Raw genomic sequence first — 114,764 nt, forward strand, 5'->3', positions numbered from 1 at the left:
TTAGCAGTGGTTTTTGTAAGCCGCCTAAGCGGTTTTTTTTACGTCTGCTGCTTTTGCAGCGCTTCACGGGAGACAGCCATGCCGACCGTATTACACAAGGGGAAGGACTTGGAACCGACAAGCACGGGAACATCGGCCGCTGGCTTGGCCGTTTGGAAGGCGATGGGAGGAATAGCAGGAATGGGGGCCATCGGGGCGGGCTTGGCCACGCTGGTGGTGATGTGTATTCTGCGGCCGCGCACGCAGTCCGAATGGATTGTGGGGGTGATCAGCACGGTGGTGGCCTCGATCTCAGGCGGTGCCGCGGTGATCCAGCACTACGAGCTGCACCACTGGGCGAACAACCCGGTAGGTCTGGTGGCCATGCTTGGATTAGCGTTCGCATGTGGGCTGCCGGGCTGGGCTGTTGTGCGCTGGGCATTCAACTTTTTCGACAAGCGGCGTAAGGCCGATCTGCTCGAAGTTATGACAGAACTGCGCGAAGGCGCGATTGGAGGGAAAACAGAATGAAGTCGTTGTTGAATTTGATCACGGGCCTATTGGCCCTTTTTTTTCGGCCACAGAAAGCAGAGCAGGCCACACCAGAGCCACAGAAGGCTTCACCGACGGACATGTCCGCCGACGGCCTGGCCATCCTGCGGTATTTCGAGAGCTGCCGGCTGGAAGCTTACTGGGATGCCGACGGCAAGGTCTGGACCATCGGCTGGGGCGACACCGGGCCGGACGTCGTTCAGGGCCTGTGCATCACTCAGGCTGAGGCCGACCAACGTCTGCAACGCCGGCTGGCCCATGAGTTCGTGCCTGGTGTTCTGAACGCGCTGACTCGTCCGGCGACCCAGGCCCAGCTCGATGCCATGGTGGACCTTGCATACAACATCGGCGTGGAAGCATTTCAAGGTTCCACGCTGGTCCGCTTGTTCAATGCCGGCGACCAGGCCGGTGCTGCTGAGCAATTCCCGCGCTGGAACAAATCAGGCGGCAAGGTGCTGCTGGGCCTGCGTCGCCGTCGTGCTGCAGACCGCGCTCGTTTCTTGGGCGCGTCAGGGGCTGAGGCAATCAAGATAGGAGCGGCCATTGTTTAAGACGCTATGGGGAAAGGTGGCAGGCTGGCTTGGTCTGCTGGGCGGCGTGGTCCTTGCTGGACTGGCGCTGTTGCAGGTCGGGCGGCGCCAGGGCAGGGCACAGGCAGAACAGAAACAGGAAAAGGCGGACATGGCCGCCGTGGGGGTAGGACGTGATGCAGCTGAAACGATTGAGCGCCTGGACGATGATGCTGTGCGTGATCGCGCTCGTAAGCGGATGCGGGACACCCGGGGGCGGTAGCTACTGCGCTGCCGCTCAGCGCCCGTTTCAATGGCGTTCAGACGCTGAGATAGATGCGACGCCAATCAGAGTGTTGCGTTACGTGGAAACGGAGGCTGAGACCTGGGGGCGATTGTGCCAGAAGTAGAGGCGTCATCCGGTATATATGCTTGGATCGCGGTTGCGTACTCCGTCACGGCCGGCTCTCTTTTGCGCATTGGATAGAGACTTTGAGCCGCTTCAGTGCAGTGGCTCATCTTCTTTGGGCCCTTTAATGATTGCACCCCACATCCTAGGAGGTAGTTGGTTGTTATCGTGGGGCCGGTCGAAAATATAATCAGCCAAACTGCCTGGCCAAAGTTTGAAGCCTAGATGTGTTTGCCACTTGTCTTCTTGGTATAGCCAGAGCGTATCACATGCCTTGCATCGAAAAAGCATTTCATAGCCATGCCTGCCCACGTCGTCGAGTTGAGTAATGGGCTGCATAAGTTTGTGTGGTGCACAAGGCTGAAGAGAAATGATTAGGGTTTGACACTGGGCACAGAGAGTATCTTTATAGGGCGCTCCCATGGCTTTCTCCAATAAATGAATTTGGAACAGCACGCATGTAATTTTTAAAATATCAATGCTCGTGTTGGGTTGCCTCGTGCCTTAAATGACACTCCAAAAACGGTCCTCCCAAGCTGGGCTGATTGACGGTTAAAAGTGATGCTCTTTACTTTTTCGTAGGCTTATCCTTGGCAGGATGAGACGGTTTCGGATGGCACTCGCCTTTGCTGGTGCCTGTCTCAGATGTATCGTTCTGCGGCGATGTAGGGGATGGGGTTTGAGAGGGCTGACTGGGCTTGTTTGTCGATTGCTTTGCAGGGGTACTTCTCGGAATTCAGGAGGATGAGTGCGTTGAAGCCTCAGGTTACTGAAAGCCAGGCTTGTTAGAGGCAAACACTGAGTAAGTAAGCCCATCTATTCAGAGTGCGGCAGGTCACTTTTTTTCAATAGCCGTGGCTTGCCTGAGGAGGATGGGCGTTTAGGGCCTTCCTGTTGTTTATTTTCAAATGCCGTTGCTTCATCCTGGGTAATATCGCGAGGTTTTATTTCTGGCGTTTCCCCTGTTTTTTTTCTGGAAGCGAGCCTGAGTTTCGAGGGAAGTCGAAACCATTCTGCGAGCATTTCTAAAGATGAGAATTTATAGGGCATACGTCATTCCTTGCTTGACCGGCAGAGACGTTGCTCAGAGGGGCCGAGGCGCAATGCCAGTAGTCACTTAGGGGCAAACCGCGAAGGACTGTATTCATCCTAGTCCCGTTCAGTGGAAGACATGTAAAATCATTTGTAATTCATTGTATTTTAAGGGTATTTTCAGCTTGCACGCTCTTGTTTATTGCAGTGTGACAAGCGTTGTTGGACTAAAATCCAGTCAGTGTTGGCTTACCTTAATAGTTAAGCAGCGATTATTTATATTTTTTGAAATAAATACACAGTCTTAGAGTGGATGAGCTCTCACAAGCCCCACAGCTCTATGCGTAAAAAAGCCCGATCGAAGGCATACCTAGTATTTTTTTGGGGGAAAGGTTCGTGGCTTTTGCGTGATACTGTCACACGCCATAAGCTAACGTAGAGCAGTGGTAGCAGTTGGGTCGAAGCTGGTTTTTGATTTGCGTATGGTTGACTGTATCCGTCTTGCAGGGGGGGGCGAGGGTTCAAAAGCCCCAATCCTTTCGTTTCGGCCAAGTTTTCAAAGGCTTGCAGCTTTTTTCTTTAGGCCTTTTTTCATTCTTGAAGGGCTTTATTCCGGTTTTATGGGTTTTTTTTGTGTATTGGCTACCGGATGAAGATAAGCAAGCTATTTATCGGTTTATGGCCTATCCTGTACTTATGTCCCAACATTCGTTGGGGCTGCCATTGACCAATGGAGGTCGTAATGGACAAGAGAGGCAAACCGCCCAAGAAGCCAAGTACACGCAAGTCTGAGCTCACGCCGTTGCAAGAAGCTTGGCCAGCTCAGGCTCCTAATGTGGGGATCAAGCGCGCCAGTGCTGCCCATGACCACAAACCCTCAGGAAGAGGGGCTGTACGGGGCAGATAAACCTCGAGACTTGGATTCCCATCCTATCCAGCCATAGAAAGAGCCTGCAATCACACTATTGCAGGCTTTTTTTGCGTAAGTTGTTGTGCGCAGGACTATCGTTGAAAATCGTGCGACCTACCCGGCCATAGCTTGAATCCCAGGCAAGCGCCCCAACGGTCACGCTCATATAACCACAATGTTTTGCAGTTGGAGCATTGGTATAAAGACTTTTTAGCTTCACCAGGGCCTTGCAAGCAAGGGCCAGCAACAGCCATAAATTCGTGTTTGATATTGAGTGACGAGGACAAGGGTAACAGCTGGCACAGAGTGCATAGATTGTTTGAGCTTTGATAGTGCACTGTGTTCTCCTGAAGGGGGAGCTCCAGGCGTTAGCCAGAGTAGTGAGATGTTTTCTTGTTGTTGGAGTCGTCAGGGGAAGATCTGTTGAGGTAAAAGGCCGGTCGCTTGAACACCGGGGGACTGCGTTACAGACTCGTTGGGGCGAGTCTGCAAGAGCTACTTATTTGCCTTTCGGCTGGTTCTGCGGTGACTTGTCATCTTTCTTGTCGTCTGGATGCATGGCGGCTTTTCGATCAGGAGAAGGTGACGGTTTTTGGGCTGGGTTTTGGGGCTTGTTAGGTGAGCTTGGTGTTTGTGTCATGAGAGACTCCAATAGGTGAATCATCGCAGCAAACCAGGCGTGTTGAGTGCACTGCTTTGCGCTGTGATACACAGATAGTTAGTTAAAAATGGATTGATCGTTTTGCGCTGGAGGAGGGTGGCGAGGCTTCTCGTCGCCGATGGGCTCATCGTTTACAGGTAGCGTCTGATCGTCTTCGTGGATCCGTTCGATTTCGACGGGGCGTTTGTCGCGGGGGTCCGGGATAGTGGGTTCGGCGGGGTCGGTGGCCGAGAGAAGGGGGAAGCGAAGTAAGTTAACTTTTCTTCCAATGGACCGGAGATAGTGTGTCATAGGCACTCCTGCCATGACTGGCGGGATATTTCTCAGAGGGTCTGAGCAACAGGGCCAGTAGCGCCTTCAAGGTGTCAGCGAGAAGGTCTAAGTTCATACTAGGCCGATCCTGGAAATACCCACCATGCTAATTTGTAATTCATTGTATTTTAAGGGAAATTGAGTCTGTACGCTTTGCTTTAAATCCACTTGAAAGGCTGGGGAGGGCTATACTGAACTCTCATTTAACTGTCGGTTAGAGAGGGCGTTATGAACACAGAGGTCTCATTAGTTGGTGGGCAATGGGATGATGATGGCGGATCTCAATTGAAAGCCCTGGCAGTGTCACGAGCCGTGGATCAGCTAGATGAAGATGATCAGTTGATACTTGGTTTTTTGGGGGCGTCGTTATTGAGCTTATGGGATGATTTACCTGCCAGCGAGCAACAGAGGCTGTTGAATAGCCAGGCTATCAAAAGTGCATTTGATAAAGCAGAAATCAAAACTCGAATTCAGCGGCTGGAAGAACATTTCAAGCGGTTAAAGTAGTCGTTCGCCTGCTTAGGGTCACTGTAATCTGCCTAGCCTTGCCTACTGCCATGTGTTGTCGAAAAAAAAGCCCGCTCTATGGCGGGCCTCCTTTTAGCTGTGGGAGTTTTGTGGGAAACGAACGGTAGTTAGTAGTCGCTTATGGGCACTTAACTTCATTTTTGCGTTCTTTGATCTGTTTAAAATCAATGGCTTAGGTTTTGTCTGCTTGCATGGGGTGCAAGGGGTCGAAGGTTCAAATCCTTCCGTTCCGACCAAATTTGAAAAGGCCTACAGCATTTTTGCTGTAGGCCTTTTTCTATTGCAGTAATCAGTTATAGCCAGGGGGCTGCGTTTCTACAATGTTCTTTGCGCCCATATAAATGGGTTCGTTGGGATGCTCAGTGCAGTAGTTACGCATCCGTTGTGCAATCTGCGCTGGAGTCAGGCGGATTTGTCCGTTTTGCGGTCTGTGAAGATTGGTTGCGGATATAAAGCCTTGCACCCAGGACATATAAGCCAGACTCATCGTGGCAAAAAGCTCGCCATCCGAAGGATCTTTCCACATTGCGTCGTGTGCCCTCATGTCCAGTGCCTCGGCCATGCTCTTGCATGGGTGGTGGGCCCCCAAACCGTGTCCGATCCCCTGGGCGTTTGCGGTTGTCGTGCCAACTAACAGACAAGCAGCCCATACTATTTTTCTCATTGTGCCCTCTCCCGCGCAAAGCGCTCTTGTATTGAATTTGAACGTCTTGGTTTCACGCTGCTGCCTTGTGTGCGTTGACAGTCTGGATGCCGGCATGTTTTAAGTTTGGCATGCTAGGGCGTTCAAGACTCCTGGTAGTGCTACGCCAGGGGCAGCACATTTTATTTGGCTTCGCCCGGGAATTGGGGTTTATCGGGGGCGAAATCGATCGACGCCACCCATTCTCGCGAGCAGCGTCATGGCTCATGAGCGGGATGGCGTCCTTATTAACGTAAAGGGCGCTCATGCCTCAAGACAAGAAGCGTGGGGCCAACAAAAAATCCCGAATGCAGGCTTTTTGTTGGCTTGATTCCCACGATCCCGCTTTACCAACCCCAGCAAGTCCCCGATGCTGGCTTGCCGCAATGGCGGTAGTTCACCGCAAACCAGAGTTTGCCGGCGCCACGCGGGCTGCCGTCGGATTTGACGTCGTTGCGTGGCAGCTCTTCCAAGGTATCGCGAGCGGTCTTGGTGACCGATCCACTGGCCGCATCAGCTTCCAGGGTGATACGACCCAGAGCGGCAGCGTCACGATCTTCAAAGACCAGATCCGTATCTTGCAAGGCCGACATTTTCAGAGAGGCATCGCGCACAGCTGCCGCATAGCTCGTATCTGAGCCGCCGGTTTGCAGGGCCTTGTTCAGGGTGCTGGCTGCCAGAATCTGCTCTGGTGTAGCGGGCGGGGCCATCAGGTAGGCGTCCAGTCCGGGGAGTTGGCCTGCTGCTGCCTGACGGCGCAGCCAGTCGCCCCACAGAAACTCCGCGTACTCGGGCAAATTCCCGTTTTTGTAGGCAATATCGCGCGTGAAGTACACCAGAGAACGATAGCGGTCTTCCTGCATGCCTCCTGCCTCTTGGTCGTTGGCCAAACCAAGACGCGTAGGCAGTTGTTCCACGGTGATGGGCTGATTCTGGCCATCTCGCAGCCAAACTTGTTTCTCCTCGCTCATGCGATCCCAGAAAGCAGGTGCATCATGCAAATCGCTGTAGTTGGCGCTGACTTTGACCCAGACGGGCAATTTCGGACCGCCATCAGGAATCTCACGCAGAGAGGAAAATGTGTGGTGACCATCGGTCAGGTAGAGATTGCCGTCCCAGCCGACCACCACAGTTTTAAGATTTTCGGTCTGCGAGCCCAACGGGTCTTTACAGAGATATGTCGTTGGTTGATCCAGACGCGCCGCTTGTACTTCGGCCAGGGACAGGAATTTCTGGGCACGTTCCGTGCCGCCCATGTCCTCGCAGTAGTCATCAAATTTCTTGCCGATGGTGCGATTCAGATAGTCCAGCTGTTGTTGGGGATCGTGTGCCCACGTGGGGCGATCCAGGTCGCCCTGCCAGCGTCCCAGCTTGTAATAAACCTGATCGTAGCCAATGGCGGCCTGAGTGGGATGCAGTTCTTCGATACGAACTTTGATCACATCACCTGCTTTGCGGTCTAGATAGGCAGTATTACGTGGTGGCGGCGCTGGCTCTTCGCTGGCAGGGGGAGTGACGACGGGAGGATCGACGAGGGCGTTGCCGCCGGTGCTCGATCCACTGTCGCAGGCTGCCAGAGCCAGAGGCAACAGGGCAATACCCAGAGTGCGCCACAAGGGGCGCCGCACGAGTTCGAGAGGGGGCAGGAAGGCAGGATTCATAGTCCATTAAGAAATGTTGTTGGAGGACCTTTCATCATGAGGGCTGGGTATTGCCGGAAGATTGCATTCAGAAACATTAATGAGCTGTCTTTCCGGTTGTTGGACTCATGGCTATAGGGTGGGGCGTGCTGTTGAGTTTGAGCCCACTTATTTCCTGCCTGCAGGAGGAATGCGGATCGCCTAAATGGGCCTGTATATAGCCTGGCCTGGGCTGTATCGAGTGTGGCATGACCATACGCAGACTAACTCATGATCTGGCCTTCTGGGTGGCCCGTATTTTTGGGACGTAGGTAGTGTTGTCTTTAGCTCTCTGGCGAGGTTGTCAGCGTAAGGTCAGCCCTTAAAGTGTCCGCCTAGTAAAAACCCTCTTGGCCGTTTTCCCAGGAAAGGCCTACTATTAGCCCTCGATTATCGGATATGAGAATTTTATGGTGTACGACTACCTGATCGTGGGCGCCGGCATGGCTGGCGTGTCTTTGGCTTACCGTTTGCCCCGTGATGCCCAAGTCCTGATTCTGGAAAGAGAGTCTCATGCCGCCTATCACTCCACCGGGCGTTCGGCTGCCATGTTTGTGGAAACCTACGGCACCGAGACGATTCGTGCCTTGACAGTGGCTGGCAATGACTTTTTCAGTCATCCCCCTGAGGGTTTTACGGATCAGCCCATCCTGTTGCCTCGAGGCGTGCTGTACGTGGGAACGGCCGAGCAGCAGGATTTGCTGGACAGCCAATATCAGGACTGGCTGGAGCAGGGCCTGGATGTCAGCCGCCTGAGTGCTGAGCAGGCTTTGGCCTTGGTGCCCTGTCTGGACCCGGAAACGCTGGCCGGCGCCTTGTATGACGGACAGGGCCAGGACATGGACGTCCATGCCTTGCATCAAGGTTTTTTGAAGGGCGCACAGGCGAAAGGAGTGAGCTTGCGTCTGGATGCCGAGGTGGTATCGGCGCAGTGGGATGGCGAATGCTGGGACGTCCAGCTCGAGGGTGAAGCGACCCGCCTGCGCACCCGTGTGCTGGTTAACGCGGCAGGTGCCTGGGCGGATACGCTGGCCCAACGCTGTGGCGTGCAGGCATTGGGCATTCAGCCCAAGCGTCGCTCGGCTTTTTTGTTCTCCCCGCCAGAGGGGGTCGATCATCGCCAATGGCCAGCCGTGATTGATATCGGCGAAGAGTTCTATTTCAAACCGGACGCAGGCATGTTGCTCGGGTCGCCCGCCAATGCGGATGATGTGCAGGCGCATGATGTGGTGGCTGAAGAACTGGATGTGGCCACCGGAATTTATCGCATTGAAGAGCGCACCCGATTGCGTATCCGTCGCCCTAGCCATACCTGGGCTGGGCTGCGCAGTTTCGCCCCAGATGGAGAGTTGGTGATTGGTCAGGATGCGCAATGTCCTGGTTTTTTCTGGCTGGCGGGGCAAGGTGGCTATGGAATTCAAACGGCGGCAGGGGCGTCCTTGCTGGCAGCCAGCCTGTTGCAACAGCAGGAACTGCCTGAATCGTTGAAAGCCTTGAACATTGATCCGGCTGTGGTGTCACCGGCTCGTTTCCGAACCTAAAAAAACAAGCAGCACTTTGATCTCCCGGAGGGGAAGGCATGTCAAATATAAAAAATATCCTGGGCATTGCGATGGCCTTTGTTGGCGTGGTGGTGGGCGCAGGCTTTGCTTCAGGACAGGAAATATTGCAGTTTTTCAGCAGCTTTGGCTACTGGGGGCTGTTGGGAGGGGTGGTCAGTGGCTTGTGTTTCACGATATTGGGCATGGCGGTGGGGGAACTGAGCCAGGTCTCCGTCTCGCATTCGTTCAAGGAAGGCTTGTATCTGATTTGCGGGCCACGACTGGGGATGGTGGTCGATGTCATGATTACCTTCTTTATGTATGCCATCGCTGTGGTGATGTTTGCCGGTGGCGGTTCGCTGATGGAGCAGCAGTGGGGGGTTCCGGCAGAGTATGGCAGCGTGGCGGTCATGCTGATTACGGTGCTGATTGTGTTTTTGCGCGTGGACCGCGTGATGGCGTTTATCGGCAGCATCACGCCCGTTCTGGTGTTGATGGTGATTTTTTTGGCGGTGTATAGCTGGAATACCCGTGACCTCCCGCTGGATGAGCTCAATGTCATCGCCCATACCAAACCCCAGGGCGCGGGGCATTGGCTGGTCGCCGCCTTGCTGTACGTGTCCTACAACATGGTGGTGGGGGCACCTTTTCTGATGATTGCAGGCTCGCAAGCCACGTCGCGCCGCAATGCGTTGCTGGGAGGGCTGCTTGGGGGGCTGTTATTGGGTGTGCTCATTGTATTGATCAGTGCCGGTGTGTTCGGTCGCATCGACTCGATTGGCTCGGCCGCCTTACCGATGCTGATGCTGGCGACCGAGCAGTCCAAGTTCTTGGGGACGGTTATGTCTGTGGTGATTTTCGCCATGATTCTGACAACCTCCGTGGGAGTGCTCTACGCTTTTTCGGCTCGCATTCTGCCTCCCAATACGCGTAGATTCAATATAGGCACCGCGATTGCCGGCGTGCTGGGATTGGTGGGCGCCAAGGTTGGTTTTATTAATCTGGTGGGCACGGTTTATCCATTTTTCGGCTATCTGGGCTTTGTTTTGATGGCCTGGATTCTGATTGCCTGGTTCCGTTTGCGCCGCTTACAATCCAGGAATGCTACGTAATGAACTGCTCAGCAAGGAACAGGTAGGAGCTCGCCTGCGCCAGGCCCGACATAATCAAAAACAGACACTCAAGCAGTTGGCTGAAAAAACCGGCTTGGCGCTTTCCACCATTTCCAAAGCGGAATTGGGGCAAGTCACCTTAAGTTATGAAAAATTCGTGGTGTTGGCCCGTGCCCTGAATATCGAAGTCGGCTCTTTGTTTGCCGTGCCCGATCAGGAAAGCGCACAGGCTTTGCCGGTGAGCGCAGTGGGTATTTCCAGCCACAAATCCACTGCGACCCCCGGTTATGCGACCCGTAATTACGAATACGGTTTGTTGTTTGGGGAACTAAGCGGCAAGCACATGAACCCCATTTTGGCCGTGATCGATTCACGCGATGCCAGTGAGTTTGACGATTATATTCGTCATGCGGGGCAGGAGTTTGTGGTCGTGTTGTCTGGCTCTATTGCCATTCAATTTGAAACCGGTGAAACCTTGTTTCTGGATAAACACGAATCTGCATATTTTGACAGCGGTATTGGGCATATTTATTTATCGACCAGTCAGGAAGATGCCAAGGTGGTGGCGGTCTGTACCAGCGGTTTGCCGCCAGGGATGGCTTGAGGTTTCTGGCCGAGGGATAAGGGATTAAAGTTTTTCCGGCCCTTTTTTTACCGCCGATTTTCTTTTCTCGTTTGCTTTTGGCTGCTATTAAGATTTCGCGCATACGTACCTGAATATGATTATTCTGCTTATTTAATAATTGTTAGTTACAATGTCGTTTCTTATAGTAAAAAAAGTAAAGGGTTAAGAATGGGGAGGACTGTCTTTCTGGCTGCGTTCATGTTGACGGGTTGCGCCTCCATTACCTCCGAGTCCAATCAGTTGGTGCGTGTGGATGCGGTGGATGAGTCAGGAGAGAAGGTAGAAGCGGCGCGCTGCACTTTAACGAATGACAAAGGTGAGTTTGTATCAGAGGCTGGCAAGCATGCGAGAGTGAGCAAATCCAGCAAGAACCTGAGTGTGAGCTGTACGGCTGCTGACAGAACTGACGAAGCCACGGGCACCTTGATCTCACGAGCAGGCGCTGGCATGTTTGGCAATATTATTTTTGGCGGCGGGATTGGCGCCATCATCGACCATAATCGCGGCACCGCCTATAACTACCCCGATTGGGTGGAGTTGGTGTTTGGCAAAGTGCTGACATTTGATCGCACAAACAACAAGGAAGGTCGGCCCATGAAGGAAGCCGACCTGCTGGTTGATCCGGCTCAGCCTGCTGAGGCGGTGGTCGCCGCCAATCCTTGATCAGCCCCTACGGGCTAAGTAGCCCCCAAGATGGGCTTGGTTTCACAAGCTTGGGGGGCAGGTACATGTCAGCGGGATGTGTGCGCATGAGCGTAAGCCCCTGCTGGCCGGTCTGCTTCCCAAGGGCTGTCAGACAGGGCTAGGGCTTGTCAGTTGCCTCATCAAACACAGCGGGGGCATTGCTGCTGGGAACGCGGGTGGGAGCAGGAGCTCCGTTGCTTTTCAAGGGGGCCACACAGCGAGCCGTAGCGTGTTGGAAGTAGGCGGTGCCGGCCGGGTAATGGCGTAAACGTGCCAGTTCCGGCTTGGCTTGGATGCTGCTTTCGGATAGGGGAAAGACGATGCCGCGTGTGGGGATGGTATGGCGTGAGGTGCTGGCATCGTCGCCGCCGCCCTTGACGATCCTGACATGAGGCGGGTCGCGCGTGGGGTCTGAGATGACCCATTCATGTAGACCGTTCGCCATATCCTGGATACCGAGTGGGTTAGCCGGGAAAGAGCCAATATCGTAGTGCTGTGTTCGTTGCTCCTGATCGGGCAGGTTGCGCCCTTCTTGCCATTGGCCATTGTCGGTGGCCCAGGGAAAAGCCTGACCGCGGCTGCGGGCAGCATACTCCCATTCAGCCTCGGTAGGCAGGCGCATATCCAGACCACTGTTTTGACCTAACCAGGCACAAAATGCCTCCGCTTCGTCATAAGGCATATTGGCGGCTTGTTGTTCGTCGCCTTTGACCGCTTGCCAGCGGGCAGGGCGCTGGGTCTGTTTTAAAAAGCGGTCATACAGAGCGTTGCTGGCCTCTTTCTTCATGATTGAAAATGCATTGACTTCGACGGGGTAGGGCTCCAGGGCGCCTTGGTCAGGCTGGGCTACCCATTGCACGCTTTGTGCGCCGTCAGGGGTTCGCATGGGGACCTGAAAATTGCCGGCCATGAAGGAGCCGCCTTCTACTTGTATCAGTTCGGGACCGGGTTCGGGGCTGGAGGGCAGTGATCTCAACACCAGTAAGAGCAATACGCTGGCAACGATGAGAGTTGCACTGATCCGGACGGGGGTATGACGCAATCTGGGTTCCTTGTCGCTGGCTTTGGTATAAGTCAGCGTTTCATCGATTTGTGGGTTGTGCTTTTCAGGCCCCGTATTATTTCACGCTTGCTTCCGTGATGGGTTTGCCTGTGCGCAGAGTTTACTCATTTAAGTCAGACGACGGGGTCGACCAGGCACTTATTCGGCAGGAGCCGCGGTTTTTTTGGGGATGACGCTCAGAGGAATACGAATCACCTGCCCTTCTTGAACCACAATGCTCCAGCGATCAACTTGAAACAGCGCAGGGCTGACTTCAAATACCGCCACATCGGAAACGCTGACGCCAGGATTGATCTTGTCGGGCCCCACGGTGTCCAGATCATGCGCGTAACGGTAGTCCTGGCTTGCCCGTCGGTTCGGGGCGAACTTCTGACCGGCGGCATCCGCCAGGAAGAGGCGGGGCCGGTGTACCTGCGGGTTCAGAGGACGGCCTGAGGTGTTGGTGTAGCGGTAATGCAAAATGATAAATAGATTATTCTGGCGGGCGGGTGTGCCCATCTCGCCTTCATTCGGCTCATTTTGGGTGTTCCACCCGATCAGCTCGATATGCAGGCGCACTCCCTGATACTGAGGGGAGAGCAGGGTGGCTCCGTAGTTCAGCACGGAAGCCGCAGGTGGGATGGGCGCGATGGGAGGGGGCGCAGCAGGCTGCGTACGGGTGGATAGAATCCGGTCGTTTTGACTGTAAGCGACGGCAGACCACAGGGCCAAAGTGACACACAGCCAAAAACGGGAACGGGGAGCAATCATGGGGCGAGGCGAACAAGAGGCTTCATCGGTTACAGGGCCGGTCACGGCGACCCATATGGCAGGCCGGAAAAAAATAAACGGCTCATGGGCCGTTTTTCTTCACTACTTTTTTCAGATCATCCAGCTCTTTGCGCAGAGCGACGACTTCGTCACTGAGTAAACCAATGACGGCCATTTGACTTTGGTACATCTCTACCAAGGGGTGGTAACTGATACCACGACTGGTCAGTTCCCGACAAAGCGCGCTAAGACCGGTTCCAGCGCGCTTGGTTAAGGTTGCCATCTTCCTGTGATCCATAAGCCTGCGTCCTGATCCGTAGTTGTTCGATGTTTACATCCGTTAACCATACCAAAATTCGATGACAATAGTCATTTTTCTTAAAACTTCTTGTATATCGGTGGCTTGGCAATTGCCTTAGCCCACCTGAAAGTTTCCCTCCGGATAACGAACCCGGCTGCGTTTGCGGGTGGCCAGCGTGTACACCAGGGTCAGAGGCCCGAGTCGACCCGCAAACATCAGGATCATGATCAGGATCTGGCTGGGCAGGGATAGTTTGTGGGTGATGCCGTGGCTCATGCCGGTAGTGCTGAGCGCGGAGGCCGCTTCAAAGAGCAGGCTGGTAATGGGCATGTCTTCAAACAGCGTCAGCAGCAAAACACTGATGAAATACAGGGCGCCGGTGATCAGGAACAGGGCCAGGGCTTTCTGGACGGTCTCAGGCGGTACGCTGCGTTCCATCAGAACGACTTCTTCGCGTTGACGGATATAGGAGCGCACGGCTGCCAGCAGCACAATCAAGGTGCCGATCTTGATGCCACTGGCCGTACTGAGTGAGCCGCCACCAATCAGCATTAGCACAATCAAGGTTAACTGGGTGCTGTCGCGCAGATTGGCAATATCCATGGTGGTGAAGCCGGCAGTGCGGGTCGCGGCGTTCTGCATCCAGGCGGCCAGTGCCTGGTCGCCGGTGCCCAACATGCCCAGGGTGTGCGGGTTGTTGAATTCCAGTGCCCACAGGCTGAAAAAACCGATCAGATTCAGTACCAGCGTTCCGATCAGGATGAGCTTGGTGTAGGGCAGGAGGGTTTGCCAGCGTTTTTTCTGGCCGACATCGGCAAGGACTGTAAAACCGATTCCGCCCAGAATAATCAGACCGGACAGCGTCATGACTGAAATAATATCGCCGGAGATGGGGATCAGCGAGTCATGAAACAGTGAGAAGCCGGCGTTGTTAAAAGCCGTCACCGAGTGGAACAGGGCGCGATACAGGGCCGTTGTCCAGGGAAAATCGATGGACCAGCGCAAGAACAGGATGGCGGCTGCGATCAGTTCAATCAGGGCAGCAATCTTGAAAACCTGGAAGGCCGTGCTGCGGATACGGGACACGCTGGTCTGATTAAAGGCTTCCAAAGCCAGCGCTTGTTGGCTGACACTGATGCGCTTGTGCATGGTGATCGCCGCAATCACGGCGAAGGTCACAAATCCCATGCCACCAATCTGCACCAGCAGCGCCAGGACAATTTGTCCGAAGTGGGTTAGGTCCGTGGCCGGGTCAATGACCGCCAGCCCGGTGACGGTGACCGCCGAGGTGGCCATGAACAGGGCCTGGAAAACCCCCAGACGGTGTTCAGCGGCTTGTGGCAGGCTGAGCAAAAGGGTGCCCAGGATAATCAAGGCCATAAAGCCCAAGGCCAGCACCAGCGGCGGGCTGGCGCTCAAGGTGCGAGCATGAGGATGGACCTCAAGACGGCGGGTAAAGCTATTGGGCAGCCAGTTGCGCATACATCAGACCAGTTTGGGGGCGGCAGTACGAAGTGCTTGCAATTGCCCAAACAAAATGAGCAGATCCTTGGCATGCAGGGAGAAATCAGGGCCGGGCTGAATGGTGGTCTGGCCGCGGCGCTTGACCAGCAAGACTTGGACATCGGTCAATTGCTCGCGCAGTATATCCCGTATGGTCTGGCCATTCATATTGTCGCTGGCGGTCACCTCCACAATGTAATCCCCATTTCCCAGGGTGATGTAGTCGTTGACCATGGGGTAGCTCAACATTTGGGCAACGCGTATACCCATTTCTTCTTCGGGGTGGATAATCCGGTTGACCCCAATCTTGGCCAGAATCAGATGCTGGGTATGGGAAATGGCTTTGGCCCAGATGGTGGGGACGCCAAAACTTTTCAAATGCACCACGCACACCAGGCTTGATTCAATATCCGCCCCAATGGCAACCAGAACGACGTCATAATTGTCCAGCCCCAGCTCCTCCAGAGCCTGACGGTCAGTGACATCGGCGATGACGGCACGGTTTAATTGGTCGGCGTATTTGTTGACCAGTTTCGGATTGGTGTCCACTCCCAGCACGGAGTGTCCCATTTTCATGAGTTCCAGAGCGCAGGCTGATCCAAAGCGGCCTAGCCCTATGACGGCGAACTGTGCCATAGCTTATTTGTTCCGTTTGATGCTTGAAACAATTTCAAGCCAAATTAAGCGTTGATGGTATAAAGAGATATCTGGTAAAAACCCTTATCGGGTATTCCCTTGGGCGCGTGTCGTTCAAGCCCTGGCGGAAACATCAATAGTGGACAGTGTAAAACAATGGTTAGTTTGTTTGATCCAATCAAACTGGGTGATATTGAGCTCATGAACCGCATCATCATGGCGCCCATGACACGCGCGCGCGCCTCGGAGGGCCGTATGCCCAACGATTTGATGCGTATGTACTATTGTCAGCGGGCCAGTGCGGGGCTGATTGTAGCCGAAGCGACCTCGGTATCGCCGCAAGGCGTGGGCTATGCCCACACACCGGGCATCTGGAGCAGCGCGCAGGTAGACGCCTGGCGCACGATTACCGAAGCCGTGCATGCCAAGGGGGGGCGGATCGTTCTGCAATTGTGGCATGTGGGGCGGGTGTCTGACCCGGAGTTTCTCAATGGGCAGATGCCGGTAGCGCCTAGTGCAATTGCCTGTGACGGCATGGTCAGCCATTTAAGCCCCGCGCGTCCTTTCGTGGTGCCTCGCGCCTTGCGCATAGAAGAAATTGCCGACATCGTGGACGATTTTGCTGTAGCGGCCCAAAACGCACTCAGTGCGGGCTTTGATGGGGTAGAGATACACGGTGCCAATGGTTATCTGATTGACCAGTTCTTGCACGATGGGTCCAACACGCGTACCGATGCGTACGGCGGAACGATTGAAAATCGGGCGCGTTTCCTGTTGGAAATTGTGGATGCGTGTGTGGCCATTTGGGGTGCCGGCCGGGTGGGTGTGCATTTGTCTCCACGGGGTGGTTTGCATGGCATGAAGGATTCCGATCCGGCCCGCTTGTTCTCTTACGTGGCCTGTGAGCTGGATCGCCGCGATATTGCCTTTTTGTTCTTGCGCGAAAGTCCGGCCTCGGACAGCTTGTTGCCCATGATCAAATGTCAGTTTGGTGGCGCCATTATTGCCAATGAGCATTTTGATTTGCCCACCGCACAGACCACTTTATCCAAAGGCATGGCCGATGCCGTGTCGTTCGGTAAGGCTTTTTTATCCAATCCGGATTTGCCATTGCGTTTGCAGTTACGCGCTCCCCTCAATAGCTGGGACCGGGATTCGTTTTACACCCAGGGCCCCAAAGGCTATACGGATTATCCATTTTTGAAAACCCAGGCAGACTGTGAGCAGTCGGTGGGTGAGGATTTGCAGACGCATTAATTCGGCGCTCTGGTTAAGTCGCTTGAAAATAAAAAAGCCCGTTTGATGCGGGCTTTTTTAATGGAATTTGTGGTGATTCGGTAGTGGATTGAAACAAGGTGCCGTTTTTGAATGATTGTGTGCGGATGGCTGATTTACTGGTGTCAACGCTGGTTTGACGGTGCCCGTTTAGGCAATCCCTTGGCGCGTGGCGTTCAGCTACCGCGCACAACCCGAAAAGTGGCTGCCGCTTTAACCAGCAAGCGCTCCTTCTCGTCGTATCCGCCTCCTTCGCAATAGGCGGTGTCGCCTTCCAGATAGAGACACCGGGCTTTGAACCAGACATCGCCACGGGCTGGGAGCAGGAACTGGGTGTTCATGTCGATGGTGGCCATCCCTGAACCAGGGCGCTGGGCTCGCGCGGCAGCGCTGAGCGTGAAGTCCAGAATAGCCATCAAGGTGCCTCCATGTACATCCGCACGGGAGTTGGCATTCCAGGCTTGCCAGGGCAGAAAAGTGATCACTTCCTGCTCGGTGCTGCTGACGGTTTGCAGGCCCAGGTGCTGCATCAAAGGGATATGAGTGCCGAAGAAATCCTGTTTGGGCTGCGCCAGTTCGGCCTGCAAATGCTTCATGGATTCAGCTTCTGCTTCACTTGAGCGGAAACTTGAGACATATCGGCACGACCGGCCAGTTTGGCTTTAACCAAACCCATGACCTTGCCCATCAGTGCGGGACCTTGAGCGCCTTCCGATTGGGCTTGGGTAATTGCATCGGCAATTGCAGCATCAATTTCTGCCTTATCGGCCTGTTGGGGCAGATATTCTTGCAGAATCTGCAATTCTGCTGCTTCTTTCTCGGCGCTTTCAGTGCGACCGGCCGATTCAAAAGCCTGAATGGATTCGCGGCGCTGCTTGACCTGTTTTTCAATGATGCTTGTGACTTCGGCATCGCCCAGCTCCGTACGCTCATCCACTTCACGTTGTTTGATCGCGGCTTGCAAAAAGCGCAAGGTCTCCAGGCGCGCGCTATCGCGAGCGCGCATCGCCGTTTTGATATCGTCAGCTAAACGGGTTTTGAGTGTTTGACTCATGGTGGTTCCTGATTGAACGGGCAAAGCCTTAGTTTAACGCAGGGCGGGATGGGGAAAAATCCGATTATTGAAAATCCCGACTGCGCGTCACCAGATCACCGATCAGGTGATTCAGGCAAACCAGGCGTCGGGCAATCAAATGGCAGACAGCACCGTCGCGCTGCCAGATGCCATAGACGCCAAGCAGACGTGACTGGAGCAGTGCCTGGGATTGCTCCTGAGCCAGCTCCTCGCGCACGATGACATTCACACTGCCTGTTTCGTCTTCCAGCGTCACAAAGACCGTTCCCTTGGCGGTGCCGGGACGTTGGCGGGTCGTGACCAGGCCACAGGCCCGTGCCAGCCGGCGGTCCGGGTAGTTCAGACTCAGTTGCGCTGCCGTTGAGAATCGCAAAGGAATTAACTGCTGTCGCAGCAAGGACAGGGGGTGACGGTGCAAACTTAATCCGACTGCCTGATAGTCGCTCAATACCTCTATCCCTACGCTGGCACGAGGTAGCTCTGGCGTCGTGTCCGGGTTTTCTGCATGGCTGAGCAAACCGGCCTGGCTGGGACGGCGAGCATCCCATACGCCATGTCGACGCTGGCTATAAGCGCTGCGCAAGGCATGGGCTTGCGCCAGGGCTTGTTGATCATGAGCGGACAGGGCCAGCTCCTGGCGCAAGCAGGCCAGGTTCAATGTCCGTTCGGGGTGGTTTTGCCGGTAGTGAACAATAGCGTGTGCGCCTTGCTCACTTAAACCTTTAACCATGTGCAGGCCCAGACGGACCTGGCGCGGGCTGCCCGGTGCTGAACATACATGGCTGTCAAACAGGCTGTATTGCACATCAACAGGCAGCACTTGTACGCCGTGGCGGCGTGCATCCTGGACCAATTGGCTGGGGCCATAAAAGCCCATGGGCTGAGAGTTCAGCAAAGCGGCCAGAAAATGATCGGGATAACGCGCTTTCAGATAGGCACTGAACCAGGCCAGTTTGGCGAAGCTGGCCGAATGGCTTTCGGGAAAACCGTATTCCCCAAAACCGCTGATCTGATCAAACAGGCGCTTGGCGAACTCAGGGGGATACTGTTTAGCGGCCATACCATCTAGCAACTCCTGTTCAAAAGGCCCCAAACCACCACGGCGACGCCAGGCAGCCATGGCTCGTCGCAGGGCATCTGCTTTGTCGGCCGAAAAACCTGCCGCCTCCATGGCCAGTTCCATCGCCTGCTCCTGAAAAATAGGCACGCCCAAGGTGCGTTCCAGCACAGGGCGGATTTCGGGAGCGGGGTAATCGACTTTGCTGGGGTCGCGACGGCGTTCCAGATACGGGTGCACCATGCCACCTTGAATGGGGCCGGGCCTCACGATCGCCACTTGCACCACCAGGTCATAAAAGCACTTGGGACGTAGCCGCGGCAACATGCTCATCTGGGCGCGGGATTCGATCTGGAATACGCCTATGGTGTCGGCGCGCCGGATCATGCGAAAGGTTTTGGCGCTGTGCAAAGGAATGTCTTGCAAGCGGAACGGCTTGCCTGTTTGCTGACTGATGCTGTCCAGGCATCGACGCAGGGCGCTCAACATGCCCAAAGCCAGGATGTCGACTTTCAGCAGCCCCAGCACATCCAGATCATCCTTGTCCCATTGCACGACGCTGCGTCCCGGCATGGCGGCGTTTTGAATCGGCACCAGCCTGTGCAAAGGCGTTTGTGAAATCACAAAACCACCGGGATGCTGAGACAGGTGACGCGGGAAACCCATGAGCTGACGGGTCAAAGACAGCCATTGATGGGCTTGTTCAGGCGGGCATTCGGGAAAGCGTGCCAGGACCTCATCCTGAATACGGGTATCTTTGAGCCAGGCGCGGTCACATTGGATCAAGGCCTCGATCAAGGCGTGAGGAATGCTAAGTGCCTTGCCGGTATCACGCAAGGCGCTGCGACGGCGGTAGCTCGTGATTACCGCCGTTAATGCAGCCCGTTCACGACCATATTTACGATAAATGTATTGAATGACTTCTTCGCGACGCTGGTGCTCGAAGTCCACATCGATATCGGGCGGTTCGGCCCGTGCCCGACTGATAAAGCGGGCAAACAGCGTATGAGTGCTGGCGGGGTCCACTTCCGTAATACCCAGGCAATAGCATACCGCTGAATTGGCGGCCGAGCCGCGTCCCTGGCACAGAATTCCCCGGCTGCGGGCGTAGCTGACGATGTCATACAAGGTCAGAAAGTAGGACTCGTAGCCCAGGTCTTCAATCAGGCTCAGTTCTTCGTCCAGGCGCGTGCGCAAACGGTCACTGATTCCTTTCGGATAGCGCCTGTGCGCGCCACGCTCGGTTTCCTGTCGCAGATACTCACTGCCACTGAGGCCGGGCGGAACAATCTCGACCGGGTACTCGTACTTGATTTCGCTTAAACAAAACTGGCACAGCTCTTGAATGTGATCGCTGGTCTTGCGCAAGTCGGCCGGGTAGAGGTTGGCCAGTTGGAAACGACTGCGCAAGTGGTGTTCCGCATTGCTGGCCAGAGACCAGCCACATTCCTGTATGGGTGTTTTCAGGCGTATGGCGGTCAAGGTGTCGTGCAAGGGCTGGCGAGAACGCACATGCATGTGGACGCCGCCCAAGGCGGCACAAGACAGGCCACACTGTTGGGCTGCCAGCCGAACCGTGCGTAAATGCTGCTGATCCTGATCCCGCCTATGTAAGCTGAGGCCTAAAAACAAACGGTCGGCAAACAGGCTTTTCAAGTCTTGCGCTTGCTGATAGATGTGTTCGCCAGACAGGCCATAAGCCGGTTTGTAAATGACCAGACAGTCGGCTAATACCGTGTGCTGCGCACCGTAGCGGGCTTGCTGCAAAAAGGACCAGTCAATGGGCGCCTCCTGCTTCAAGTCCAAAGACTGGTGCAGCTCAGAGATGAACTGACAAAGATTGCCATAGCCTTCTTTGTTGCGGGGCAGAATCAAGAGTTCGTGGGCCTGCGTGTCGTTGGGTGAAGCGGTCTCACAATGCGTGCCAGGGCAGGAGGAAGTGTCCCATTGGCCGCTAAAGCGGAATCGGCTGCCAACCAGCAAACGGATCTGTGGATGCAGTCGGGCCTGTGCGTAGGCGCGGACTACCCCGGCCATGGAGGCGTAGTCGCATAAGGCCAGTGCCTTGTAGCCCAGCTCGGCGGCTCGACTGATCAGCTCCTCGGGATGGGAGGCACCCGTCAAAAAACTGTAGTTGGACAGGCAGTCCAGTTCGGAGTAGAGCAGTTCTGAAGGGATACTCATCCAAAGACTCCGTGTAAATACCAAGCGTGTTCCTGGCTTAAATCCCGGTAAACCCAATACAAACGCCCTTGGGGGCACAAGGCTACAAAATAGTCTCGCTGCTGGTGGCCGCCACCGTTCCACCAGCCGGTTTGTATTCGCTCTGGGCCTTGAATCAGGCGCAAACGTTGATGGTCCAGGAGCGGGGATTGTTGGTCGTGTGGCAGGGGCCGGGCCGGCTCCAGCAGCCAGCATGGACGCTGCCGTACCGGGCCTGCGGCTGGGCGGGCGGCCACCGTTGATGCGGGCTGCCATTGATTGGCTTGCTCGGGCAAATGGCTGGCCTGGGGGGCGGGGGTGAGGATCTGCCCGGTCCCGAGTCTGGCCTGCAAGCGTTCCAGAAGTTGCTGGTCTTGTTCCTGCCAATGGTGTGCATCCGGAAACAGACTGCTGGCGTGGGTTTGGCGTGGGTGAAGTTGGCGGGCCCGCAGCATCAGGCTTTGGACGGCGGCAGGTAATTGCAGGGGCTGGAACTGTTCTTGCCAGACAGGCAGAAAGTCCTGGCTGCGCCAGCTAGAGCGGGCCATGTGCAGTTCCAGATGAGTGCTGCGTGGGTAATCTTTATAGCGCTCCGTATGCAGGGTCAGCTCCAGGCCCGTACAAGCGAGTTGGTGCTGGTTCAGCCCGCCTTCCAGCTGGTTTAGCAGACGGGTCAAGGCCCGTAATACCAAGGCTTTGTTATTGGAAGGGGTGTCCAGCTCCAGTCGGTATATAAATTGTGGGGCAGACTGGACCCATTCCAGGGTCCAGCTCTGCAAGCCGTAGGCCTGATCCAGTTGCAGGAGCAGGGTACGCAGCCCGCGCTGGGCCAGACCGTCGCGTGGCAATTGACGCAACTGGCCCAAGGTATGACAGCCCAGGCTGTGCAACCAGTGCAACTGATCGGCAGGTGCGCCCAGCAACTGGATGGGAAGCGGGTTCAGACAAGCGTGCAGCCGCCGGATGCAACGACGTTGCTTGCGTGTGGACAGGGCCAGCAAACAGGCCGCCCGCGCGCTGGGAGCCAGGGCCAGACAGGGATCGGGAATCAGGGCGTGCAAGTCTGCCCGAACGTGTTGGTATAGACGACGCAGGCCACCAAACAGCCGTAGGCTGGCGCTGATATTCAGTACCCATAGATTCGCCTGAATGTGAGCCAGTTGCGGGCTGTAGTGTAGCAAGACCGCCTGCAGCCTGTCTTGCTGCTCTGAACCGGCCTCAGGCGTGAGCAGGCTCTGGGGCAGTCGCAGGCACAGGTACATGGTTTGGCAGGGCCGCTGGCGGCATCCCGGTTGGGTGAAGGGCTAAGGCAATGGCTTGCGAGCAGGGCGGACCGCGGCGCTTAAGAATCTGCACATCCAGCCAGGCCTGGCCTTGTTGATCTTGTCGGGGGTAAAGCGCCAGGCGCAACAGGGCCGGGCTATTGGCTTGGCTGTGCAGGGGACGTAAGCAAAAAAACAGGCTGTCGCTATGGCTGGCCAACAGTTGCAACTGGCGTAAGGCGGCTAAAGGGACATGGGCGGGCAACCAGCTCAGTACGGCGGCACAGTGGCCGTGCCGCAGGGCTTGGGCGCTGGCCCATAAGGTGTCGTTCAGGTGCTGGCTGCGTATCCAGAGCAGGCGGGCGGGTAGCGTGCGTGGCGCAGGGTGGGTTGGCCGGGACATTGCACAGGTGCCATGCCACGATTGCTGCATGGGCTGATAGGGAGGGGCGACCAGCACACGCAAGCGTTCTGCCGGCATGGCATTTAAGGCGGGCAATAGCAAGGACATGGCACTGCTGTCCGGGTGGGCCAGCAGCTCGATCAGGTTGCCCACTGGCCAGCCGCCTCCAGGCAGTTGGGCATTCAGGCTGTCAAAGCCACTGGACAGGCACGTGCCGGCGGCATGCGCATAATGCTTGCCCGTCCACAGGGAGGGGTGAATATCTAAAAGGGAACGAAGTGCGCTTGCCATAGAATGCTCCTGAATGCTGTATAAATATACAGTAAAAATGCAACTCGGCAAACCGGCCATCGGCTTCAAAGCAGAACTTTTATATACTGTGGCCTTCTGTTGGGTCCCCTTGCATGAACGCTTCCTCTTTCTCTCGTCCAGGCCGTTGCGCACGGTGTCAGCGGCCTGTGGCCCGATGCTTGTGTTCGCTGATTCCTTCTCTGCAAGCAACGTGCCCTCTTTTGATTCTGCAGCATCATTCCGAGGCGCGGCATGCGCTCAATACCGGGCGCCTGGCGTATTTGGGTGTGCAAGGGGCGCAGCTGTGGGTGGGGGAGCAGTTTGAAGATCTGGAGGCGCGTTTAGCGCAGGCCCAGCGTCCTGTACTGCTGTTTCCGGGACCTCAGGCCCAGGTGGCCCGGGCCTTGGCGCCCCAGCAAAGGCCTGATCTGATAGTGGTGCCCGATGGCACCTGGCGCAAGGCCCGTTTGATTTTGCATCGCAATCCGATCTTGCAGCGTTTGCCGCATTGGGTGCTGCCGCAAGGGGATGTGTCGCGCTACCGGTTGCGCAAAGCGCCAGATCCTCAGGCCGTTTCCACGTTGGAGGCGATTGTACGGTTGATGCAGCTTATGGAGCCGGAGCGCGATTTCAGCGCCTTGCTACGGCCATTTGAGCATTTGATCGAGGAGCAGATCCAGGCCATGGGCCTGGATACCTATGAGCGCAACTATCCTACTTCCAGATGAAGTTCAGTTCCTGCGGCTTACCCTCGACCAGTGTGGTCTGGCGCTCCTGGGTTTGGCCTTCGTACGTGGCAAACACTTTGTAGTTGCCCGGACCGAGGCGGATCAGGCAATAAGGGCCATCAATCAGGCTGTTGAGCACGGTCTGATCGGCGCTGTTACGGATCACCAACTGAACATCAGAGATGTAGGCGATGCGCTCGCCCTGCTGGGCTGAAAAGTTGACGGACAAGGGAAAGGTGCTGCGCACCATGCGGAAAAGCTGGGCTTCATCACTGCCTATGCCGCCGCTGACGTATTCGGTGGAGCCGTAATACTGGCTGGGGGGCAGTTCCTGAGCGTGCGCAATCGGACTGCTCAACAAGGCCAGCGACATGGCAATGCCGATCAAAGAAAGACGAGGACTCATGAGATTTCCTTGCTTGAGGTGAGGTGGCTAAGCGGGCCATGCATGGCCCTGTTGCTGTTATGAGTGGAAGGGGGCAGGCCGTGCGGATGAAAGCTGGGCCATGACAAGGGCCAGTCATGTTGCCGCTCGGGCTGGGCCGCCGGGGTGAAGCTGCGTTCACGCAGCGTACCTTGCCCATGCTGATCCAGCGTAATGACGGTGGTGCAACGCGTGCCATAGTCGGGGCTGACAATAAACGGGCTGCTTAACAGGCGTTCGCGCTCCAGGCTCAAGCCGGTCTGAGGCAAGTCTGCATCGGCGGCCAGGTCCTGATTGCGCAAACCTTGAAACAAGCTCTCTACGGCCGGGGCCGAGCCGTCAAAATGTTGCGCTTGCAGGGTTTCCTTCAAGAACAGGCTTTTGGGCCACGGGGTGTTCAGCCAGGCATTGCTCAGAATATGGACGCCCGGATCGAGTCGTTGCGGCTGGCCGCTGGGGTGACGATTACTGTAATAAGCCAGTTGCAAGGCTTGCGTGTCGGTGGGCCATTGCAGCACAAAAAGATTAAAACCGGCGTACTCGGCCCCTTGACGGGCTAACTGGGCCAGATAATCCAGAGGGCTGCGCTCATCGCGCAGGAATTGGGGGATCAGTTCTCCCCGCGAACGTTGAGCGCCGCTTTTATTGCCGGGAATTTCGCGGTAGTTGGTAAGCAGGGCCAGTCGTCCCCGGCATTGTGTCAGGCCCAGCCACGTGCCTCCGGCCTGCAGGTCACGACCGGCAAGAATGTCGGGCTCGTCTTGCCAGGGCTGTGCCGGCTGGCTGGGACGAGCATGATATTCATCGCGATTGGCGGCAATAATCAGCGGCCAATCCGCATTGACTCCGATGGCGATATAAGCGATGCACATGTGCCGATTGTAGGATGGCTATGCAGGCTTTGGTAGCCGAAGAAGTGCCAAGTTCCGTATTTTTTCCCGGCATTGGAACGCAGGTGCGGGCCGTGTATTTGCCGCCGGGCCCTTAAGGCGCCATGTAGTCCCGGGCCAGGCGTACAACCGTGACGCCGGGACGCAGCTGACGTAAAGAAGGCATGATCAAGGTGCAGTGGTCGTAAGGCGTCAGCAAGGGCTGCCCATCGGCCTGGCCGATGCATGTGCCTGCCTGGCTCAGGGTTTCCAGGCCTTGCCAGGCCTGGCTGAAACTCACTTGCCGGGAGGGCGCCACCACCGCATGGGTGACCTGCACGATTCGTTGCTGTTTGGGAGAGGCCCGACGCCAGTCTGACGGGATATCTTGGATGTCCACAATCTCGGAGGCGATGAGAAAGCGGGCAATCAGGTCCAGCGCCACAGCCGGTGTCTGCGGGTCTCCGTGAAAGCCGCATTCCAGCAACAGGGAGCGGGTTTCTTCAGCCTCGGGCTCAGAGAATCGGCCGTAATCGCGCATGCGTACGCCGTCCTGATGGCCGGAATCCACAATGACGTGTTCGGGGGCGCCCAGTGTCTTGGCCAGCTCGATGTTGCGCTCCAAGGTTCCGGTCAATAGCAAGGGCGCACAGGGCTCGTGCATGGAGTGCAGATCCAGCAACCAGTCGGCCTGTTCCAGCCAGGGCAAGATGGCGCGTGCGCGACGTTGTTCCTGAGTCTGTGTTTGAGACAGTTTTTGCGCACTCCAGACCCGATTCATGTCTTCATCCACATAACGGCTGGCATCGTGATGCGCCGGGTCAAAGCGATCAAAAGCGTCCAGATTGCAAAAAGCCAGGATCAGCTTGCCGCGACGGGGTTGCACGCCACGAGCGAGCAAGGCTTTCAAGGCCCAGGCTCCGCAAAGCTCATTACCGTGTATTAACGCGCTGATCATCACGGTTCGGCCCGCTTTACCGGAGTCCAGGCACCACAGGCCGGGAACACCGGTATTGCCCTGGCGCTCTGTTTGAATGTCGGGGTACGAAAGAGAAAAGGACATGCTAGGGGCTCCAGCACCCCGACCTGTGGCCGGGGGCCTGTTTTTTTATTCGGCTTGCAGTTTGGCCAGCTCAACCAGGCGGGCGTATTTATCGACTTCTCTGGCCTGAAATTCGGCTGCGTTCATGCCGGGGGCGTAAAGCGTAGCGCCATTCGACCGCATTTTCTCTTGCAGGCTGGACGATTCCAGGCTGTTGTCCAAAGCCTGGCGCAAGGTCTGGGTGACGGATTCAGGCAAGTCCTTGGGGCCATACAAGCCGAACCAGACATTGATGTCGACTTTTTCAAAACCGGGCGTATCGGCCAGCGGCGGAATTTCCGGTGCAGCCGCAGACGCACGGGTTTCGGTAATGCCCAAGGGGACGATGGCACCTGCCCGTGCTTGTGACAGGCCCGAGGACAGGACCAGATAAGCGGTGTCCAATTGTCCACTCATCAGGTCCGAGACCAGAGGAGGCACGCCGCGATAGGGCACATGCATGGCAGTGGTGCCGGTGGAGGCATTGACCATTTCACCGGCCAGGTGCAGGGTGGTCCCCACGCCCGAGGAGCCAAAGCTGAAGGCTTCGGGTTGGGCAGCCCGCAGCTTTTGCGCATAGTCCGCCGCCGAGCGGATGCCCGATTTTTTGGAGGCGGCCAGCAGCAGGGGCTGAGAAGCAATCATGCCAATGGGCGTAAAGTCTTTCTGTCCGTCATAGCGCACGGCCTTGTTGATCATGCCTGCGATAATCATCTCGTTGGTGGAACCCAGCAGCAGGGTATAGCCGTCAGCAGCGGCACGCTGGACACGTTGAGCTCCAATCGTCCCGCCTGCGCCGCCCGCATTTTCGACCACCACCGTTTGGCCCAGACGGCTGCTGAGCTCTTCCGCCAGCAGGCGTGCAGTCAGGTCGACGCTGCCTCCGGCCGGATAGCCTACGACCAACGTCAGGCTGCGTGAGGGATAGGTGTCGGCATGGCTGATCGAAATGGGCAAGAGGCTACAGGCGCCTGCCAGGCTCAGTACCAGACTGCGTTTGGAGAAAGAAAAAGACATGATGTGCTCCCCGTTCGATGGATAGGGCTCCGGCCCGCAGCCCGGGTGGGCGCGTCGGGCTTGTTTATCCTTAGTTATGAAGGGGTATTGTGTCCGCTGCAGCTGATGCTGATGTGCTGTTACGGCACATGGCCGTGCTTTTTCAGCTGGCAGACCTGTTAACGAGCTTGCTGGGTAAAGGCCCAGACAGATTCGGCCAGATCCGAAAGGGGGGCACGCGAGCGATACAGACGGACCTCAAAGGCAATCTCATCGCCCTTGCCACCTAGCTGCACCAGCGTTCCGCGACGACATTCATTGGCAATCATGGACAAGGGCAGCCAGGCCACGCCCATGCCTTTTAATACTGAGCCCATGGCCGTGTCCAGCGAATCGCACCGTACCGTACTGACCAGAGGGTAGGGAAAGTGATGCAGCTTGTCGCCCAGAATCCGGGCCATGGCCAGACCGCCCGAATATGAAATCAAGGGTATGCTGCGCCCGCTATCGGCGTTGAGCTCATACAAAGGGTGGCCATTCTTGCGCCGTTGACAGGTCGGCACCAGTTTGTCGGTAGCGATGGTCATGTAGGTAACCTGTTCGGCCAGAAGCTCAATTGACAGGGCGGGGTGCTCATAGCAGCACAGAAAGTCTGTTTTGCCTTGGGCAAGCAGCTTGGCCATATCGGCCATCATGCCGGTGCTGATATCGATCGGTATGTGGGCGGACAAGGGGGCCTGGCTGCCTTTCTGAAGGCGGCTGACCCAATCGGTGACCAAGGTGCGCGCCAGACTGCGGCCAGTGGCGATGCGCAAATGGCCTTGCCCTGTCTGCTCCGAGGCCTGCAATTGCCGACGTACCCGGTTGAGTTGCTCCAGTACTTGATGGGCGGTGTTGTAGAACACCTGTCCCTGGGCCGTGAGCGTGATGGGCAGGCTACCACGTTCCACCAGAGGGGTTCCGACCCAGGCCTCCAAGGCCCGGATACGGCGTCCAAATGCGGGGTGTGTGACGTGGCGTTGTTCTGCTGCCCGGACAAAGCTGCCTTCGCGTGCCAGGGTGAGGAAATCTTCAAGCAGTTTGAGCTGAGGCACGACAAGCACGCTCCTTAAAAGAATGCAGGCCTATTGATACCGGCTGCTGACCCATCGAAAGAGGTAGCCGAGCAGCAGGTCGTAAAAATGCCCCAAAATCGGCTCAAAGGCCATGATGTTGGGGCATCGGGCAGACCGTGTGTCTGTCACGGTTCAGACACGCAGGGAGATCAGAGCATGGCCAGACCGTTGGATTTTTCGACCAGATCACGGATGCGCACGGCATCACCGATACGAGAATAACGGCCTGAGGAATTCAGCAGCACAATAGCCACCTCCCGATCCTCGATTTTGGTCAACATTACCAGACATTCACCCGCTTCGTTGATGAAGCCGGTTTTGGAGACCTGGATATCCCAGTTGGCGTTTTTGACCAGACGATTGGTGTTGTTAAAGACTAGTTGGCGACCTCGCATGGGCTGGACGGAATACTGGTCGTTGGTCGTGTATTGCTGAATGCGGGCATGCTGGCTGGTGGCGGTCAGCAGTTTGACCAGATCGCGCGGGCTGGCCACATTGTCGCTGGACAGGCCGGTGGGTTCGACAAAGCGCGTATTGCGCATGCCCAAGGCGCGCGCCTTGTCATTCATGGCGCGCACAAAGGCAGGCAGTCCGCCGGGATAGTTACGGCCCAAGGCATGGGCGGCCCGGTTTTCTGACGACATCAGGGCCAGATGCATCATGTCGGCACGGCTCAAACGCGAGCCGACGCTCAGACGTGAGCTGGAATGTTTGACGCGATCCACGTCTTCGTCGATGATCTCCAGCATTTCATCCATAGGCAAGCCCGACTCGGCAACGACCAGAGCGGTCATCAGCTTGGAGATGGATGCAATGGGACGCACGGCGTCGCTGTTTTTCTGGTACAGCACCGTTGACGACTCCAGATCCTGCACAAATGCAATTTCCGAACGCAAGGCCGCATTCTGAATCAGGGCGTCATGTTTGAGGGCATTCAGGGCACGGCGACTATCGTTTTCGTTATAGCTGATAGGCTGCAGGTTTTTTTCGAAAACCAGGTGAGGCACGTTGTAGCTGATGGCGGCGGTGGCTTCCTCCTGGACGGAGGGCTCGGCCAGCGCCAAAGTCTGGGCCAGCGACGAAAGCGAAAAAGGCGCTAGAAATAAAACACATAGCGCACGGCGTATTAATTTATTTGTTCTGGTCTGAGGCATTTTTCAGTTCCCGGAGGGCGAGAAACAGAAGGGCGGAGAGAATTTATGCGCTTATGCTACCAGAAAAAATCCTCTTTATATTAGTATCTTACGGCTCAAAGTTAAAAAAAAATTAAGATGTCTTTGCGGTATCATTAAGAAACTTATTTTTATCTGTATAAAAACACAGTCTATGTCTTTGGTGAAATTTAAAAACAATAAAAAACCTGTTTTTATAAACAGTTTTTTAAATCGTTTGTGGACATCAATATCGCTGGCTTTGGTACTGCCGCTCGCACACGCCGCCTCATTAAGTTGGGATGGCGAGCAGCTCAGCAGTGCCATCACGCCCGCTTCGCCCAGCAGCCAGCAGTTCTTCATGCCAGCGCAAGCGGTACAGGCGCAGGCCTCATCGATTGGCAAGGTGGAGGTCAGCTACCACCATAATGGGCGCGCCATTTTGAAAAGCCGTTTGTGCCTGCAAGGAGGAAAGTGCGTGGATATGAACGGGTCGGTACTCAGCACCAGAGCCTTTGCGGGCCAGGATGCGCGTCTTGGTTTTGTGTTGATGCACGAGGTGTGGAGTTGGGCGGGTAGCACCGAACCGGTGCGCGTCCAGGCTTCGATCCGAGTCAATTACCAGCCTTAGTGTGACTGGCCGCGATGTGCATAATTGTTGTCTGTCTTTGATGCAACGCAAGGTCCAGGCCTAAAGAAACTCGTTCTGCTGCCGATATGTAGTCCTGATGCCCCTCGGGCCCATAACCAGGATTTGTGCATGAACCCCTCAACTTTGATCGGCATCGTGGCCAGCGTGCTGCTGTTTGCCGTGATCTTGTTTTTTACGGCAGAAAATCCCGCCTTGTTTGTGGATTTGCCCAGTCTGGCCGTGGTGCTGGTGGGCACCTTGGCAGCGACCTTTATCAGCTACCCGTTAAGTGAAGTGGTTCGCATCTTTGGACTGATTGGGACAGTGCTGCGTAACGAGCGGCTGTACACCCAGCAGGATATGGATGAGCTGATCAATATCTCCCGCCTGTGGATGATGGGAGATATCCGGGCCGTGGAAGAAGCGCTGGAAAAAGTCGCGAACCCGTTTTTGAAAACCGGCGTTCAGTTAGTGATTGATCGTGCCCCACAAGAAGACATTGAAGATCTTTTGCAATGGCGTATCAGCCGTCTGCGCGCTCGCGAACATGCCGAAGCGCAACTGTTTCGCCTGATGGCCAGCTTCGCGCCCGCTTTTGGTATGGTCGGCACGTTGATTGGTCTGGTCAATTTGATGTTTCTGCTCGGTGATGGCGATATCACCTCGATTGGTCAACAGATGGCGCTGGCCCTGATGACCACCTTTTATGGGGTGCTGCTTTCCAATCTGGTATTTAAGCCGGTGGCCGTCAAGCTGGAGCGTCGCACGGAACAGCGGGTGGTCTTGATGAACATGATCATGCAGGGCGTGTCCATGATGAGCCAGCGCCGTGGCCCCGCGCTGATGCGTGAGACGCTGAACTCGTTCATGGCGCAGTATCAGGACGAGATCAATGACCGGGGCGGCCGCGATGACGATGCCGACCCGGCTGCGCAGCGAGGTTGATCCCATGGGAAACATGGAGCAAGACCTGACGTTAGGTGAGTTGGCGGATCGCCAGAAAGCCTTGCAAAAGGAGTTGGAGCAGGCCCGGGGAGCCAAGATTGAGCAGCAGCTGGCGAGCAATCTGGGCAGTCGGCGTCGCAGTCGCCCCTGGAACGATCCCGGCCTGGCAGTCCCCGAGGAGGAAGAGGCGTGGCTGACCACTTACCTGGATATGATGACTTTGCTGCTGGTCTTGATGATCGTGATGCTTTCTTTTGCCGGCAAGCGGGCTCAGACTGCGGCTCAGGGGCAAGGGCAGGGGGCAGCAACAGTGATGGCCCAGGCAGGTAAAGAAGGGGCGGGGCTGTTGCCGGCTTCAGCAGGGCTGTTTCCTGAATCGGCGCTCGGTGACGGACCGGATAAAAGCAATCATGGTTTGGACCTGGATGGTCTGGGAGATAACATTGATGTGGTCATGAATGATCAGTCGGTTAGTTTCCGTATCAACAGCGAGATTCTGTTCAACTCGGGTGGCGCTGATTTGGGGCTGGAAGGGTTGACCGTCCTGCGCCAACTGGCTACCGTCCTGCAAAAATCGGCGCATCCTATTGTGATCGAAGGGCATACCGACTCGGTGCCCATTCGCAGTTATCGCTACCCGTCCAATTGGGAGCTGTCCGGTGCGCGTGCCGGCAGTGTGGTGCGCTATATGGAGGCCAATGGCATAGGCAGTCAGCGTCTGAGCGCGGTCGGCTACGCGGATACGCGTCCCTTGGGTGACAATGCCACGCAGCAAGGGCGTGCAACGAATCGAAGGGTTGAAATCATTGTGCAGATCCCTCAAACACAGACTGAAAGCCCTGCCCAATAAATCGTTAAAACAAAACCCCGGTTTGCATGTCGCAAACCGGGGTTTTTTTTATCCTGAGCCTTGGTCTCAGGGCGTTCGGATTTAGTCCAGTACGCGCGTGGAGGAAGCCAGGGAGCTGAGATCGAAATTGGGCAGATGACGGCGCAAGGGCATGATCAGGACGCTGATCACCACCGGCACAATCGCAGCCAGCAAGAAGGATTCCAGCAAGTAATCCATAGGGCCATTGGGACGTGGAAACACAGCCAGGCCGGCAACTAGACCGCCCAGGGTACTGACCGTGGCGGTAAAACCATCGTAGCGGCGGCTGTACAGTCCAAAGAACACGGGAAATGCTGCCGCCGAGCACAGCAAGTCTGCCAGCAGGAACAGGTACAGCACGCTGAAACCTTGCGAGGAAGCGTACAGCACAGGGATGGAGCACACCCAGATCAGGGAACGAGCCAGACTCATCATTTGAGCGGTATTGCGGTGAGGCATGATACGGCCCAGGTCCACCGCAATCAGGCTGGACACTGCGCTGATGGCCGTATCGGCGCTGCTCATCACCAGGGACAGCCCCAGGGGAATCAGCAGCACCAGAAACCAGACAGGAACATGCGGCAAAATCACATTGAACAGTGCCACGGAGCTGTCGCCGTGTGAACCCAGGCCGACAAAGGCCAAGCCAAACAGACCCATCAGGAAGATGAAGGGGGCGACAAACAAGCCGCCCAGCAAAAAGCCACGCCGCATGGATTGCGTGTCTTTGGCAGCATAAATGCGCTGCCAGTTGCCCTGGTGAAACAGGCCGGTCAGCAAAATGGCGACAAAGAAGGTCAGGCCGGCCTTCATTCCCACGGGGTCGCTCAGTTCGATCAGTCGCGGGGCTTGCAGTTTGACGCTGTCAAACAAATTCACCGGTCCTCCCACGGCTTGCCAGCCGAACATCACAATCAGAAATAGCATGGGCAGGATGACCAGCATCTGTACTTTGTCGGTAAAGATGGAGGCTCGCAGCCCGCCGTAAGAGGTGTAGATCAGGGTGGCCAGCAGCACAATACTGGCGGTAACCCACAAAGGAATGGGGGCAATCAAGGTAATCATCTTGGACATGGCGGTAATTTCGGCCGTCATGGAGATGAACATGTAAAACAGCATGATCAGCAGGGTCAGGGCATACATGGGACGGCCATAGCGGGCAATCACAAACTCGCTCAGGCTGTGACCGCGTGGCAGCAGTTCGCGCATGCGTTTGCCAAGCGGAATCATGGCCAGTCGTGGCGACATGGAGCCAATGGCATACCCGATCACGGCGCTCAAGCCTCCCCAACTGGCCGCCTGCGCCGGTGAGAATAGAATCCAGGCGCCCAGCGAAGAGGCTAATAATGTCAGAATTGTGGCCAGCGAGCTTTGACTGTTGCGCGCTACCACAAAGTCTTCCAAAGAGCTGTTGTAGTGGCGGGCATACAGCACCCCGGCCAAAGCAAAGGCGGCAGAAAAAACAATCAGCCACAAAAGGGTGGCGGTTTGGTCCAGCATGAGATCTCCCCAAAAACCCGTATGAACGGGCACAAACCGGCCCAGCCGGCACGATGCCGGGGACGGGGCGCAGAAAAATGGAGGGATTGAAATGGGGCGTGTGCGCTTGCCAATGCGCCGCACAGACAAGAGCGGGCAGGCTGCCAGGCCGCGTTTCCTTTCCCTTCGCCGGCATGATCCGGATCAGGTTCTAAGGGTTACCGCTGCAATGCGGAATCTCAGCCCGTCAAGGACTCCCCCAGGAACAGGCTCAAAGAGTAGGAGAGCTTCTTTCAATTGTCAATCATACGGTTGGCGGTGTTTTGTGCTATGGTCTGCCCTGCGGCACGGGGTGTCCTTCTTGAAAAGGGCTGAGATAAAACCCGTCGAACCTGATCCAGCTCATACTGGCGAAGGGATGTCCGAAGCTCTAGCCCTGCGTCCGAACCGGGCCGACATCCTCGCCGAATTTTTGCAAGGAATGTCATGTCTGTGGAACACGTCTCGGAACTCTCCCAACAACTGGTTCTGGTCACTGGCGGCGCACGCGGCCTGGGGGCTTGTCTGGTGCGTGCGTTTGCACGTCAGGGCGCCAAAGTTGTCATCAATTACCTGAAAAGTGCAGCCGCTGCCCAGGCGCTGGCGGACGAGTTTCCGCAGCACTGTCTGGCGGTGCAAGCGGATGTGAGGGATGCGACTGCTGTACAAGCCTTGTTTGCCCAGGCGCAGGCGCACTTTGGTCAGCCCATCACCACCGTCGTCAATAACGCCTTGCCCGAGTTTTCCTTCAACGGCGATGCCCGCCCTCATGCGGATACCTTGACCTGGTCGCAATTGAACCAGCAACTGGAAGGGATTGTGGGTGGGGCCCTGAACACCACGCAGGCTGCCTTGCCCGGCATGAAGCAGGCCGGTTTTGGCCGCATTATCAATATCGGGACAAACCTGTTCCAGAATCCTGTGGTGCCTTACCACGACTACACAGCGGCCAAGGCCGCCTTGTTGTCCATGACGCGCACCTTGTCGCACGATCTGGGACCGGATCAGATTACCGTGAACATGATTTCCGGCGGTTTGTTGCGCACAACGGATGCGTCCGCGGCTACCCCCGAGGCGGTGTTTGATCTGATTGCGGCCAGTACACCGCTGCGTCGCGTGACCACGCCCGAAGAATTTGCCGATGCGGCCTTGTTCTTTGCCGGTCCGTGGGCTCGTGCCGTAACAGGACAAAATTTGGTGGTTGACGGCGGATTGGTGAAAAACGGATGAGACAACTGCATTTCAATCTGTTCATTATGGGCTGCGGACATCACAAGGCCGCCTGGCGCCATCCCGAATCCCAGGTTGAGCGCTTGGGCGATATCCGCTTTTATGAAGAGCTGGCGCAGATTGCCGAGCGCGGCAAACTGGATGCGGTTTTCTTTGCCGATGGTCAGTCCAGCGATAATGTGGCAGATGGACCGCGCTGGTTTCTGGAGCCCTTGACCATGATGGCCGCGCTGGCGCGAGCCACTGAGCGTATTGGTCTGATCAGCACCGTCTCGAGCACCTTTTACACCCCCTTTGTAGCGGCGCGCATGTTGTGTTCCCTGGACCATCTGTCCCAAGGACGGATGGGCTGGAACGTGGTGACCTCGATGTTTGATGCCGAAGCACGTAACTATGGCTATGAAGCCATGCCTGACCATGCCTGGCGCTACGCCCGAGCCGAAGAATTCGTAGATACCGCACTGAAGCTGTTCGACTCCTGGAGCGACAGTGCCTTGGTGATGGACAGGCAGGGTGATTACGCCAAGGTGGATCAGGTGCGTCAGATCCTGCATAAAGGCGATCATTTCCTGGTGGATGGTCCCCTGACCTTGCCGCGCTCGCCTCAAGGACAGCCGGTGCTGTTTCAGGCCGGTGCGTCTGAACAGGGACGGGATCTGGCAGCGCGCAAGGCCGAAGCCATTTACGCCGTGGCGTATGACTTGCCCTCGGCTCAAGCCTATTACCGTGACATCAAACGACGCGTGCGTGAAGCGGGTCGTGGTGTGGATGTGCCTGTCATGCCGGGGCTAGTGACCTATGTGGGCTCCACCATGCAAGAGGCGCGCCGCAAGCAAGAGGAGCTGGATGCATTGCTGCCTACCCAGACCTCCTTGCGGCAACTGGGCATGTTTGTCGGGCAGGACTGCATGAACTGGGAGCTTGATGCACCGGTTCCGCCATTGCCTGCGCTGGAAAGTTTCAAGGGCCCCAAGGGGCGTTATGCCACCATGCTGCGCATCATTGAAACGGAAAAACCGACAGTCCGGCAATTGTTGGGGCGGATTGCTGCCGGTGGTGGTCACTGCACCATGGTCGGTACGCCCGAGTCCATTGCCGATCAGATTGAACATTGGTGGCGTAATGAGGGCGCCGACGGCTTTAACTTGATGCCTCCGTCCTTGCCCAATGGCATTGGTGACTTTGTGGAGCAGGTCATCCCCGTTTTACAAAAGCGCGGTCTGTTCCGCCAGGAATACGAGCACACCAGCTTGCGGGGGCATCTGGGGCTGGAGCGTCCAGCGGCCTGATGCCCGGAGCAGAAAAAAGCGGGCATTGCCATGGACGGATTTGTCCGCTTTTTCCCTAGGGGGAAGGGGCTACGAAGTTCCTGAAGTTTGCTATCCTTAATGCTTTAATTGTCGCCTGCTTAACGAGCAGCGAGCTGTATAGGGATCGCACTATGAAAACCGCCGTTGTCACCGGGGCCTCCTCAGGGTTTGGGGCTGCTCTGGCCCGTAAACTGGTCGCTGAAGGGCATACCGTGCTGGGCCTGGCGCGTCGTCAGGACAAGCTGGACGCCCTTGCTGCCGAGCTGGGCGAGCGTTTTGTGCCGGTCAGCGTGGATCTGACGGATCGTGCGCGTGCAGATGCGGTGCTCGGCGACCTAATGGCCCGGTTCCCCGATATCGATGTGCTGATCAATAACGCGGGTCTGGCGCTGGGCGTGGACAAGGCTCAGGATGCCAAGCTGGAGCAATGGGACACCATGGTGGCCACCAATATCAGCGCGTTGCTGCACATTACGCACGCTTTGCTGCCAGGTATGGTCAAGCAGAACAAGGGCCACATCATCAATCTGGGCTCGACGGCGGGCGAATATGCCTACGCAGGTGGCAATGTGTACGGCGCCACCAAGGCTTTTGTGCATCAACTGGGCCTGAACCTGCGTGCCGACCTGTCGGGTACGGCCGTTCGAGTGTCTACCGTGGCTCCTGGCCTCTGTTCCGGTACGGATTTCTCTACCGTTCGTCTGGGCGATAAAGATAAAGCTGCTGCGCTGTACCAGAACGTGGATGCGCTGACGCCCGAGGACATCGCCAACACCATTGCCTGGATCATGAACGCGCCTGCCCATATGAATGTCAACTACATCGAGTTGATGCCGGTGGCGCAAAGCTTTGCAGGCTTGAGCGTGCATCGCAAGGCTTAAGCTTGGCGACCGGCCCTGGTCTGGCTTGATTAGACTTGGGCTCCGGTCTTACACTGCAAACGTCTTCAGGGCGGGGTGAAATTCCCCACCGGCGGTAAGGGAGCCATTCCCCAGCCCGCGAGCGCTTTCCGCCAGAGAAAGGTCAGCAGATCAGGTGAGAAACCTGGGCCGACGGTGAGAGTCCGGATGAAAGAAGATGAAGCATCGCTGCCTTGTGATCAAGGCAGCGACGTGTTTTATTGCTGCCCGGAGGACGCATTGTTTAATCAAGGATGCGTTCAAATGAAAAATCTGAAAATCTCCCCTGCATTAGCCGTTGGTCTTTTGCATGAATTTTGCGAAGGAGCGTGCTGATGTATACCGGAATTGTTAAAGCGGTTCGTCCTCTTACCGCGGTCAAGGCCGAGCTGGGCCGTACCGAGTTTGAAATTGATTTCACCGATGAATTGCTGGTGGATCTGCAACTGGGCGCCAGTGTCAGCGTGGAAGGCACATGCCTGAGCGTGACCAGTATTTCCGGCCACAAAGTTACTTTTGATGCGATTCCCGTCACGCTGGAGCGGACGAACCTGGGCACGCTCAAGACAGGTGATCTGGTCAATATCGAACGATCGGCCAAGCTGAACGAGGAAATTGGTGGTCATGTGATGGCTGGCCATATCGCAACGACTGCTGAAGTGCTGGAACTGAGCATTACCGAGGCTGGCAACCGTCTGCGTTTTCAGATGCCGGAAGATTGGGCGAAATACGTGTTCCCGCGTGGTTTTCTGGGTGTTAATGGCTGCAGCCTGACCGTGGCGGACGTGGAGGATGGCGTTGTGACCATCAATCTGATTCCCGAAACATTGCGCCAGACAACATTTTCTCGTTACAAGGCGGGCGATAGGCTCAATATCGAAGTGGATCAACAGACGGTTGTTCTGGTTGACGTGCTGGAGCGTACGGTGGCAGGCACGATGGCGCGCGTGATGCCTGGTTTTAAAGGCTGAGTCACGCATGAGTTAAGTGCAAAGGGCCGCTAGTTCTAAAACTGGCGGCCCTTTTTGTGTGTCTGTGCTTTTTAAGCACTCATAAAGCTCGGAATGAAATGCAGTACAGGTGCTTGAGAATATAGCCACTCTAGTGACGATCAGCCATTTTCCAATGGCCTGATGCGCTGCGCACCAAGGCTTGCTCCGCTATTGATTCAGTGTTTCCAAGACAAAATCAGCGCGGTTTTCTACGCTTGTTTTGGGCAGCATGCGCACTTGGTATCCCAGCAGGGGATAGACACGCTCCAGACGTTCATACTCATGCAAAGCCGCGTTCATGTCGTGACGGCGCTCTGGATCAACTTCGTATATTTCAGGCCAGGGGGGCGTAAAGAACACCTGTGAATGATAAGGGTGAGTCTTGTTGAGTTCGTCCAGCAGTGGAGTACCTGTTAACTCTTCTAAAGCAGCTGCGGCGTCAATCAATCCTCGATCAAAAAATACCCAAGGGCCATCTTTGGGCGCGGTTGAGTAGTCAGTCTGCGCGACCTGTATCGCTTCTTTCAGGAAGGCCTCCATATCCTGCCAGGGGAGGGCAGAGCCACCATTGACCCACTGCTCCTGCACGATACGCCGTCCAGGCTCCTGGATAACCGTATAGCCACGATTTTGTAGCTCGGATAACAGAGTGGATTTACCGCCGCCGGAGCAGCCGGAAATGAGGACAAATGTGGACATAAAGAAATCCAGATCAACAAAGGATAAAGGCTTGGCGACGATGCGCCGCGCCCCGAAACTAAGACCGGAGGGAAGGAGGGAAGGAGGGAAGGAGGGAAGGAGGGAAGGAGGGAAGTGGCCTTATTTTAAGGCTGGGACGGGAAATGGTGAAATGCCTGGCCTTGAGTACATAACTTCCTAACACGCTGGTAAGTAGGCATCTTTCATAAATAATAAAATGCAATTAACGGAAAAGAAATATAAACATTGAAAAAGAATGTCTACAACAAAAAGAGGGCGGTTTTGGTGAAGAAGCGGCAGGGTGACACGGCTGGCTACCTATCAACGCATGGGCACACGTGTATGGTCAGATGCTTTCTGTTCGGATTTCCGTCTTTTTAACGTTTGTTCTGTTCGGAAATCCGAACAGAAAGGAGGCGTATTGTTGGTGTTAATACAATCAGCACACAAAAAATGACTTGTTTTTCAATAGACTAATGTCAGCAAAGAGTCTTGGCACAGTTGTTGCTTTTAACTCCGTACAAGAACCCCAGTATTGGGGGCCCTTAATAAAAACGGAGAGATGACATGACTGATTGCGCCGCAACGGCTAACACTCGTCTGGAGAAAGACCTGCTGGGCACGCGCCCCGTACCTGACTCGGTGTATTTTGGCGTACACACCTTGCGAGCCGTCGAAAACTTCAGGATTACGGCGACAACTATCGCCAACTACCCCGATTTGATCCGAGCCCTGGCACAGATTAAAGCGTCCGCCGCACAGGCCAACCATGCACTGGGGGCATTGGATGCCGCCAAGAAAGAAGCGATTGTGCAGGCGTGCCGGGAAATTGAGGCTGGCCAGCATCACGACCATTTTGTGGTGGATGTGATTCAGGGAGGGGCAGGCACTTCTACCAATATGAATGCGAATGAAGTGATCGCTAACCGTGCTCTGGAAATTCTGGGTCACCAACGCGGGCAGTACGCGTTCCTTCACCCTAATGAGGATGTGAACCTGGGGCAATCTACCAATGATGTGTACCCCACCGCCTTGAAACTGGCTGCCTATCAGGGTGCGGCCCGTTTACTGACTGCCTTGGAGTATTTGCAGCAAGCCTTTGATCGCAAAGCTCACGCTTTCAAAGATTTGTTGAAAATGGGGCGCACGCAGTTGCAGGAAGCAGTCCCCATGACCCTCGGGCAAGAATTTGCGGTTTACGCCGGCATGATTGCCAAAGATCGCCTGTGCCTGACCGAGGCCATGCAAGAGCTGTGTGAAATCAATCTAGGCGCGACGGCGATCGGGACGGGGATCAATACGGAGCCACGCTATGCCGAACTGGTTACGCGCCTGCTGTCCTCGAACACGGGTATCAGTCTGCGTAGCGCATCGGATCTGATTCTGGCCACGCAGGACTGCAGCGCGTTCGTACAGCTGTCCGGTGCCTTGAAACGCATTGCCGTCACCTTGTCCAAGACTTGCAACGACTTGCGTTTGCTCTCAAGTGGTCCACGTGCAGGCATTGGTGAGATCAATTTGCCTCCTCGTCAGGCGGGCTCTTCCATCATGCCTGGCAAAGTCAATCCCGTTATCCCAGAAGCCGTCAGTCAGATTGCCTTTGAAGTCTTTGGTAATGATGTGACCGTCTCCTTTGCAGCCGAAGCCGGTCAGCTTCAACTTAACGCGTTTGAGCCCATTATCGCCCACAGTCTTTACAAGAGCCTGCGTCATCTGCAGCGTGGATGCATGATTTTGGCCGACTACTGCGTGGACGCGATTACCGCCAATCCCCAGCGTCTGGCAGACAGCGTCAGCAACTCCATCGGCTTGGTCACGGCGCTTAATCCGTTGATCGGCTATACCGCGGCCACCGCTATTGCCAAGCAGGCGCATGAAACCGGTAAAGGGGTGGCTGAGCTGATTCTGGAGCAAGGTTTGTTAAGCGCGGACGAACTGGCTCAGGCCTTACAGCCTGAGCAACTGATCGCGCCGCGCGCCTCCAAAACCACGGAACAAACTCTTTAATTAAAAACCGACAGGCCCGCGCACGGGCCGATACGGGAGATGAACGCATGAAGCTGAATAAGCAAACCACATGGATTCTGATTGCCATGGTACTGGGCGTGGTAGTGGGTTATATCTGCCACAAGATGGCCGACACCCCTGAACAGGCGCATGCCATTGCCAGCTACTTTGGCATGGTGACGGATATGTTCCTGCGCTTGATCAAGATGATCATTGCTCCGTTGATTTTCGCCACGCTGGTTGCCGGTATGGCCAGCATGGATGATGCGGCAACTGTTGGTCGTATCGGGGGCCGTGCTGTGGGCTGGTTTTTGCTGGCCTCGCTGGTATCGCTGACGGTAGGGTTGATTTTTGCCAATATCTTCCAGCCTGGTGCGAATGTTGGCATTCCCTTGCCGGCCGAATCGGCTCATTTGGGGGTGGATACCTCGGCGCTGAATCTGAAAACGTTTCTGACGCATGTTGTGCCGCGTAACTTTTTTGAATCCATGTCCAAGAACGAGATTTTGCAGATCCTGGTGTTCTCAGTATTTTTTGGACTGGCCTTGGGCAAAGTGCGTGGTAACCCTCAGGCCAACATCCTGGCGCAAACGATTGAGGGCGCAGTGCCAGTGATGCTGACCGTCACCAACTACGTCATGTACTTTGCACCACTGGGCGTGTTTGCCGCTGTTGCCAATATCATCACGACCGAAGGGCTGGGTATTTTGGCCGTCTATGGCAAGTTTCTGGGCAGCTTTTATGCCACCTTGGTGGTGCTGTGGGCGATTTTGCTTGCCGCGGGATTTCTGGTGCTCAAGGGCCGGGTATTCACCCTGTTCAAAGAAATCCGTCAACCGATGTTGCTGGGCTTTTCGACGGCCTCCAGCGAAGCCGCCTATCCTCGTTTGATGGAAAAGCTGGAAGTGTTCGGTGTACGCAAGCGTGTTATCGGTTTTGTCCTCCCGCTGGGTTATTCCTTTAACCTGGACGGCTCCATGATCTATACCGCTTTTGCGGCGCTGTTCATCTCTCAGGCATATGACGTGCCGCTCACCATGCAACAGCAAATTATCATGCTGTTGGTGTTGATGATTTCCAGTAAAGGTATTGCCGGCGTACCACGCTCTGCGCTGGTCGTCGTGGCAGCAGTTTTGCCTATGTTTGGGCTGCCTGAGGCTGGTGTATTATTGATCATGGGCATTGATCACTTTCTGGACATGGGCCGCACTGCGACAAATGTATTGGGTAACGGCATTGCCACAGCCGTTGTCGCCAAATGGGAAGGTGCCATCGATGCGCCTGACCAGGCGGACAGCAAGGCGACAGGCTCACCACAGCCCCAGCCCGAGCAGGCAGGCCCAGACTCAGCACCCGCTGTCGCCTGACGTCTTCCGTGTCGATATAGCGGCTGTTTACTAAATATTCTACGTAAGTGGCCGCTACGTTTTATGCATCTGCCCCGATTTATTCGTCTTCATAAAGTCCTGTTGTTGCTGGTATTGATTGCGTCACTGTCAGCCTTGGCGGGCGTGATGGCTTACCGAGCTGGTGAATCATTCGGACTGTCCAGCTTGCAGGAGTCGGGGCGGCAGCGTCTGGATTTGTATGCGCTGACACTACGCCACGAAGTCGAGAAGTATGAGTATCTGCCCAAGATGCTGGAGCTGGATCAAGAAGTGGTGGGGCTGTTGGAGCGGGGCACCCGGTCCTCGCGCGAGGTCAGCCGTCATCTGGAGCGCTTGAACGAGCGCGCCCAGACCCGCGTGATTTATATCCTCGGCCGTCAGGGTCAGGTTCTGGCGACCAGCAACTGGCAAGAGGCCGATAGCTATCTGGGGGAAGATCTTTCCTACCGCCATTATTTCACCGAAGCGCGTGAAGGACGGCCCGGATTCTTTTTTGGAGTTGGAACCACACGGGGCGAGGCCGGCTATTACATTTCCTCCCCCATCACCCAGGCAGGGCAGGTGATCGGCGTAGCCGTCATCAAGGTGGATCTGGATCGCCTGCAGGATTCCTGGACCCACGCTCAAGCGCCGGTGATAGTGTCCGATCACTATGGTGTGGCGATTCTGTCTTCGGTGCCCGCCTGGAAATTTACTGCCAGTCAGCCCCTGAGCGAAGATGTGCAGCTGCATCTGCGCCAGACCCGCCAGTACAACGGTTTGCCCATTGTTCCCCTGAATTTACTGACCCAGAGCGTGTTGAGCCAGGATGCGCAGCTGGTGTCCTTGCCTTCTGATGGCAGGGCGTCGGGAGCCGAGGATGACACCCGCGGACTCCTGCTGGCCCAGACGATTCCGTTTGGTGCGAACGGCTGGACCTTGACCCTGTTTTTACCCACCGATCTGGTCTATTCCATGGCACGTCTGTACGCCGTGTTGGCCGCTTTGGGGCTTGTATGCCTGTTTGTGATGCTGGTCAGCTGGTATTTGCGCCGGCAGCAACAGCGTGACCGTGCCTTGGCTCGCGTTCAGCTGGAGCGCGCACATGCTCAGCTTGAACGCAAAGTAGAAGAACGTACGCGTTCGCTGGAAGAAACCCAGGCGGGCCTGATTCACGCTGGCAAACTGGCGGTCATCGGGCAATTGTCTACTGGCCTGGCCCACGAACTGAACCAGCCCCTGACTGCCTTGCGTACCTTGTCAGGAAATACCATCCGCTTCATGGAGCGCGGTGATCTGGATACCGTGCGTGCCAACTTGAAGCGCATCAATGATCTGGTCGACAGCATGGGCGCGCTGACCTCTCAGCTCAAGCAATTTGCCCGCAAGTCGCCAGGCCATTCAGAACTGACAGATTTGAGCGCGATTATCGATCAGGCGCTGTTGATTCTCGAACCCGCGATTCGCCAGCATCGTGCAACAGTCCAGATTCAATTGGCAGACGATGCAGGGGTAGTGCAGTGCAATCCCAACCGTCTTGAACAGGTCATCGTTAATTTACTGAGTAATGCGATTGATGCCGGCGCCTCACGAAACACGCACCCTGTTGTTCAGCTCAGCAGCCAGCGGCAAGGTCAGCAGGTGGCGATACGGGTTCAGGACAATGGCCCAGGATTAAGCGAGGATGCTCGGCTGCATCTATTCGAGCCATTTTTCACCACTAAAGAAAGTGGTACAGGGCTGGGGCTGGGTTTGGCTATTTCGATGAGTATTATTCAACATTGCGAAGGCAGTCTGACAGCCGATAACTTGCCAGGTGGTGGCGCCGTGTTCACCATTGTGCTTCCCTTTCCTGGAGCAGAAAAATGTACGAAGGGCTAACCGTTCTCATCGTTGAAGACGATGTCAATGTGCGTCTGGGTTGTAGCCAAACCTTGCAGCTTGAAGGCATTCGGGTGGAGGAGGCCGAGAGCGCAGAACAGGCCTTGCGCCTCCTGCACAATGGCTGGCCAGGCATTGTCGTGTCCGATGTACGTTTGCCGGGTGCCGATGGCATGAGCTTGCTGCAGCAACTGCAACAGCTGGACAGCGACTTGCCTGTGGTGCTGATTACTGGCCATGGCGATGTGTCGATGGCTGTTCAGGCGATGAAAATGGGGGCTTACGATTTTATTGAGAAGCCGTTTTCGCCCGAACATTTTGTGCAGGTGGTATCGCGCGCCTTGGACAGACGTCAAATGAGCTTTGAGATCAAAGCACTGCAGGGTCGATTACAAGACAAGCAGTCCATTGAGGCTCGCGTGTTGGGCAACTCCTGTCCCATGTCCAAGGTGCGCGAACTGATCTGCAATCTGGGCAATAGTGCCGCCGATGTACTCATTTTTGGCGAAACCGGCACCGGCAAAGAGCTGGTGGCGCGCTGTCTGCACGATCTAGGGCCCAACAGGGACGGTAATTTTGTGGCAGTCAATTGCGGCGCCCTGTCCGACAGTCTGTTCGACAGTCAGATGTTTGGTCATGAGGCGGGGGCCTTTACGGGTGCAGGCAAGCGGGTGATCGGCAAAATCGAACATGCGCACCAGGGCACCTTGTTTCTGGACGAAATAGAAAGCATGCCGATGGCCATGCAGGTCAAGCTATTGCGCGTTTTACAGGAGCGCACGCTGGAGCGTCTGGGCTCTAATCAATCCATCGCCATCAATTGCCGCGTCATTGCGGCGACGAAAGTTGATTTACTGGCCCTGGCCGATCAAGGCCTGTTTCGTCACGACTTGTATTACCGCTTGAATATGGCGACCTTGCCCTTGCCGCCCTTACGCGAACGCCGTGAGGATATTGGCCTTTTGTTTGAGCATTTTGCCTTGTTGGCGGCGGCTCGGCATGATCGTCCGGCGCTGGAGCCAGACTCCGAGCGCTTGCAGGCTATGCTGGGCTGGCATTGGCCGGGCAATGTGCGCGAGCTACGCAATTTCGCCGATCGCTGCGTGCTGGGGGTCAACAGCGCCTTGCCCGGTCAGCAAGCCGCTCCAGGAACCGTGCCGACCTCATTGGTCCACACCGTTGAAGCGGTCGAGCGCGCCTTGATCGCTGAAGCCTTGAAACGACATCACCATAACTTGACTCGCGCCGGGCAGGAATTGGGCATAGCCAAAAGTACGCTGCACGACAAGATCCGCAAGTACGGCCTGTTGGCGTCCTAGAACTGGTCTGTCTGGGCATGGGCGGCCGACCCTGTCTGTTACGTCGCCTGAACAGGCCCGCACTACGCAATCGCTACGCGCTGGGGCGGGCAAGCGCCAGATCGTGCCGGTTTGACGAGGCAAAAAAGAACGCCAGACTCTTCAACGTAGAGTCGGCGTTCTTTGTCTTTCACGGCCTTAGGAGACCCGGGTCGTCTTTTCTAAGCCGACAACTTCTCCACGCGGGCTGGCAAACCTTGACGCACGGCAGCTCCTGAAACCCAATCAATCCACACGTTGTCCTGACCGTCGCCACGGGTTGGGTCCGCAAAACCCAGCTCGTTCAGGTTCACGCCAGCCGCAAGATCCGCCAGATGGGGGGTGGCCTCACCGTCGATGTGATGAGAGCGGGCGCCCAGCTCGGTATGACCAAACCCATGTTCGATCGCGATGGCCCCGCGCATGATACCGCCGCGTACCAACGCCACGCCTTCGACGGCTCCGCCTGGCGTACTGACCCGGATACGATCTCCGTTACGGATACCCATATTCTTCGCATCCTTCAGGTTCAATGAGATCGGGTTATGCGGATGCACCTGGCGCAACCGGGACATGCCAATCGACATGGAGCTCATCAAGTTGGATTTGTAGGAGCTCATCAGCAGCGGCCACTCCTGTTCAGAGAAATGTTCGCGCATCGGGCTGCCATCGGCCAGACGGGTAGGGTACCAGGTGGGGCACCCACTGAGTCGTTCGCCCGTCATGGTGTGACGCATCTTGGCCAGATCTTCGTTCCAGATCTGTAGAGCGTTGTCATAGCGATTTTTCAGCTGATTGCCTTTCCAGGCGTTTTCAATTCGATCGAAGCGTCCACCGCGGGTCAGCAACATGGCCACTTTACGCTGCTCTTCGGGATGCAAGCGCGATTGCAGCTCTGGAAAGAGGCGGTCGACACCCGTGATGCGCATATCGTCATCGGAGGCATCGCCCACCGGACGACCTGCACCAAACGCGATGTTGGCCATGCCCCGCAGGTAGAAATCCTCGGCGCACAACAAATCATGGGTATTGCCCGCCTTGTCTTTCAGGACACCCTTGCCAAAACCGGGCAGTTCCAGACGTAGCGCGACCGCAAACAGGAAACTTTCCAAGTTGATCGGCTGACCATCCGCCGTGCGCTCCACGCGGGGCTGAACAACCGGCCAGCGCAAGGTCGAGGACTTGGCGATTACGTCGGCCCAAGGCGCAGACACCCCCCAGCTTTCATAGGTGACCGTGTCCGGCACGATGTAGTCTGCATAAGCATTGGTCTCGTTGATGAATGGATTGACCGAAATCGACAGCGGGAGGGCGGCCGGATCTTTCAACTTGTGCAGCAGCGCATTTTTAAAGCCCGCGATCGCGTAGACCGGATTACTCATGTGATTGATCCAGACCTTGGCCGAGTAGGGATAGCCATTCAGCCCGGAGGCAATCATTTCGCTGCTCAAGGCGCCCACCGCGGGGTACCAGGGAGCAGGAGCCGGGTATAAGGCTTCACCTTTTGCCAGGCGGCGTTTGTACTCGCTGGATTTCTCATAGGCGAAACGATGGCGCGACAAGGACACGCCTTTGGCCGTCGCTTTTCCAGGAAACTGTGCAAAGTTGTAGCGTGGTCCCGGTCCAAAAGGCCCGAATGGGCCCGCATCCAGCACCAGGCCCCCTTTCAGGTTCAGGTTGCCCACCAGGGTATTCAACATGGCAATGGCATAAGCCGTGTAGAAACCCGACCCGTTCATGGTGCCACCATGCGCATCGGCCACTGCCTGCCGGCCATAGCTGGTGAACTCTCGCGCCAGCTCGATCAGGGCTTCTTCTTCCATGCCACAACCTTGGGCGTACTGGGCAATGGTTTTCTCCTGACTGCGCTCGCGCAGCATATGCAAGGCGGTACAGACGCGTACATCCTTGCCGTCCAGCTCAACAAGACGGTCGACAAACAGCGTCGCGCGATCCAGATCGGTATGGGCGCGCAGCTCACCTTGTTCGTCCTGAACGATAAAGGGTGATTCGGCTCCTTCGGTCACTTCCCAACCCAGGTCGGTACCGCGCAAGTAGCGGCCAAAACCAGGGTGCTCAGGATCAGCAATCAGTAAATGGCTGGCGTTAGTCCAGGAAGCCGTGTTTTCGTCCTGTTCGGCCGGGGCGTGGGGCAGGGACAAATGCTCCACATCAAAGCGCTCTTGTTCCAGAATCCAGCGCAACATGCCCATGACCAACGACAAGTCGGTGCCGGGCAGGACAGGCTGCCAGCGGTTGCCGCTGCCCGAGGCCAGGCTGGACGAGGTTGGCAGGATCGGGGAAACAACCACGTATTTAAAGGTGTTTTCAGGGCGCGAACGGGCTTCCGCCAGCTCGCGACCTTGGCGCTGGAAGGGGTTGCCGGATTGAGCGGGTGCCGCGCCAATAAACAGTCCAAAACGGGCGTTTTTCCAATCTGGCTTGCCATGCGGCATGCCTTTGATATCGCCCATGGCAGCGCCAGTGCCTACGCGGAAGCTCTGACCGCAATAAGAGCCGTGGTTGCTGACGTTAATCGTGCCAAACGCTTGTTCGGCAAAGCGTTTGACCAGCGGCGTACGACCTTCGTTGGCCGCATCGGTGAACAACAATTGATTGGCAAGTGGGCCAAACTCGGGGTTTTGCGGATCTATAAGGGTTTCATGGTCCCAAATGGCCCGCAATCCGTCGACGTGGCCTTCGTTGAACAAGTTGCCGCCTTCGCAAACCTCTTCGATCAGTTGCTCAAAGCTGATGCGTTGCCATTGCCCTGAGCCGCGCGGGCCAACACGCTTAAGGGGGGAGAGAACACGATAAGGACTGCTGTGCTGCTCTAGCATGGATGCACCGCGCGCGCAGGCGCTGGCACGGCCTTCCAGTCCATTTTCACCACCGAGCATGGCGTAAACCTCGCGTACCGGCTGCTCCATGGGGGCAGACTGGGTGGTGGCCAAGGGATGGTAGGGGTTGCCGGCAATACGCAGAATCTTATTGTTCTCCGTATCAATGCGCACACGCACCCCACATTGGGTCCAGCAGCCCAGGCAACTGGAAGGGCTGACAATCTGGCCAGGCTGCGTGTCGAGCAAGCCGGTAACCGGATCGATCCGGAATTCAGCTTGCAGAGAGTTGCCGCGGGTAGCATGGGCGGTTGGCGCTCCGGCTGTGCCTTGACCCAGACCTTGTACCGCCTTGATCACGGTGTCGCTGTAACCGGCCGCAAAAGCAGCCAGACCACCCACAGCAACGCCGCCGCGGGTCAGGACCTGTCGACGCGACAGATCGGGGGTTTCGTTTTTCTTGCTCATGACGATAAGTACCTGAAATCTAGTGGGTCTGTGCGGCCTGGGCCGTCAACGGCGCATGCCGGGCCGGGAACAGAGAGAGCAGGGTGGTGCTGGCGGCGATCAAGGCAATGCACAGGCCGAGCACACCCAGCATGCCCAGCAGTCCATCACTGCCCAAAGGCATGGTGTAGAGGTACAAACCAGCACCATATTTCGGTACACCTTGCACCGCCATGAAAATAATCCAGCGAAACACCCAGGCAGAGCCAAGCATGAAGGCGGCACACAGCAAGCTATACCACGTGCCTTGCAACGTCTCGGCCGGACGGCTGAGCATATAAAGCAGCAGCAGACCCAAAGCGCAAGAGCCCAGAAAGCCCAAACGCCATACCGGGTAGGTCTGGAACAGCTCCTGAGCGGCAGCAAAAGAGCGACTCTCACCCATCAAACCGGAGCCAAGCCACAGCAGGGCCACCAGGATCAGGGACAGCACCACACCCAACGACCAGCGGCGTATATAGTTCATCGGCAGACCGGCCACGCCACCGGGCAGAAAGCGGGCAACCAGTAACAGTGCGCCCAAACTGGCCAGGGCTGCTGTCAACGCAAAATTTACCGGCAAAAACGCGGTGTTCCACAAAGGACGTGAACGCAGCACCATCACTTCGAAGCCGCTGTAAACCAGAATCGACACGGCCGAGACCAGCAGGGCCAGGCTCAGGCCGCGCCACAAAGCGCGTTTGTCCAGCCACCAGGCCAGTACGTTCGCCACCGACAATCCGACGAACACAGGCAACAGAATGGCGCCCAATGACATCCAGGACCAAGGTGTGAAGTGGGCATAGAAATGCCAGAAACGGCCAGGTTGGTGCAAGTCGGCCAGCAAGGACACGGGCGCGGCGATGCTGCTGCACAGCAGCACAATCATCAGCGCGGGTTCCAAACGACGCAACGCGGGATCGCGGGACCAGGCGCAACGCCATACCCAGACCGTACTGGTGGCGGCCATGCCTACCAGAAAAAAGTATTGGACCGCCCAAGGTAGCCAGGCGACTTCATAGGCGGGGGTCAGAATTTCAATAATAGACATATCGGCCCTTTAGAACTGATTGGTCAGACGCACGCTGGCCTGACCATCCACACCATCGACAAACTCGTCTGGCAAGCCGATGTAAAACACATGGGGGCTGGTATTCATGCCGGGTTTGAGAACGCGGATTTCCTCTTTGTGCTCGTTGAGCAGTTGGGAAATCGTGCTGTTTTCATCGTTCATGTCTCCAATGACACGCGCTCCACCCACACAGCTTTCTACACAGGCCGGCAGCAACCCCACTTCCAGGCGATGTTCACAGAACGTGCATTTGTCGGCAGTTTGGGTTTCATGGTTAATGAAACGGGCGTCGTAAGGACAGGCCTGAACACAATATGCGCAGCCGACACAGCGCTCGTTATCCACCAACACCACCCCGTCTTCACGCTGAAATGTCGCCTGTACCGGACAGACAGGTACACAGGGTGGGTTATCGCAGTGATTGCAAAGGCGCGGCAGGCTCAGCATGGCCGCCTGCTGCTGCTCGTCGAGCACCTCGTATTGCAGAACCGTGGTTCGGAACTGCCCGATAGGCGGGGCGTTTTCGATCGAGCAACTGACCGTACAGGCCTGACAACCAATACATTTTCGTAGATCCACCACCATGCCGTAGCGGGCCCCCTCTTTCCCACTGCTGCGGCGGGGAGGCTGACTGTTCATGGCCGCTTGGACAGGCTGGATAGGAATAATGGTGGCACCGGCGCTCAGGCCCAGTAATTCCTTAAGAAAACGTCGCTTGCCCGGTTTGGGCTCGGCGGTTGGAATCATGTGTTTTCCTTTTTTTGCCTGGGTTTAACCCATTTAAATTATTTACAGTTATAAGCATATTAAGAATACGAAGTTACAGTCTTGATGAAAGTCAAAAAGAACATTTAAAGGTTGAAATGTTGATATGCAGTGATAATGGGCACAAAAAAAAAGCCCCTTCGTTCAGAAGGGGCTGTATAGGACTGATTTAAAAAGAAAAATACTTAAAAAGTCCCCCCCAGACTCAGGAAGAAAGTACGGCCAGGCTGGTTGAACGTATGAGCGCCAGCGCCATAGATGTAGTTGGGCGTCCCCAGGTTCACGCCGATTGCATTTCCGCGCCGGAACAGGCGTTTGTCAAACAGATTGTCGACACCCGCGGTGATATGCATCCGCTTGTTGATTTTGTACTGAGTGCTCAGACCAAATAAGGCGTACGGGGAGACCTTGTCGGTTGCAGAGCCTGTCAGAGTCTGCCCGTAGTAGTCGTATTTGGGTGGCTTTTGTTCGCCGTAGAACGTCGCTTTGGCCCGCAAGGACCAGTCGGCGTTTACCGTCCAGTCCAAGGTAGTGTTGATGGTGTATTTGGGAATCGTGGACAGCGCTTCGCCAGTGGTCTTGTTTTTGGACTCAATCATGTAGGTGAAGTTGGTTGACCATAGCCAGTTCGGGGCAACGGGCCAGGTCAGGTTGCCTTCCAGGCCTGAAACCACGGCTTTGGGAATGTTTTCCCACTGCAGAATCAATTGCTGCTTGTTCAGGGCGGTAAAGCTATCTACTGCAAAACGTCCTGCTTCCACTTTATTGCGGTAGTCGTTATGAAAGTAGGTCAGGCTTGCACCCAGGCCGCCGTCACCGACATACTCAATTCCCAGCTCCTTGTTGATGCTGGTTTCTGCCTTCAGGTCCGAGTTACCCTGCAGGAAGCAACCTGTCGTGCTCGATGATGTATTACCCCAGCAACCGTTACCGAGACTGTACAAGGTGTAGCCATCATTGCTTTGATACAGGTTGGGAGCCTTGTAGGCGCGGGCGATACCGGCTTTGAACAACCAGTTGTCAGTGACCGCATGCGTGAGATTGAGTGACGGGCTCCAGTTGCTGCCATGCTTGTCGTGGTAGTCAAAGCGCAGCCCGGGTGTAACGGTCGTCTGGTCGGTAGCGTAAATATTGTTTTCAGCAAACACCGAATAAATATTGGCTCGCGATTTGGGCTTGTAGGCCGTCGGTACGCCAGGGATGCGGGTAGGGTTGCGTTGCGCCAAGTCCGAGGACGTGTCGTTGAGTTCCTGGCCAACCCATTCCATACCGACCGTTGCGTATTGCTCAATACTGCCGGCCTTGAATTGATGACTGGCCTCGGCATGGGCGGTCAGGGTGCTCAGGTCAGCCGTACCAAATCCCCCATCGTTCACACGGGACGGGTCATTAAATGCCCCCTCGGTCCCGCCCGCCAGGCCCTCCAGCAGACGGTAGTTGCGTGTTTTCTCGTACTGCACATACGCCAGCGAGTTGGTTTTGTCATTCCAATCGCCCCGATGGGTCAGGGAATAGCTTTGACGATATATTTTGTTCGTTTCGTCGCCCAGTTGGCGTTTGACCTCATCATTGGTATTGGTGTTTTGGGTATCGCCGGTGTAAATATTGCCCTGGCGGCCGTAGAAAACCTCCAGGTCCACCGTGTGGCGGCTGTCGGGACGCCAGGACAGCAGACCATTGATGTCCTTGTTGCGCACCCCCTCACGCCCGGCAGGCAGACTGTTGGCGTTGGCCCCCCCGCGTTCGGTCTGGTGGCCTTTATTGATCTCCGGGTCGTCCGCATCGGTCTTGTTCAGGTTTCCGTATAGGCGAAAGGACAGGGATTCGCTGATGGGGCCGCTCAGGCCAAAATTCATGCGGCGTGTCGCCCCTTCATCGCTGTGTTCGGGCACATTCCCATAAAGAGAATAGGAGCCCTGGAACGTGTCGGTGGTGGGCTTGGTAATGATATTGACCACCCCTCCGGCTGCTCCGTTACCGTAACGAGCTGCGGCTGGGCCGCGCAGCACTTCTACTCGTTCGATCTGCTCGGCAGGAACCCAGTTGGTGTCGCCGCGGGAATCGCGTTCGCCCCGCCAGCCAAATCGCACGGCAGAGCGTGAACTGACCGGTTTGCCATCAATCAGAATCAGCGTGTTTTCCGGGCCCATGCCGCGGATATCAATTTGCCGATTATTGCCACGCTGCCCGCTGGCTGAATTACCCGTCAGGTTGACCCCCGGCATGGTGCGCAGCACTTCGGAGATGTCGTTGGCGGGTGGGGATTTCTGGATGTCGTCGGCGGTGATGACAGACGACCCCAAGGTTTGCTTGAGCTCTTGTTCGGCCTTGACCACGATGCGCTCCAGTTCCTCGACCTCTTGCGCTCGCGTCTGAACAGGGAAGGCCAAGCTCATCGCTACAGCCAGACTGCTTAGGGACATAAAGGGGACACCGCCAGGCCTACGGCGCGTAGCGGCGAAAGAGGAGGACACCGACATGATTAACACCTAGTAATAATGAGATTGATTCGTGATTATAAACAAGGTGGGCGGTGTTACAAAGTGATAATTTCGTATGGCCGATACAAAGGGATCGGCGCATTCAGCCCGACATCCAGCCGCTGCCGGTCAAGACAAAGCCCTTGTCAAGACGGGCAGCGTGCGTGGTAGACAGGGTGAATGCGCTTAAGCGCAGACACTGCAGCCAGGGCCCATGCAAGTATGGATAACCGAGTTGCGCGTACTGGAGCGCGTGCCGGGGCCAGTCACATTATTACCGGCCAGGGCTTGTTGAGGGGTCAGGCCCCGCGCGGGGCTGGATTTGCTGAACAGACGCCGAGGAGCACTCAGCTGCAGCAAAAGACTGCCTTTTTCACAAGCAGGGCAAACTTGAGGGTCGTTGCGGGCAGCCATGCTGCGCAAATGGCTGCTGCGTTGCAAGCAATGATTGCAAAGATAGTCGTACAAAGGCATGGCAAATCCAAGTGAAACGGGCCCTGGTCTCAATGAAAGACCAGGGCCATAGACCGATTAGCTCAGCTTACAGCGTGTGCCTGGACGGCCAAAACGAGCGGCATCATTCAAGGCACCCTTAGGCAGAATATCGGTATCAAAAATACCGGTAGGCAAGGCCAGGGAGGCGGAGCTGTTGGGCAGGTCCACCACGCCACCGTAACGACCCTCAACGGGAGCGGCCGTCAGGAGCATGTACGCTTGCGCGCGCGACAAGTCCGTGGTGCGGCTGATGTAATCAATCGCCGCCAGGCAAGCCTGACGGTACGCGACCGTGGAGTCCAGATAGTAGTTCACGCCTTCTTCCACACTGATCCCGGTAAAGTGCATCCACTGATCGTACTTGGGGTCGTGGCGGCCCGGCACGTAGATAGGCGCGGTCAGATTATATTTGGCCATGCCCCCTTTGATCAGGTCAAAGCCAAGGTGGGCAGCGCCGTCCATCTCAATGGCGCCACAAAAGGAGATTTCGCCATCGCCCTGGGAGAAGTGCAAGTCACCCATGGACAGGCCAGCCCCTTTGACGTACACGGGGAAGTAAATCCGCGAACCGATGGTCAGATTCTTGATGTCCAGGTTGCCGCCGTGCTCACGCGGGGGCACGGTACGGGCGGCTTCGGCAGCCATACGGTCAAATTCCGCGCCCTTGACACCGCGCAGCACCGCTGTCTTGGCGTCGGGTGGATTGGCGTGGCCCTTGGGTACGAGCAAGGCTTCCCGACGATTCCACTCACGCAGCAACTCATGCGAGGGCAGGGTGCCGATTAGGCCGGGATGCATCATGGCAGCGATGCGTACACCAGGGATATGCCGCGAGGTGGCATACACACCATGCAGGTCCCAGATGGCCTTGTCGGCTTCGGGGAAATGCTCGGCCAAAAAACCACCGCCGTTCTCTTTGGCAAAAATGCCCGAGAAACCCACCGGGGTAATACAACGAATATCCAGCAGGTCCACCACCAGAATGTCACCGGGCTCGGCGCCTTCCACGTGGATCGGGCCGGTCAGGGGGTGAGCACGGGTCAGGTCAACGTCGCGCACGTCGTTGGCGCTATCGGTGTTTTTAATCTGGGCATCCAGAAAATCCAGGCATTCCAGAATCATTTCTTCACCCGGCTTGACGCTGGTCAGATCGGGAATATCAGGATGCCATCGGTTGTGCCCTATTTCAGCTTGTTCGGCCAGGGGTGCGCCGGGTTTGATTTTTATATGCTGCATGTGTTCTCCGAAGTATGTGTGCGAGGTTCGCACCAAGGCGCTTTTTCAGGCGCTTGACCACACCATTAACACGACTGGACAAGCATGGTCAAAATCAGCCAAGCAACGGTTTTATATGCATTTTTTTGCCAGTAAATAATTTCTTAAGTGAGTCAATGATTTAGACATTAAGCGATTAAAAAACAATAAACCGCGCTTTTTGTCTAGAGGATAAATCCTGATCTGGCGCAGGTTTTTTATGTCGGCGCGTACCGTTAATAAAAAGGGGTATGGACATACGCTAATTCGTATAGAAGACATACGAGTTTCTTAATGGCCCAAGCAGATTCAAGGCCAGACACGGAAAAGGGGGCTTGGTTCGTAAGGCTCCGAATAACCCTTATCACCAACGCGCAATAAGACAGCAAGTTGAACTGACAACAATAAAAGCAAATAAAACGCAGGAGACACCCTTGTGACTAGCTGTTCCCCCATCCTGTGGATTCGACATCCACTGGCTTGTTCTGACGCGGATGCCGCCGGTGGCGTGCTGATTCAAGACAGCCGCATTATCGAAAAAGTAGCGTCTGGTCAGCAACCGCGACAGGCCTATGACCAAACCTGGGACGCCTCACGTCATGTATTGCTGCCCGGTCTGGTCAATACTCATCATCATTTTTATCAGACCTTGACCCGGGCCTATACCCCCGCCTTGAACAAACCGTTGTTTCCCTGGCTGACCACCCTGTATGACGTATGGGCAGGCTTGGATGATGAGCAGATGCAGGTGGCCAGTGAGCTGGCGATGGTGGAGCTGCTGCAATCGGGCTGCACTACGGTGGCTGACCACCATTATGTGTTTTCGGGCGCCTTGCAGCATGCAATTGACTGTCAGGCTGAAACGGCCCAGCGTCTGGGCGTTCGTGCGGCATTGACGCGAGGCTCCATGAGTGTAGGCCGCGAGCAGGGCGGCTTACCGCCGCAAATCGTAGTGCAGGACGAGCAAACCATTCTGGATGACAGTCTGCGCCTGATTCGCCAGTATCACCAGCGCGAGGACGGCGCCATGATTACCTTGGCGCTGGCTCCCTGTTCGCCTTTTTCTGTCAGCCGTGAGCTCATGCGTGAAAGTGCCCAACTGGCCGAGCGCGAAGACGTGCGTTTGCATACCCATCTGGCCGAAACCGACGATGAAACCGCCTACTGTGAACGCCTCTTTGGCATGCGTCCACTTGATTACCTGGATCAGCAGGGATGGTTGAGCAATCGTACCTGGCTGGCGCATGGCATTCATTTCAATGACGAAGAGATTCAACGCCTGGGTCGGGCAGGGACCGGCATCGCCCATTGCCCCTCCTCCAATATGGTGTTGGGAAGTGGCCTGTGCCGCACCATTGAGCTGGAAGCGGCAGGCGCACCGGTTGGTCTGGCGGTTGATGGTTCGGCTTCCAACGATCACTCCAATCTGGCTCAGGAAATGCGGCAGGCCCTGTTGTTAGGCCGGCTGCGTTACCAGCCAGGGCAGGTCACCCATCAAGCCGTCATTCGTTGGGCCACCCAGGGTTCGGCCCGTTGTTTGGGCCGGGACGATATTGGCGGTCTGAACGTTGGACAGCAAGCAGATCTGGCCCTGTTCACTCTTGATGAATTGCGTTTTTCGGGTGCGGAAAACCCCCTGGCTGCCTTATTGCTGTGCGGTGCGGACCGCGCTGACCGCGTGATGGTCGCAGGTCAGTGGCGTGTCATTGACGGCCAGGTCTGCGGGATTGATCAACACGATTTGATGCAGCGTCATCAAGGCGCCGCATGTCGTTTGCGTGACAAGGCACTGTCCGGCGCAGTGACGGCTTAAGTTCAGTAGCGACAGGGCCGACAGAGCCCTGCCTCATTATTCCTCGGAGACAGTTATGACAAGACCTGCACAGGCAAGGGCTGCGGCAACGGCGCCGCGTCCTGAAGACGAGAATCTGGGCCTGGGGGCCAATCTGGCCTATGGCTTTCAGCACGTATTAACCATGTATGGCGGCATTATTGCCGTCCCGCTGATTATTGGTGAGGCTGCGGGCCTGCCTGCCAACGAAACAGGGCTGTTGATTACCGCCTGCCTGTTCATGGGCGGGCTGGCCACCTTGCTGCAGACCCTGGGCGTTCCTTTCTTCGGCTGCCGGCTGCCCCTGGTACAAGGGGTGTCCTTTTCAGGCGTTGCCACCATGATCGCCATTTTGGGCACGGGCGGCGGTTTGCCCGCGGTGTTTGGCGCAGTGATTGCGGCCTCCTTCATAGGGTTGCTGATTACCCCCATCTTTTCTCGAGTCATCCGTTTTTTTCCGCCTCTGGTCACCGGTTGTGTAATCACCACGATTGGGCTGACCCTGATGCCGGTGGCGGCCTTCTGGGCGATGGGCGGCAATCCACAGGCGCCTGACTTTGGCAGTGTCGGCAATATTTCCCTGGCTGCCCTGACCTTGCTGATCGTGCTGCTGCTCAGCAAGCTGGGAAGTGCCACTATTTCTCGCCTGTCCATCTTGCTGGCTATTATTATTGGCACTGTCATTGCCGTTGCCATGGGACATGCGGATTTCTCAGCGGTCAGCGAAGGGGAGGTATTTGCCTTGCCCAGCCTGTTCCATTTCGGCATGCCCACCTTTCAGACGGCCGCGATCATCTCCATGTTCATTGTGATCATCGTGACCTTGGTCGAGACCTCGGCGGATATTCTGGCAGTGGGCGATATCATCGAGACCAAAGTGGACGCCCGCCGTCTCGGTGATGGTTTGCGCGCCGATATGCTCTCCAGCCTGCTTGCTCCCGTTTTTGGCTCCTTCACGCAAAGCGCCTTTGCCCAGAATGTAGGCCTGGTAGCGGTAACCGGCGTGAAAAGTCGCTATGTTGTCGCCTTTGGCGGCCTGATCCTGATTGCTCTGGGCTTGTTGCCGGTAATGGGACGCCTGGTCGCTGCTGTGCCGCCGGCCGTTCTGGGCGGTGCGGGCATGGTGCTGTTTGGCACGGTCGCAGCCAGCGGCATCCGTACCTTGGCCAAAGTGAACTATGACAACAATATGAACCTGATTATTGTGGCCACCTCAATTGGCGCAGGCATGATTCCCATTGTGGCACCCAAGTTCTACGAGCACTTCCCGGTCTGGTTTGCAACGATTTTCCATTCCGGTATCAGCTCGGCCGCTCTGGTCGCCATCGTACTGAATCTGCTGTTCAACCACTTCACCCTGGGCAATTCCGAGCATCCTTCCGTATTTGCAGCTGGGGGAGGCCGCTATCTGCGTGTCTCGGATCTGGCCAAATTGAATGAAGGTGATCACGTGATTAATGGCAAGGTGATGGACAAAGACGGCAAGGAGATTCCGGTCATTGATGACGATCATCCACTGGCCCATGAGCCCGTCCTGCCACACGCCAAGCCAAGCCTGAGCAGTACGTAAGGCTGGGCAGTCCCTCTTGGCAATATTTGCTCAACGTCTACACGGTCGTACCTTTGGCCGCCTTGTCTCTCTAACGAGCAGGGCGGTTTTTTTACGCAGATACTTGAAAAAGTGAACAAGCCCCCCATTTCTATTGATGTAGGCGCCCGAGCCCACGCCTTCCCTTGCACAGGGCTCAGCAAAGGAAAAATGGAGGTCAAGCATGGCAAGCAATTTGACACGTTTTAATCCGTTTGGGGATCTGGCTGGTCTGGATTCGTGGCGGGATATCGAAGATATGTTCCGGCGCGTCCCCGTCGTTGGTTCCCTGGCCGGGAATACGCCACCCGCCATCCGTCTGGATGTCAGTGAGAACGAGGAAGCCTATCAGGTTAGCGCTGAAGTGCCTGGCATCAATAAAGAAGATGTGCATGTCAGCGTTGATGGCAATATTGTCTCTATCAAGGTAGAGAGCCGGCGCACCCATGAAGAGAAAGAGGGTGATACGGTGTTGCGCAGTGAGCGTTACTATGGTGTGCAGACCCGTCGCTTCAGTCTGGCGCAGGATATTGACGAGGCGCGAGCCAGCGCTAAATGCGAAAACGGAGTATTGGAACTGGTTCTGCCCAAGAAAAAGAGCGGGACCGGGGCCAAAAAGCTGGAAGTTCGCTAAGCCTGTGCTGTCAACAAAAAACCGCGCCGTTCTGGCGCGGTTTTTTGTTTTATGCGCGGCATGCAGGGCGACTGCAGGCGTTCGTTATCACCTGTCCACGCCCCGGCCCAGACATCCCAGTATCAAGGAGTGTGGTTGTCGAGCATATAAGTCAATGAACTGGCCAGCAAAGCACGCGTTCCGATGCGCAGGGCCTTTTCATCAATCATGAACTCAGGTGAATGATTGGGCGCACCCATTTTATCCGGATAGGGTGAGGCATTAAGCCGCCAGAAAACCACGGGTACGTTCTTGCCAAACGCGCCAAAATCCTCCGAACCCATACCTGGCGGCACCTCTTTGGCCCCGATACGGTCGCTGGCCAGTTCCAGAGCAGGGATGATGGTTTGAGTCACGTTGGGATCGCTGACCAGGACCTCATAGCCCGTGTCGATGCGAACGGTCGCTTTCACATCATGGTTGGCTGCAATATTTTGGGCGTATCGCTCAATCAACTCGTGAGCCCTTGTCTGATTTTGTTTGGACAGTGAGCGCACCGTGCCGCTGATATCCGCAGTTTCAGGCAGCACATTTGGACGGTTACCACTTTGCAACAAGCCTACCGTCACCACTGTTGTGCCATCCTGTGGGTTCGTTCGCTGGGCGATGATGCTATTTAGCGCCACCACCGTCTCGGCAGCGGCAACAAGCGGGGAGGCGGCCGTCCAGGGCGAGGAACCATGGCCGCCTTTACCCGCCAGAGAAATGGAAAACACATCACCACTGGCCATCAGGCTGCCTTTTCGGTAGCCAATGCTCCCTGCGGGGTAGGAAGGTCCGATGTGCTGGCCCATGACCACATCCACTTTAGGCTTGTCCAGTACGCCTTCGGCCATCATGGCATTGGCGCCGCTCAAGGGCTTACCAGGACCTTGCTCTTCGGCGGGCTGAAACAAGAGCACAATCGTACCCGGCAGTTCCTCACGCATGTCGGAAAAAACTTGGGCAGCACCCAACAGCATGGCAACGTGCGTATCGTGGCCGCACGCGTGCGATACCGACACTTCCTTGCCTTGCCAGGTGCCTTGGGCAACGGACTTGAAGGGCAGGTCATTGCGTTCCTGTACAGGCAGGGCGTCCATATCGGCACGCAAGGCTACGACAGGGCCAGGCTTTCCGCCTTTCAAGACGGCCTTGATCCCGGTCTGTGCAATCCCGCTTTGAATCTGATAGCCGGGCATGCTCTCCAGTGCCGCTTTAATATAAGTCGCCGTATTATGCTCTTGATAAGAAAGCTCAGGATTCTGATGCAGGTGGCGTCGCCACTCGATCACCTTTTCCTCCAGGGCATCGGCCTTGCCCATCGCGGTTTCCACCATCGGATGGCTGGTTTGTGCCAACGCCGTCCCGGCCAGCAGGCAACTCGTCACCAATAGGCTCAGGCGAAATGCGTGTCTCATACTGTCTCCTCGCTTTTTTAGTGTCATAGCGATTGATCATAGCACCGGCCCAGCCTGTCACCGGCGCAGTTAATTGACACCTATACCACTGTGAATGCCCCAATGCCCTCGGGCCAGCCACGTTACGCGCTGCTCGCTCGCAAGCTGTTCGATCGCCTTGAATACACGCCATTGCTGTCGCCACTGCTGATAATTCAGGCCTGTGTCCCGTTTAAACAGACGACTGATTATTTTTTCGCTAAGGCCCAGCTCCACCGACAGGTCTTTCAGGGCCGGTGGCAGCTTGGCCCCAGCCAGCGGCCGCAAACGACTATCACGAGGCAAGGGCAGAAAAAGAGCCCGCTCGTGCGCGGCTTGCAGCTCATTGAGCAACAGCAATATCAGATGCTGTCGTGGCGGCTGCTCTCAATCCGCGGCCAGATAAACCGAGCGGTACTCGACCTGTTCGCTCAGTTGTACCTGATGGGCAAGCAGAGCCGGAATCCAGATCAAACGGCCTGGCGACAACAAGCACAGGTGTTGATGCAGAGTCACGGTCATGCAGCCGCTGTGAGTGTACAGAATCTGCCCTCAGGGGTAGCTGATGCATACCGGAATCATGCTGCGCCAGGCGCGCCGCGATGCCCAGCACATGACGTCCTGTCAGTTCGGGGAAAGGGTCATTGGCGTCCAACTGGGACATTGTCTTGTTGATGGCTTGCGCCCTCGGTCGTACACATGGCCGGGCTAGTATACTGACGGCTCTGCTTTCCTGAGGCGGTACCCGCAGGACAGACTTCACCAAGGCATTATGAGCAAATCCCCCGTTTCCATCCTGGACAGCAATGTAGAGACCAATATGGCTTTTCAAATGGCCACCATTATCTACAAGCTGGACCAGACCCTTAGATCCACCACCCTGCGTGAACACAATATGACCTACGTGCATTTCAGGGTCTTGCAATACCTGTGGGATAAGGATGGGTGCAGCATAGGAGAAATTGCCAAGGCTATTGTGGTCCATCAGCCAGTCCTCAGTCGGGTGCTTGACCAAATGCAGGATCGTGGGCTGGTGCAGCGTCGCACGGATGAGACGGACAGTCGCTACATGCGCGTCTTTCTGAGCGACACAGGTCGCGAGCGCTACGCGCAGGTCTGGCCGCCTGCCAAGGCAATGATTGACAACGCCCTGTCTGTTCTGACCGTGGACGAGCGCCAGGATTTGGGCCGTATGTTGCGCTCAATGGCTACGCATCTGGCAAATTGACTGGACGCCTGCAAGCAGCCTGACCCGGTAGATTGGCCCGAATCAAACGACCTGCAATGGAGTCCGTATGGGGCAGGTCGGGCAAGGCGTCCTCTGGCCCGAACCAGCGCGCATCATTGATTTCGTCTGCCTGGATACACAATTCCCCGCCCGCATACTCGGCGGTATAAGCCACCATCAACGAATGCGGGAACGGCCAGGACTGGCTGCCGAAATACTGGATATTGTCCACGCGCAGCCCCACTTCTTCCATGACCTCGCGGTGAATGGCTTCTTCCAGGTTTTCTCCCGCCTCCACAAAACCAGCCAGGGCGGTGTAGCGCGCCGTTGCATAGGTGGAGTGGCTGGCCAGCAAGATACGGTTCTTGTCGCGGATCAGCACCATCATGGCCGGGGAGATTCGGGGATAAGCCGAGAAGCCACAAGAAGTACAACGAAAGCACAATTCATGCTTCACACGCTCCATGGCCGAACCACACACACCACAGTAACGATGGCTTCGAGCCCACTCGGATACCTGGAACGCCCGGTTGGCGATGCTGGCCAGTTCGTCCAGTTGCGACAGAACGCCACGCAGGGGACGAAAGGCAAAGCCATCGGGAGCAGGAGTCTGTGCAGCTACATGGCAGGCAAAATCCTGGCAATCCTCCCCCGAAAAAAGCGCATGCCATTGTGCCGGTGGGATATCCAGCGCGGGTTTGGCGGGAATCAAGGCCTGTCCGTCTTGACTGCTGACCAATATTTCATTTCCACGAAAAATGAAATTCATGTGTTTCCTGTCCTTTAATACGCCGCCTAAGCGCAGCACCGAGCCCGCTATTGTACGGGAAGGTGCGGGACGCAAAACAGCGAAGAAAATCACCGCTGAAAAGGTGGAGAGGCGGGGTAGGGCGTAGCAAAAACCAGCGGTCCTAAAACGGGCAGCAACAGGAAAAAAGCTTGCATTGGTGTTCAAGCTCTCAAGAAAAATAAGCGGGAAAAAGTTGAAAAATACTAGTTAGTGGGCATATGGTTAAGTGAAAATAAATTAAAAAAAGAAAATTAATTTTCAATCCTAAATATTTTTTTATTATTAAAAAAACCATGGTCGATTTTTTGTTTTAATTTTTTATTTTTAAAAATCCTATTTTATTTTTATATATTAAGGAGGCTGATAAAGTGTTTATGTTGTTTCGTCAATTTATCAGGCCACTTTAAAAAAACGAGACTATCTTATTGGGATAGGCTGCAAAAAGACTCAAAAAAAAACCGTCTGCTTTGAGCAAGACGGCTTTTTGGAGAAAAAATGGCCTACCAGGAGACGGGGCGGTGCTGCGTGGCTGAAAAAAGCAAACCCCTCAGCAGCTAAAGGCAGCAGGCCCCTTGCTACTCAATATTCTGAGTCTGCTCTCGCAACTGCTCAATGCACAGCTTCAGATCAATCGAGGCCCGTGTCATGTCCATGCTACCGGCCTTGGAGCCCAAGGTATTGGCCTCTCGGTTCATCTCCTGAAACAGAAAGTCCAAGCGTTTGCCGGTACTGCCTTGCCGGGCGCTTTTCTTGCCGGGAGCGGCAAGCACGTCTCCGTTCAGGATCAATTCCAGTTCACTCAAGTGGGAACGCAAACGAGCCAGTTCCTCCGCCACATCAATACGCAGGGAAAAAACAGCCGCCTCTTGCGCCACCCGTGCTGACAACTCTTCCCCCGAGATCAGGGCAAAACCGTCGGGGCTGGCTTGCAGCAAGGCATCGTGTAAACGACTGGCGATCTTGTTCTTTTGCTCGGTCAAAATGGACGGCAAGTGCTGTTCAACTTCGTCGACAATCGCACTCATATCCTCACGGATTTCCAGCATGGCCTGAGCCAGACGTTGGCCTTCTCGCTCTCTTGTGGCCTGAAAATCCTGCAAAGCAGCCTGAAAAGCCTCACTGATCATCGGCAACCATAACTCCGGGTCCATGCCCGAATTATTACCACTCTGATTGCTCAACAAGGTTTGCAGCTCCGGTGCCGGCAGATCGGGAATGCTGACGCGGGCAATCTGCAGCATCTGTGCCGTGCGCTCGACCGCTTCCAGATCCAGGGTGCGTTGCTGATCGCTTCCGCTGCGGGCGAAGTTGACCCGAAGCTCCAGCTTGCCGCGTTGTACGCCTTGTGCGGCCAGCTCACGCAGCAGATTCTCCGCAAAACGCAGCTCCTCGGGCAAACGCAGATTCAGGTCCAGAAAGCGATTGTTGACGCTACGCATCTCGATAGTGATGGTGCCTGCTTCGGACTCGGCCTTGGCACTGCCAAACGCGGTCATGCTACGGATCATGGGGGTCACTTTAAGAATGGAATAAAGCCACCGATTGTACTCTTACGCCCCGGCTTTGGCGGCTCCCCAAGCGTCTGCAAAGCTCTATACTTTAGGCTTTTGGCCGATGGCGGCCAATTTTGTCCTTACACTCCCATCCGTACCGCAAAGGCAGGGCAGGGAAGCAGGGTGGTGACCGTTTTTTACCGCCAGGCGGCCCCACGGAGCCTTCCCTCCCTGAGGCGTGGCCGTCCCAGATAGGGGCCTGGGTTTTGGGCGTAACCGCCGAATTGCTCCTGCATGACTAGCGCTCCTACCAAGAGGGCGGCAGTTCACCGGTGCAACACGGAGGCTCTTTTTTAAGGCAAGCTGTCATGCTACGAATCTTGCATACCGCCGATTGGCAAATCGGGCGCCAATACGCGCGCTTTGAGCTGGAGGACGCGGCTGCCCTGGCTGAGGCGCGTTTCAAGGCTATCGAGAAGCTGGCCGCGCTGGCCACCGAGCATCGCGTGAACCTGCTGATGGTGGCGGGTGATGTGTTCGACTCCCAGACCTTGAGTGATCGCAATCTGCGCCGCAGCTTCAATGCCATGGCCGGATTCAAAGGGCCGTGGCTTTTGCTGCCTGGTAATCATGATGCGGCTCTGAGCGAAAGTGTCTGGACACGGGCCCGGCGCCTGAACTGCATTCCCGATCATGTGCATGTGCTCGATGCGCCCGAGCTGTTTCTGTTGGACTCCCTCAAGGTCGCCGTCCTGCCGGCCCCCCTGACTCAGCGCCAGACCTACCAGGATTTGAGCGACTGGTTCGATCAGGCGGAAAGCCCGGCCGGTTACTGGCGCCTGGGTCTGGCGCACGGCAGTGTCAGCGGCGTGTTGGAACATCTGGACAGCCATAACCTGATTGACCAAAACCGCGTGCAACGCGCCAAGCTGGATTATCTGGCACTGGGCGACTGGCACGGCACGGTCAAAGTCAACGAGCGCTGTTACTACAGCGGTACGCCCGAGCCGGATCGCTTTCGGGATAATGACTCAGGCCAGGCCTTGCTGGTGGACATCAGCGAACCGGGCGCCACGCCCGTCGTTCAAGCCTTGCCGGTTGCGCAGCACCTGTGGCGCAGCATTCAATACCATCTGAATGACGACACGGATCTGGACCTGCTGGAGCGGGAGCTCAATGCGTTGGTCGATCAAAGCGTGGTGGAGCTGGAACTATCGGGCCAGTTGAGCCTGAGTGGTTTTGAGCGGCTGGAGAGTCTTCTGGGACAGTCCCAGGCCCGGTGCCGCGCCTGGGACTGCCAGCGCGAGGCCTTGCGGCTGGCGCCTTCCGAAGAAGACCTGGATGCCTTGCAAGCGGATGGCTATCTGCAGGCCGCATTGAACCAATTGCAGGCGCTGCGTCACGGCAGCCAGCAGCAGGCTGCCGAGGATGCCTTGCTGATTCTGGCCAGTCTGCTGCGCGACAAGGAAGGTGGTCATGCACATTAAGTCTTTACGTGTTGAACAATTCAAACGTTTTCGCCAGCCTGTATCACTGGACAAGCTGGAACCGGGCCTGAATATCATCAGCGCGCCGAACGAAGCGGGTAAAAGCACCTTGGCCGAAGCCCTGCGTACGGTGTTTTTCGAGCGTTATGGCACCGGTAGCCTGACAAAAATCCTGCCCTGGGGCGATTCATCGGCCGCGCCAGAAATCGAATTGGATTTCAGTCTGAACGGCCAGGACATGCGCCTGAGCAAGCGTTTCCTGAAGCGCAAACGCTGCGATTTATACATAGGCAATCAGCATCTGGATAATGATGAGGCCGAGCAGTACTTGGCCCAGCAAATGGGGTTTGAGTATGCCGCCAAAGGCAGTAGTCAGCCCCGTAACTGGGGTGTGCCGGGCCTTTTGTGGATTGAGCAAGGGCAAGGCCAGGACCTGCGTAGCTCGGTCGAGCACGCCAGCGGCACCCTGCAGCAGGCGTTGGGTAGCGAAATTGCCGATCTGACTAGTGCAGACGGGGATTATCTGATCGAACAGGCCCAGCAACAGCTGGACCAATATGTGACCCAGGCTCAAGGACAGCCTCGTGGCGTCTGGTTGGCAGCGCAGAAGGAAGCCAAGGAGCTGGAAGACCAGTTGCAGAGCCAGCAATCCGCCTTGCAGCAATATCAGCAATGGGTGGACGAACTGGCGCAGGCCCGCAAGCACATTGCCCACGCCGAAGCGAAGCGCCCTTGGGAACAACTGCGTGAGCAGGCCAAACAGGTACAGGTTCAGTTGCTTCAAGCCCGCCAATTGCAGGAGCGAGCCAAAGAGTTGCAACAAACCCTGACCATGCTGGCGGAGCGTGAAAAGCTCTATCAACAAGCCGGGGAACGCGACCAGGAGTGGGCCAGCCAACGTAGTCAGCGTGCTGAGCAGGTGAAATCCCTGCGTGCCAAGCTGGAGCTGGAACAGAGCCTGCTCAGCGGCCTGAGCCAGCGCCTGCAGCAGGCGCGCAGCCATAAAGACGCCAGTCTGCAGGAGCAGGAACGCGCCCGTACCTGGCAACAATGGTTTCAAGATCAAGCCAGCTTTGACAGCACACAGCAGCAGCTGCAGCAGATGCAAGGGCAGTTGGAGGAACTGGGTAAGCTGGAAGCCCAACTGGCGCAATGCGGTGCCGCCTTGGTGCAGCTGAAAATCGCCGACGAGGCCCTGGAGCAATTGCGTCAGCAGCACCAACTCATTCAGCGCTTGCAACACCAGCTGGAGACGATTTCCACCGAAGTGCAGATCGAACTGCAAGACGGAGCCAGTCTGGTGCTGGATGGCGAATCCATTCAAGGCCGACACCGCGCTCACCTGAGCGTCAGCACCCTGATTGAACTGCCCGGAATGGGCCAGCTACGCATCATTCCCGGTGGTCGAGACCTGGGTAAAGTGCAACAGCAGTTGGCGAAAACTCAGCAAGAATACGCACAGGCACTTGGACAGTTGGGCGGAAGAAGCCTGGAAGAACTGGAACGCCGCCGCGAGCAATATCGGGAACAAGAACAACAGGACCGACTGTTACGCAGTTCCATGAAAGCGCTGGCTCCGCAAGGAAAAGCACATTTGCAAGGTCTGGTTCAGGCAGCCCAACAGCGCCTCGCCCCGCCGCGTCCACAAGGCGAAGCGATTGAGGCGTCGGAATTGAGCCGTATCGTCCAAGCTGCCACTTTGGCTGAGCAGCAGTACCGGGCGCTCGAAAGTGAGTGGCATGATGCCCGCGAGGCCGTCGCCCGCACTCAGGCCCGTCTGGAACAGGCCCAGGCCGAAGCCAATAGTCTGGAACAGCAATGGGCAGACCCGCAACGCCGGCGGGCGCAGCAGGAGCGCGAACAGCAGTGGGGACAGTTGCGCCTGCAACGCGATCAACTGCTGGCCGATCAGAAAGCCTTGGACGCTGAACTTGCCTCCCTGCCATTGGCCGTGTTGGAACAAGACTTGCAGCGGCTGGAGCGCAGCGCCCAGCAGCAGGAGCAGAGCTACAACGAGGCCTGCCTGGCTGCCCAGCTTGTGCAAACCAAGCTGGAAACGCACGGCGCCCAAGGTCTGGAAGAACAAATCGATCAGACCGTGCTGCGACTGAACGACTGTCGGCGCCGCTGTACAGCGTACGAACGCCGCGTGCAAGCGCTACGGCTGTTGCTATCTGTACTGCGTGAACAGCGCAGCGCCTTGACCCAGCAACTGCACGAACCCTTGCAAAAGCACATCAACCACTATCTACGCCTGCTGCTGGGCAAAGCACGCGTCGAGTTGGACGAGCACCTGGCTCCACGCTGGCTGCAACGCGACAGTGGGCAAGGCCTGGCCGACGATATTGATGGCCTGAGTTTTGGCGCACGCGAGCAAATCGGCCTGATTGCTCGTCTGGCCTATGCGGATTTGCTGCAGCAGGCAGGCCGTCCTACCTTGCTGATTCTGGATGACGTGCTGGTCCACAGTGACAACGATCGCCTCGAAGCCATGAAACGCATCATTCACGATGCGGCACAGCGCCATCAGATCCTGCTTTTCACCTGTCAGGCCGACAAGTGGATGGACATGGGAGTGGCGCTACGGCCCGTGCCGCAAGGCGTACAATAGATGTTTTCAATTTTGTACGGAGCCTAGCCTTGTCTGAAAACGCTACGATTGCACGCCCCTCGGGTCGATCTGCCACACAATGCCGTCCTGTCGAACTGGTGACCGGTTTCACTCGTCACGCCGAAGGTTCGGTGCTGATCCGCTTGGGCGAGACCCATGTTCTGTGCAATGCCAGCGTGCTCGACAAAGTGCCTCCCTTTCTGAAAGGCAAGGAGCAGGGCTGGGTAACCGCGGAATACGGCATGCTGCCACGCTCCACCCACACCCGTTCCGACCGGGAGGCGGCCCGTGGCAAGCAAAATGGCCGCACCCAGGAAATTCAGCGCCTGATTGGCCGCAGCCTGCGCGCCGTTTTTGATCTGAAGGCCTTGGGCGAGCGCACCATCCATATTGACTGCGACGTTCTACAAGCCGACGGCGGAACCCGCTGCGCGAGCATCACCGGTGCCTGGGTTGCCGCCAGTCTGGCGGTACGCAACCTGCAAGAGCAGGGCAAACTGCAAGCCTCGCCCATTCTGGATCAATTGGCGGCCGTTTCGGTCGGTGTATTCGAATCCCACCCCGTGCTGGATCTGGACTATCTGGAAGACTCCGCCTGCGGCGTGGATATGAATATCGTCATGACAGGCAGCGGCAATCTGGTGGAAGTGCAGGGCACCGCTGAAGGCCAAACTTTTGCGCGCCCCACCTTGAACCGCTTGCTGGATCTGGCCGAGCAGGGCATTGCCGAGCTGATGCAAGCCCAGAAACAGGCCTTGCAGGGCTGATCACGATGAAACGGGTCTGTCCTGCTCCCTGCGCGACACCGCCAGGCAGCGGGGCAAGCTCCTATTGGAACGCCGTGCCACGCAGCACACACTGCTTGGCACGGCGCTTTGTCCTTTTTACTGAACAGGGCGCTTTGCCGCCTGTTGCCACTTATGAACACTACATCCAAGCGTGTTGTCCTGGCCTCCAACAATGCCGGCAAGCTCAAGGAGTTTTCCGCCATCCTGGCCCAGGCCGGTATCAGCATGATTCCGCAAGGCCAATTGAACATTCCCGAGGCCGAGGAGCCCTTTGCCACTTTTATCGAGAATGCGCTGGCCAAGGCCCGTCATGCCAGCCAGTTAAGCGGTTTGCCCGCCTTGGCTGACGACTCCGGCCTGTGCGTGCGCGCCTTGGACGAAGCCCCCGGCGTGTACTCCGCCCGATTTGCCGCTCGCGAGCTGGGTGGTGAGAAGTCCGACTCTGCCAATAACGCCTTGCTGGTCCAGCGTCTGCAAGGACAAAGCGACCGCCGCGCCTGTTATGTGGCCGTTCTGGTGTATGTGCGCCATGCTCAGGACCCACGGCCCATCGTGATTGAAGGGGTCTGGGAAGGAGAGATTCAGGATCAGCCCGCCGGCGAACACGGCTTTGGCTATGACCCGCACTTTTATCTTCCCGAACTTGGGCAAACCGCTGCACAGCTCGCGCCCAAGGTGAAAAACCAATATAGCCATCGGGCGCAGGCCATGCGAGCGTTGCTGCATCGTCTGGCGGCCGAGTAAAGACATGAGCGTTTTTTCTCCCGAAGTACGAATCCGGCCCGGCTCGGGGCCGGCGACTCTCTTGCCCAGCCTGCCTCCCTTATCGGTCTATGTGCATGTGCCCTGGTGTGGCCGCAAGTGCCCGTACTGTGACTTCAACTCACACGAAGCACCGGCGCAGTTGCCCGAAAACGAGTACCTGGACGCCTTGCAAGCCGACCTGGAGCAAACCTTGCCCCTGGTCTGGGGCCGACAGGTCATTTCCGTCTTTATCGGCGGCGGCACACCCAGTCTTTTATCGGCCCAGGCGCTGGACCGCATGTTGGCCATGCTGCGCGCTCATCTGAACCTGCTGCCCGATGCTGAAATTACGCTGGAAGCCAATCCCGGCGCTTCGGAAGCCTCGCGTTTCATGGACTATGCGCACAGTGGCGTAAACCGTATCTCTCTGGGCATCCAAAGCTTTAACGATCAGGCCCTGAAAGCGCTCGGACGCATTCACGATAGTCAGCAAGCACGCCAGGCCATCGAGGCCGCCCTGAAAGCGGTAGACCGCGTGAACCTGGACGTGATGTACGCCTTGCCTGGGCAAACACCCGCCCAGTCCGAACACGACATCTTGCAAGCCATGTCTTACGAAACGGAGCATTTGTCGCTGTATCACTTGACGCTGGAACCCAATACCGTCTTTGCCAAATATCCGCCTGCCTTGCCTGATGACGATGACAGCGCGGCCATGCAGGACAGGCTGATCGAGTTGACGGCCAGTCGCGGCTGGGAGCAGTATGAAATATCCGCCTACAGCAAGCGGGGTGGTCACAGCCGCCATAATCTGAATTACTGGGAGTTTGGCGACTACATCGGTATCGGTCCCGGTGCGCATGGCAAATTGTCCTTTCACGATCGTATTATTCGTACCGCCACGACCCGCAGCCCAGCCCAGTGGATGCAGACCGCCGTCAAACGGGATGGCAGCCACTATGCGCACAATGCGCGTGTGTCCCCTCAGGACCTGCCCTTTGAGTTCATGCTGAACGCGTTGCGTCTGAAAGCCGGGGTGCCGTCCCAATACTTTCAGGAGCGCACGGGCGTGCCACTGGCACAGATCCTGCCCACCATCAGGGGCAATATTGAAAAAGGTTTGCTGGCTGCCGATCCGCTGCGTATTCGAACTACGGATTTAGGCTGGCGCTTTCTAAATGACTTACAGGAAGCATTCCTTCCTGATGCAGGTTCCTGACATTTAATTGTTTATTTAAGACATTTTTTATTGTGCATCTGCACAATTGCTCTACAATTAATTTCTGGTAAGTCCTATGCCATAACTACTTTATCGAAATCGGCCTGTTTGGATCAATTCAGATCTGATCCCGGTAAACGTAATTAAGACCTGCCGTAGTGGGTTACACAATGATCCGCGCCACTCCTCCTCACTTTTTGTTAACGTCATTGACGCTGGAGTAACCATGTCCACCCCCGAAGATGTTCTGAAGATCATCGCCGAACGCGAAATCACGTTTGTCGATTTCCGCTTTACCGATACCCTGGGCCGTGAGCACCACTTGACCACCCCCGCACACGCGGTGGACGAGGATCGCTTTGAGTCCGGCGTCGCGTTTGACGGCTCTTCCTTGCCTGGTTGGAAAGGAATTGAAGCCTCGGACATGTTGCTCATCCCGGACGCCAAAACCGCGCGTATGGACCCGTTCCGTGAAGAGCCCACCCTGATTCTGACCTGCGATGTGGTCGAACCGTCCGACCTGAAAGGGTATGACCGCGATCCCCGTTCGCTGGCCAAGCGTGCCGAAGCCTACCTGCGCTCCAGCGGCCTGGGCGATACCGCGTACTTTGGTCCCGAGCCAGAATTCTTCGTGTTCGATGGGATTACCTGGAACGACGACATGTCGGGCAGCTTCGTGAAGATTCGCTCCGAAGAAGCCCCTTGGTCGCGCGGCCTGGAACTCAATGGCAACAACCTGGGTCACCGCCCAGGGGTCAAAGGCGGTTACGTTCCTGTGTCACCCACAGACTCTTTTGCCGATCTGCGCGCAGAAATGTGTCTGTTGATGGAGCAGCAGGGCGTTCCTGTTGAAATCCATCACCACGAAGTGGCGGCTCCCGGTCAGCTGGAAATCGGCACGCGTTTCTCGACCCTGGTCGAGCGCGCAGACTGGAATCAGATCATGAAGTACACCATCCATAACGTGGCTCACGTATATGGAAAAACGGCAACCTTCATGCCCAAGCCTGTCGTGGGCGACAACGGTTCGGGCATGCACGTTCACCAGTCCATCTGGAAAGATGGCCAGAACTTGTTTGCAGGTAATGAATACGCCGGGCTGTCCGAGTTTGCCTTGTTCTACATTGGCGGCATCATCAAGCACGCTCGCGCTCTGAACGCCATCACCAACCCCACGACCAACTCCTACAAGCGTCTGGTTCCGCACTTTGAAGCACCGGTCAAACTGGCGTACTCCGCCCGTAACCGTTCGGCCTCGATCCGCATTCCTTACGTCAGCAACCCCAAGGCTCGTCGTGTGGAAGCACGTTTCCCCGACCCAATGGCCAACCCTTATCTGGCTTTCTCGGCCTTGATGATGGCCGGTCTGGACGGTGTGCAAAACAAGATCCATCCTGGCGATCCTGCCGACAAGAACTTGTACGATCTGCCTCCTGAAGAAGATGCAAAGATCCCAACCGTGTGCGCTTCTCTGGAACAGGCCATCGAGTCTCTGGACAAGGATCGCGAGTTCCTGACCCGGGGCGGTGTGTTCAGCAACGAAATGCTGGATGCCTTCATCGAGCTGAAACAAGCCGAAATCACCCGTTTGCGCATGGTGCCGCATCCGGTCGAATTCGACATGTACTACAGCCTGTAAGATCGCGGGCGCTGGCTTGTGCCAGTGCGGTCAAAAAGAGCGGCCTTCAGGCCGCTCTTTTTATGGACACGGCAAACACAGAAACGGTGACACTGAACAATCCACAGCCTCAGTAGCCGCGCTGTTCAAGCCGCCCGGAGCCTCTGGGCTCTGGCAGTTTATGCTTGCGACTCGTGCTCAGACCTTTACCCTACGCAGTCACGCAAACCCTATTGATATGGAAGTAAAGATGACCCTGGATTTTCAATGGAAACGACTGGATGATCTCTCCTCTCGGGAGATGTACGCCCTCATCCAGGTTCGCGAAGCCGTGTTTGTGGTGGAGCAGCAGTGCGCCTATCAGGAAGCAGACGGTCTGGATCTGACTGCCTGGCACTTGTCGGTGTTCAAGGATGGAGAGCTGGCGGCCTATGCCCGCGTTGTCGAGCCGGGACTGAAGTATGCCGAACCGTCCATTGGCCGCGTCCTGACTGTGGCCAAGTTTCGCAGTTTGAAGATCGGTTATGCCCTAGTGGCTGAGGCTATACGATTTACGCATGCTCAGTATCCTGGCGAGGATATTCGCATTGGCGCACAGGCTCATTTGCAGAAGTTCTACGGGTCTTTAGGGTTTGAACCCGTCGGTGAAATCTACGACGAAGATGGCATTGCTCATATTGACATGGTCAAGCCAGCGACTCCCGCCGATGGCAGTATGGATGCTCATCAAGACCACCCGGCTAGGCGTTTAGGTTTGTAGCAATCCAGCGTGCAACGCCCACAGACAGAAAAGGGCACCCTGTGCGGTCAGGGCCGCGGCGCGGGAGAACGCGACCCCAGTCACAGTGCCACGGGCTCCCCACGTAAAAAGGCCTGGGCACGCTGCGCCATAATGGCCTCCCGCCGGATGAAGTCCGCGACAAAGTCATTCACGGGATGATGATGCAGGCTGTAGGGCGTATCCCATTGGATAATCTTGCCCGCCTGCATCACGCCGATGCGGTCAGCAATCGCGAAGGCCTCTGCCTGATTATGCGTCACCAATATTGCCGTGATGCCGGCCTTTTTTAAAATCTCGCGCACCTCAAAGGCCAGCCGCTCACGGGTATCCACATCCAGATTGGAAAACGGCTCGTCAAGCAATAATAAGGACGGCTTGGGAGCCAGCGCTCGCGCCAGAGCAACACGCTGTTGCTGACCACCGGACAATTCATGCGGATAGCGCTGTGCCAAGCGGGACAGATCCACCAACTCCAACATGTCGTGTACCCGCTCTTGTCGTTCGTTCTGGCCCCATTTGCGCAGGCCAAACGCCACATTCTTCTCTACGGTCAGATGAGGGAAAAGCGCGTAATCCTGAAACATCATGCCGACATGCCGGTCTTCCGGTGGAACCTGTTGAGAAACAGCGGATAGCACACGGCCATTGAGCAAAATATGCCCGGCGCGCAAAGGCTCAAAGCCGGCGATCGCACGCAGAACCGTGGTCTTGCCACAGCCGGACGCGCCAAGCAAACAGCCAATTTCCCCTTGTGGCAGGTGCAAACTGAGTTGGTCGACGACCGGCCGAAATCCCTCGGACGTATCGTAGGACAGGGTAATAGCCTGTAAATCCAGAAAATCATTCATGATGCGCGTGGGCCAGAGGCCATCAATTGAGTACGAGCCAATAAAATAACGGGGATCAAACCGGCCAGCACAATGGCCAGAGCCGCCACCGCGCCTTCCTCATAGGTTCCCCGCGCCGCTTCCGCATACAACCAGGTTGCCAGGGTCTCGAAATTCATCGGACGCAGCAGCAAGGTAGCCGGAAGCTCCTTCATGGCATCCACAAAAATCAGCAGGGCAGCCGCACCCATGGCCGGGCGCAGCAAAGGCAAATGCACGCGCTTGAGCGTGCCGGCCGGCGTTTCACCCAATAGGCGGGAGGCCTGCTCCAAGGAAGCGGGAATACGAGCCAGGCCAGCCTCGATGCCGCCAATCGAGATCGCCAGAAAGCGCAAGGTATACGCGAGCACCAAGGCCAGAGTAGAGCCCATCAAGAGCAGTCCGCTTGACGAAATGCCCAACCAGGACAGGAGCTGGTTGTAAAAAGAATCGAACATCACCAGGGGAGTCAACAGACCAATCGCCAACACCGTCCCGGGAATGGCGTAGCCCAGACTGCTGACACCGGCCAGAAAACGGGCTAGACGAGGCTTGCGTCCCGAACGGACGGCGCGGGCAGCCCAGGCAACCACGAGACCACAGAACAGAGTCGCAAGCGTAGCCAGGGCAGCGATATACAGGGTGTTCCAGGCACTGTTGAGCAGTTGCGCCGAGATGCCGCCGGTTTGCGTCACATGTTTGATTGTCTCGTTAAGCAGATACAGGGAAGGAGCCACAAACCCTACCAGCACGGGGGCCGCACCCAAGGCAATCGCGATGCAGGCCGCCGAGCCTTTCAACCGAGTGGGTCGGATAGGCTCGGAGCGTTGATTACTGGAATACGCCTGGCGACGACGGCCATAACGCTCAATGCTGATCAAGGCCGCCACCAGACAGAGCATGGAAACAGCGATTTGAGCGGCACCTGCCAGATCAGAACGGGTCACCCAGGTGGTGTAGATCGATACCGTCAAGGTCTGCACACCCAGAAACTCGGAAGCGCCGATATCATTCAAGGTTTCCAGCAAGGCCAGACTGACGCCCACAGCAATCGCGGGGCGGGCCATCGGCAGCACAACCCGGAAAAAGACACTGCGTCCGGACTCCCCCATAATGCGTGCCGCTTCGAGCAGACTGGCCGACTGAGTGGCAAACATGGCTCGTGTACTCAGGTAAACATAAGGATAGAGCACCGAGCCCAGCAGAAAAATGGCCCCGCCCAGGGAGCGCAGGTCCGGCAGACGAAATTCACGCGGGCTGCTGTAACCCAGCACATAGCGTATGGCCGATTGAATCGGCCCGATCGGATGCAGCAAATCCAGATAAGCAAAGGCCACGATATAGGTCGGGACCGCCAAAGGCAGCAGCAACGCCCATTGCAGAACCCGCCTGCCTGGAAACTCGTAGGCGGTAATCAGCCAGGCAGCGCCCACCCCTAAACAGCTGACCACCATTCCCACCCCCAGAAGCAGCAATAAGGTATTGCTCATGGCGTGGGGCAACACGAACTGGAACAGGTGCGACCAGTGCTCGGTCGAGCCGCCTAAGGCGTGGGTCAGCAGGGTAATCACAGGCGCAGCCACAATCAGGGCAATCACAGCAGCGGCCAGGGACCAAAGGGGCAGACGACGAAAAAAGGGCATTATGAAAGGCTAGGTGTTACAGGCGCTTCAATGCGCGACGACCGCCGCTCTGATTTCTCAAAGCTGGCGGTCGTAGAAAAAGAGTAGGGCGATTTTAGTTGTCGAAGCCAACTTTATCCACCAACTCGCTGGCTTGCTTGCGATGCTTGGCGATTTCAGTCAGCGGCAAGGGATCGACCTTCAAGGGCCCAAAGCTGGCCACGACCGGGTCCAGTTCAACACCGGCGCGCACGGGGTATTCGTAATTGGCCTTGGCATACAGGCTCTGCGCTTTCTCGGAAACCAGGTATTCCAGCAATTTGACGGCATTGTCCTTGTTGGGAGCATGCTTGGCCACCGCCGCACCGGAAATGTTCACGTGCGTGCCGCCACTTTTGGTGTCCGCGAAGGTGGGACGCACCACATTAATGGCTTCACCCCATTTGTAGGCGTCGCTACCTGGCTCGGCATTTTTCATGCGGCCCACGTAGTAGGCATTGGCGATACCGATATCACAAATCCCGCCCAGAATGTCGCGGGCAACGTCACGGTCCCCTCCGGCGGCTTTGCGACCCAGATTGTCCTTGACGCCACGCAACCATTTTTCCGTTGCTTCGGCCCCATCATGCGCAATCATGGCGGCGACCAAGGCCGTGTTGTAAGGGTGTTGGCCCGAACGGATGCACACTTTGCCTTTCCACTTGGGGTCGGCGAAATCTTCGTAGTGAATGCTTTTCACATCCACGTCCTTGGCAACATAAGCGACGCGATCACGCAAGGACAGGGAATACCATTGTTTGTCCGCGCCGCGCAGATTGGCGGGAATGGCACTGTCCAGGGCTGCGGATTCCACCGGCTGGGTAATACCCGCTTCGACCAGATCCAGCAGATTGCCAATGTCTACCGTCATCAGAATGTCGGCAGGGGATTTGTCACCTTCTGTCTTGACACGCTCGATCAGGCCATCTTTCACAAACACGGTATTGACCTTCACACCCGTGTCTTTGCTAAAGGTTTCCAACAGAGGAGTAATCAGTCCGGGTTCGCGGGTGGTGTAGAGATTGACTTCGCCAGAAGCAAAAGCCGCCATCGACACAGTACCCATCGCGGACAGAAGCAGGGCTTGGGTCAGGGCACGACTACGAAGAGTAAAGCGCATCATCAACACTCCAGAAACAGGCGCAGTTAGCTTAAAGCCGGAAAATGTGAATGATTATCAAACGTATGCAGGAAGTAGGCAAGAATTATTTGGGCAGTCAGTACGCAAAACAGTCAAATCTGCGGTTCCGCAGCCCGCCCGGAGAGCGACAATTCCCCGTCTGAAAACTTAATGGTTTGTCCTGATTGCGATCAAATCGCATTGATGTTCGAGCATGGATTTACCTGCTGAACTCGGTACAATGGGCAGATATTTGCTTACTGATCCGGGCTTTGTGGCCCCTTTACACGATAACTACCATGGCAGCTTTCAATACCGAACAAGTGCTTAGCGTCCACCACTGGAACGACACCTTGTTCTCCTTTACCACTACCCGCGACGCCGCCCTGCGATTTCATAACGGGCACTTTGTCATGATCGGTCTGGAAGTCGATGGCAAGCCGCTGATGCGTGCTTACAGTATCGCCAGCGCCAATTACGAAGAGAACCTGGAGTTTCTCAGTATCAAGGTGCAGGACGGCCCATTAACCTCGCGCCTGCAGCACCTGAAAGAAGGCGACACCATTCTGGTCAGCCGCAAGCCTGTGGGCACGCTGGTCATCGACGACCTGCGGGCCGGGCGCAATCTGTTCCTGTTTGGCACGGGCACCGGTCTGGCTCCTTTCATGAGCATCATTAAAGATCCGGACACGTATGAGCGCTTTGAGAAAGTGATCCTGGTACACGGTGTTCGCTATGTGAGCGAATTGGCCTACTCGGATTTCATCCAGAACGAGCTGCCCCAAAACGAGTACTTTGGCGAGATGGTGCGCGAAAAGCTGCTGTATTACCCCACGGTTACGCGCGAGGCGTTCCGCAATACGGGCCGCATCACGGAACTGATCGAAACCGGCAAGCTGTGCCAGGATTTGGGCATTGCCCCGTTGGACCCTGCTCAGGATCGCGCCATGCTGTGCGGCAGCCCCGCCATGTTGGCCGACATCAGCGCCATGCTCGATGAGCGCGGCTTTGAAGTATCGCCTGGTGTTGGACAACCCGGCGACTACGTGATTGAACGCGCCTTCGTGGAAAAATAATCACGCCAAGATCTGTTAATTTTAGCTATAGGCGCTTAAACTCTGATAGTACAACACTCATCAGAGGTTTCTTATGACTAAGCAAGTTGTCTTCACCGACGCCGCTCCGGCTGCCGTAGGCCCTTATTCTCAGGCCATCATTGCATCGGGCGGCAAGACCGTGTTTCTGTCTGGTCAAATCGGTTTGGAGCCGGCCACCGGCGAACTGGTATCTGAAAATTTTGAAGGTCAGGTACGTCAGGCATTCGCCAATCTGGAAGCCGTGGTCAAAGAAGCTGGCGCCAGCCTGACCGACATCGTCAAACTGACGCTGTTTCTGACAGACCTGTCCCGCTTTGCCAGCGCCAATGCCATCATGGCCGAACTGATTCCGCAGCCTTTCCCCGCACGCTCGACCATCGGTGTGGCCAGCCTGCCCAAAGGCGCTCAGTTCGAGGTCGAGGCAATCCTCAATTTCTAAAGACGTATTGCCATGACCGCAGGTCGGCCTGCGCCTCAGGCCAAACGGACTGCGCCCCGTAAAGCGCTCAGTCTGGACCAGAAATTTGAGAAGCTCGGTCTGCGAGAGCCTGCCGACTTCGTGGTCCATCTGCCTTTGCGCTACGAGGACGAAACCCAGGTCGAGCCTATTGCCCATCTTTACCCCGGCAAGATGGCGCAGATCGAAGGACGTATTCTCAGCACAGATGTCCAGGCTCGGCCTCGGGCGCAACTGCATGCCCGTATTGCCGATGAAAGTGGCGAGCTGGCCTTGCGCTGGCTGCATTTCTATCCCAGCCAGCTCAAACAACTGCAAAGCGATTTGCCCTTGCGGGTGCGTGGCGAGGTGCGCCAGGGCTTTCATGGCCTGGAAATGGTGCATCCCAAAGTCACCAAAGCCGGCCAACCCCTGGCGCGCGCACTAACGCCTGTTTATCCCACCACGGACGGCTTGAGTCAGACCCAACTGCGCAAAGCCATTGCCGATGCGCTCAATACCGCGGACCTGCGCGACACGCTTCCCGAGCAAGTCCGTGCCGAATATGGCCTGATGCCGTTTAACGAGGCCATCCGGCTCTTGCATTACCCGCCGCCAGAGCTCAGCTACGACGAATTGTTCGAGCAGGGCCATCCCGCCTGGAGTCGCATCAAGTTTGATGAGCTGTTGGCTCAGCAGCTCTCCTTGGCGCAAGCTCGCGCGGCCCGTCAGGCTCAACGCGCCAAGCCGATGCGTGAAGCCAAGAGCGATTTGCTCCAATCCCTGCTGGCCTCCTTGCCGTTTAGCCTGACGGCAGCTCAGCAGCGCTGCGTTAAAGAGATCAGTGCGGACCTGAAGCGCTCCTATCCCATGCACCGGCTTTTGCAAGGCGACGTGGGTAGCGGAAAAACCATTGTCTCGGCTATTGCTGCGGTGCAGGCCATTGCCAGCGGCTTCCAGGTAGCCCTGATGGCACCCACAGAGATCCTGGCCGAGCAGCACTATCTGAAAATGCGTACGTGGCTGGAACCGCTGGGCGTGGAACTGGCCTGGTTAAGCGGCAGTTTGGGCGTGAAGGCCAAACGCCTTGCATATGAGGCCATTCATTCTGGGCAAGCGCGTCTGGCGATCGGCACCCAGGCCCTGATTCAGGACAATGTTCAGTTTCATAAGCTGGGGCTGGTGATCCTGGACGAGCAGCACCGCTTTGGAGTGGGCCAGCGTCTGGAGCTGAACCGCAAGGGCGATGCACAGGACAACAAAGGCCAAGCCTATTTGCCCCACCAACTCAATATGAGTGCGACCCCTATCCCGCGCACGTTGGCCATGGCGTTTTTTGCGGATCTGGATGTGTCCGCGATTGACGAGTTGCCGCCCGGGCGCAGTCCCATCATCACAAAACTGGCGGCGGACAATCGTCGTGATGAGATCATGGCCCGCGTGCGAGCCGAAGTCGCGCAGGGACGACAAGCTTATTGGGTTTGTCCCCTGGTCGAGGAAAGCGAGGCCCTGCAGTTACAAACCGCTGTCGACACCCATGCGGCGCTGGAACAAGCCCTGGCTCCTTTGCGGATCGGCCTGATTCATGGCCGTTTGTCCTCGGCAGAAAAAGCGGAGGTCATGGAAGCCTTTCGCAGCGGAAATCTGGACGTGCTGGTCGCCACGACCGTCATCGAAGTGGGGGTGGATGTCCCTAACGCTTCTTTGATGATTATTGAGCATGCCGAGCGTTTCGGTCTGGCTCAACTGCACCAGCTGCGCGGTCGGGTAGGGCGCGGGCAGATCCAGTCCGTTTGTGTGCTGCTGTACCAGGCACCGCTCTCGGCAGTGGCCCGCTTGCGCTTGCGGGCCATGTATGAAACCACGGATGGCTTTGAGATCGCCCGCCGCGACCTGGAACAACGCGGCCCTGGCGAGTTTATGGGCATGCGCCAGTCCGGACAGGCCGGCCTGCGTTTTGCCAGTTTGCAGTCTGATGAGGACCTGATCGAACAGGCCCAACACTTGGCCAGCTCCTTTCGACGTGATTATCCAGACCACGCTCACCAGCATTTGCAGCGCTGGATGAAGGGACGGGAAGAGTTACTGCGTAGTTGACCATGAGCCTGCCTACAAGCTTCACCGTTTACGGCGTGCTAAGCCAGGCAGGATGGATATGGCGCCATAGGCGCCCCTGTATTGTGGTGAAGATGCTCAGCCTGTCCGGCCAGCGCTCTTTACCCAAGGTCTTAATGCTGTTTTGCACAAGGAATTGTCATGACATTGACCGAGCTGAAGTACATCGTTGCCGTGGCACGCGAACGCCATTTTGGGCGTGCCGCCGAAGCCTGCTTTGTGAGCCAGCCCACCTTATCGGTGGCCATCAAGAAGCTGGAAGACGAATTAGGCGTGGTCATCTTCGAGCGTGGCGGGCCCGAAGTGGCGATTACCCCGATCGGGCTGCGTATTGTTACCCAGGCACAGAAGGTGCTGGAAGAGGGGGCCAATTTGCGCGAAATTGCCCGACAGGGCCATGATCCCCTGGCCGGTCCATTGCGCGTGGGCATTATCTACACAGTAGCGCCGTATCTGCTGCCAAAGCTGGTTCCCAAGCAGATCGAACTGACTCCGCAAATGCCGCTGTTATTGCAGGAAAATTTTACGGTGCGCCTGCTGGAGCTGCTGCGTCAAGGTGAGATTGATTGTGCAATTGTGGCCCTGCCTTTGCCCGAGACAGGCCTGGTCATCCGCGAGCTGTATGACGAACCCTTTGTAGTGGCTATGCCGCATGATCATGCCTGGGCCAAGCGTAAGGAAATCGACCCCGAGCAACTGAAAGACCAAACCATGTTGCTGCTGGGCGCCGGCCACTGCTTCCGCGACCAGGTGCTGGATGTCTGCCCCGAGCTATCCCGTTTTTCGGCCTCCAGTGAAGGGATACAGCGCACCTTTGAAGGATCGTCGCTGGAAACCATCCGACATATGGTCGCCACCGGCATCGGTTTGACGGTCCTGCCTGCCAGTTCACTGACGGCCCCCGGACAGGCTAACGAACTGCTGGCCTACGTTCCCTTCAAAAAACCCATTCCAGATCGGCGCATTGCCTTGGTCTGGCGCAAAAGTTTTCCACGTCTCTCGGCCATTGATGCGCTGACCCGTGGGATCATGGAAAGCGGGTTAGCTGGTGTGAACTACTTAAAAGTCGAATACAACAGCAATTTCCCGTATCCTGAACTAGCGTAAGCCGCGCAGCCACTGCGTGTTATTCTGCTTCAGTATTTATTTAGCCCTCTGTTTAACAGGAGTCCACTATGGCAAAAGCCGTGAAAGCAGTGAGTAAAACCGCCAAGGTCAACAAGGCCGAAGAAGCCCCGAACACTGATACCAAGGTCGCAGTTGCAGCCGATGCAAAGGCTGAAGCAAAACCGGCCCCCGCCAAGAAAGTGACTGCTAAAAAGGCCGTCGCCAAAAAGCCTGCTACAGCGGCCGCCAAGCCTGCGGCCAAACCCGCCGCCGCCCGTAAACCGGCGGCTGCAAAACCGGCCGCCACCAAACCCGCTGCCCCCGCGACGTCCACCAGCAGCGCGCTGAAGATTGATATCGGCATTTCCACGGCAGATCGTGCTGCGGTGGTCAATGAGCTGTCCAAGGTGCTGGCCGACTCTTATACCGTCTACCTGATGACACACAACTTCCACTGGAACGTCACTGGCCCCATGTTCAAGACTCTGCACGAGCTGTTCATGACCCAGTACACGGAACTGTGGCAGGCTCTGGACGACATCGCTGAGCGTATCCGCGCGTTGGGTCATTACGCGCCAGGCACCTACGCCGAATTCCAGAAGCTCTCCTCGATTACGCAGCCCACTTCCGTGCCGGATGCCACCACCATGATCGAATTGCTGGTCAAGGGTAACGAAGCGCTGGCTCGTACCGCCCGTACGGCTTTTGATCGCGCCGACTCTGCCGACGACCAGCCCACGGCTGATTTGTTGACCCAGCGTCTGGACGTGCACGAGAAAAACGCCTGGATGCTGCGCAGTTTGCTGCAGTAATTCGCTCGTTGTCGCTGTCCAAGCGCAAGAAAAAGGGCCGCCGCAAGGTGGCCCTTCTTTTTTCCACTATAGAAAACCCTGAATTGGGCCGCAAGGCAGGCATAAAGCCTCGTTATCGGTGTATGCTTTCCTGCATATTCACGGAGGTGTTTTCTATGAAAATTCGTTTCACTCCTGTTGCAGCGGCCATGAGCCTGGCAACGGGTCTGCTCCTGTCCGGTGCTGCTCACGCTGACAATATCCGTATCGCGCTGGCGGGCCCTTTTACAGGCTCGGTCACCCAATACGGCGATATGGTCAAACAAGGTGTCGACACAGCCATCGAACAGATCAATGCCAGCGGTGGCGTTCTGGGCAAACAGCTCGAACTGGTCACTGTTGACGACGCCTGCGAACCCAAGCAAGGGCCTGTCGCCGCTAACCGTATCGTGAATGACAAGATCCATTATGTTGTCGGCCACGTGTGTTCGGGTGCGACCATCGCGGCCACGGACATTTACAACAACGAAGGCGTATTGATGGTCACCCCATCGGCTACGGCTCCTGCGGTCACCGATGGCAAAGGCTATGAAATGATCCTGCGCACCATCGGTCGCGATGATCAGCAAGGCCCGGCTGCTGCCAAGTTCATTCTGGAACAGATCAAACCCACCAAAGTAGCGGTGCTGCACGACAAGCAGTCCTACGGTCAGGGTATTGCCGCCTCGGTCCGCTCTGAACTGCAAAAAGCCGGTACGGACGTGGTCCTGTTCGAGGGGATCAATGCGGGCGACAGTGATTACTCGGCTGTAATCACCAAACTGAAATCCACGGGTGTGGACTTCGTGTACTTTGGCGGCTATCACCCCGAAATGGGGCTGTTGCTGCGTCAGGCAGATGAGCAAGGCGTGAAAGTTCATTTCATGGGCCCAGAAGGGGTAGGCAACCCCGATATCAACGCCATTGCCGGCAAGGCCGTGGAAGGTATGCTGCTGACCTTGCCTGCGGACTTCTCGCAAGATCCCGACAACCAGGCCATCGTACAAGCCTTCAAGGACAAGAAGCGCGATCCTAGCGGTGCGTTCCAGTTGTCCGCCTATGCTGCCACCTTGGCTATTGCCGAAGGCATCAAGGGCGCTGGCGCTGACGACCCCGTCAAGGTGGCAGAGTACCTGCATGCCAACAGTGTGAAAACACCTATCGGTCTTATCAGCTGGAACAAGCAGGGCGACCTGAACGACTTCAAATTTGATGTGTTCAGCTGGCACGCAGACGGTAGCAAATCGGTCTACGGCAAGTAATCTCTGATACTTGTGTGCAAAAAAAAAACCGACCTTCGGGTCGGTTTTTTGTATTAGGGTTTTGCGCTCAAGCCCATTCAGGCATCAATACGCAACCCCGTCTCGCGATCGAACCAGTGCAAAGGGTGGGGGGGCATGTGACCAATCTGGATGGCCTCCCCAATTTGAATCGGATACTCGCGCGTTTGTTCAATCGGACAGCGCACAATAATGCGGTAGTCGCCACAACCCAGATGCAAGAGCTGCTCGGAGCCCAGAACTTCGACCATTTCAACTTGCGTCGTCACACCCGGCACATGCAGCCTGATGTGTTCAGGGCGAATGCCCAAAAACACCTTGCGGCCTCGGACGGAGGCAGGCACCATCTCAGGGCCAAACTGCACAGACTGGCCATTGTCCTGCAGAATCTGACCTTGCTCGCTCACTTGCACCGGTAACAGGTTCATGGGCGGCGAGCCAATAAACGTGGCCACAAACACCGAGGCCGGTTTTTCAAACACCTCGACCGGAGTGCCGATCTGCTCGGGCATGCCCTGGTTCATCACAATCATGCGCTCAGCCAAGGTCATGGCCTCAATCTGATCGTGAGTCACATACAGGCTGGTGGTTTTCAGGCGACGATGCAGTTTCTGAATTTCCAGGCGCATCTGGACTCGCAGCTTGGCATCCAGGTTTGACAACGGCTCATCAAACAGAAACACCTTGGGCTCACGCACAATCGCACGACCCATCGCCACCCGTTGGCGCTGACCACCTGATAGCTGGCCGGGACGCCGCTCAAGCAGCGCACCCAGCTCCAGAATGGCCGCCGCCGCATTGACCCGTTGCTTGATCTCGTCCTTGGAGAATTTCCGGATCTTCAGACCATAGGCCATATTGTCAAAGACCGACATATGAGGGTAGAGGGCGTAGTTCTGAAACACCATGGCGATGTCGCGTTCAGCCGGTTCCAGATCATTGACTACTTTACCGTCAATCAGAACCTGGCCCGCCGTAACGGATTCCAGGCCTGCCACCATACGCATCAAGGTCGATTTCCCGCAGCCGGAAGGGCCCACAATGACCACGAACTCGCCATCGTTCACGTCCACATCAATGCCGTGAATAACGACCGTCCCGTTCGGGTAGGTTTTCTTGACGCCTTCAAATCGTAAGCTAGCCATTCAATAAAGCCTGTAGAGAATTACTTTTCAGAGTCGATAAGACCTTTGACGAACCATTTTTGCATCAGCATCACCACCAGTGCGGGCGGGATCATCGCCAAAAGGGCCGTTGCCATCACCACATTCCATTCAGTCACGCTGTCACCACCGGAAATCATGCGCCGGATACCGACCACAATGGGGTACATATCCTCTTTGGTGGTGATAATCAACGGCCACAGATACTGGTTCCAGCCGTAAATGAACTGAATCACAAACAAAGCGGCAATGCTGGTTTTGGATAGAGGCAGCAACACATCCTTGAAAAACCGCATCGGGCCAGCCCCATCAATACGCGCTGCCTCGATCAACTCATCCGGCACGGTCAGAAAGAACTGGCGAAACAGGAAGGTGGCCGTTGCCGAGGCGATCAGAGGCAAAATAAGGCCTCCGTAGCTATCGAGCAATTGCAAATCGGCCACCACCTTGTAAGTGGGCATGATTCGCACTTCCACAGGCAGCATCAGGGTGATGAAAATCATCCAGAAAAACAGCATGCGAAAGGGGAAGCGGAAATACACCACGGCAAATGCCGAGAGCATGGAAATAATGATCTTGCCAACCGCAATGCCCAGCGCCATCACCATGCTGACCAGCAGCATGCGGCCCACGGGCGGAGAATTGGTCGCCGTGCCTTGCAAGGCGGTCAGGTAGTTCTCCACCATGTGCGAGCCCGGCCAGAGCGACATGGGCGCACGGGCCACTTCGGCACTGGTCTGGGTCGAGGCCACAAAGGTGATGTACAGGGGCAGGGCGATCACGATCACACCCAGGATCAGGATAAGATGCGTGAAAAAATCGAGAAGAGGGCGTCGTTCAACCATGACTGTGTTCCTTGCTGCGCATTAGCTGTACGTCACTTTGCGATCGATGTAGCGGAACTGAATCACGGTCAGTGCCACCACAATCGCCATCAGCACCACGGACTGAGCCGCCGAGGAACCAATATCCAGGCCTCGAAAGCCGGTGTTATAGACTCGGTAGACCAGGATCGACGTTGCTTCACCTGGGCCGCCTTGGCTGACGACATCAATGATGGCGAACGTATCAAAGAAGGCATAAATAATATTGACGACCAACAGGAAAAAGGTCGTGGGCGCCAGCAGGGGAAACACAATGCCCCAAAAACGGCGCATTGGCCCGGCACCGTCCATGGCGGCTGCTTCAATCAGAGAGCGAGGGATTGCTTGCAGACCCGCCAGAAAGAACAAAAAATTGTAAGAGATCTGTTTCCACACTGAGGCAATCACCACCAGCAACATGGCATCGTTACCATTCAAACGCGGGTTCCACTCAAAGCCCTGCTCCAGCAGAAAAACCGCCACAATCCCCACGGACGGCGAAAACAGAAATAGCCATAACACACCGGCCACGGCGGTTGCCACGGCATAAGGCCAGATCAGCAGGCTGCGATACAGCAGGGCGCCGCGCACCACGCGATTTGCCATTACCGCCAACAGCAGCGCCACCACCAGGCCCAGAACGGACACGGCAAGGGAAAACACGGCGGTCGTCTTGAACGAGGCCCTGTATTCCGTACTGCTGAACAGCTCGGTAAAGTTGGCCAGGCCGACAAACTGCGAGGACAGACCAAACGGATCTTCCAAATGAAAAGCCTGCCACAGCGCTTGCCCGGCAGGCAGGAAAAAAAAGATCACAGTAATGGCCAGCTGCGGAGCAAGTAGCAGGTAGGGCAGTGTCTTATGACGAAAGACGACACGTTTTTCCATAGGTTCGCGCGCAAGGGGAAAGGAGCGCCACCATCAGGGTGGACAGATTTCAGGTGAAACGAAAAGCGTATGAGCAGCCAGGACGGCCTGCTGACGGTTTAGTAGGGCCAGGGGCCGGAAGGAACGTCGTCAGGCGCTGCGCTCATACGCTCGATTGTAAACCACCCGCACAAGGCGGGCCCGGCTTACTTCACGCTCTTTTCAAAGCGCTCCAGCAGTTCATTGCCACGGTTTTGCATGGCTTTCAAACCTTCTTCAGGCGTGACTTTACCTGCAAAAATCTGTTCCATCACACCGTCCTCGATATCGCGAATCTGGGGCAAATAACCCAGTCGGATACCGCGGGAGTTATCGGTCGTGCTGGCATCGAGCTGTTTGACCGCCACATCCGCACCTACGTTTTTAGCGTAGAAATCGGACTCCTTGGTCTTTTCAAAGCCGGCCTTGGTCACAGGGACATAACCGGTGTTCTGGTGCCAGGCAGCAGCCTGCTCAGGGCTGGAGATGAACTGGAAGAATTCGGTAACGCCTTTGTAGACATCATCCGACTTTTTGGCAAATACCCAGAGGGAGGCGCCACCAATAATGGAGTTCTGAGGGGCGCCTTGCACATCGCTGTAATAGGGCAGGCTGCTGGTGCCAAACTCAAACTCGCCGGTTTTGATGATGTTGGCGCGGTTGCCGCTGGAGCCGGTAAACATGCCGCACTTGCCGCTGGTAAACAGGGCGTTGGCCGTATCACCCCGACCGCCGTACGAGAAGGAGCCGTCCTTGGACATATCCGCCAGGAAGGTCATGTGCTTGAGAAACAGCGGATTGTCCAGCTGCAGGCGGGCACCGGGGCCACCAAAGCCGTTGTTTTCACTGGCATACGGAATGTTGTGCCAGGCCGCAAAGTTTTCCAGCAAAATCCACGATGGCCAGGACGAGGTATAGCCACACTCCTGACCGGACTCACGCAGCTTTTTGGCGGCGGCATGCAGTTCCTGCCAGGTCTTGGGTGGGTTTTCGGGGTCCAGGCCAGCCTTTTTGAACGCATCCTTGTTGTAGTAGAGCACGGGAGTGGAGCTGTTGAACGGCATGGAGATCAGCTTGCCCTCGTTCGAAGAGTAGTAGCCGGCCACAGCGCCCAGAAAATCAGCGGGGTTGATCGGTTTGCCCACTTTTTCGGACATCTCCTGAACGGGCTGAATAGCGCCTTTGGCTGCCATCATGGTGGCTGTGCCCACTTCAAAGACTTGCAGGATATCGGGTGCATTTCCCGCCCGGAAAGCGGCCACGCCAGCATTCATGGACTCGCCATAATTGCCTTTATACGAAGCCTTAACCTGGTAGTCCGACTGAGATGCGTTAAAGTCTTTGACTAATGCATTAACCCGTTCGCCCAAGGCTCCTTCCATTGAGTGCCAGAACTGAATTTCCGTGGCCGCTTGCGCAGTGCCAATCGAAGCAATCAGACCGGCCAGAGACAGAGCAAATAGTTTTGTTCGCATCAGGTTTTCTCCTGTATAAAAGGTGCCGCTAAGGTGTAGCAGGTTTTAAAACTCAAGCTTATGACTTGTTTATGACGCTCTCGTGAATGTATCCATGGGTTCGTCATATAAGCAATGACTAATTACCCTCAAACGCTAAGAAAACGTGTCAGAGGACAGATTTTAAATGGGAGCGATGATGAATCCACACGATACCTCTTTTAAGCTGGCGTTTATCGGCGCAGGCAATATGGCTAGCGCGCTGGCCGCTGGTTTGATCGGGAAACGCTGCGGCGGCTCGGACGTTTTGGCAATCGATATCTACCCGCCCGCCCTGGAGTCCTGGGCCCAGCAAGGCGTACACATCGCCCATGAGCCCGGTCCGGCCCTGTCCAGGCAACGTATCTGGGTTTTCGCCGTCAAGCCCCAGGTCATGAAAGAGACCGTGCTGGCCTGCAAACCCTATCTGCAGGACGATACCTTGGTGATCAGTGTCGCTGCCGGTATCCCCGCCACCGCGCTGGCCCAGTGGCTGGGTGAGCCTGGCAAGCCGTACCAGCGTGTTATCCGCTGCATGCCCAATACGCCGGCCTTTATTGGCTGTGGCATTACCGGTCTGATGGCTCTGGAACAGGTGGATGACAGCGACAAATCCATTGCTCAGCAATTGTTGAAGTCCGTTGGCGAGGTGGTTTGGGTTGAGGACGATGCAGCCATTGATGCCGTCACCGCCGTTTCGGGCAGTGGCCCAGCTTACGTCTTTTTGTTCATCGAAGCCTTGATCAAAGCCGGAATTGAGCAGGGCTTGTCGCCCGAACAGGCCCGCCAGCTCTCACTGGCGACCTTGCATGGAGCCACCCAGCTGGCAACCCTGTCTCCCGAAGCGCCCTCCGTCTTGCGCGAGCGGGTCACCTCCAAGGGCGGTACCACGGCTGCAGCTTTGGCTGTTTTTAACGAAGGGGGTTTTACGCCACTGGTACAACAAGCGGTCAAGGCTGCCAAACTGCGGGCCGGTGAACTGGCTAAAGAGTTTTCCTGATACCTGCTTGATTTTCTTTACCCCAAGCGGAATTAATCGGGCGCCCTGAACAGGCAAAACAAAAAGCATCCTCCGGGATGCTTTTTGTCTTTTAGCCATAAGGCCTTGAACAGGCGAGGTATTTTCAGGAAACAGGTTTTTAACAAAGCAGGCTTATTCGGAAAACACCGTTGCGCGGCGCTAGGGCTTATACGAAGTGACAACGTTTAGGCGGCTACCCCAAAATGGGTTCCCCTGGTGCAGAACAACGATTATCCAGGCACCAGAAAAAGCACTTTCTAAAAAGCAATGCCGGTAGACCCCGGCCTCGGGAGACAGCTGCTATGACCTTTACTCGACGCTTTACCCCCGCTCTGACCGCCCTGGCCACGGTAATGGCCATGGGTACCGCCTACGCGGCGGACACCATCAAAATCGGTATTCCTCAACCCATGACCGGCCCATCGACTCAATACGGGGACCAGATCCAGGCCGGTGCCTTGACCGCGATTGACGCGATCAATGCAGCAGGGGGGGTCAAGGGCAAAAAGCTGGAGGCCGTTCTGATTGACGATGCCTGTGAACCCAAGCAGGCCGTACCGGCTGCCAACCGCGTGGTCAACTCCGGCGCCAAGTTCGCCGTCGCCCATGCGTGCTCGGGCACGACCGTACCAGCTGTCAACATCTACGAACAGGAAGGGATTGTGGCGATTACTCCCGGCGCCACCTCGCCGCTGGTGACCGACACCATCAAACCTCATTACTTTTTCCGCACCATCGGGCGCGATGACCAGCAAGGCCCTTTTGCGGCCGACTACATTGCTGATGTGCTCAAGCCCAAGAGCATCGCCGTGCTGCATGACAAGCAAACCTACGGCTCGGGCGTGGCCACGCAAGTGCGTGACGCACTCAAGAAAAAGAACATGAACATTGTCATGTACGAAGGCATCAACGTCGGTGACAGCGATTATTCAGCCGTGATCACCAAGCTCAAGGGCGTCAATCCAGACCTGATTTATTTTGGCGGCTATCACGCCGAACTGGGTCTGTTACTGCGTCAGGCTCGTGAGCAGGGCATGACAAACACCTTCATGGGACCGGAAGGCGTTGCCAACCGTGACCTGGTCGCCATTGCCGGCCCGGCAGTGGAAGGATTGCTGGTGACCTTGCCAACTGACTTCACCAAGATGCCGGCCAACAAAGAGGTGATGGAGAACTTCAGCAAATACAAGCGCAACCCTAACGGGGCCTTCACGTTCCCGGCCTATGCGGCAGTACAAATTATTGCCGATACGATCAACGCCGTCGGCGAGGATTCGGCCAAGGGCGCTGACTACATGCACGCAAATGCGTTCAATACCGCCATTGGCGAGGTAGAATACGACGCCAAGGGTGATTTGAAGCACTTCGAATTTGCCGTTTTCAAGTGGGATAAAGATGGCAACTTTGATCTAGTTGAGAAATAAGACTGGATGATGTGCCCCCGCTCTTTATGAAGAACGGGGGCATTGCTTTTGGATGCCCACAAAGCCTCAGAACAAAACGACGGACTCAACGGAAAAAAACAAGCATGTCTGATTTACTCCCTCAGATCGTGCAACAGCTGTTCAATGGATTATCCTTGGGCGCTATTTATGCACTGATCGCCATCGGCTACACAATGGTCTATGGCATTATCGGAATGATTAACTTTGCCCACGGCGAGATCTATATGATCGGCGCCTATGTCGGGCTGGTAACCCTGACTGCGATTGGCGTAGGCTCGGGTCTGCCCATCTGGCTGATCATTCTTATCATGTTGCTGGTTGCCATCCTGGTAACCGCCGTTTACGGCTATGCGATTGAAAAAGTCGCCTATGCGCCGTTACGTGGCAGCCCCCGGCTGGTTCCGCTGATCTCGGCCATTGGTATGTCCATTTTTCTGCAGAACTGGGTGGCCCTGGGTCAGGGCGCGCGCGACATGGCCGTACCAACGCTGCTGTCGGGTTCCTTCCAGTTCAGCCTGGGCTCGGACGGCTTTACCGTTACAGCGCCATACTCGCGTGTCATGATTATTGTCGTGACCGTGGTGCTGATGATCATGCTCAGCCTCTACATCAAGTATTCGCGACTGGGGAGGGCTTCGCGCGCGTGTTCCCAAGACTTGCGCATGGCCAATCTGCTTGGTATTGATACCAACAAGATCATTTCCTTTACCTTCATCATCGGTGCCATGCTGGCCGCCGTGGGCGGCGTGCTGATTGCCACCGCGATTGGCAAACTGAACCCCTTTATCGGCTTTATCGCCGGCATCAAAGCCTTTACCGCCGCCGTGCTGGGCGGGATTGGCAGCATCCCTGGCGCCATGCTGGGTGGTGTCTTGCTGGGTTTGGCAGAAACCTTTGCGGCTGCCTTTATTTCGTCGCAGTACAAGGACATCGTGGCCTTTTTGCTGTTGGTCTTTATCCTGCTGTTCCGCCCCACGGGCCTGCTGGGTAAACCCGAGGTGGAGAAAGTCTGATGATGAACCGCTTTAGCAATGCATTTATCGCCGCTGTTCTGGCAGGCATCATTGTGGCTCCCGTCTTTGGGCTGCAAATTGTGCGCTCCGGAATGACTACCCATCTGGAGAGCGATTGGCAGATCGTCCTGATTGGCATGGCCCTGGTATTTGTGGTTCAGCTGATCCGGCCCAACGTCAATCGCACCAAAGTGCGAGAAAGCCGCTGGACACTGCCGACGCTAAGCATGCAGCACAAAAAGATTCTGCTGTATATCGTGATTGCCTGCGCCGTGGTCTGGCCCTTTTTTGGCGGTCGAGCCCAGGTGGACATTGCCACCCTGGTGCTGATCTACATCATGCTCGGTCTGGGCTTGAACATTGTGGTGGGCTTTGCCGGCCTGCTGGACCTGGGTTTTGTGGGTTTCTACGCGGTGGGTGCCTACACCTACGCCTTGCTCTATCACTACGCAGGCTGGGGCTTCTGGGAAGCACTGCCGCTGGCTGGTGGCATGGCGGCCCTGTTTGGCTTTCTGCTGGGTTTCCCCGTGCTGCGCTTGCGTGGCGACTATCTGGCCATCGTCACTCTGGGTTTTGGCGAAATCATCCGCCTCTTGCTCATCAATATGTATGACCTGACCGGCGGCCCTGACGGTATTTCCGGCATACCCAAGCCAACCGTATTCGGTTTCCCCATGGCGCGTCGTGCGCCAGAAGGGCAGACCACGTTCCACGACTTGATGGGCTGGACCTTCAGCAACCAGGACGTGGTGGTGTATCTGTACTTGATGGCCCTGGCTTTGGCCCTGATTACCTTGCTGGTCTCCAGCCGCGTGGTGCGTATGCCCATTGGCCGTGCCTGGGAAGCCTTGCGCGAGGACGAGATTGCCTGCCGTTCGCTGGGGCTGAACCCGACCACCATCAAGCTGTCTGCCTTTACCATGGGCGCCATGTTTGCCGGCTTTGGCGGGGCATTCTTCGCTGCCCGTCAGGGTCTGGTCAATCCAGAGTCTTTCACCTTTATTGAATCCGCCCTGATCCTGGCCATTGTGGTGCTGGGTGGCATGGGTTCACAAATCGGCGTCATCCTGGCGGCCATTGTGCTGACTGTGGTCCCTGAGCTGGCCCGAGAGTTTGCGGAGTATCGGATGTTGATTTTTGGTCTGGTCATGGTGGCCATGATGGTATGGCGTCCGCAGGGCTTGTTGCCTGTGCAGCGTCCTCATGTGGAGTTGCGCACATGAGTCCATTACTGCAAGTATCAGACCTGTCCATGCGTTTTGGCGGCTTGCTGGCGGTGGATTCCGTCAGCTTTGATGTGGCCAAAGACGAGGTATTTGCCATCATCGGGCCCAACGGGGCAGGCAAGACTACGGTGTTTAACTGCGTAGGCGGTTTTTACAATCCCACTTCCGGCTCGGTCACTCTGGAAGGTCAGCCCATTCACGGCCTGCCCAGCCACAAAGTGGCTCAGAAAGGGCTGGTGCGCACTTTCCAGAACGTGCGTCTGTTCAAGAAGCTGACCGTGCTGGAGAACCTACTCGTTGCCCAGCACAGCCAGCTCAAGGCCGGGTTCCTGTCGGGGCTGCTGAATCTGTCACGATACAAACAGTCCGAGAAGCAGGCCAAAGAACGTGCCGTGCAATGGCTGGATTTCATGGGGCTGACTGACCTGGCCAATCGCGAGGCCGGCAACCTGGCCTACGGTCACCAGCGCCGTCTGGAAATCGCGCGTTGCATGATTACCCAGCCGCGCCTGTTGATGCTGGACGAACCGGCTGCCGGCCTGAACCCCCAGGAAAAACGTGACCTGCAGGCTCTGATCGACCAATTGCGTCGCGAATTTGGCGTGGCCGTCTTGCTGATCGAGCACGATATGAGCCTGGTTATGGGCGTATCGGACCGGATTCTGGTGATGGAGTATGGCAAACCCATTGCCACCGGCCTACCTGAAGAAGTGCGCAATGATCCGCGCGTCATCAAAGCCTATTTGGGGGAAGAATAAGTGCTCAAGCTGGACTCCGTATCTACCCATTACGGCGCGATTCAGGCGCTGGACCAAGTCAGCGTGGACGTCAATCAGGGCGAGATCGTCACCCTGATTGGCGCGAACGGCGCAGGCAAAACCACCTTGCTCATGACGGTATGCGGTTCGCCCCGAGCCAGCTCGGGCAGCATCAGCTTCATGGGCGAGGACATCACGCACGCTGACACGCACCGCATCATGCGCAAAGGCATCGCCATTTCCCCGGAAGGCCGCCGCGTCTTTCCGGACCTGACCGTGTCGGAAAACCTGAAGATGGGCGGTTTCTTTCTGAACCGCAGTGAGATCGAAGAAGGGGAAGAGCATGTCTACAAACTGTTTCCCCGTCTGAAAGAACGCGCCTCCCAGCGTGCCGGGACCATGTCCGGTGGTGAACAGCAAATGCTGGCTATTGGTCGTGCCCTGATGAGCAAACCCTCTTTGCTCTTGCTGGATGAACCGACGCTAGGGCTGGCTCCGCTGATCATCGCGCAGATCTTTGACATCATCCGCACCATTCGTGATGAAGGCGTGACGGTGTTCCTGGTCGAGCAGAACGCCAACAAGGCCCTGCAAGTCGCAGACCGTGGCTATGTGCTGGAAACCGGGAAGGTGGTGATGCAGGATACCGGGGCCAATCTGTTGGCCAATCCGGATATTCGCAAGGCGTACTTGGGCGCGTAAACAGCCAGCCCTCATAGCCTCAGCGCCGTACCGCACCGCGCATTTGAAGTATCGCTTTAATTGACGGGCTGTAAAAAAAACCTGAATCTCAGCTTGGGCTGGATTCAGGTTTTTTATTCGGAGAGTCAGCAGGGAAAAGGATGGCGGCACCAACGCTAAAAACCGTCGACATTCCTGCCCACAGTGTCAGGGGAGTAAAGCACGGCCGCATCCCCTGAACGCCTGAATCGCTAGCTGCAATACAACTTAATCCTTCAACAAGCCTTCACCACGCAGCGCCGCCTTCACACCTTCGTTCTGCTCCATACGGGCAAAGAAAGCGTTCAGGTTCTTCATGCCTGACAGGTCCAGCTTCATCAGACCCGCCCAGCGCAGCACCACGTACAGATAAGCATCAGCCACAGACAAGGAACCCGACAGGGTTTCTTTGCCTTCCAGGTGCTTGTCGATCACACCAAGCTGCTTGGTCAGCAGGACGGCCGTCTTGGCTTTGATTTCGGCCTGTGTCGATTCCTGATCTGCATAGCGATGCGTACCAAACATGACACCTACGTTGCGGTGGATTTCGGCATTCAGGAACGCCAACCAGCGGCGGGCCTCAAAGCGTTGTTCGATGGTGTTGCCCAGCAGATTGGCCTGAGGAAATTTTTCGTTCAGGTACTCCAGAATAGCGATGCTTTGCGTCAGGACCAAATCACCATCGACCAGAACCGGCACGGCCCCGTTAGGGTTCAGCTTCAAGAATGCTTCTTGCTGCAGCTCGTCGCGGCTGACGCGCTGAGCTTCAAACGGTGTGCCGATCCACTCCAGTGCGATGCGGGTCACCAAAGGACAAGCGCCCGTCATGTAATACAGTTTCATACGTTCTCTTTCCAAAAGTGCAGTAAACAAATGGCGCGAGCTCATCGCGCCACTCCAAAACTATCGAGCTTGAAGGTGGCGGGCCAGGAAGCGCTCCATGCGTTCGTAAAACTCGAACTTGTTCTCGTCATTGTGAAAGCCGTGGCCTTCGTTGTCCTTGACCATATACTCCACATCCACGCCGCGAGCCTTCAAGGCCTCTACCATTTGATCACTTTCTGCCTTGTTCACCCGTGGGTCGTGGGCGCCCTGGGCAATAAATAACGGGGTGCGGATCCTGTCGGCATGCAAAACAGGCGAATTGGCTTCCAGCAGCTCCTTGTCTTTGACGGGATCACCCACCATCGCATGCATCTTCACCAGCATCGGTTTCCAGTAGGGCGGAATGGTGTTCATGAAGGTCAGAAGATTGGACACGCCTACATAGTCCACTGCCGCTGCGTACAAGTCAGGGGTTTTGACAATACCGGCCAAGGTCGCGTAACCACCGTAGCTGGCACCGTAAATAGCAATGCGTTTGGGGTCAGCAATCTTTTGATCGATCAGCCACTGAACGCCATCGCTAATGTCGTCCTGCATGCTCAACCCCCATTGTTTGAAGCCCGCTTCCCAGAACTTGCGACCATAACCGGTCGAACTACGGAAGTTGATCTGCAAAACAGCGTAGCCACGGTTGGCCAGGAACTGGACTTCGGGGTTAAAGCCCCAATAGTCCCGCGTCCAAGGCCCCCCGTGCGGATTGATGACCACCGGCAGGTCGCGGTTGGGCACACCCAAAGGCAGGCTCAAGTAGCCATGAATCTTCATGCCATCGCGGGCCGTAAATTCGATGGGCCTCATCACCGCCATATCACTTTCCGGCAAAGCACTATTGATGACGGCCAGCTTGTGCAGGCTGTTGCTGTCCACATCGTACAAATAGCGCGAGCCAGGGTTGCGGTCGCTGTAGCTGGCCACAATCATTTTCTTCTCGTCGCGTGTCATGGACTGCACGCTGATTTCATAGCCCGGCAATTGACGGGCGATCGCGGCGTGAATTTTCTCGCTTTGCTCATCAAAGAAATGCTGACCGGGCTTGTCGGTATAGTAATCCACCGACGTCAGCACCTGACGCAGGCGTGAATACCCGGCCCCCATCAGGTCGTAATCGGGTAGCTCATAAATATTCTCTTCCACGTCGGGTCTGGCAGGGTCAATCAAGACCAATGCCAAGGTGTCACGCCCACGATTGCTCAGGGCATAAAAGCGCTGGTTATCGGCGTGAAAAAAGAGGGGGCTGACTTCGGTGCGGAAATCTGTTTGCAAAATGCTGCGGAAAGGCTCGGATTCGCTGTCACGATAACGCAGTTCGGAATCCACACCGGAAATGGCCATGGCCAGGCGTACGCGGCCCTGATGGTCCGTGCTCCAGCCCAGCACATCTCCCGGATTCTCGGCCGCCAGCGTGCTTTCACCGGTCAGCACGTTGACCTTGTAGACATCAAAGACTTCCGGGTTGCGACCATTGTGCGAGACCAGAATATGGTCCGGATCATCGGGCAAATCATCTTGCACGCCCGCTCGCACCCCTTTCAAAGGCGTCAAGTCCGTGATCTTGCCCGTATTCACATTAACGGCCAGAACGTGATAGTTCTCGTCGCCATTGACATCCTTGGCGTAAATTACGGTCTCGTCGCCTTTCCAGAAGTACTCGGCAATATCGCGTTGATGCTCGGCGGTCACGCGACGAGGCTCGCCGACCGGTTCACTGCCTTCCAGCTCTTGCACAAAAATATTCTGACGAGCGGGATGTCCGTCGATCTTGACCGGCTCCATAAAGCCGATCATGCGCCCTTGATCAGAAATCCGGAAACCGCTGCGTTTGGGGTTCTGAAAAAAATCCCGAATGTCGTACAGGGGAGGAGTGACGCTGGCGACGTTCTCCGGTACCAGGGCATGCGCGCCCAAAGAAAGCAAGAGGGACAAGAGCATAAGCACGAACCTATAAAACAGGGTTATGGAAGGAGACCAGGGACAAGCCTGCATCAATCCCATTACTATATCGGATGATGATCCCAAGCAAAGGCAAGAACCCGCTGATAATAGGGCCGCAACGTACCGCTACCGCTCAGGACAAGGACAGGCATGACTTCTTTGACTCGTATCGTTTTTCTGGATAGGGAAACACTGTCTGACAGCGTCAAGCTGCCGCAGGTTCCCTTTAAGCATGAACTGCAAGTGTACGGACGTACGGCTCCCGATCAAGTGGCCGAACGTATTGCTGATGCCGACATTGTCATCAGCAATAAAGTGGCGCTGCGACGCGAGCATATGCAGGCCGCGCCCCACTTGAAAATGATCGCACTGGCCGCCACGGGTAGCGACAACATTGACCTTGATGCCGCCCACGAACGTCAGATTGTGGTCAGCAATATCCGCGACTATGCCGTACGCAGTGTTCCAGAACACGTTTTTGCACTGATCTTTGCCTTGCGTCGTAATATCTGCGCCTACCGCCAGTCCGTCAAGGAAGGACGCTGGCAAGAAGCCCAGCAGTTTTGTTATTTCGACTATCCCATCCGCGATCTGGCCGGCTCCACCCTGGGTGTGATTGGCTCAGGCTCTCTGGGTCAGGCCGTCGCCACCATGGGCCGAGCATTGGGGATGAAAGTCATCTTTGCGCAGCGCCGTGGTCAGACCATCGTCAGCAATGCCGATGACCGCTTGCCCTTTGAGCAAGTGCTGGAACAAGCCGACATTCTCTCGTTGCATTGCCCCTTGACCGCTGACACGCAGAACATGCTGGGTATGGCCGAATTCGAACGCATGGCCCCCCGCCGTCCCTTGCTGATCAATACTGCCCGTGGCGGGCTGATTGACAATCAGGCACTGGAACACGCCTTGCGTCAAGGCTGGCTGGGAGGCGCAGGGATTGATGTTTGCACGCCCGAGCCGCCACCCGCTGACCATACCCTGATGCGCTTGTTAGACTTACCCAATTACATTTTGACCCCGCACATAGGCTGGGCCAGTCAGGAAGCCATGCAGGCTTTGGCAAACCAGCTGATCGACAACATTGCGGCTTTCCATCGTGGCCAAGCACGCCATACGCTGTAAATAATGACTGATTTACGCTCCTATCAAGCCAATTTTTCCCTGGCCGGTCGCTGCGCTCTGGTTACCGGCTCGTCCGCCGGCCTGGGCCTGGACATCGCCCGTGCCTACGCCGCTCACGGCGCCCATGTGATTCTGCATGGCCGTCACGCCAGCAAGCTCCTGCCGATTGCCGAGGAATTGAAAACCGCCGGTGCCCAGGTCGATACCTGGGAACAGGATCTGGCCGATCTGGACGCCTTGCCTGACTCTTACCAGGCCCTATGTCAGCGCGTCGGCACGCCCGATATTCTGGTGAACAATGTCGGCGTGCGATTGCGCAGCAGCTTGCAGGAGGCGGCCTGGGACGATATTGAGCATTTGCTGCAGGTAGACCTGCTGGCGACGCTGAAACTATCAAAGTACGCCGCCCAGGCCATGCTGCAAGCCCAAGCCCGACAAGGTCGTATTGTTACCTTGACCTCCATCGCTGGCCCCCTGGCTCGACCAGGCGACGCCATTTACCCCGTTGCCAAGCAGGGACTGGCAGGGATGGTGCGAGCGCTGGCGGTAGAATTTGGCGGGCAGGGCATTACCAGCAACGGCATCGCCCCCGGCACCTTTGCCACCGAGAGCAATGCGGCTCTGGCCCAGGACCCGGTCAAAGGCCCGCTGGTAGTTGGCCGCAACCCCCTGGGGCGGTGGGCCAGGCCGGATGAAATCCGCGCTGCCGCTGTGTTTCTGGCCTCACCGGCTGCCTCCTATGTCAATGGCCATATTGTGGTTGTAGACGGCGGATTTTCCATTACTTTCTGAGTTTCTCCGATCATGCCGCTACCTCGTCCCATCCGCATCGCGATCAATGGCTATGGCCGCATCGGCCGTTGCCTGCTGCGTGCCATTTACGAATCTCCACGACGCCAGGAATTTGAAGTCGTCGTCATCAACGAGCCAGCTACGATTGCCACCATGGCCTACCTGACCCGTTTTGACTCGACCCACGGCGTCTTTCCGGCGCCGGTAGAGCACAATGAGCACGAGCTGATTGTGGCCGGCACCGCCATACGAGTGCTGCACGAAACCGACCCCAAAGCGATTGATTGGGCCGCCCTGGAGCTGGATATGCTGATCGAATGCAGTGGCGCTTTTGGCAGCCGTGCGGGGCTGCAGCAGTTTCTGGATGCTGGATGCCCGCGTGTGCTGCTCTCCAATCCGGGCAACAGCGCTCATGACGTCGATTTCACCGCTGTGCTGGGCATTAACCATGAGCAGTTGCAGGGCGATGAGCGTATTGTCTCCAACGCTTCATGCACCACCAATGCCATCATTCCGGTCTTGGCCGAGCTGGATAAAACGTTCGGCATTCGTCACGCTTTTTTAAGTACGCTGCATTCGGTGATGAACGATCAGCCCATGATTGATGGTTACCACAGCAGCGATCTGGCCCGTACCCGCTCGGCTCTGCAGTCCATGATTCCGGTCTCTACGGGCCTGGCAACTGGGGTGGAGCGTCTCTTGCCACAGCTCAAGGGCAAGGTACAGGCCAAGTCCATTCGCGTGCCAATTCTGAACGTGTCTGCGATTGATCTGATGGTCAACCTGGAGCGCGACACCAGTCGGGACGAAATCAACTGCCTGTTTCAGCAGGCGGCGCAACGCTTACCGGGTATTTTGGACTACTCCGATCAGGCCCATGCTTCGATCGACTTCAATCACAACCCGCACTCTGGTGTGGTGGACGGCTCGCAAACCCGAACCAATGGGGACGGGCTGGTCAATATGCTGGTCTGGTTTGACAACGAATGGGGATTCTCCAACCGCATGGTCGATATTGCCTGTGTGTGGGCTGCGCGCTTTTTGCGCCAGCCGTGAACACCCCTTTTTCACACTAAGCTGTCATCCTAATTTTTTCAGGAGCCATGATGAGTACGACACGTATTGAACAGGATTCCATGGGGACCATTGAGGTTCCGGCCGAACACTATTGGGGCGCGCAGACACAGCGCTCCATCCAGAACTTTCCGATTGGCCGTGACCGCTTCAAGTGGGGTCGCAGCATGATCGAGTCGCTGGGCATCCTGAAGAAATCGACAGCGCTGGCCAATCAGGAGCTGGGCGAGCTTCCCGAGGATCTGGCCCGCCTGATCGTGCAGGCGGCCGATGAAGTCATCGCAGGCAAATGGGACTCTGAGTTCCCGCTGGTGGTGTTCCAGACCGGCTCGGGCACCCAAAGCAATATGAACGTCAACGAGGTCATCTCCAACCGCGCCATTGAGCTGGCCGGTGGCGAGAAGGGCAGCAAAAAACCCGTCCACCCCAATGACCACGTGAACCGCGGCCAATCCTCCAACGATACCTTCCCCACGGCCATGTACATCGCCGTGGGTCTGGAATGTCAGCGCCGTTTGCGCAAAGACGTGGGCCAGTTGCGCGACACGCTGGCGGCCAAGGCCAGGCAGTTCAATACTATTGTAAAAACCGGTCGCACCCACTTGCAGGATGCCACACCCGTTACGCTCGGCCAGGAAATTGGGGCATGGGTTGCGCAGATCGATTTTGGCCTGCAAACGGTGGAGAAGGCCCTGGACGGTATTTACCAGCTGGCTATTGGTGGCACCGCCGTGGGAACTGGCCTGAACGCTCATCCTCAGTTTGGCGAACGCACCGCAGCCCATATTGCCAGAATCACCGGTCTGCCATTCCAGGCTGCCGAAAACAAGTTTTTTGCTCTGTCGGCCCACGACGCGCTGGTGAACCTGTCGGCGTCCCTGCGCACCCTGGCCGGCGCCTTGATGAAAATGGCCAATGACGTGCGCTGGCTGGCCAGTGGCCCTCGTTGCGGAATTGGCGAGCTGCAAATCCCCGAGAACGAGCCCGGCTCCTCCATCATGCCCGGCAAGGTCAACCCCACTCAGTGCGAAGCACTGACCATGGTGGCCGTTCAGGTCTACGGTAACGACGCGGCTGTGGGTTTTGCGGGCAGTCAGGGCAATTTCCAATTGAACGTCTACAAGCCGGTGATGGTTCACAATGTGCTGGAAAGCATTGCTCTGATCAGCGATGCATGCCTGGCCTTTGACGAGCATTGCGCTCAGGGTCTGGAGCCGGTCATGGAGAAAATCCAGCACAATCTGGATCAGAATCTGATGCTCGTGACGGCCTTGAACCGCCATATCGGCTACGACAAAGCCGCTGCGATTGCAAAAACGGCCCACAAAGAAGGGCTGACACTGCGCGAATCCGCCTTGAAATCGGGCTACCTGACCCAGGAGCAGTACGACCAGTGGATTGTGCCGCTGGACATGACCCACCCAGGCTAAGCACCTGCCTGGCTTGGGCTTGAGCGTATTCGTCCCCATCCAGGGACGAATACGTAACAAAGCGGTTTTTGTCCCTATGAAAGACTAGGGGAGTGTTGATCCCACCTGTCTGCCTTTCACTGCCTTATGCGTATAACGAAGAATTTCAGCTTGTCTTTGGCAATAGTTGCCACCACGCTGGGACTGCTAGCAGCCCTGGCCCCCCTAGCGGGCCGCGCACAATCTGACCCCGTTCCGGCAATCGAAGGGCCAGCCGTCTCGGTAGAGACAGTGGTCAGCGGACTGGAACACCCCTGGGGCATGGCTTTTTTGCCAAATGACGCAGGCATTCTGATTACGGAGCGTCCCGGTACACTGCGCGTCTGGACCAAGGAGAACGGCCTGTCCGCCCCTATCAGCGGCGTGCCTAAAGTCCACGCCCAAGGGCAGGGGGGGCTGCTGGATGTCGCCCTGGCACCAGATTTTTTTCGTAGCCGTCGCGTTTATCTGGCCTACGCCGAGCGTCGCGACAAACAGCACTCAGCCACCACCGTGGGTTTTGGGGTCCTGTCTTCCGACCTGACACGGCTGGACGCCTTTCGTCCCATATTCCGTCAAGAGCCCGCCCTGTCGACCGGGCAACACTACGGTGTGCGCATGGCTTTCGATCCGGGTGGTCGGGACTTGTATATCGCTTTGGGTGAGAACAATCAGCCTCCCACCGCCCAGCAACTGGATCACTTGCAGGGCAAGGTTGTTCGCATCCGCCCTGATGGCATGGTGCCAAGGGACAATCCTTTTCGTAGTCAGCGCGGCGCCAGAGGGGAAATCTGGAGTTATGGACACCGCAACCCCCAAGGCCTGGCCTGGAACCCCTGGACGAATGAATTGTGGGTGGCCGAACATGGTCCGCAAGGCGGGGATGAACTAAACGTCATTCAGGCCGGGGCAAATTATGGCTGGCCCTTGCGTACCGAAGGCCTGGGCTACGACGGAAAGCCTGTTCCAGGCGCCAGCGCGACCCCACTTGAAGGCTTTACCGAACCGTTGCACTATTGGTCTGTTTCACCGGCCATCAGCGGCATGGCTTTTTATGACAGGCAAGAGGTCCCGGGCTGGCAATACAGCCTGTTTGTGGGGGCCCTGAAAGAGCAGGCGCTGATTCGCCTGCAGTTTGACGAGGAAGACGGCTACCTTGTCGGTGAAGAACGACTGCTTGAAGATCTGCAGCAGCGCATCCGGGATGTTCGGATCGGACCAGACGGTGCAGTCTACGTGCTGACCGATGACCAGAACGGCCAGCTCCTGCGGATTCAAGCCAAGCCGTGAACCAGGCACGACACGGTTCCGCTGATCCGTGCCCGGAGCTCAGTAAAGGGGCCGCCCTGTTGGCGACAGAGGCACGCCGCATATTGTCGATGGCCTACATCCGTTCAAAAAACGCCAGCCCAGGCGGCGCCCAATAGAAAGGCCGTCTCAAGGACGGCCTTCACAAAGCAAACGCTCAGTTCAACTTATTTGATCAAGGTCACCGGCACTTTCACCAGGCTCAACACCTTGGTCGTGACCGAACCCAATACCAGGCCGGGCAGGGCGCTCAAGCCACGGGTACCCATGACGATATGGTCAATATTGTTATTGTCCACATACTCTTTGATGGTCTGGGCGGCGTTGCCGGCAATAATACTTTCCTTAACATTCAAGGGCGAATTGGCGAGCACGGCACGAGCGGGCAGCAAGGCATTGCTTCCTTCATCCTGGTAGTAGGCTTGCAACACGTCTTCCGAAAAAAATCGTTTGACGTTGCCAGAAACGATAGGGGTAGGAACGGCCAGCACGTGCAAAGTGGCTTCCGGCTTGCCCGTTAGTATGTCAACCGCTGTTTTCAGAGCGCGCGTGGAAGCATCAGATCCATCGACAGGAACGAGAACATTAAGCATGAAGACCTCTTGTGGTGTGTGAACTATTTAAATATGAAGCAATAACTTCTACTAGGACATTACAGAATAAGCGGACTGGCTCGCTTGATTCGCATCAAGCGCAACCGCTATTTGTAAAAGACGGTTCTATCATAACCGTATGATCACCCTATGAATGCCACCCTGTGCGTCTTATGCACGGAAAAAAGCGTAGAGGCATCATGCCCCCTTCCTTTCCAACTTCGTTTTACTCAGGAGAACCTCTTATGGCCTTCAAGCAGTGGCTGGTCTGTACGGCTTTACTAAGTACCGCGTTCAACGCCTCGGCGGCTGATGCTGGTTTGGAGGCAGTCAAAGACATACTGACAAGAAACGCCTGTCTGTCCTGTCATACCGTCGAGCGAAAGGTGGTGGGACCGGCCTACCGGGATATTGCAGCCAAGCGTAAAGACGATCCGGCCAACGCTGAAATACTTGTCCAACATATACGGCAAGGCAGCAAAGGGGTGTACGGCCCCTTGCCGATGCCGGCCAACCCGGTCATCTCGGATAAGGACATCCAAGCCGTGGTCGACTGGATCATGGCGGGTGCCCCCCAATAGCAGGAATCAAGGCCACTGCGCCCAGATACGGCCGTCTGTGAAGGGCCGTATGTTTTAGGCTGCGTGGCCCGGCTGATCGCTATGTCAGAGTCAGGACTGATGCCCCTGTTGCTTCATCTTCTCGGCATAGTGAGCCGGCTGAAAACGCCAGGCCATTACCGCCACCAACAAAGCCATGGCTGCATGCAGTATCCAACCGGTCTGAAAGCCATTGCTCAACTCGCGCAGCTGCACGCTGATCATAGGAAACAGAGCGGCGATCGGGAAACCCCCACCTTGCATTAACGCGCTTAAGGTACCGGCACGGGCAGCGTCGGGAAAATGATCCAGAGCCACCAGCAGCAGCAGGGAAAAGCAGCCCCCTAAACCAATACCGATCACAATCGCCCAGGTATACGGTGCCAGATCAGGAACAAAGGCAAAAGCCAGAAAGCCGGCCACCTGGCAAGCCAGCGCCAGCCATACCCACCGGCGCCGATCCTTGTTCCTGGCGGCCAGCGTAGGCAGGCCAAAGGCGGCAAAGGCCTGTGCAACCGAGAGCACCGCCACCAAGCTACCGCTGCTCTCTGCCGTCCAGCCCCGATCTTGATAAAAGGTGGCCAGCCAGGTCACCAAGGAGGCATAGCCGCCATTAATCAGACCAAAGCACACGATCAGCGTCCAGGTGCGGGGTCGGGCCAGCAAGGACAAGGAGGGGGGAGACAGCTGCGCGCCAGGAGCCTGCCGGGGCACGACTTTCCAGGCAATCCACAAAGCGACACTGATGGGCAGGGCCCAAAAGGCCAGGGCAATACGCCAGCTATCGGTCAGGGAACTTACCCAAGGGGTAATCTGCGCGCCCAGCGCACCGCCACCCATCAGGGTCGCTGAATACACCCCCGTTACCTGCGCAATATGACGCGGGAACTGCTCCTTGATCAGACCGGGCATCCCCGCCTGCAGCAAAGACACACCCAAACCACAAAGCAGTGCCGTTGCGATCAGGCTGGCACCATTGGGCACAAACCAGCGCAACGCGCAGCCCAGGCACAGCAACCACAAAGAGGTGATCAGGACATGGCGCAGGGCCAGAACCCGCCGCAGCGAGGGCATGCAAAACGCGCCCAGGCCCATCACCATCATAGGCAATAAGGTCAGCCATGCCAGACTGCTCAAGGGCATGTCCAATCCTTGGGCTACCTGACGGGCCAGGGTGCCACTGGAAGTAAAAAACGGGCGCAGGTTCAGGCCCACCAAAATGACGAAAGCCAGCCACAAACCGGGGCTGGCCTGTGCGCCCGTCGACGTGGCGGACGGGGCGGTCTGAAAAGAAGACATAAAATGCGTGTTGTGATTGGAAGAAAAATAAGCGGCAACTATGCCGAACTTAGGGTCTGGCGCCGGCCTGCTCCAAGATTTCGGCCATTTCGGTCTGGCTGCGCTGACGCGCCAGACTCAGGGGACGCACGCCCTGACGATCGGGCAGATTCACATCGGCCCCGGCCTGGATCAACAGTCGCAATACCTCTTGATGCGCCGGCCCTCCGTCAGAGAGCACAATGGCTTCATGCAAAGCTGTCCAGCCCAAATAATTGACATGATTCGGGTCCACACCAGCCTTGAGCAAAAGACGAACGACCTCTACATACCCATGCTCAGCCGCCGGAATCAGCGCCGTCCCCCCATAACGATTCACACTGCGCAAATCCGCCCCGTTTTCCAGGGTCATACGCAAAATCTCCAGCCGGCCTTGTGCACCAGCAAGCAGATAGGGGCTGTCATGGATAGCGTCGGCCTGATTCACATCGGCCCCCGCACGAATCAGTTGTCGGGCAATATCGATATGGTTTAACCATGTAGCGCGCAGCAAAGGGCTCTGCCCCTGATCGTCGGCAATGTTCACCGTCGTCCGCGCCCGCTTGTCCGATAGAATTTCGCGCACTTTGGCGCTGTCACCTTGCTCTACGGCTTCCAGCAAAACGGTTTGTGCCCCGACACTGCCACTGCCCAAGATCAGGCTCATCGCCAGCCCGGTCAGCAAGCTTTGCAATGTTCCTCTCATGCGTCCCCCTGTCATCACCGCAGTCCTCATGGACCAGAGGCCTATAAATAGCATAGTTAGACCATGGCCAACACCGATTCCAGGCTATAGCCCTTATTTTTTATGGATACGCCTGCCCGGCGGCCGCCACATCCAGCTCCGCGTGAGACATCAATCTGTCCAGCTCACTGCGCAAATAATTCAGAAACACCCGGGTTTTCTGAGGCATCAGACGCGACGGCAACAGGGCCAGAACAGGGAAGGGGGCAAACTCCCAATCGGGCAAGACACGCTCGAGCTGGGCACAATCGGGGTCAAGACGGCGCTCCAGCAAAGAAGAGGCGGTAATTCCCAAATCATGCACCGCCAGCTTGCGCATCATGATCGCGTTATTGACGGTAATCGAGCCGTCCACGATGGCGTCGTACCGTTCCTGATTGGGACCTCGCAAGGACCAGAGCCGATCTGGACCGGAAGGACGCGCACAGATGCAGGTGTGCCCTGTCAATTCCGAGGGATGCTTGGGGCGACCCTTGCGGTCCAGATAGTTGCGGGTGGCGTACAGACCCAGACGAATTTGCCCGAGCAATGTGGCCACGGCACTGGAGTCGGGCTGGGCACCCACCCGAATGACGCAATCGTAATTATCCGATTGCAAGTCAATGGGCCGGATGGTCAGATCAAACTCCAGTTCGATATCAGGATACTGCTGATTAAAGCCACGAATAATGGCCGGCATCAGCACAATGCTGAAACTGGCCGGCATGGAAACTCGCAAGCGTCCTTTAGGTGTTTGCGACACGTCCAGCAATTGCTCATGAGCCAGACGGGCTTGCTCGACGATCGCCAGACAACGCTCGAAATACACTTGCCCAGCCTCGGTGACATCTACATTGCGGGTGCTGCGTTTGAGCAAGGCCACACCCACTTCTTTTTCCAATTCACGAATACGACGTGACACGGTGGAGACAGGCATGCCCAGGGCCAGGGCAGCGCGGCTAAAGTGGCGGGCACGGGCCACTTCCACGAAAATCGCGATGTCGTTTAATAAGGGACCAGCGATAATGGTACTCATTTGAATTGTTCCATGAATGGAAATACGTTTGCAATATTAAGGGTTTTTACTAGGTTTAGAAAGGCTCATACTCCATCTAACGATTCGCATTGAAGACAAGGCGAACGACCGAAAAACACACCATAGACTTGGAGTAAATAATGAAAAATATCACACGTGCCACCGTTGCCAGCCTGATTCTGGGCGCCACTGCATTGAGCAGCACCGCCATGGCAGCCATCAATAACGACGCCACCGGCGAGAACCTGAATTACCCCACGATTCAGTCGAACGATGCCCCATTGAGCCGACAGCAAGTCGTGCAGGAATTGGCAGCAGCCCAGGAACAAGGCTTTATCAGCACAGGTTCCATGGTCGACTATCCCCGTATTGACACCCGCTCGCAGCTGAGCCGTGATCAGGTTAGCGCCGAAGCAAAAGACTGGAACAACAATAACGGCAGCTTCGTCGCTTATTGAGTGTGCTCAGCACTGAGCAGTCCTGACTTCCCCCTTAAAACGCCTCCACGGAGGCGTTTTTTTCGTAACGAGTTGACCTTACCATCGGGTCAAGCCCTAAAGTGACTTCATTCATGATTCATTGAAGGGTGATTTCGATGACAACAAGCGCTTCAAATAAGAACTCGCATCTGACATTGGATGTTGAAGGCATGACTTGCGCTTCCTGCGTGAGCCGAGTGGAAAAAATAATTGGCAAGGTCCCTGGCGTGCAGTCGGTTCAAGTGAACCTGGCCACCAACAAAGCCACCATCCAGTTTCAGGGCTCTGCCCCCACCGACGCTATTATGCAGGCAGTGGAAAAGGGTGGCTATCAAGTGACTCTCCAGGAGATGGTTCTGGACGTCCAGGACATGAGCTGCGCCTCCTGCGTAGGCCGGGTGGAAAAAGCTCTGTTGAAAGTGCCAGGCGTTCACAAAGCCTCGGTCAATCTGGCCACGGGCAAAGCCCATGTGCAGCTCGTCCAGGGCGTCAAGCCTGCCGAGCTGATTCAGGCGCTGGGCAAAGCCGGCTATCCCGCTCGTCTGGCTCAGGCTGCTGCCAGCAACGATCAGTTTGAGCGTGCCGAGCAAAGCTACGAGACCTTGCGCAAGCGCTTCTGGCTGGCCACGGTGCTGGCCTTGCCGGTCTTTATTTTAGAGATGGGCGGACATATGGTGCCCGCCTTTCATCATTGGGTTGCAGGCACGATCGGAACACAAAACAGCTGGCTGATCCAGTTTGTCCTCACCACGCTGGTTTTACTGTTTCCCGGTCGTGAGTTTTATACCAAAGGCATTCCTGTTTTGCTGCGAGGCAGCCCGGATATGAATTCGCTGGTGGCGGTTGGTACCTTGGCCGCGTACACATTCTCGCTGGTGGCCACCTTCGCACCACACTGGCTGCCTGCCGAGTCAGTCTATGTGTACTTTGAAGCTGCCGCCGTCATTGTGGCCTTGATCTTGTTAGGCCGCATGATGGAAGCGCGCGCCAAAGGTCGCACTTCCGAAGCCATTCAACGCTTGTTAAGCCTGCAGCCGCCAACAGCCCGAGTCCGTCGCCAGGGCCAAGAGCTGGAGTTGCCGCTGGCCGATCTGCTCACAGGCGATATTGTGCTGGTCAGACCCGGCGAGCGCATTCCCGTCGATGGTGACGTAGTCGCTGGCCAAAGCTATGTGGATGAATCCATGGTGACAGGAGAGCCCATAGCCGTATCCAAGTCTCAAGGCGACGCGCTCATCGGGGGAACCGTCAACCAAAAGGGCTCGCTGGAATTTAAGGCGACCGCCGTAGGCCAGGACACGGTACTCGCTAATATTGTGTCCATGGTTGAACAGGCTCAAGGCGCCAAACTGCCTATTCAAGCAGTGGTCGATAAAATCACCCTGTGGTTTGTCCCTGCTGTCATGGCGCTGGCAGTCTTGACGGCGATTGTCTGGCTGATTGTTGGTCCGTCGCCGGCCCTAAGCTTTGCGCTGGTCAACGCGGTTGCTGTGTTGATTATCGCGTGTCCTTGCGCGATGGGCCTGGCAACGCCCACCTCAATCATGGTGGGAACAGGACGTGCTGCGCAAGCCGGCGTGCTCTTTCGTAAAGGGGACTCGCTGCAAGCCTTGCGTGATGTGAAAGTGGTCGCCGTAGATAAAACCGGCACGCTAACCAAAGGCGCGCCTGAGCTGAGCAATTTTATTTGCGTCTCTGGAGAGGATGAGGCTCAGGCTCTGGCAGCCATTGCGGCCCTTGAGAATTACTCTGAACACCCAATTGCCCAGGCTATTGTCAGCGCCGCCCGAAGCAGACAACTGAGCCTTCCTGCAGCCGAACAATTTGAATCCCTGACCGGTCTAGGGGTGAGAGCTCAGATTGGTACTGATCAATGGCACGTCGGCGCCGACCGCTTGATGACGCAGCTGGGTGCTGACGTGTCCGACTTCAGCGAACAGGCTCAGATCCTGGCCCAAGAAGGTAAGACACCCATGTACGCGGCCCGCAACAAGCAGGTGATCGCGTTACTGGCTGTGGCAGATCCGATCAAGGAGACCACACCACGCGCGATTGAACAGTTACATGCCCGCGGCATCAAGGTGGTCATGATTACCGGCGACAACCGCCACACGGCCCATGCGATCGCCCGTCGTCTGAACATTGACGAGGTGGTCGCCGAAGTGATGCCAGACGGTAAAGTGCAGGCGGTTCAGACCTTGCGTCAAGCTCATCAGCACCTGGCCTATGTGGGCGATGGCATTAACGATGCTCCTGCCTTGGCCGCAGCCGACGTGGGAATTGCCATTGGCACCGGCACCGATATCGCCATTGAAGCGGCGGATGTGGTCTTGATGTCGGGCGATATGCAGGGCGTGGTCACCGCCATCTCCCTGTCTCACGCCACCATGCGTAATATTCGTCAGAACCTGTTCTGGGCATTTGCCTACAATGTCGCCCTGATTCCAGTCGCCGCCGGCGTTCTGTACCCCGTAAATGGCACTTTGCTCTCACCGATGTTCGCTGCGGGGGCCATGGCCCTGTCCAGTGTTTTTGTGGTCAGCAATGCCCTGCGTTTACGCCGGGTGAAACTGCAGGAATAACCGTTCAGGCCTCAGCGCCCCTGAGGCTCATGAACCCGTTGTCAGTAGAGCAGCGGGTTTTACTGCCTGCAAACCCGAAAAAATGCCGCCCGAGATGGGCGGCAGGACGATGACTCAGTGGTGCTGTCGATGACACACAATGAGCGGACCGAGCATCAGGCCTTCAGCGTGTAGCGCAAAATTTCGACCACTTGCTCAGGAGTACTTGCCCAGGCTTGTGCACTGGCATCCACCTCTTTCAAGGGGTGAATGATATCTTCGGCATGCAAGGTGACATAGGGCTTGCCCAAGGCGGCACAGAATCCAGCATCAAAAGCGGCATTCCACTGTTTGTATTTATCCCCAAAGCGCACCACCACCAAATCCGCCTGTTCAATCAAGGCTCGGGTACGGATGGCATTAATCTTGGAGGATTTGTGGTCACGCCAGAACCCTTCGCTGGCAGGGCCCAAGTGATCGCCCGCCGCATCGCTGGCATCGTGGTCCGTGACAGGGCTGGTAAAGAGGATATCCAGTCCAGCGGCGTTGGCTCCTTGAGCAATCTGCTCGCGCCAGTCGGTGTGAATTTCGCCGGACAGATACACGGTGTAAGTCATTACGCACTCCATAAAGAAAAGCCGGACGCCTTTTGTTCAGGCGCCCGGCGCATTCAAACCCGCTTAACAGTAGCACATTGAACGCCGCCCGGCAGCAGGCAAACACGATAGTGCTTATCCAGCATCGACACAGAAGCAAGCGCAAGGACCGACATAAGCGCAGCCATCGCTCCCGCTCTGAGCCAAGCCTTCAGTCCCAGCCCAGACGATGTGATTGCTCTAGCGCGCGGTGGCGTTGATCGTCATCCGCATGTAGATAGATATTGGTGGTGGCGATAGATTCGTGGCCCAGGGTGTCACGGATGATCCGTAAATCCACCCCCTGATCCGCCAAATGAGAGCCCGCCGAGTGGCGCAACCAGTGTGCCGAAGCCTGCTCAAGCACACGGGCCTGGGACTCCTGATCGGGGTACAAACTCCGTAAACGATCGGCACTGCCTTGAAAAACCTGTTTGACCAACACATGCGCCATCGCACGGCTCAAGTGTTTATCACTCGCCCCCGATGACATCAGCAAAGGATATGGCTCCAAGGCCTGGGGAGGCCCCTGCAAATCATGCGCTTGTCGATAACGCATCAACTCTTCATACAGCTCTTGCGTCAAGGGCACGCGCCGCCACTTGTCTCCCTTCCCATGAATCTGCAGCCACCACTGCGCGGATGACGGGGCATCTGGCCGCTGTTGAACATCAGCCATACGGGCCTGGATCAATTCAGAAATACGCAAGGCGCCGCCATACAAAATGGAAAAAAGCCAGCGCACGCGGGCTTTATGGCGATGTTCGCTGGGGGTGTCCTCGGGCAAGGATTGAATATAGTCCTGTACCCAACGCCACTGCTGCCGACTCAAATAGCGTTGCTGTGGCGCAGACGCTTTCTTCTGACGTCGGCCTTGACGAGACAGAGCCAGGGGATTTCCCGCCAGATAACCAGCCTGGACCAGCCAACTGAACAAGGAGTTCAGAATCAACAAAGCCTGATTGCGACTGCTTTCAGACAAGGGGCCTGCGAAGGGGCGCCAGGCTGCATGATGACGGGCAGGGCGCGCGCGACCTTGCGCCACCCAGCGATGAGCGGGCTGCGGATCTGCCAGAAACAGGCGATAGGCCAGAATGTCTTCCAGACTCAGAGAGGACAAATCCTTGCGACGCTCAAGTACCGCCCATAACAAAAGACGTTCGGCCTCTTTACGGTAGTTCGCGTAGGTGCGTGGGCTATCGATATAGCGCGCCAGCCAGGCTCGTAGCGCTTCGATATCGGTTTGAGCTTCAATCTGGGCCCGTCCACTCATAGAGCGGTTAACACCTTGCCGCCCGTCAAACCGAGCCAGTAGTTGCGCAATATCGTCCGAACCCAATTCGGTGGACGACGAGGAGGGGATTATTTCCATGCAAACAGGGAAAGAAGGAGAAAAAAGGGAGGTGGGCGCGGCCCAAGGCCGTATCGCAGCCGTCAAGGACCTAAGACACTTAATAATTTGACATTATAGAGATAATGTCAAATTTATAAATCAATTTACTTGATAATTTTATATATTACGTTGTATTATTAACCAAATAATTGATGAGAGTATGAAAATGGAGCCCAAGCAGCCTAATGAGTCGCAAATTCTGGCTGACGTCGCTGAATTACGGGATCGCTTCAGCCATACGCAGACCTTGTACAAAGAAGTGGCGGCATTGCTTTTTTTTCGCTATGGCGTCACACCCACCGCCAACAAGCTGTATCAGCTGGTCCGCAAGGGCAGCATGAGCGCACCCGCTCAGGCGCTACAGACGTTCTGGGAGGAGTTGCGCGACAAAAGCCGGGTTCGCCTGGACGTGGCCGATATGCCGGAAGAGTTGCAAACGCTGACGGGGGAACTGTTGGCTCGTATCTGGCAAGAGGCCTTGAGCCACTCAAAACAGCAGATGGAGCATTACCAAATCCAGGCTGACGAGCGGGTTGCCCAGGCCCAGGCACAGACTCGGCAAGCGCAAAGCGAACTGGAGGCAGGGCAGGGCGATCTGAAACGCGCCCAGGCACAGATAGCGCAGTATCACGACAATTTGCAAAGAGCAGGGCAGGAACAGGCGGCTTTGAAACAAGACTTGCTGCACGCAAACCAGCGTCAAAATGAGCTGGAAATCGAGAAACAAGGCCTGCAGCAAGAGCTTCGTCGTCAAAGCGAACAGTTCACCCTGGACCTGGAACGACTGCAAAAAGCCATTGAATTGACCGAGGAGCGGGCCCAGGCTAACGAACGCCGAGCCTTGTTGGAGATCGACAAGGAACGCTCGATTCAGACACGATTGCGTCAGCACATCGAAGAGGCCGAGCAAACGAATAAAGCTTTGCGTCAGGCTCACGAGCAAGAACTGAACCAGCAACAAGACCTCCTGCAAAAGCTGCGTCAGGAATTGGGACAGGAGCAGGGCGAACGCCGTGCCCTGCAAGCTGCTCTGGATATCAGCCATAGTCTGGCCAAAGAAATACAAGGACAGGTGCAGATGCTGCGCACTCGTACCGCCTTGCTAGAGCGCGAAAATGACGAGTTACGCAAGAAAGCCCAGTTGCTCAGCCAGGAACTGAAACAGGCACAGTCACAACCCGTCAGATCGCTGCGCTTGAAGCGGCGCCTGATCAAGAGTGATCCTGAAAAATAAATAGTCCTGGCTCCTTACGCAATGAACGCTAGAAAACAGATCGGATGGCGCTGTAACACCTGAGCAAGCCGAGGCAGGGCCTTGCCATCATGGCAGTCCCTTGAACGCTGTAGAATCTGGATCAATCCGCCGGGCGACCAGTCTTCGATCGCAGCAGCACGCGGTGTAACGGACTGTTTTAAGAGCAACGAGAGCCGCAAGGCCCATGCTAAGCTTTATCGCATGTTGCACACGCCCATTTCTCCTCGCAAAACCGTCGGCTGGCTCTTATTGACCGGCCTGCTGGTGCTGCTGTTGGGTATGGGTTTGAGTATTGGCCGAGACGCACAGGCAGCAAGGATTCACGATGCAGGGCATCCTGTTGCTCACGCGCAATCCTCCGTTTTGGGCCAATCACCTCATCGTGCCCCCCATCATTGCAACACCCCACTCAAAATAAGCTGCTGTGCCTGTCTGGCTAGTCAGGTGAGCTTGCCGGCCGCGACTGTAGCACAGGCAGCTTTTCCGCCAGCACCTTTGCATCAACACTATCTCTCGCGGCTGTTTGGCCCCGCACAACCGCCTCCACGCGCGTCCTGATCTCCTCCATTCCATTGCCGATCCGCACCTCCATGCTCTTTGCTAGGGAAAGGCGGACGGCCCATGAACAGTGATGATCTACTGGGGCAAACCCATGAAAAGACGCGATTTTTTTAAACTGAGCGTGACCGCAAGCCTGTTGGGCAGCTTGCCGTTACGGAGCTGGGCACAAAGCAGGATGGGGCATCACAACCCCATGTCACACGGGATGGCCGAACAGGGCGTGACCACCCGTACGGGCTTGATGCCTGTAGAGAAAATGCCAGCCGGCCAGGCCCTGCAGGCCTTGCCTGTGCTTCAAAACCGCAGCGATAAACCTGGTCTGTTTCAGGCCAACATTACCGCCGCCGCTCATCGACGAGTATTGGCGGATGGCCAAAACACAGAACTTTGGCTGTATAACGGGCAAATGCCAGGGCCCTTGATTGAACTGTATGAGGGCGATCAAGTAGAAATTGAATTTGAAAACCGTTTGGATCAGGCAACCACCCTGCATTGGCATGGCTTGCCAGTTCCCTCTGATCAGGACGGCAATCCTCAAGACACCGTTTTACCCGGACAACGGCGTCACTACCGTTTTACCTTGCCAGAGGGAAGTGCCGGAACCTATTGGTACCACCCACACCCACATGGCAAAAGCGGAGAGCAGGTCGCACACGGACTGGGCGGAACCATTATCGTACGCTCGCACGCTGACCCACTCAGAGATTTCGCGGAGCAACATTGGGCTATCAGCGACATACGACTGGACAACACGGGCCATATTCCGCCCAATACGGGCCTGGACTGGATGAACGGTAGGGAGGGGCAGTTTGTCTTACTGAATGGCCAGCGCCAGCCAGTGATACAAACCCGCTCCCGAGAGCGCATCCGCGTATGGAATACCTGCTCAGCCCGTTATTTGAACTTGCATATTCCCGGCGCTCGCCTGATTCAGGTGGGCACGGACGGCGGCCTGCTGGAGCAGCCCTTGGAGGCGGTCGACTCCATTCTCCTGGCACCAGCCGAACGGGTCGAGTTTTTCATTCAGACTGATCGAAATCTGGAGAGCACCCTGCAAGCCCTGTACTACGACAGACAAAAAATGATGGTCCAGGAGCAGCCCACAACATTGACCCTCGCACACCTGACAATACGCCAGGAGGAACTCGTCCTTCCACAGCAGTTACGGGCCATTCCCCTTGTGCC

General features: G+C 56.4%; 102 protein-coding genes and 3 riboswitches (1 of these 105 running past the window's edge). Of the genes, 54 read left to right on the forward strand and 48 right to left on the reverse strand.

Translation table 11 applies throughout. The annotated features are described in order from the left end of the window. The 3 genes from VF694_RS00005 to VF694_RS00015 all read left to right on the forward strand — a co-directional run. Window positions 1-510, forward strand: a 510-nt coding sequence (locus VF694_RS00005) for a hypothetical protein (RefSeq protein WP_440163494.1), incomplete at its 5' end; no start/stop codon positions are given. Window positions 511-611: 101 nt separating this feature from the next. Then, the gene (locus VF694_RS00010) at window positions 612-1,082 is read left to right on the forward strand and encodes a lysozyme (protein WP_440163495.1); all 471 of its coding nucleotides are present in this window, start codon (window positions 612-614) and stop codon (window positions 1,080-1,082) included. After that, a complete protein-coding gene (locus VF694_RS00015) occupies window positions 1,075-1,323 on the forward strand; it encodes a hypothetical protein (RefSeq protein ID WP_301607418.1) in 249 nt (82 codons plus the stop codon). Before VF694_RS00010 ends, VF694_RS00015 begins: the two co-directional genes overlap by 8 nt. Window positions 1,324-2,265: 942 nt before the next feature. Here the strand turns inward: VF694_RS00015 and VF694_RS00020 are convergent. Together VF694_RS00020 and VF694_RS00025 are read right to left on the reverse strand one after the other, a co-directional pair. After that, window positions 2,266-2,499, reverse strand: coding sequence for a hypothetical protein (locus tag VF694_RS00020; protein ID WP_131071747.1), 234 nt, complete (start codon window positions 2,497-2,499; stop codon window positions 2,266-2,268). 1,610 nt (window positions 2,500-4,109) lie between these two features. Beyond that, window positions 4,110-4,343, reverse strand: coding sequence for a hypothetical protein (locus VF694_RS00025; RefSeq protein ID WP_003800168.1), 234 nt, complete (start codon window positions 4,341-4,343; stop codon window positions 4,110-4,112). Between the two features lie 249 nt (window positions 4,344-4,592). Between VF694_RS00025 and VF694_RS00030 the strand changes: the two genes are divergently transcribed. After that, window positions 4,593-4,871: a hypothetical protein gene (locus VF694_RS00030; RefSeq protein ID WP_440163496.1), complete on the forward strand. Its 279-nt coding sequence runs from the start codon at window positions 4,593-4,595 to the stop codon at window positions 4,869-4,871. Between the two features lie 310 nt (window positions 4,872-5,181). Here VF694_RS00030 and VF694_RS00035 read toward each other — a convergent pair whose 3' ends face one another. Both VF694_RS00035 and VF694_RS00040 read right to left on the reverse strand, forming a co-directional pair. Then, complete coding sequence (locus tag VF694_RS00035; protein ID WP_153008880.1) at window positions 5,182-5,454, reverse strand: hypothetical protein; 273 nt, start codon at window positions 5,452-5,454, stop codon at window positions 5,182-5,184. Between the two features lie 467 nt (window positions 5,455-5,921). Beyond that, window positions 5,922-7,235, reverse strand: a complete 1,314-nt coding sequence (locus tag VF694_RS00040; RefSeq protein WP_003800163.1) for a ParB/Srx family N-terminal domain-containing protein — start codon at window positions 7,233-7,235, stop codon at window positions 5,922-5,924. 428 nt (window positions 7,236-7,663) lie between these two features. Between VF694_RS00040 and VF694_RS00045 the strand changes: the two genes are divergently transcribed. From VF694_RS00045 to VF694_RS00060, 4 genes are all read left to right on the forward strand, one after another. Further along, window positions 7,664-8,794 carry an NAD(P)/FAD-dependent oxidoreductase gene (locus VF694_RS00045; protein WP_059317662.1) on the forward strand — a complete coding sequence of 377 codons (1,131 nt, stop codon included), beginning with the start codon at window positions 7,664-7,666 and terminating at the stop codon, window positions 8,792-8,794. Between the two features lie 38 nt (window positions 8,795-8,832). Beyond that, a complete protein-coding gene (locus tag VF694_RS00050; protein ID WP_003800160.1) occupies window positions 8,833-9,906 on the forward strand; it encodes a YkvI family membrane protein in 1,074 nt (357 codons plus the stop codon). Next, window positions 9,896-10,510, forward strand: coding sequence for a helix-turn-helix domain-containing protein (locus VF694_RS00055; protein ID WP_003800158.1), 615 nt, complete (start codon window positions 9,896-9,898; stop codon window positions 10,508-10,510). Before VF694_RS00050 ends, VF694_RS00055 begins: the two co-directional genes overlap by 11 nt. 189 nt (window positions 10,511-10,699) lie before the next feature. Continuing rightward, complete coding sequence (locus tag VF694_RS00060; RefSeq protein WP_039943009.1) at window positions 10,700-11,194, forward strand: hypothetical protein; 495 nt, start codon at window positions 10,700-10,702, stop codon at window positions 11,192-11,194. A 139-nt stretch (window positions 11,195-11,333) separates the two neighbouring features. Here VF694_RS00060 and VF694_RS00065 read toward each other — a convergent pair whose 3' ends face one another. The 5 genes from VF694_RS00065 to VF694_RS00085 all read right to left on the reverse strand — a co-directional run bounded on the left by VF694_RS00065 (window position 11,334) and on the right by VF694_RS00085 (window position 15,402). Next, window positions 11,334-12,257: a formylglycine-generating enzyme family protein gene (locus VF694_RS00065; RefSeq protein ID WP_003800154.1), complete on the reverse strand. Its 924-nt coding sequence runs from the start codon at window positions 12,255-12,257 to the stop codon at window positions 11,334-11,336. Between the two features lie 159 nt (window positions 12,258-12,416). Continuing rightward, window positions 12,417-13,073 (reverse strand): hypothetical protein, encoded by a 657-nt coding sequence (locus tag VF694_RS00070; protein WP_440163497.1) that lies wholly within the window; start codon window positions 13,071-13,073, stop codon window positions 12,417-12,419. Between the two features lie 37 nt (window positions 13,074-13,110). After that, window positions 13,111-13,311: a hypothetical protein gene (locus VF694_RS00075; protein ID WP_230406303.1), complete on the reverse strand. Its 201-nt coding sequence runs from the start codon at window positions 13,309-13,311 to the stop codon at window positions 13,111-13,113. A gap of 132 nt (window positions 13,312-13,443) precedes the next feature. Continuing rightward, the gene (locus VF694_RS00080; protein ID WP_003800147.1) at window positions 13,444-14,811 is read right to left on the reverse strand and encodes a TrkH family potassium uptake protein; all 1,368 of its coding nucleotides are present in this window, start codon (window positions 14,809-14,811) and stop codon (window positions 13,444-13,446) included. Window positions 14,812-14,814: 3 nt separating this feature from the next. Then, a complete protein-coding gene (locus tag VF694_RS00085; RefSeq protein ID WP_230406304.1) occupies window positions 14,815-15,402 on the reverse strand; it encodes a potassium channel family protein in 588 nt (195 codons plus the stop codon). Window positions 15,403-15,624: 222 nt separating this feature from the next. Between VF694_RS00085 and VF694_RS00090 the strand changes: the two genes are divergently transcribed. Beyond that, entirely contained in the window at window positions 15,625-16,725 is a 1,101-nt protein-coding gene (locus tag VF694_RS00090) for an alkene reductase (protein WP_301607435.1), read from the forward strand. A gap of 194 nt (window positions 16,726-16,919) precedes the next feature. Here VF694_RS00090 and VF694_RS00095 read toward each other — a convergent pair whose 3' ends face one another. From VF694_RS00095 to VF694_RS00115, 5 genes are all read right to left on the reverse strand, one after another. Beyond that, the gene (locus VF694_RS00095) at window positions 16,920-17,339 is read right to left on the reverse strand and encodes a PaaI family thioesterase (RefSeq protein WP_003800142.1); all 420 of its coding nucleotides are present in this window, start codon (window positions 17,337-17,339) and stop codon (window positions 16,920-16,922) included. After that, window positions 17,336-17,797: a GatB/YqeY domain-containing protein gene (locus VF694_RS00100; protein ID WP_003800141.1), complete on the reverse strand. Its 462-nt coding sequence runs from the start codon at window positions 17,795-17,797 to the stop codon at window positions 17,336-17,338. The genes VF694_RS00095 and VF694_RS00100 overlap by 4 nt, the downstream gene beginning before the upstream one ends. 64 nt (window positions 17,798-17,861) lie before the next feature. Further along, a complete protein-coding gene (locus VF694_RS00105) occupies window positions 17,862-21,059 on the reverse strand; it encodes an error-prone DNA polymerase (protein ID WP_440163498.1) in 3,198 nt (1,065 codons plus the stop codon). Then, the gene (locus VF694_RS00110; RefSeq protein ID WP_440163499.1) at window positions 21,056-22,339 is read right to left on the reverse strand and encodes a Y-family DNA polymerase; all 1,284 of its coding nucleotides are present in this window, start codon (window positions 22,337-22,339) and stop codon (window positions 21,056-21,058) included. Before VF694_RS00110 ends, VF694_RS00105 begins: the two co-directional genes overlap by 4 nt. Then, window positions 22,296-23,033: a hypothetical protein gene (locus VF694_RS00115; protein ID WP_059317654.1), complete on the reverse strand. Its 738-nt coding sequence runs from the start codon at window positions 23,031-23,033 to the stop codon at window positions 22,296-22,298. Before VF694_RS00115 ends, VF694_RS00110 begins: the two co-directional genes overlap by 44 nt. A 113-nt stretch (window positions 23,034-23,146) precedes the next feature. On the opposite strand from VF694_RS00115, the gene VF694_RS00120 reads away from it, so the two are divergent. Continuing rightward, window positions 23,147-23,761, forward strand: a complete 615-nt coding sequence (locus VF694_RS00120; RefSeq protein ID WP_039943006.1) for a tRNA-uridine aminocarboxypropyltransferase — start codon at window positions 23,147-23,149, stop codon at window positions 23,759-23,761. On the opposite strand, the gene VF694_RS00125 is transcribed toward VF694_RS00120, so the two are convergent. From VF694_RS00125 to pbpG, 6 genes are all read right to left on the reverse strand, one after another. Further along, the gene (locus tag VF694_RS00125; RefSeq protein ID WP_003800134.1) at window positions 23,748-24,167 is read right to left on the reverse strand and encodes a carboxypeptidase-like regulatory domain-containing protein; all 420 of its coding nucleotides are present in this window, start codon (window positions 24,165-24,167) and stop codon (window positions 23,748-23,750) included. The two genes, VF694_RS00120 and VF694_RS00125, sit on opposite strands and share 14 nt — an antisense overlap. Continuing rightward, window positions 24,164-25,057, reverse strand: coding sequence for an NRDE family protein (locus VF694_RS00130; protein ID WP_003800133.1), 894 nt, complete (start codon window positions 25,055-25,057; stop codon window positions 24,164-24,166). Before VF694_RS00130 ends, VF694_RS00125 begins: the two co-directional genes overlap by 4 nt. 112 nt (window positions 25,058-25,169) lie before the next feature. After that, the gene (locus VF694_RS00135) at window positions 25,170-26,117 is read right to left on the reverse strand and encodes a succinylglutamate desuccinylase/aspartoacylase domain-containing protein (RefSeq protein ID WP_003800132.1); all 948 of its coding nucleotides are present in this window, start codon (window positions 26,115-26,117) and stop codon (window positions 25,170-25,172) included. Between the two features lie 45 nt (window positions 26,118-26,162). Beyond that, a complete protein-coding gene (locus VF694_RS00140; protein WP_003800131.1) occupies window positions 26,163-27,152 on the reverse strand; it encodes a Bug family tripartite tricarboxylate transporter substrate binding protein in 990 nt (329 codons plus the stop codon). Window positions 27,153-27,310: 158 nt separating this feature from the next. Next, on the reverse strand, window positions 27,311-28,225 hold the full coding sequence (locus VF694_RS00145) for a LysR family transcriptional regulator (protein ID WP_003800130.1): 915 nt from the start codon (window positions 28,223-28,225) through the stop codon (window positions 27,311-27,313). 170 nt (window positions 28,226-28,395) lie between these two features. Next, window positions 28,396-29,310: a D-alanyl-D-alanine endopeptidase gene (gene pbpG, locus VF694_RS00150; RefSeq protein WP_003800129.1), complete on the reverse strand. Its 915-nt coding sequence runs from the start codon at window positions 29,308-29,310 to the stop codon at window positions 28,396-28,398. 325 nt (window positions 29,311-29,635) lie between these two features. On the opposite strand from pbpG, the gene VF694_RS00155 reads away from it, so the two are divergent. From VF694_RS00155 to VF694_RS00165, 3 genes are all read left to right on the forward strand, one after another. After that, window positions 29,636-30,028, forward strand: coding sequence for a flagellar protein FlhE (locus tag VF694_RS00155; protein WP_230406305.1), 393 nt, complete (start codon window positions 29,636-29,638; stop codon window positions 30,026-30,028). Between the two features lie 129 nt (window positions 30,029-30,157). After that, window positions 30,158-30,973, forward strand: a complete 816-nt coding sequence (locus VF694_RS00160) for a motility protein A (protein ID WP_003800126.1) — start codon at window positions 30,158-30,160, stop codon at window positions 30,971-30,973. Further along, a complete protein-coding gene (locus tag VF694_RS00165) occupies window positions 30,939-31,823 on the forward strand; it encodes an OmpA/MotB family protein (RefSeq protein WP_207307417.1) in 885 nt (294 codons plus the stop codon). The genes VF694_RS00160 and VF694_RS00165 overlap by 35 nt, the downstream gene beginning before the upstream one ends. A gap of 81 nt (window positions 31,824-31,904) precedes the next feature. Here VF694_RS00165 and VF694_RS00170 read toward each other — a convergent pair whose 3' ends face one another. Then, the gene (locus VF694_RS00170; RefSeq protein ID WP_219236079.1) at window positions 31,905-33,344 is read right to left on the reverse strand and encodes a sodium:solute symporter family protein; all 1,440 of its coding nucleotides are present in this window, start codon (window positions 33,342-33,344) and stop codon (window positions 31,905-31,907) included. Window positions 33,345-33,486: 142 nt separating this feature from the next. Further along, window positions 33,487-33,594: riboswitch (TPP riboswitch) on the reverse strand. 67 nt (window positions 33,595-33,661) lie between these two features. Continuing rightward, window positions 33,662-33,759: riboswitch (TPP riboswitch) on the forward strand. Window positions 33,760-33,809: 50 nt separating this feature from the next. On the opposite strand from VF694_RS00170, the gene VF694_RS00175 reads away from it, so the two are divergent. From VF694_RS00175 to VF694_RS00190, 4 genes are all read left to right on the forward strand, one after another. Continuing rightward, the gene (locus VF694_RS00175) at window positions 33,810-34,592 is read left to right on the forward strand and encodes a 3-oxoacyl-ACP reductase (protein WP_059317650.1); all 783 of its coding nucleotides are present in this window, start codon (window positions 33,810-33,812) and stop codon (window positions 34,590-34,592) included. Next, window positions 34,589-35,881: an LLM class flavin-dependent oxidoreductase gene (locus tag VF694_RS00180; protein WP_440163500.1), complete on the forward strand. Its 1,293-nt coding sequence runs from the start codon at window positions 34,589-34,591 to the stop codon at window positions 35,879-35,881. The genes VF694_RS00175 and VF694_RS00180 overlap by 4 nt, the downstream gene beginning before the upstream one ends. 152 nt (window positions 35,882-36,033) lie before the next feature. Then, the gene (locus VF694_RS00185) at window positions 36,034-36,783 is read left to right on the forward strand and encodes an SDR family NAD(P)-dependent oxidoreductase (RefSeq protein ID WP_059317649.1); all 750 of its coding nucleotides are present in this window, start codon (window positions 36,034-36,036) and stop codon (window positions 36,781-36,783) included. 57 nt (window positions 36,784-36,840) lie between these two features. Next, window positions 36,841-36,985: riboswitch (FMN riboswitch) on the forward strand. A gap of 151 nt (window positions 36,986-37,136) precedes the next feature. Then, window positions 37,137-37,772 (forward strand): riboflavin synthase subunit alpha, encoded by a 636-nt coding sequence (locus VF694_RS00190; RefSeq protein ID WP_426345796.1) that lies wholly within the window; start codon window positions 37,137-37,139, stop codon window positions 37,770-37,772. A gap of 189 nt (window positions 37,773-37,961) precedes the next feature. Here VF694_RS00190 and VF694_RS00195 read toward each other — a convergent pair whose 3' ends face one another. Continuing rightward, window positions 37,962-38,492 (reverse strand): AAA family ATPase, encoded by a 531-nt coding sequence (locus tag VF694_RS00195; protein ID WP_003800111.1) that lies wholly within the window; start codon window positions 38,490-38,492, stop codon window positions 37,962-37,964. Between the two features lie 567 nt (window positions 38,493-39,059). On the opposite strand from VF694_RS00195, the gene VF694_RS00200 reads away from it, so the two are divergent. From VF694_RS00200 to VF694_RS00215, 4 genes are all read left to right on the forward strand, one after another. After that, complete coding sequence (locus VF694_RS00200; RefSeq protein ID WP_440163501.1) at window positions 39,060-40,499, forward strand: aspartate ammonia-lyase; 1,440 nt, start codon at window positions 39,060-39,062, stop codon at window positions 40,497-40,499. A gap of 47 nt (window positions 40,500-40,546) precedes the next feature. After that, complete coding sequence (locus VF694_RS00205) at window positions 40,547-41,866, forward strand: dicarboxylate/amino acid:cation symporter (protein WP_003800108.1); 1,320 nt, start codon at window positions 40,547-40,549, stop codon at window positions 41,864-41,866. Between the two features lie 63 nt (window positions 41,867-41,929). Further along, window positions 41,930-43,747, forward strand: coding sequence for a sensor histidine kinase (locus VF694_RS00210; RefSeq protein WP_440163502.1), 1,818 nt, complete (start codon window positions 41,930-41,932; stop codon window positions 43,745-43,747). Beyond that, window positions 43,732-45,066 carry a sigma-54-dependent transcriptional regulator gene (locus tag VF694_RS00215; RefSeq protein ID WP_301605604.1) on the forward strand — a complete coding sequence of 445 codons (1,335 nt, stop codon included), beginning with the start codon at window positions 43,732-43,734 and terminating at the stop codon, window positions 45,064-45,066. The genes VF694_RS00210 and VF694_RS00215 overlap by 16 nt, the downstream gene beginning before the upstream one ends. Window positions 45,067-45,266: 200 nt before the next feature. On the opposite strand, the gene VF694_RS00220 is transcribed toward VF694_RS00215, so the two are convergent. From VF694_RS00220 to fmdA, 6 genes are all read right to left on the reverse strand, one after another. Beyond that, window positions 45,267-48,392, reverse strand: a complete 3,126-nt coding sequence (locus VF694_RS00220) for a tetrathionate reductase subunit A (protein WP_440163503.1) — start codon at window positions 48,390-48,392, stop codon at window positions 45,267-45,269. Between the two features lie 19 nt (window positions 48,393-48,411). Then, on the reverse strand, window positions 48,412-49,461 hold the full coding sequence (gene nrfD / locus VF694_RS00225) for an NrfD/PsrC family molybdoenzyme membrane anchor subunit (protein ID WP_131071771.1): 1,050 nt from the start codon (window positions 49,459-49,461) through the stop codon (window positions 48,412-48,414). 9 nt (window positions 49,462-49,470) lie between these two features. Beyond that, the gene (gene dsrO, locus VF694_RS00230) at window positions 49,471-50,229 is read right to left on the reverse strand and encodes a sulfate reduction electron transfer complex DsrMKJOP subunit DsrO (protein WP_440163504.1); all 759 of its coding nucleotides are present in this window, start codon (window positions 50,227-50,229) and stop codon (window positions 49,471-49,473) included. A 203-nt stretch (window positions 50,230-50,432) separates the two neighbouring features. Continuing rightward, a complete protein-coding gene (locus VF694_RS00235; protein WP_039942999.1) occupies window positions 50,433-52,670 on the reverse strand; it encodes a TonB-dependent siderophore receptor in 2,238 nt (745 codons plus the stop codon). A gap of 243 nt (window positions 52,671-52,913) precedes the next feature. Continuing rightward, window positions 52,914-53,201 (reverse strand): FmdB family zinc ribbon protein, encoded by a 288-nt coding sequence (locus VF694_RS00240; protein ID WP_131071774.1) that lies wholly within the window; start codon window positions 53,199-53,201, stop codon window positions 52,914-52,916. Between the two features lie 57 nt (window positions 53,202-53,258). Further along, a complete protein-coding gene (gene fmdA, locus VF694_RS00245) occupies window positions 53,259-54,458 on the reverse strand; it encodes a formamidase (protein WP_003800092.1) in 1,200 nt (399 codons plus the stop codon). 454 nt (window positions 54,459-54,912) lie between these two features. Here fmdA and VF694_RS00250 point away from each other — a divergent pair, with 454 nt between their 5' ends. The 3 genes from VF694_RS00250 (at window position 54,913) to VF694_RS00260 (ending at window position 58,529) form a co-directional block, all read left to right on the forward strand. Next, the gene (locus VF694_RS00250; protein WP_003800091.1) at window positions 54,913-56,289 is read left to right on the forward strand and encodes an 8-oxoguanine deaminase; all 1,377 of its coding nucleotides are present in this window, start codon (window positions 54,913-54,915) and stop codon (window positions 56,287-56,289) included. 55 nt (window positions 56,290-56,344) lie between these two features. Further along, complete coding sequence (locus tag VF694_RS00255) at window positions 56,345-57,877, forward strand: nucleobase:cation symporter-2 family protein (protein WP_003800090.1); 1,533 nt, start codon at window positions 56,345-56,347, stop codon at window positions 57,875-57,877. Window positions 57,878-58,079: 202 nt separating this feature from the next. After that, window positions 58,080-58,529 (forward strand): Hsp20/alpha crystallin family protein, encoded by a 450-nt coding sequence (locus VF694_RS00260; RefSeq protein WP_003800089.1) that lies wholly within the window; start codon window positions 58,080-58,082, stop codon window positions 58,527-58,529. Between the two features lie 122 nt (window positions 58,530-58,651). Here the strand turns inward: VF694_RS00260 and VF694_RS00265 are convergent, their stop codons facing one another. The 3 genes from VF694_RS00265 to VF694_RS00275 form a co-directional block, all read right to left on the reverse strand. Then, complete coding sequence (locus VF694_RS00265) at window positions 58,652-59,968, reverse strand: M20 metallopeptidase family protein (RefSeq protein ID WP_003800088.1); 1,317 nt, start codon at window positions 59,966-59,968, stop codon at window positions 58,652-58,654. Between the two features lie 69 nt (window positions 59,969-60,037). Next, window positions 60,038-60,346 carry a helix-turn-helix domain-containing protein gene (locus VF694_RS00270; RefSeq protein ID WP_440163505.1) on the reverse strand — a complete coding sequence of 103 codons (309 nt, stop codon included), beginning with the start codon at window positions 60,344-60,346 and terminating at the stop codon, window positions 60,038-60,040. Window positions 60,347-60,373: 27 nt separating this feature from the next. Next, the gene (locus VF694_RS00275) at window positions 60,374-60,508 is read right to left on the reverse strand and encodes a hypothetical protein (RefSeq protein ID WP_440163506.1); all 135 of its coding nucleotides are present in this window, start codon (window positions 60,506-60,508) and stop codon (window positions 60,374-60,376) included. 250 nt (window positions 60,509-60,758) lie between these two features. Here VF694_RS00275 and VF694_RS00280 point away from each other — a divergent pair, with 250 nt between their 5' ends. Beyond that, window positions 60,759-61,214 (forward strand): MarR family winged helix-turn-helix transcriptional regulator, encoded by a 456-nt coding sequence (locus VF694_RS00280; protein WP_003800086.1) that lies wholly within the window; start codon window positions 60,759-60,761, stop codon window positions 61,212-61,214. On the opposite strand, the gene nudC is transcribed toward VF694_RS00280, so the two are convergent. Then, entirely contained in the window at window positions 61,195-61,983 is a 789-nt protein-coding gene (gene nudC, locus VF694_RS00285; protein WP_003800085.1) for an NAD(+) diphosphatase, read from the reverse strand. The genes VF694_RS00280 and nudC overlap by 20 nt on opposite strands. A 596-nt stretch (window positions 61,984-62,579) precedes the next feature. Further along, window positions 62,580-63,512 carry a YicC/YloC family endoribonuclease gene (locus VF694_RS00290; protein WP_003800084.1) on the reverse strand — a complete coding sequence of 311 codons (933 nt, stop codon included), beginning with the start codon at window positions 63,510-63,512 and terminating at the stop codon, window positions 62,580-62,582. A 353-nt stretch (window positions 63,513-63,865) separates the two neighbouring features. Here VF694_RS00290 and VF694_RS00295 point away from each other — a divergent pair, with 353 nt between their 5' ends. The 7 genes from VF694_RS00295 (at window position 63,866) to VF694_RS00325 (ending at window position 72,724) form a co-directional block, all read left to right on the forward strand. Beyond that, window positions 63,866-64,984, forward strand: a complete 1,119-nt coding sequence (locus tag VF694_RS00295) for a metallophosphoesterase family protein (protein WP_440163507.1) — start codon at window positions 63,866-63,868, stop codon at window positions 64,982-64,984. After that, window positions 64,974-67,595, forward strand: coding sequence for an AAA family ATPase (locus VF694_RS00300; RefSeq protein ID WP_003800082.1), 2,622 nt, complete (start codon window positions 64,974-64,976; stop codon window positions 67,593-67,595). Before VF694_RS00295 ends, VF694_RS00300 begins: the two co-directional genes overlap by 11 nt. 29 nt (window positions 67,596-67,624) lie before the next feature. Beyond that, window positions 67,625-68,362 carry a ribonuclease PH gene (gene rph, locus VF694_RS00305; protein ID WP_059317637.1) on the forward strand — a complete coding sequence of 246 codons (738 nt, stop codon included), beginning with the start codon at window positions 67,625-67,627 and terminating at the stop codon, window positions 68,360-68,362. Between the two features lie 153 nt (window positions 68,363-68,515). Beyond that, entirely contained in the window at window positions 68,516-69,127 is a 612-nt protein-coding gene (gene rdgB, locus VF694_RS00310; protein WP_003800079.1) for an RdgB/HAM1 family non-canonical purine NTP pyrophosphatase, read from the forward strand. A 4-nt stretch (window positions 69,128-69,131) separates the two neighbouring features. Continuing rightward, window positions 69,132-70,346, forward strand: a complete 1,215-nt coding sequence (gene hemW / locus VF694_RS00315; protein WP_440163508.1) for a radical SAM family heme chaperone HemW — start codon at window positions 69,132-69,134, stop codon at window positions 70,344-70,346. A gap of 226 nt (window positions 70,347-70,572) precedes the next feature. Then, window positions 70,573-71,985: a type I glutamate--ammonia ligase gene (gene glnA / locus VF694_RS00320; RefSeq protein ID WP_059317635.1), complete on the forward strand. Its 1,413-nt coding sequence runs from the start codon at window positions 70,573-70,575 to the stop codon at window positions 71,983-71,985. A 229-nt stretch (window positions 71,986-72,214) separates the two neighbouring features. Continuing rightward, window positions 72,215-72,724, forward strand: a complete 510-nt coding sequence (locus tag VF694_RS00325) for a GNAT family N-acetyltransferase (RefSeq protein WP_003800073.1) — start codon at window positions 72,215-72,217, stop codon at window positions 72,722-72,724. A gap of 80 nt (window positions 72,725-72,804) precedes the next feature. Here the strand turns inward: VF694_RS00325 and VF694_RS00330 are convergent, their stop codons facing one another. The 3 genes from VF694_RS00330 to VF694_RS00340 form a co-directional block, all read right to left on the reverse strand. After that, window positions 72,805-73,593 carry an ABC transporter ATP-binding protein gene (locus VF694_RS00330; protein ID WP_440163509.1) on the reverse strand — a complete coding sequence of 263 codons (789 nt, stop codon included), beginning with the start codon at window positions 73,591-73,593 and terminating at the stop codon, window positions 72,805-72,807. Further along, entirely contained in the window at window positions 73,590-75,254 is a 1,665-nt protein-coding gene (locus VF694_RS00335) for an ABC transporter permease (protein WP_440163510.1), read from the reverse strand. The genes VF694_RS00330 and VF694_RS00335 overlap by 4 nt, the downstream gene beginning before the upstream one ends. Window positions 75,255-75,348: 94 nt before the next feature. Continuing rightward, window positions 75,349-76,392, reverse strand: a complete 1,044-nt coding sequence (locus tag VF694_RS00340) for a Fe(3+) ABC transporter substrate-binding protein (RefSeq protein ID WP_003800067.1) — start codon at window positions 76,390-76,392, stop codon at window positions 75,349-75,351. Between the two features lie 299 nt (window positions 76,393-76,691). On the opposite strand from VF694_RS00340, the gene VF694_RS00345 reads away from it, so the two are divergent. The 6 genes from VF694_RS00345 to VF694_RS00370 all read left to right on the forward strand — a co-directional run bounded on the left by VF694_RS00345 (window position 76,692) and on the right by VF694_RS00370 (window position 83,239). After that, the gene (locus VF694_RS00345; protein WP_003800065.1) at window positions 76,692-77,468 is read left to right on the forward strand and encodes a ferredoxin--NADP reductase; all 777 of its coding nucleotides are present in this window, start codon (window positions 76,692-76,694) and stop codon (window positions 77,466-77,468) included. 73 nt (window positions 77,469-77,541) lie between these two features. Then, a complete protein-coding gene (locus VF694_RS00350) occupies window positions 77,542-77,928 on the forward strand; it encodes a Rid family detoxifying hydrolase (RefSeq protein ID WP_003800063.1) in 387 nt (128 codons plus the stop codon). A gap of 12 nt (window positions 77,929-77,940) precedes the next feature. Next, a complete protein-coding gene (recG, locus tag VF694_RS00355) occupies window positions 77,941-80,022 on the forward strand; it encodes an ATP-dependent DNA helicase RecG (RefSeq protein WP_003800061.1) in 2,082 nt (693 codons plus the stop codon). Window positions 80,023-80,181: 159 nt separating this feature from the next. Further along, window positions 80,182-81,147 (forward strand): LysR substrate-binding domain-containing protein, encoded by a 966-nt coding sequence (locus VF694_RS00360; RefSeq protein WP_003800059.1) that lies wholly within the window; start codon window positions 80,182-80,184, stop codon window positions 81,145-81,147. A 344-nt stretch (window positions 81,148-81,491) separates the two neighbouring features. Continuing rightward, the gene (locus VF694_RS00365; RefSeq protein ID WP_039943084.1) at window positions 81,492-81,959 is read left to right on the forward strand and encodes a Dps family protein; all 468 of its coding nucleotides are present in this window, start codon (window positions 81,492-81,494) and stop codon (window positions 81,957-81,959) included. Window positions 81,960-82,114: 155 nt separating this feature from the next. Continuing rightward, entirely contained in the window at window positions 82,115-83,239 is a 1,125-nt protein-coding gene (locus tag VF694_RS00370; RefSeq protein ID WP_440163511.1) for a branched-chain amino acid ABC transporter substrate-binding protein, read from the forward strand. A 77-nt stretch (window positions 83,240-83,316) separates the two neighbouring features. Here the strand turns inward: VF694_RS00370 and VF694_RS00375 are convergent, their stop codons facing one another. The 4 genes from VF694_RS00375 to ugpB all read right to left on the reverse strand — a co-directional run bounded on the left by VF694_RS00375 (window position 83,317) and on the right by ugpB (window position 87,664). Then, on the reverse strand, window positions 83,317-84,402 hold the full coding sequence (locus VF694_RS00375; protein WP_003800053.1) for a sn-glycerol-3-phosphate import ATP-binding protein UgpC: 1,086 nt from the start codon (window positions 84,400-84,402) through the stop codon (window positions 83,317-83,319). 20 nt (window positions 84,403-84,422) lie between these two features. Next, window positions 84,423-85,265 carry a sn-glycerol-3-phosphate ABC transporter permease UgpE gene (gene ugpE, locus VF694_RS00380; protein ID WP_003800051.1) on the reverse strand — a complete coding sequence of 281 codons (843 nt, stop codon included), beginning with the start codon at window positions 85,263-85,265 and terminating at the stop codon, window positions 84,423-84,425. A gap of 21 nt (window positions 85,266-85,286) precedes the next feature. After that, window positions 85,287-86,171: a sn-glycerol-3-phosphate ABC transporter permease UgpA gene (gene ugpA / locus VF694_RS00385; RefSeq protein WP_003800049.1), complete on the reverse strand. Its 885-nt coding sequence runs from the start codon at window positions 86,169-86,171 to the stop codon at window positions 85,287-85,289. Between the two features lie 185 nt (window positions 86,172-86,356). Continuing rightward, a complete protein-coding gene (gene ugpB, locus VF694_RS00390; protein WP_003800047.1) occupies window positions 86,357-87,664 on the reverse strand; it encodes a sn-glycerol-3-phosphate ABC transporter substrate-binding protein UgpB in 1,308 nt (435 codons plus the stop codon). A gap of 166 nt (window positions 87,665-87,830) precedes the next feature. Between ugpB and proC the strand changes: the two genes are divergently transcribed. The 6 genes from proC (at window position 87,831) to VF694_RS00420 (ending at window position 93,847) form a co-directional block, all read left to right on the forward strand. Continuing rightward, a complete protein-coding gene (proC, locus tag VF694_RS00395; RefSeq protein ID WP_131071790.1) occupies window positions 87,831-88,682 on the forward strand; it encodes a pyrroline-5-carboxylate reductase in 852 nt (283 codons plus the stop codon). 323 nt (window positions 88,683-89,005) lie between these two features. Next, on the forward strand, window positions 89,006-90,127 hold the full coding sequence (locus VF694_RS00400; RefSeq protein WP_003800044.1) for a high-affinity branched-chain amino acid ABC transporter substrate-binding protein: 1,122 nt from the start codon (window positions 89,006-89,008) through the stop codon (window positions 90,125-90,127). Window positions 90,128-90,231: 104 nt separating this feature from the next. Next, window positions 90,232-91,161, forward strand: a complete 930-nt coding sequence (livH, locus tag VF694_RS00405; RefSeq protein WP_003800042.1) for a high-affinity branched-chain amino acid ABC transporter permease LivH — start codon at window positions 90,232-90,234, stop codon at window positions 91,159-91,161. Further along, window positions 91,161-92,384 carry a high-affinity branched-chain amino acid ABC transporter permease LivM gene (livM, locus tag VF694_RS00410; protein ID WP_039942987.1) on the forward strand — a complete coding sequence of 408 codons (1,224 nt, stop codon included), beginning with the start codon at window positions 91,161-91,163 and terminating at the stop codon, window positions 92,382-92,384. The genes livH and livM overlap by 1 nt, the downstream gene beginning before the upstream one ends. Then, window positions 92,381-93,145, forward strand: a complete 765-nt coding sequence (gene livG, locus VF694_RS00415) for a high-affinity branched-chain amino acid ABC transporter ATP-binding protein LivG (protein WP_003800036.1) — start codon at window positions 92,381-92,383, stop codon at window positions 93,143-93,145. The genes livM and livG overlap by 4 nt, the downstream gene beginning before the upstream one ends. Beyond that, complete coding sequence (locus tag VF694_RS00420; protein WP_003800034.1) at window positions 93,146-93,847, forward strand: ABC transporter ATP-binding protein; 702 nt, start codon at window positions 93,146-93,148, stop codon at window positions 93,845-93,847. A gap of 246 nt (window positions 93,848-94,093) precedes the next feature. On the opposite strand, the gene VF694_RS00425 is transcribed toward VF694_RS00420, so the two are convergent. Both VF694_RS00425 and VF694_RS00430 read right to left on the reverse strand, forming a co-directional pair. Beyond that, entirely contained in the window at window positions 94,094-94,708 is a 615-nt protein-coding gene (locus tag VF694_RS00425; RefSeq protein WP_039942985.1) for a glutathione S-transferase family protein, read from the reverse strand. Between the two features lie 60 nt (window positions 94,709-94,768). After that, a complete protein-coding gene (locus VF694_RS00430; protein WP_440163512.1) occupies window positions 94,769-96,679 on the reverse strand; it encodes an alpha/beta hydrolase family protein in 1,911 nt (636 codons plus the stop codon). 153 nt (window positions 96,680-96,832) lie between these two features. Here VF694_RS00430 and VF694_RS00435 point away from each other — a divergent pair, with 153 nt between their 5' ends. From VF694_RS00435 to VF694_RS00455, 5 genes are all read left to right on the forward strand, one after another. Then, a complete protein-coding gene (locus tag VF694_RS00435) occupies window positions 96,833-97,804 on the forward strand; it encodes a D-2-hydroxyacid dehydrogenase (RefSeq protein WP_003800028.1) in 972 nt (323 codons plus the stop codon). A 3-nt stretch (window positions 97,805-97,807) separates the two neighbouring features. Then, window positions 97,808-98,596: an SDR family oxidoreductase gene (locus tag VF694_RS00440; protein WP_003800026.1), complete on the forward strand. Its 789-nt coding sequence runs from the start codon at window positions 97,808-97,810 to the stop codon at window positions 98,594-98,596. 12 nt (window positions 98,597-98,608) lie between these two features. Continuing rightward, window positions 98,609-99,652 (forward strand): type I glyceraldehyde-3-phosphate dehydrogenase, encoded by a 1,044-nt coding sequence (locus VF694_RS00445; protein WP_003800024.1) that lies wholly within the window; start codon window positions 98,609-98,611, stop codon window positions 99,650-99,652. Between the two features lie 50 nt (window positions 99,653-99,702). Then, window positions 99,703-101,100, forward strand: coding sequence for a class II fumarate hydratase (fumC, locus tag VF694_RS00450; RefSeq protein ID WP_440163513.1), 1,398 nt, complete (start codon window positions 99,703-99,705; stop codon window positions 101,098-101,100). A gap of 126 nt (window positions 101,101-101,226) precedes the next feature. Beyond that, complete coding sequence (locus tag VF694_RS00455; RefSeq protein WP_059317624.1) at window positions 101,227-102,408, forward strand: PQQ-dependent sugar dehydrogenase; 1,182 nt, start codon at window positions 101,227-101,229, stop codon at window positions 102,406-102,408. A 185-nt stretch (window positions 102,409-102,593) separates the two neighbouring features. Here VF694_RS00455 and VF694_RS00460 read toward each other — a convergent pair whose 3' ends face one another. Beyond that, window positions 102,594-103,019, reverse strand: coding sequence for a universal stress protein (locus VF694_RS00460; RefSeq protein WP_003800016.1), 426 nt, complete (start codon window positions 103,017-103,019; stop codon window positions 102,594-102,596). 245 nt (window positions 103,020-103,264) lie between these two features. Here VF694_RS00460 and VF694_RS00465 point away from each other — a divergent pair, with 245 nt between their 5' ends. Further along, window positions 103,265-103,600, forward strand: a complete 336-nt coding sequence (locus VF694_RS00465; protein ID WP_003800014.1) for a c-type cytochrome — start codon at window positions 103,265-103,267, stop codon at window positions 103,598-103,600. Window positions 103,601-103,690: 90 nt separating this feature from the next. Here the strand turns inward: VF694_RS00465 and VF694_RS00470 are convergent, their stop codons facing one another. The 3 genes from VF694_RS00470 to VF694_RS00480 all read right to left on the reverse strand — a co-directional run bounded on the left by VF694_RS00470 (window position 103,691) and on the right by VF694_RS00480 (window position 106,695). Beyond that, complete coding sequence (locus tag VF694_RS00470) at window positions 103,691-104,917, reverse strand: cyanate transporter (protein ID WP_003800012.1); 1,227 nt, start codon at window positions 104,915-104,917, stop codon at window positions 103,691-103,693. 49 nt (window positions 104,918-104,966) lie between these two features. After that, window positions 104,967-105,641 carry an ankyrin repeat domain-containing protein gene (locus VF694_RS00475; RefSeq protein ID WP_051010394.1) on the reverse strand — a complete coding sequence of 225 codons (675 nt, stop codon included), beginning with the start codon at window positions 105,639-105,641 and terminating at the stop codon, window positions 104,967-104,969. Window positions 105,642-105,741: 100 nt separating this feature from the next. Then, the gene (locus VF694_RS00480) at window positions 105,742-106,695 is read right to left on the reverse strand and encodes a LysR family transcriptional regulator (RefSeq protein WP_003800007.1); all 954 of its coding nucleotides are present in this window, start codon (window positions 106,693-106,695) and stop codon (window positions 105,742-105,744) included. A 140-nt stretch (window positions 106,696-106,835) separates the two neighbouring features. Between VF694_RS00480 and VF694_RS00485 the strand changes: the two genes are divergently transcribed. Further along, window positions 106,836-107,153, forward strand: a complete 318-nt coding sequence (locus tag VF694_RS00485; protein WP_003800006.1) for a DUF4148 domain-containing protein — start codon at window positions 106,836-106,838, stop codon at window positions 107,151-107,153. Between the two features lie 137 nt (window positions 107,154-107,290). Beyond that, on the forward strand, window positions 107,291-109,756 hold the full coding sequence (locus tag VF694_RS00490) for a heavy metal translocating P-type ATPase (RefSeq protein WP_039942981.1): 2,466 nt from the start codon (window positions 107,291-107,293) through the stop codon (window positions 109,754-109,756). A 155-nt stretch (window positions 109,757-109,911) separates the two neighbouring features. Here the strand turns inward: VF694_RS00490 and VF694_RS00495 are convergent, their stop codons facing one another. Beyond that, window positions 109,912-110,352 (reverse strand): YtoQ family protein, encoded by a 441-nt coding sequence (locus VF694_RS00495; protein WP_003800002.1) that lies wholly within the window; start codon window positions 110,350-110,352, stop codon window positions 109,912-109,914. Between the two features lie 190 nt (window positions 110,353-110,542). Further along, complete coding sequence (locus tag VF694_RS00500) at window positions 110,543-111,742, reverse strand: tyrosine-type recombinase/integrase (protein WP_039942979.1); 1,200 nt, start codon at window positions 111,740-111,742, stop codon at window positions 110,543-110,545. A gap of 187 nt (window positions 111,743-111,929) precedes the next feature. On the opposite strand from VF694_RS00500, the gene VF694_RS00505 reads away from it, so the two are divergent. Next, the gene (locus VF694_RS00505; protein WP_301605646.1) at window positions 111,930-112,997 is read left to right on the forward strand and encodes a DNA-binding protein; all 1,068 of its coding nucleotides are present in this window, start codon (window positions 111,930-111,932) and stop codon (window positions 112,995-112,997) included. Between the two features lie 775 nt (window positions 112,998-113,772). Then, window positions 113,773-114,764 carry the 5' portion of a multicopper oxidase family protein gene (locus tag VF694_RS00510; RefSeq protein WP_440163514.1) on the forward strand. The gene runs 517 nt beyond the window's last position, so only the first 992 of its 1,509 coding nucleotides appear in the window; the start codon lies at window positions 113,773-113,775; its stop codon lies off the right edge, out of view.

Origin of the sequence: Alcaligenes sp. Lyrl_28, assembly GCF_051948705.1 — a bacterium.
Lineage (GTDB): Bacteria > Pseudomonadota > Gammaproteobacteria > Burkholderiales > Burkholderiaceae_B > Alcaligenes > Alcaligenes ammonioxydans.

What these genes read in the sequence shown, in the direction of transcription:
- VF694_RS00010 (WP_440163495.1), top strand. Translation starts at nt 612, where the DNA reads ATGTCCGCCGACGGCCTGGCCATCCTGCGGTATTTCGAGAGCTGCCGG.
- VF694_RS00020 (WP_131071747.1), bottom strand. Translation starts at nt 2,499, where the DNA reads ATGCCCTATAAATTCTCATCTTTAGAAATGCTCGCAGAATGGTTTCGA.
- VF694_RS00025 (WP_003800168.1), bottom strand. Translation starts at nt 4,343, where the DNA reads ATGACACACTATCTCCGGTCCATTGGAAGAAAAGTTAACTTACTTCGC.
- VF694_RS00030 (WP_440163496.1), top strand. Translation starts at nt 4,593, where the DNA reads ATGAACACAGAGGTCTCATTAGTTGGTGGGCAATGGGATGATGATGGC.
- VF694_RS00035 (WP_153008880.1), bottom strand. Translation starts at nt 5,454, where the DNA reads ATGGCCGAGGCACTGGACATGAGGGCACACGACGCAATGTGGAAAGAT.
- VF694_RS00040 (WP_003800163.1), bottom strand. Translation starts at nt 7,235, where the DNA reads ATGAATCCTGCCTTCCTGCCCCCTCTCGAACTCGTGCGGCGCCCCTTG.
- VF694_RS00045 (WP_059317662.1), top strand. Translation starts at nt 7,664, where the DNA reads ATGGTGTACGACTACCTGATCGTGGGCGCCGGCATGGCTGGCGTGTCT.
- VF694_RS00050 (WP_003800160.1), top strand. Translation starts at nt 8,833, where the DNA reads ATGTCAAATATAAAAAATATCCTGGGCATTGCGATGGCCTTTGTTGGC.
- VF694_RS00055 (WP_003800158.1), top strand. Translation starts at nt 9,896, where the DNA reads ATGCTACGTAATGAACTGCTCAGCAAGGAACAGGTAGGAGCTCGCCTG.
- VF694_RS00060 (WP_039943009.1), top strand. Translation starts at nt 10,700, where the DNA reads ATGGGGAGGACTGTCTTTCTGGCTGCGTTCATGTTGACGGGTTGCGCC.
- VF694_RS00075 (WP_230406303.1), bottom strand. Translation starts at nt 13,311, where the DNA reads ATGGCAACCTTAACCAAGCGCGCTGGAACCGGTCTTAGCGCGCTTTGT.
- VF694_RS00080 (WP_003800147.1), bottom strand. Translation starts at nt 14,811, where the DNA reads ATGCGCAACTGGCTGCCCAATAGCTTTACCCGCCGTCTTGAGGTCCAT.
- VF694_RS00085 (WP_230406304.1), bottom strand. Translation starts at nt 15,402, where the DNA reads ATGGGACACTCCGTGCTGGGAGTGGACACCAATCCGAAACTGGTCAAC.
- VF694_RS00090 (WP_301607435.1), top strand. Translation starts at nt 15,625, where the DNA reads ATGGTTAGTTTGTTTGATCCAATCAAACTGGGTGATATTGAGCTCATG.
- VF694_RS00095 (WP_003800142.1), bottom strand. Translation starts at nt 17,339, where the DNA reads ATGAAGCATTTGCAGGCCGAACTGGCGCAGCCCAAACAGGATTTCTTC.
- VF694_RS00100 (WP_003800141.1), bottom strand. Translation starts at nt 17,797, where the DNA reads ATGAGTCAAACACTCAAAACCCGTTTAGCTGACGATATCAAAACGGCG.
- VF694_RS00105 (WP_440163498.1), bottom strand. Translation starts at nt 21,059, where the DNA reads ATGAGTATCCCTTCAGAACTGCTCTACTCCGAACTGGACTGCCTGTCC.
- VF694_RS00110 (WP_440163499.1), bottom strand. Translation starts at nt 22,339, where the DNA reads ATGTACCTGTGCCTGCGACTGCCCCAGAGCCTGCTCACGCCTGAGGCC.
- VF694_RS00115 (WP_059317654.1), bottom strand. Translation starts at nt 23,033, where the DNA reads ATGGCAAGCGCACTTCGTTCCCTTTTAGATATTCACCCCTCCCTGTGG.
- VF694_RS00120 (WP_039943006.1), top strand. Translation starts at nt 23,147, where the DNA reads ATGAACGCTTCCTCTTTCTCTCGTCCAGGCCGTTGCGCACGGTGTCAG.
- VF694_RS00125 (WP_003800134.1), bottom strand. Translation starts at nt 24,167, where the DNA reads ATGAGTCCTCGTCTTTCTTTGATCGGCATTGCCATGTCGCTGGCCTTG.
- VF694_RS00130 (WP_003800133.1), bottom strand. Translation starts at nt 25,057, where the DNA reads ATGTGCATCGCTTATATCGCCATCGGAGTCAATGCGGATTGGCCGCTG.
- VF694_RS00135 (WP_003800132.1), bottom strand. Translation starts at nt 26,117, where the DNA reads ATGTCCTTTTCTCTTTCGTACCCCGACATTCAAACAGAGCGCCAGGGC.
- VF694_RS00140 (WP_003800131.1), bottom strand. Translation starts at nt 27,152, where the DNA reads ATGTCTTTTTCTTTCTCCAAACGCAGTCTGGTACTGAGCCTGGCAGGC.
- VF694_RS00160 (WP_003800126.1), top strand. Translation starts at nt 30,158, where the DNA reads ATGAACCCCTCAACTTTGATCGGCATCGTGGCCAGCGTGCTGCTGTTT.
- VF694_RS00165 (WP_207307417.1), top strand. Translation starts at nt 30,939, where the DNA reads ATGACGATGCCGACCCGGCTGCGCAGCGAGGTTGATCCCATGGGAAAC.
- VF694_RS00170 (WP_219236079.1), bottom strand. Translation starts at nt 33,344, where the DNA reads ATGCTGGACCAAACCGCCACCCTTTTGTGGCTGATTGTTTTTTCTGCC.
- VF694_RS00175 (WP_059317650.1), top strand. Translation starts at nt 33,810, where the DNA reads ATGTCTGTGGAACACGTCTCGGAACTCTCCCAACAACTGGTTCTGGTC.
- VF694_RS00180 (WP_440163500.1), top strand. Translation starts at nt 34,589, where the DNA reads ATGAGACAACTGCATTTCAATCTGTTCATTATGGGCTGCGGACATCAC.
- VF694_RS00185 (WP_059317649.1), top strand. Translation starts at nt 36,034, where the DNA reads ATGAAAACCGCCGTTGTCACCGGGGCCTCCTCAGGGTTTGGGGCTGCT.
- VF694_RS00190 (WP_426345796.1), top strand. Translation starts at nt 37,137, where the DNA reads ATGTATACCGGAATTGTTAAAGCGGTTCGTCCTCTTACCGCGGTCAAG.
- VF694_RS00195 (WP_003800111.1), bottom strand. Translation starts at nt 38,492, where the DNA reads ATGTCCACATTTGTCCTCATTTCCGGCTGCTCCGGCGGCGGTAAATCC.
- VF694_RS00200 (WP_440163501.1), top strand. Translation starts at nt 39,060, where the DNA reads ATGACTGATTGCGCCGCAACGGCTAACACTCGTCTGGAGAAAGACCTG.
- VF694_RS00205 (WP_003800108.1), top strand. Translation starts at nt 40,547, where the DNA reads ATGAAGCTGAATAAGCAAACCACATGGATTCTGATTGCCATGGTACTG.
- VF694_RS00210 (WP_440163502.1), top strand. Translation starts at nt 41,930, where the DNA reads ATGCATCTGCCCCGATTTATTCGTCTTCATAAAGTCCTGTTGTTGCTG.
- VF694_RS00215 (WP_301605604.1), top strand. Translation starts at nt 43,732, where the DNA reads ATGTACGAAGGGCTAACCGTTCTCATCGTTGAAGACGATGTCAATGTG.
- VF694_RS00220 (WP_440163503.1), bottom strand. Translation starts at nt 48,392, where the DNA reads ATGAGCAAGAAAAACGAAACCCCCGATCTGTCGCGTCGACAGGTCCTG.
- nrfD (WP_131071771.1), bottom strand. Translation starts at nt 49,461, where the DNA reads ATGTCTATTATTGAAATTCTGACCCCCGCCTATGAAGTCGCCTGGCTA.
- dsrO (WP_440163504.1), bottom strand. Translation starts at nt 50,229, where the DNA reads ATGATTCCAACCGCCGAGCCCAAACCGGGCAAGCGACGTTTTCTTAAG.
- VF694_RS00235 (WP_039942999.1), bottom strand. Translation starts at nt 52,670, where the DNA reads ATGTCCCTAAGCAGTCTGGCTGTAGCGATGAGCTTGGCCTTCCCTGTT.
- VF694_RS00240 (WP_131071774.1), bottom strand. Translation starts at nt 53,201, where the DNA reads ATGCCTTTGTACGACTATCTTTGCAATCATTGCTTGCAACGCAGCAGC.
- fmdA (WP_003800092.1), bottom strand. Translation starts at nt 54,458, where the DNA reads ATGCAGCATATAAAAATCAAACCCGGCGCACCCCTGGCCGAACAAGCT.
- VF694_RS00255 (WP_003800090.1), top strand. Translation starts at nt 56,345, where the DNA reads ATGACAAGACCTGCACAGGCAAGGGCTGCGGCAACGGCGCCGCGTCCT.
- VF694_RS00260 (WP_003800089.1), top strand. Translation starts at nt 58,080, where the DNA reads ATGGCAAGCAATTTGACACGTTTTAATCCGTTTGGGGATCTGGCTGGT.
- VF694_RS00265 (WP_003800088.1), bottom strand. Translation starts at nt 59,968, where the DNA reads ATGAGACACGCATTTCGCCTGAGCCTATTGGTGACGAGTTGCCTGCTG.
- VF694_RS00275 (WP_440163506.1), bottom strand. Translation starts at nt 60,508, where the DNA reads ATGACCGTGACTCTGCATCAACACCTGTGCTTGTTGTCGCCAGGCCGT.
- VF694_RS00280 (WP_003800086.1), top strand. Translation starts at nt 60,759, where the DNA reads ATGAGCAAATCCCCCGTTTCCATCCTGGACAGCAATGTAGAGACCAAT.
- nudC (WP_003800085.1), bottom strand. Translation starts at nt 61,983, where the DNA reads ATGAATTTCATTTTTCGTGGAAATGAAATATTGGTCAGCAGTCAAGAC.
- VF694_RS00290 (WP_003800084.1), bottom strand. Translation starts at nt 63,512, where the DNA reads ATGATCCGTAGCATGACCGCGTTTGGCAGTGCCAAGGCCGAGTCCGAA.
- VF694_RS00295 (WP_440163507.1), top strand. Translation starts at nt 63,866, where the DNA reads ATGCTACGAATCTTGCATACCGCCGATTGGCAAATCGGGCGCCAATAC.
- VF694_RS00300 (WP_003800082.1), top strand. Translation starts at nt 64,974, where the DNA reads ATGCACATTAAGTCTTTACGTGTTGAACAATTCAAACGTTTTCGCCAG.
- rdgB (WP_003800079.1), top strand. Translation starts at nt 68,516, where the DNA reads ATGAACACTACATCCAAGCGTGTTGTCCTGGCCTCCAACAATGCCGGC.
- hemW (WP_440163508.1), top strand. Translation starts at nt 69,132, where the DNA reads ATGAGCGTTTTTTCTCCCGAAGTACGAATCCGGCCCGGCTCGGGGCCG.
- glnA (WP_059317635.1), top strand. Translation starts at nt 70,573, where the DNA reads ATGTCCACCCCCGAAGATGTTCTGAAGATCATCGCCGAACGCGAAATC.
- VF694_RS00325 (WP_003800073.1), top strand. Translation starts at nt 72,215, where the DNA reads ATGACCCTGGATTTTCAATGGAAACGACTGGATGATCTCTCCTCTCGG.
- VF694_RS00330 (WP_440163509.1), bottom strand. Translation starts at nt 73,593, where the DNA reads ATGAATGATTTTCTGGATTTACAGGCTATTACCCTGTCCTACGATACG.
- VF694_RS00335 (WP_440163510.1), bottom strand. Translation starts at nt 75,254, where the DNA reads ATGCCCTTTTTTCGTCGTCTGCCCCTTTGGTCCCTGGCCGCTGCTGTG.
- VF694_RS00340 (WP_003800067.1), bottom strand. Translation starts at nt 76,392, where the DNA reads ATGCGCTTTACTCTTCGTAGTCGTGCCCTGACCCAAGCCCTGCTTCTG.
- VF694_RS00345 (WP_003800065.1), top strand. Translation starts at nt 76,692, where the DNA reads ATGGCAGCTTTCAATACCGAACAAGTGCTTAGCGTCCACCACTGGAAC.
- VF694_RS00350 (WP_003800063.1), top strand. Translation starts at nt 77,542, where the DNA reads ATGACTAAGCAAGTTGTCTTCACCGACGCCGCTCCGGCTGCCGTAGGC.
- recG (WP_003800061.1), top strand. Translation starts at nt 77,941, where the DNA reads ATGACCGCAGGTCGGCCTGCGCCTCAGGCCAAACGGACTGCGCCCCGT.
- VF694_RS00360 (WP_003800059.1), top strand. Translation starts at nt 80,182, where the DNA reads ATGACATTGACCGAGCTGAAGTACATCGTTGCCGTGGCACGCGAACGC.
- VF694_RS00370 (WP_440163511.1), top strand. Translation starts at nt 82,115, where the DNA reads ATGAAAATTCGTTTCACTCCTGTTGCAGCGGCCATGAGCCTGGCAACG.
- VF694_RS00375 (WP_003800053.1), bottom strand. Translation starts at nt 84,402, where the DNA reads ATGGCTAGCTTACGATTTGAAGGCGTCAAGAAAACCTACCCGAACGGG.
- ugpE (WP_003800051.1), bottom strand. Translation starts at nt 85,265, where the DNA reads ATGGTTGAACGACGCCCTCTTCTCGATTTTTTCACGCATCTTATCCTG.
- ugpA (WP_003800049.1), bottom strand. Translation starts at nt 86,171, where the DNA reads ATGGAAAAACGTGTCGTCTTTCGTCATAAGACACTGCCCTACCTGCTA.
- ugpB (WP_003800047.1), bottom strand. Translation starts at nt 87,664, where the DNA reads ATGCGAACAAAACTATTTGCTCTGTCTCTGGCCGGTCTGATTGCTTCG.
- proC (WP_131071790.1), top strand. Translation starts at nt 87,831, where the DNA reads ATGGGAGCGATGATGAATCCACACGATACCTCTTTTAAGCTGGCGTTT.
- VF694_RS00400 (WP_003800044.1), top strand. Translation starts at nt 89,006, where the DNA reads ATGACCTTTACTCGACGCTTTACCCCCGCTCTGACCGCCCTGGCCACG.
- livH (WP_003800042.1), top strand. Translation starts at nt 90,232, where the DNA reads ATGTCTGATTTACTCCCTCAGATCGTGCAACAGCTGTTCAATGGATTA.
- livM (WP_039942987.1), top strand. Translation starts at nt 91,161, where the DNA reads ATGATGAACCGCTTTAGCAATGCATTTATCGCCGCTGTTCTGGCAGGC.
- livG (WP_003800036.1), top strand. Translation starts at nt 92,381, where the DNA reads ATGAGTCCATTACTGCAAGTATCAGACCTGTCCATGCGTTTTGGCGGC.
- VF694_RS00425 (WP_039942985.1), bottom strand. Translation starts at nt 94,708, where the DNA reads ATGAAACTGTATTACATGACGGGCGCTTGTCCTTTGGTGACCCGCATC.
- VF694_RS00430 (WP_440163512.1), bottom strand. Translation starts at nt 96,679, where the DNA reads ATGCTCTTGTCCCTCTTGCTTTCTTTGGGCGCGCATGCCCTGGTACCG.
- VF694_RS00435 (WP_003800028.1), top strand. Translation starts at nt 96,833, where the DNA reads ATGACTTCTTTGACTCGTATCGTTTTTCTGGATAGGGAAACACTGTCT.
- VF694_RS00440 (WP_003800026.1), top strand. Translation starts at nt 97,808, where the DNA reads ATGACTGATTTACGCTCCTATCAAGCCAATTTTTCCCTGGCCGGTCGC.
- VF694_RS00445 (WP_003800024.1), top strand. Translation starts at nt 98,609, where the DNA reads ATGCCGCTACCTCGTCCCATCCGCATCGCGATCAATGGCTATGGCCGC.
- fumC (WP_440163513.1), top strand. Translation starts at nt 99,703, where the DNA reads ATGAGTACGACACGTATTGAACAGGATTCCATGGGGACCATTGAGGTT.
- VF694_RS00455 (WP_059317624.1), top strand. Translation starts at nt 101,227, where the DNA reads ATGCGTATAACGAAGAATTTCAGCTTGTCTTTGGCAATAGTTGCCACC.
- VF694_RS00460 (WP_003800016.1), bottom strand. Translation starts at nt 103,019, where the DNA reads ATGCTTAATGTTCTCGTTCCTGTCGATGGATCTGATGCTTCCACGCGC.
- VF694_RS00465 (WP_003800014.1), top strand. Translation starts at nt 103,265, where the DNA reads ATGGCCTTCAAGCAGTGGCTGGTCTGTACGGCTTTACTAAGTACCGCG.
- VF694_RS00470 (WP_003800012.1), bottom strand. Translation starts at nt 104,917, where the DNA reads ATGTCTTCTTTTCAGACCGCCCCGTCCGCCACGTCGACGGGCGCACAG.
- VF694_RS00475 (WP_051010394.1), bottom strand. Translation starts at nt 105,641, where the DNA reads ATGAGAGGAACATTGCAAAGCTTGCTGACCGGGCTGGCGATGAGCCTG.
- VF694_RS00480 (WP_003800007.1), bottom strand. Translation starts at nt 106,695, where the DNA reads ATGAGTACCATTATCGCTGGTCCCTTATTAAACGACATCGCGATTTTC.
- VF694_RS00485 (WP_003800006.1), top strand. Translation starts at nt 106,836, where the DNA reads ATGAAAAATATCACACGTGCCACCGTTGCCAGCCTGATTCTGGGCGCC.
- VF694_RS00490 (WP_039942981.1), top strand. Translation starts at nt 107,291, where the DNA reads ATGACAACAAGCGCTTCAAATAAGAACTCGCATCTGACATTGGATGTT.
- VF694_RS00495 (WP_003800002.1), bottom strand. Translation starts at nt 110,352, where the DNA reads ATGACTTACACCGTGTATCTGTCCGGCGAAATTCACACCGACTGGCGC.
- VF694_RS00500 (WP_039942979.1), bottom strand. Translation starts at nt 111,742, where the DNA reads ATGGAAATAATCCCCTCCTCGTCGTCCACCGAATTGGGTTCGGACGAT.
- VF694_RS00505 (WP_301605646.1), top strand. Translation starts at nt 111,930, where the DNA reads ATGGAGCCCAAGCAGCCTAATGAGTCGCAAATTCTGGCTGACGTCGCT.